The following is a 112811-nucleotide window of genomic DNA, read 5'->3' on the forward strand; positions in this document are numbered from 1 at the left end:
CTGGCCGTAGCCGCCCTGCTCGGAGCCGAGGAGTGGGGCGTGGCCACCGCCGCGCTGGTGGCCGGCGGCTGCGTGATGATGCGCAAATGCCACCTCAACACCTGTCCCGTGGGTGTGGCCACCCAGGACCCGGAATTGCGCAAGCTCTTCACCGGCCAGCCCGAGCACATCGTAAACCTGTTCCGCTTCTTGGCCGAGGAGCTGCGCGAAATCATGGCCGAGCTGGGTTTCCGCACCATCAATGAGATGGTGGGCCGGCCCGAATTCCTGAAAGTGCGCGAGGGCATCACCCACTGGAAAGCCCGGCATTTGGACCTATCCGGCATGCTGCATCCGGCCGCCAATATCTCCGGCGGTACGCTCTACAACAGCGAGCAGCAGGACCACGGCATCCGCGGCATCCTGGACTGGCAGCTGCTCGACCACGCCCAACCTGCCCTGAATGAGCAGACGCCGGTTTTCGCCGAGTTCGAAGTGCAGAACATCGACCGCACCATCGGCACCCTGCTTTCCAATGAAATTGCCAAACGCTACCACGCCGCCGGCCTGCCCGACAACACCATCAACTACCGCTTCCGCGGCTCGGCGGGCCAGAGCTTCGGCGCGTTCAGCGTGCGCGGCTTGAACTTTGCTCTCGAAGGCGAGGCCAACGACTACGTGGGCAAGGGCCTGAGCGGCGCGCAACTGGCCATCTTCCCCTCCCCCGCCGCCCATTTCGTGCCCGAGCAAAACATCATCATCGGCAACGTGGCGCTGTACGGCGCCACCTCCGGCGCGCTGTTCGTGCGCGGCCAGGCCGGCGAGCGGTTCGCCGTGCGCAACTCCGGCGCCACCGCCGTGGTGGAAGGCGTAGGCGACCACGGCTGCGAGTACATGACCGGCGGCCGCGCCCTCATTCTGGGCCAGACGGGCCGCAACTTCGCCGCCGGCATGAGCGGCGGCATCGCCTGGGTGTACGACCCTGACGGTCTGTTCCCGCAGAACTGCAACCCCGAAATGGTAGAGCTAGACCCACTCGACGCCGACGACGAAGACCAGATTCAGGAGCTGCTACGGAAACACGTGGAGCTGACGGGCAGCCAGGTGGCGGCATTTCTGCTGGGCAACTGGCAGGAGGAAGCCGGGAAGTTCGTGAAGGTGTTCCCGAGCGAGTATAAGAAGGTGCTGCAAAAAGCGCGCTTTGCGGAGGTGGGGTGAGAATATTAGTCAGAACGATGTAGAGACGCGACACTTCGCGTCTCCTCGCTGAACGACCGGAACCGCGCCTGATAAAACCTATTCTAAACGACATCAGCAACGACGAGACGCGAAGTGTCGCGTCTCTACATCGTTCTGACAATCCGACACCGACTAATGCCTAACCCCACCGGTTTCAAAGAATTCTCCCGCGAGTTGCCGCCCAAAGCCGCGCCGCAGGAGCGCGTGGCCCACAACCACGAATTCGTCGGCACTTATTCCGAAGGGCAGCTCACCCAACAGGCGGCCCGCTGCATGGATTGCGGCATTCCGTTCTGCCATTCGGGCTGCCCGCTGGGCAATATTATTCCCGAATTTAACGATGCTGTGCGCGAGGAGAAATGGGAAGATGCCTACCAGATTCTCAGTGCCACCAACAACTTCCCGGAGTTCACCGGCCGCATCTGCCCCGCGCCGTGCGAGGCGGCGTGCGTGCTCAGCATCCACAGCAGCCCGGTGGCCATTGAGGAAATCGAGAAGCACATCATCGAAATTGCCTTCGCAAAGGGCTACGTGCAGCCCACGGCCCCAGTCCTGAAATCGGGCAAGACGGTGGCCGTGGTGGGCTCCGGCCCGGCGGGTCTGGCCGCGGCGGCGCAGCTGGCGCGGGCCGGCCACACCGTCACGGTGTTCGAGCGCGATGACCGGCCGGGCGGCCTGCTCCGTTACGGCATCCCCGATTTCAAGCTCGATAAATGGGTCATCGACCGCCGCATCGACCTGCTGAAGGAGGACGGCGTCATCTTCCGCTGCCTCACCGAAATCGGCCGCGACATGTCGTTGGCCCAGCTCACCCGCGACTTCCACGCCGTGGTGCTGGCCGGCGGCGCCAGCGTCCCGCGCGACCTGGATATTCCCGGCCGCGAGCTGCCCGGCATCCATTTCGCCATGGACTACCTCACCCAGCACAACCGCCGGGTGAGCGAGCTGGACCTGCCCGACGCGCCCATCTGGGTAGAAGGCGAGGACGTGGTAGTCATTGGCAGCGGCGACACGGGCTCCGACTGCGTGGGCACGGCCAACCGCCAGCGGGCGCAGAGCGTCACGCAGTTTGCCCTCATGCACCAGCCCGGCGCCGAGCGCCCCGCCCACACGCCCTGGCCGCTGGAGCCGCACATTTTCCGCAGCAGCACCTCGCACGAAGAAGGCTGCCAGCGCTACTGGGGCATCAATACCAAGGAATTTCTGGCCGATGAGGCCGGCCGGCTCCGGGCCCTGCGCGTGAGCGACGTGACCTGGGAAACCGACGTCATGGGCCGCCGCATTCGCTTCGAGGAGGTGCCCGATTCCGACCGCGAAATCCCCTGCCAGCGCGTGCTGCTGGCCCTGGGCTTCACCGGCCCCCGCGTAGAAGGCCTCCTCAACGAGTTGGAAATCGACCTCGACCCGCGCGGCAACGTGCTGGCCGACGAAAAGACCTTCGTCACGAACCAGCCCAACGTCTTCGTGGCCGGCGACATGCGCCGCGGCCAGTCGCTGGTCGTCTGGGCCATTTCGGAAGGCCGCGAAGCCGCCCGGCAGGTGGATTTATTGCTGACGGGCAAGACCGCGCTACCGAGCAAAAATGCCGTGGGGATGTTTGCGTGAGGAATACGCTCCGATACTTAACTTAAGCTGAATACTTGTTGTGAAGAATTTCAATTTCTTTGCTATACAAGGCCATATCGTTATCATCAACACCTATGCTCAACGATATATTAAGCTTAATATCAGTGGCACCGCTCTCAACGTCGGCTTTTGCAGTGGCAAATCTATTTCTCAACTCCGCAGGAAACTCGCCCGTGCTTTTAATTGCTGAATTTGCTAGTTTCGCTAATTTATCTCGATAATCCTTGCAGTCATCTTGTACAGACGTGCAATTAATTTCAATCGACCAGTTGATTAGTTCTTCATATATTTTTGCATATGTTCTCGCCACATAATACAGACCACTTAAATCAGATGCTTGACCTGGCGCTCCTATAAAGTCCATAAATGCTCTGTTAATCAGCTCTGACAATGAGCCAATTAAGTTCATTAGGGCTTTCAAACGGCTCGAAGACCAGTCTGCAATTGCTTCATGCCCATTCACAACTGACTTTACACCATACCGAATATTGTATTTGTAGTCATTGAGAACAGATTCTTTCTTCTGCATCTCATCAATCAAAGCTTGCGCAAAGAACTCATATTCATATAATGTCTCCTTATCCAAGAGGATTTTAAGAGAATCATCCGAAATATCAAGTTTGAATATACTAGGAACTTGTCTTTCATATTTGCTGCGTATCCTCAGCGCATTTTTGAATAAATATGAAAATTGAATCTTAAGAATCGAAACTATATCTTGAGCTTTTTCAAATTCAAAAGTCCATAACTGTGAATTATCTCGAATATCACTAACAAATTCAAATATCTTAGTTGAATGTACAAACTTTGAGAAGTCCGCATCTTTATTTGCTTTCCAAAACGAAAGTGCAGAAATCGTCTTCTTATCAACAAATACAAATACTGGTATTCCTTTTTGCTTGGCAGTGAGGAATTCAGTATTAGTAATCGACTTGCCAGTTTCAATTATGTAACCGTACCGGCTACCCACAATAAGCACTAAAACATCGGCATTTTCTTTAACCGCGTTAATACAGTTTTTTACGGTGCTGTCTTGTGGATTAATTGGAAAGTTATCAAATTCTGAAAGAACAGGTGTATGCCCACTTGACTCAATAAAATCAGATAAATCCGCTCTGATTTGAGAAAGGTCGTAGCAAGTAGAACTTACAAAAACATTGAGCCTGTTCATTTTTAGAATTTTAAGATAAGATGGTTCTGTTCCACCAAGTCCCCGAATATACAGTGCTTAGTCCTCTTCAGCACATCAACCCGCCCGCTCCTCCCCCGCCACGATATACAGTGGGTCTTCCTCCACGTTCACATCAATAAGCGCCCCGGCGTTGCTCAGTAGCTGGCGGCAATCAGGGCTGAGGTGGCGCAGGTGCAGGGTTTTGCCGGCGCGGTGGTAGCGCTCGGTCAGCTTGTGGAGGGCGTCGATAGCGGACATGTCGGCCACGCGGCTGTCGCGGAAGTCGATGATGACTTCGGCGGGGTCGGTGGCCACGTCGAACTTCTCGCCGAAGGCCTGTACTGAGCCGAAGAAGAGCGGGCCGTAGATTTCGTAGTGTTTGGCGCCGGCCGCGTCGAGGTGGTGGCGGGCGCGGATGCGCTTGGCGTTTTCCCAGGCAAAGGCCAGCGCCGACACGATGACGCCCAGCAGCACGGCCAGCGCCAGGTTCTGCGAAATGGCCGTGACGAGCGTGACGAGCAGCATCACCCCCACGTCGATGCGGGGCATGCGGCGCAGGATGCGCAGGCTGGCCCACTCAAACGTGCCGATGACGACCATGAACATCACGCCCACCAGCGCGGCCAGCGGCAGCCGCTCGATGACGGGTGCGCCCACCACCACGAACAGCGCCAGCGCCACCGCCGCCACCACGCCCGACAGTCGCCCGCGCCCGCGAGATTCGAGGTTAACCATCGTCTGGCCAATCATGGCGCAGCCGCCCATGCCGCCCGTCAGGCCCGAGGCGATGTTGGCCAGGCCCTGGGCCACGCAGTCCTGGTTGCCGCGGCCGCGAGTATCGGTCATTTCATCCACCACGGTGAGGGTGAGCAGGCTTTCGGTGAGGCCCACCAGCGCCATGATGAAGGCGTAGGGTAGTACCAGCGCCAGCGTGGCCCAGCTCAGCGGCACCTGCGGCAGGTGCAGCGTGGGCAGCCCGCCCGCGATGGAGGCAATGTCGCCCACCGCCTTGGTTTGCAGCCCGCCAAAAATCACGAGCGCCGACGTCACCACAATGGCCACCAGCGAGGCCGGCACCGCCTTCGTGAGGCGCGGTAGCAGGTACACAATGGCCATCGTGAGGGCCACCAGCCCCACCATCAGCAGCAGCGCGTTGCCGGTGAGCCAGTGCTCGGCCCCGGCCGCGTCGCGCACCTTGAACTGCTCCAGCTGAGCCATGAAGATGATGACAGCCAAGCCATTCACGAAGCCGTACACCACCGGCTGCGGTACCAGCCGGATGAATTTGCCCAGCTTCAGCAGCCCGATGGCAATTTGAATCAGGCCCATCAGCGCCACGGCCAGGAACAGGTACTCGGGCCCGTGCTGCTCCACCAGCGCCACGATAACCACCGCCACCGAGCCCGCCGCGCCCGAAATCATGCCCGGCCGCCCACCGAAAATACTCGTGATAAGGCAGATGATAAACGCCGACCCAATGCCCACCAGCGGGCTGATGTGGGCCAGCAGCGCGAAGGCCACCACCTCCGGCACCAGGGCCAGCGCGGTGGTCAGGCCGGCCAGAATTTCGTTTTTAGGATTGACTTTGTATTGCGAGAAATGCGCGGAAAGTGAAGGCATCAATAAGCGGAGAAAAAGGCAAAAGAAAAGCCGCACGCTTCCGGTGGGAAGCGGCGGCGCAAGGGTTTCGGGCCTATTCTCAGGGTGGGGTGAGCTGGAAAATAACGCGGGGGAAGGACGATGAAGCGGCCCGCAAAGGTACGGCCGATGCGAGTTTAGGAAACCCAACGGCCGTCATGATTCGCGGTGCGCTGCCTGACGGCCGTTGGGTTTCCAGTCATGCTAATCAGTAATTTCATTGCTGCTGAACAGGCCCACCAAATATCCTAGCGCCCCCGGCGCGTGGAGCGCCGCGGTCTGTTCCAGCGTTTCCTGCGCTACGGCGGAGGCGCGCTGACGCATTTGCTGCTCGTAGTGCGCAATGGTGGCCTGCTCGTCAGGGAATTGGCCGTTGGTGAGGCATTCGCTCAGCTCCAGCGCATCCAGCATGGCCATGTTCACGCCTTCGCCGGCGTAGGGCGGCATGAGGTGGGCGGCGTCGCCGAGGAGCGTAAGGTTGGGCTGGGCGGGCCATGTTTGGTCCAGCGGCATGCAATACTGCGGGCGGGGCACGCACGGCTTTTCCTGCTGCTCAAACAACTCCTCCCAGATGCCATCCCAGCCCGCAAACTCCCGTCGGAACCAGGCCCGTACCTGCGCGGTGTTGGCAAAGTCGATACCGCTGGTGCGGGCCCAGGTTTCAGCCGTTTTACAGCCGGTGTAAAAATTCAGGCTGCCGTCGCCTTTTGCGCTTACCACCAGGGTTTTGGAATCATCCAGCGCGAATACTTTTCCGCCCTGCGCCAGCGCGTGGAGGCGGGGTGCGTGGCGCGCCGAATCGGCCACGCTGCCTTCCACTATCGTCACACCCGAGTAAAATGGCTTGATGGGCGTGAGCAGCGGGCGAATCCGGGAATTAGCGCCGTCGGCCCCGATGAGGATGTCGGCCGTGGCCGTCGCGCCGCTTTGGAAGGTCAGCTGCCAGCCCGCGCCCAGCAGCTGCACCGAAGCCAGCTGACGGTCCCATACCACCGTGCCGGGCAGCAGCGAATCCAGCAGCAGGTCGCGCAGCGGGCCGCGGTCGATTTCAGGCCGGAAAGAAGCATCGCCGAAGGTGGCATGGCCCTCCTCGTGTTCGTCGAGCACCACGGTGGCGTGCTTGTCGGTCAGGCGCAGCTTGTCGGCCCCCGGCCGGTAGCGGGCCTTGAACTCTTCCAGCAGGCCGGCGGCGCGCAGGGCGGCCAGGCCCGATTCGTGGTGCAGGTCCAGCGTGCCGCCCTGCACCCGAACGGTGCGGTTCTGGTCTCGTTCGTACACCTTCACCGCGGCTCCCTTTAGCTGAAGCAGGCGGGCCAGCGTGAGGCCGCCGGGGCCACCGCCCACGATGGCTACTTGTTTGTTTTGCAATAACATATCCGAACAATTTTTAAGATGCGGAACAAAATTATTGCTTCGGCAAAGCGGATAATTGTATAAATCGGTCGTCTTGGTTGCGGGCCAGTTCTTTGGGCACTACCCCGGCGTATTTTTTGATTTCCCGAATAAAATGGGCCTGGTCAGTGAAGTTTTCCTCGGGGAACAGCCGACCCGCTTTCAGGTGCCGAAACGAGGCCCGAAACCGGAGAATACTGCTGTACGCTTTCAGCGAAAGACCAAACTGCTGCGTGAAGTACCGGTTGATTTGCCGGCTGCTCCAGCCGGCTGCTTCAGCCATAGCCTCTACCGTTAAGGTGCCGTTGGTGGCGTAGAGCTGGTCGCACAAAATCTGTTTCCGGGCATCAATTTTAGCGGGCAGCAACTGCTCGATGTGAGCCGATGCTTTGGCGCAGAAACCGTCGAAGTCAAGCAAATCAGCCTCGCTGAGGCCCAGGTAATCGGGAGCTAGCTGACAGCCGCTTTCCAACAAATCGGCCAGCCCCACCGGCAGCAGGTATTCCGCCGCCAGCAGTTTCCAGCTGATAGCAAACACCGTCCGGTGCGGCGGAATAACCTGCGCGCTGGGCTGTGTGTCCAGCCCGCGCAGCGTCACTTGGTAGGGCGCGGTGGCAGAGCGGGAAAAGAACACATCAACGCGACCATCGGGGATGAGGACCATGTTTTGCGCCGTCTGAGCGTGGCTGGTCAGCATCCAGAAGCTTTCCACAAATGCGGCCAGCACGGCTGGTGGTCTCACTTCCCGGTATTCGATGTCGCTGAAAGGCATGCCTGATAAGACGGATAAAGCAATTTTTTCCTTCACGCGCCTTACCAGGCCACGGAGCTTTCGCCGGAAGAATCTGCCGCCGGTTCCAGCCCCAATCCGGCCTAGAACACCGCTTTCACAATCTTAAACCGCGGTGCAGTAGCACTATAGGGATACAGCACATAAGCATCGGAGCCGCGCTTGGTGATGGTGGTGGGGCTGACTGCGCCCGTGGCAAAGCTACCTGTGGAGGCCGTGTTGGCCCAGGCATCGGCGGTGGTCATGCGGTACACGGTGCCCTGGCTGCCGGCCACTACCAGCAGCGTATTGTTATCGAATAGCAGCAGGCCGTCGGCTCCGGTGAGGTTTTGCGATTTGGCGACCGTGGTGAAACCGGCGGGGTTGCTGATGGGCACTTTGAACAGGGTGCCGTCGCTGGTTTTGGCCGTGAGCAGGTAGCCATCGGGGTGGTACACGATGCCATTCAGGCCAAAGCCGGTGCCGCCGCTCAGCTGCGCGTTTTCCAGAAACACGCTGGCATTGCCCTGCAAATCCACTTTGTAGATGATGGGCGACATGCTGTCGGTGATGTAGGCGTTGCCGTCTTTGTCCACGGCAATGTCGTTGGCGAAATGCATCTGCGAGGACCGCAGCGCACCCAAATCGACAAAGCTGGTGAGCGCGCCGGTGCTGGTGTTGAAGATGGCCAGCGCAGCCAGCTTGCCCTTTGTGGGCGCGTTCACCACGCTGGGGTTGAAGCCGTTATCAGACACAGCGGCCAGCAGGCGCTGGCGGCCGGCATCGAGGTTGAGGCCGATGGTGGAAATGAGTCTATTATTGGAAATCGACTGATTATCCTTGCCAAACTCCGTGTAAGTACTGTCGTCGCGCACGGTGCCGACGGTGCCTTTGGCGCGGGAGCTGACGTAGAAGCGCTTGTTGGCCTCATCCCACTGAATGCCTTCGGGGTAGATGCCGGCCTGCCGCACGGAGATTTGGGCGGGCGCGGCGGGTACCGCAATCGGCTCGGAGTCTTTGGAGCAGCCGGGCAGCAGTGTCAGTAGGCCCGCCGCCAGGGCCGTCAGGCGCGCAAAATGGGGCAGCGCAACGCGCGAGGCAGAGTTCGAAAAGGGGTTATTAATCATAACAAGCAAGAATAGTGGTCAATGAATGAGCTATTTGCTTGTACGAACCCAATCCGGCCACGGCTGACCATAAAGGGGTTATTCAGATGAAAAGCGGATTAAAAGCGCGTTAAAATCAGCGCTAATGCTGAGGCAGCAAATGACAAATTGCCTCTGTCCCTACCCTATCGCCCGCTGCACCCACGGCTTCAGGCCCGGCACGCGGGCCAGGCGCACAGCCGCATTAACCAGCCACGCTTTATCGCTAAGAAAGCGCATCAGGCGGTAGCTTTTGGCCAGCTTCCGGCCGATTTTATGGGCTACCTGCGCATCGTATTCCCGCATGAAGTCGGCGCTGAAATCCTGCTTGGCGAAGCAGGCCGCCGCCTGCGCCCCGGCCAGAATGCCGCTCTGAATAGCCGTATCGATGCCGTGGCCCTGCAAAGGGTCAATCAGCGAGGCTGCATCGCCGCACAGCATGAACCGGTTGCCGCTGATGCTTCGCTCCCGCCCGCCGCCCAACGGCAGACCGAAACCCACAATCGGCCCCAACTGCCTGGCCCCGGCAAAACGGCCGGCCAACTCGGGGTGCGTGGCCAGCATGCGCGTCATCACTTCCTTGAGGTCGACTTTGTGCTTCGCTACTACTTCGGACAACATACCCAGCCCCACGTTGTAGCGCCCCGCGCCCACCGGAAACAGCCAGACGTAGCCCGCCAGATAGTCGCTGCTGAGGAAAAACTCGGTGGTGCCGCTGCTGGCCCCGGCCACGTTTTCGTAGTAGGCCCGCACGCCGGCGCAGTGGTGGGCGCGGTCGAGCGGCGCGGGCAGCAGCTTGCGGCCCACGGCGGAGTTGGCCCCATCGCAGCCGATGACCAGTTGGGCGGTGATTTCGCGGCCGTCGGTGGTGGTCAGGCGGGCGTGGCCGGGCTCAATCTGGATGGTTTTGAGGCCGGTATTTTCGAGAATTTCGGTGGTGGAATGCTGGCGCACCAGCTCCAGCAGCGCCGCATCAAACGTTTCGCGGGGGCTGTTGAAGCTGGGCAGCTTCCATTGCAGCGTGAGGCTGGCGCCGCTGGGGGCCACGAGGCGGGAATCGCGCACATCATCGCGCGGCTGGAGCTGCCAGAGGGCCTCCACAAACGCGGGGTCGAGCTGGCGCAGGGCTTTGAAAGCGTGGCCAGGAACGGCATCGCCGCACACTTTATCGCGGGGAAATTGGGACTTGTCGAGCAAGGCCACACGCAGGCCGCTGTGGCGCAGGGCCAGGGAGCAGGCCGTGCCCGCCGGCCCGGCCCCGACGACGGCCACGTCGTAATCAAATGAAGAAGAAACCGGCACGAGGCCAAAGGTAGCAGCCGCGTCCGGCCGGTGGGCCGCCATGCGGGCTGCCCTGCCACATTTTCGGTGGTTTTTCGTACATTCATCTGCACTTCATTCTTTGGCCTTGACTACTCTACCGAACATTCTGCTTCCGGCCGATGACGCGGCCCGATTGCAGGCCCTCAGCCGCTACCAACTGCTGGACGCGCACCGCGAGCAAATCCTCGATGATGTGGTGGCCGCCACCGCCCACCTCTTCCGGGTTTCCAACGCCATGCTCACCATGGTGGAAGGCACCACGGTGCTGCTCAAAGCGCCCTACAACCTACCCGTGCCAATTGAACGCCTGCCGCGTGAGCAAAGCCTGTGCTCGGCCACCATCCTGCAAAACGAGACGGCCGTGTTTGAAGACCTCAATCAGAAGAGCGCGCCGGGCGTCGATATTTCGTTGATTCTGCAGCTGGGGCTGCATTTCTACGCCGGCCACAACCTGCGCACAGACGACGGCTACAACATCGGCACACTCTGCCTCTTCGATGGGCCGCCCCGCCACTTCCCGTCTGCCGAGCGCCACCTGCTGAGCCAGCTGGCTGCCCTGGTGATGCACCTGCTGGAACTACGCCGCGTCATGGGGCCACATTCCGGCCTCACGGCGCTGCTGTGGGGCACCATCTACCGCAGCATGAGCGAGCAGCTGGCGGTGCTCAGCAACCTGGCCCGGCACGCGGTACCGCCCGATGGCCCGCTCGCGCCGGCCGTGGCGCAGGAGGCGAGCAGTATCGTGGCCAACCTCGACCAGCTGGTGGCCAGCACCCTGCGCCGCAAGTAGCCGCACCAGTGCCAGCGGCCGAAGAATTATTCCGGGCCGGCCGGGGTTGAGGTTGAAAATCGCCGCCGCATCCCGGAGCAGTTACGCAACCCTAGTCCACTGCCCGGGGTACATGCAGTACCTGATAGCTCGGCGGTACCGGCATCCGCCGCCCGGCCAGCCAGCACCATTTGCTTCTTCCTGGCCGCGCCCCCTTACCTATTTTATTTTGGTTGATAATTCTACTTCCCTGATACCGGCCAACGACGCGGCTCGTCTCCACGCGCTCGAAGGCTACCACTTGCTGGACGCACGCAGCGAAAAAGTGCTGGATGATGTGGTGGCCGCCACTGCCCGGCTCTTCGGCGTTTCCAACGCCATGCTCTCCATTGTGGAAAAGGACGAAGTGCTGGTGAAAGCGCCCTACAACCTGCCGGTGGCCATCGAGCGGGTGCCGCGCGGGCAAAGCATGTGCTCGGCCACCATTTTGCAGGACGAAACGGCGGTGTATGAAAACATGAACCTGGCCAGCGCCCCTGGCGTTGACATTTCCCTGCTTCAGCAGCTGGGCTTGAGCTTTTATGCCGGTCACAACCTGCGCACCCCCGAGGGCTATAACATCGGCTCGCTGTGCGTGTACGACGGCCCACCCCGGCAGTTTTCGCCCATCGAGCGCGAACTGCTGGCCACTTTGGCCGGCCTGGTGATGCGCCTATTGGAGCTGCGCCGCACCCTGGGCGCGCACGCCGACAGCACCGCCGTGCTCTGGAACCCCGTGTACCAGGCCATTGGCGGGCAGCTTTCCCGCCTCAGCGCCCTGGCCGAGCGCACCACGCCCCCCAGTGGTCCCGCCCAGCTCACGGAGAGCGTGGTGGCCGAGGTAAAATCCATTGCGGGCGTGGTCGACCAGTTTGTGACGGCCACCCTCAAGCGGGTGTAGGCCCATGAGCGCGGGGGCAGCGTACTTTTGCGCCGTTTCCGTGTTTGCATCATTATGCTTGAAGAAAAGAAGGTAAAAACGCTGGCGCTGCTCGGCGCAACGGGCTCCATTGGCACGCAGGCGCTGGAAGTGGTGCGGCAGCAGCCGGGCCGGTTCCGGGTAGCGGTGCTTAGCGCGCAACGGCAGTGGGAATTGCTGGCGCAGCAGGCCCGCGAGTTTCGGCCCGCCGCCGTGGTTATCGGCGATGAAAGCTGCTACCAATCCCTGAAAGCGGCCCTCGCCGACCAGCCCGAAACCGAAGTGCTGGCTGGCCCCGCCGCCCTGGCCGAGGTGGTGACGCGCCCCGAAATCGACATCGTGCTCACTGCCCTCATGGGCTACGCCGGACTGCTGCCCACGGTGGCCGCCATCCGGGCCGGCAAGGACATTGCCCTCGCCAACAAGGAAACCTTGGTGGTGGCCGGCGAGCTGATTACCAGCCTCATCCGGCAGCACAACGTGCGCCTGCTGCCCGTCGATTCGGAGCACTCGGCCATTTTCCAGTGCCTGGTGGGCGAGGAAGCCAACCGCATCGAGAAAATCATTCTCACGGCCTCGGGTGGCCCGTTCCGGGGCCGCACGGCCCAGCAGATGGAGGCAGTGACCAAGGCCCAGGCCCTGAAGCACCCGAACTGGGAAATGGGCGCGAAAATCACCATCGATTCGGCCTCGCTCATGAACAAGGGCCTCGAAGTCATCGAAGCCAAATGGCTGTTCGGCCTGACCAATGAGCAGATTGACGTGGTGGTGCACCCCCAGAGCATCGTGCATTCGCTGGTGCAGTTCGAGGATGGCTCGCTAAAAGCCCAACTCGGCCTGCCCGACATGAAGCTGCCCATTCAGTACGCGCTGGGCTACCCGCAGCGGCTGGCCAATACCTTCCCACGCTTCTCCTTTCTCGACTACCCCACCCTCACCTTCGAAGCGCCCGACCGGGCCGCATTCCCCAACCTGGAGTTGGCCTTCGGGGCCATGCGGCGGGGCGGCAACGCGCCCTGCATCCTCAATGCCGCCAACGAAGTGGCCGTGGCCGCATTTTTGCGGGAGCAAGTCGGCTTCCGTCAAATGTCAGACCTCGTGGCTGAGTGCCTGGCGCGGGTATCGTACCTTGCAGAGCCGATATTGGCCGACTTGGTGGCTACCGACGCGGAAACGCGCAGGTTGGCCGAAAGCCTAGTCTGACCACTTTTGTCATGCTGACGAATGAAGCATCTTATCACGGCTGCTTTCGTCGGATTTACTCATACATGTAGCGCAAGCGTGATAAGGCCCTTCGACCTCGTTTAATGCGCGACATGCTCACGATAACAGATTAATTAAAATTCCCCTTGGCTATCCTCACCATGATTGGCCAGCTTGTGCTGGCACTTTCTATCCTCGTTGGCTTGCACGAATTCGGCCATTTCGCCTTCGCCAAGCTCTTTAAAATCCGGGTCGATAAGTTCTACATCTTCTTCGACTTTCTGTTTCCGATGCCCAACGTGGCCAACTTCGCGCTGGTCAAGAAGAAGATTGGCGAGACGGAGTACGGCATTGGCTGGTTCCCACTGGGCGGCTACGTGCAGATTCACGGCATGATTGACGAGACGCAGGACGCCTCGGCCCTGGCCGGCCCGCCGCAGCCCGACGAGTTCCGCGGCAAGCCCGCCTGGCAGCGTCTGCTGGTGATGCTCGGCGGCATTATCATGAACGTGATTCTGGGCATCATCATCTTCGGGGCGATGACGTTTCACTACGGCGACACGTTTCTGCCGGCTTCGGAGGCCCGCTACGGCATCCTGCCCAACGGCCTGGGCCGCGAAATCGGCTTCCGCACCGGCGATAAAATCGTAAAAATCAACGGCCGCCCATTTGATGAATTTGATGATGTGTACAAGCCCGAGGTCATCATGGGCGACAATTCTTACTACACCGTGGAGCGCAACGGGCAGCTGGAAGACATCAAAATCCCGAAGAACTTCCTCGACAAATTCGGTAAGCAAAGTGCCGACAGCCTGCTCGTGCGTCCCCGCGAAACCTTCGCCGTGGACCGCGTGACGCCCGGTGGCAACGCCGCCAAAGCCGGCCTGCAGGTAGGCGACGTGATTACGAACGTGGCCGGCCAGCCGGTGCAGTTTTTCGACGAACTCCAAGCCGTACTGCTGGCCAACAAGGACAAGACCGTACCCGTGCAGGTGCAGCGCGGCGGCCAGCCCCTCACGCTGAATATTGCCGTGACCAGCTCGGGCCGCATCGGCTTCGAGCGCAAATCGACTTTGCAGCTCGGTACCCGCAAGTACACGCTGGCCGAGTCCATTCCGCAGGGCGTGAGCAAGGCCTTTGGGGTGATTGGCCTGCAGGCGCGGGCCTTCGGCAAAATTTTCAAGGGCGAGGCGTCGGCCTCAGAAAGCCTGGGTGGGCCGGTTGAAATCGCGCAGCAATTTGGCGGCATCTGGGATTGGCAGCACTTCTGGGGCCTGGCCGGCGGCCTGAGCATGGTGCTGGCGTTTATGAACCTGCTCCCCATTCCGGCCCTCGATGGCGGCCACGTGGTGTTCCTGCTCTACGAAATGATTCTGCGCCGCAAGCCGTCGGATAAGTTTCTGGAAGGTGCCCAGCGCGTGGGCACGGTCCTGATTCTGGCCCTGATGGCGTACGTCATCGTGTTCAAGCAGGTGATGAAGCTGTTCCACTAAACGGAACCGATAGGTTATCCAGAACGTCATGCTGCGCGAAGTCGAAGCATGACGTTCTTTTTTTTTCACTCAATCAGTTTCTCGCCCATGCGCCTGCTCACCCTTCTCGCGGCTGCGCTGCTGCTTTTTCCGCTGGCCGGGGCCGCGCCGGCGTTCCACGCCTACCACTCCACCATCACGGAGCTGCGCTACAACGCGGCCAAAAAGCAGCTGGAAATCTCAGTCAAAGTCTTCGTTGATGACTTCGAGAAGGCGCTTTCGCAGGGCCAGCCCACCCGCGTGAACCTCACCGACGCCGGCCCGCGCCCGCTGGTGCTGGCCGACGCCTACTTCCAGCGCACCCTGCAGGTGAGCGTGACGAGCGGCAAGCCGCTGCTGCTGCAAGTACTGGGCATGCAGGCCGAAAACGACGGCTGCTGGTTCTACTGCAAAGTGCCCCTGCCCGGCCCGGTCACGGCCGTGAAGCTGCGCCAAGCCGTGCTGCTCGACACCTTTGCCGACCAGATGAATATTGTGAACATCGAAGCCAACGGCAAGAAGCAAAGCGCCCTCTTCCGCGCCGGCCACGAGGAGGAAACCATCGGCTGGTGACGTAGCGCGGACTTTTAGTCCGCGCATGGCATCGTTGAACTCGCGAACTAAATGTCCGCGCTACGCCTCTATTGCGCCGCGCAGGAACTGGCAGAACGGCACCATCGCCGCAAACACGTCCACGACATGGGCCCGAAAATCGGCGTGGCTCAGCACATCGGCATCGCTCAGCTGGTGCGTGGCAGTGAAGCTTTTATGCTTGAGCAGTTCGATTTCGGGATGGTCGACGGAATAGGCGGCGGGAGACTTTTTGAGCTTGTCGCCGCTCATGGTGCCAAAGTAGCGCTGGAAATCCGGCGCGGCCAGAATGGCTTTTAGCTTATCAGCGTTGTAGTCGATTTCCTGACGGATGGCGGCCAGCTGCGTTTTATCGGGCATATAGAAACCGCCGCCGATGAGCGTATTACCGTTCGGGCCAATTTGGACATAATACCCGGGCGTTTCGATATCCTTGCCGCTGGCAGTGAAATAGGCCGAAAAGTGGGTTTTGTACGGGTCCTTGTTGTTGCTGAACCGCACGTCGCGGTAGATGCGGAAGATGCTTTTGCGGCCTTCGGGGCCGGCGATGCCCGGGTCCAGCTTGGCTAGTTCCTGATACCAGAATTCGGCATCTTCCTCAAATTGCTTGCGAAGCTGGTCGTAAGTGGCCTTGCGCTCCTGAAACCAGGGCCGCTCGTTGTTTTTGGTGAGGGCGGTGAGGAAGGCGAAGAGGGGTTTGAGCTGCATAGCTTGAGAAGTGTAGTCAGTCAGACTCCCCTCCTTGATAAGGAGGGGATGTTTCAGCGAAAGCTGAAACGGGGGTGGTTGTGGCGTGTGAGAGTCGTTGAACAGCTTCGGCAGGCTTTCGTTCGGGATTCTCTTAATGTGATAACCACCCCAGCTGCCGCGAAGCGGCAGCGTCCCCTCCCTGGTAAGGAGGGGAGTTTTTATTCAATCATCCTCCCCTTCCTCCTCGTGCTCGGTCTTGGCCTCGCGCAGAAAAGCAGCGCGGCGCGGAGCAGGCATGTGGCTGTTTTCGCCCCGAATGGCCTGCCAGATGTTCTCGTTGAAAGCCAGGTCCGGCGCGGCGTCTTCGCGGGTCATGTCAAACTTGAGGGAGCGGCGGGCGGGGGCGTTGAAGGCGGTGTTGCGCACGTCCTGCGGCGTGGTGGCGGGGCGCAGGGTGTAGGGTTTGAAATCGGGCTTGACCGTGAAGCAGGCCCAGAGCGGCAGGGCGGCGGCATCGTACTGGCTCATGGGCGGCAGGCCGAGGATGAGCTCCAGCGTGCGCAACATGCCGGAGGTGGTGTAGGCGGTGTGCACCACGGCGTGGCGGCGGATGTAGGGCCCCACGAGGTAGGCCGTGGAGCGGTGCGCGTCGATGTGGTCAGGGCCGTTCTGGGCGTCGTCTTCCACTATCATCACCACTGATTCTTTCCAGACGGCGCTTTTCGAGAGGTGCTCGATGAGGCGGCCGAGGGCCAGGTCGTTGTCGGCGGCGTAGCTCAGGGGGCTGAGTTCGCCCTTGCGGGCGCCGTAGGTGTGGTCGTTGGGCAGGCGGATGATGCTGAGGTCGGGCAGCTGGTTGGCGGCCACGAGGCGGTCGAAATCCTGCTCCCAGATTTGCTCGCGGTCCACGTCGCGCACGTGTAGGTCGAAGCCGGCGTAGGGCTCGCAAAAGTGGCCCTGGAGGGCCGGCACGCTGGCTTTGCCCTTGTACACAAACTCGCCGTAGCTGCGGAAGCTGCGGCCTGCCCGGCGGCAATAGTCCCACAGGAAGCCGTCTTTGGGCTCGGCCACTTCGCCCCGGTTGCCTTCGAAATCGTAGTTGCCGCCCCGGCCGCTGTAGCTGACCGGCCAGTTTTTCTCTACATAATCGGTGGCATAGGCGGCCGTGCTCCAGTTGTGGCCGTCGGCACTTACCTCGGCATCCACGTAGAAATTATCGAGCAGCACAAACTCCCGGGTGAGGGCGTGGTGGTTGGGCGTTACTTTTTCGGGGAAGAGACAGAGGCTGGCATCACCGTTGCCGGCGGGCAAATCACCCAAAACCTGGTCATAGGTGCGGTTTTCCTTGATGATGTAGAAGACGTGCTTGATGGGCGAGGCCCCGCCCACGCGCTGGGGCACGGGGCTGCCGGCGGGCACATCGGGCGCGGCCTCGCGGGTTTTGGTGAAGGGCGTGTTGGCATAAACCTGGGCTGAGAAAGCAGCCAGGGCTTTTTCGTCGGGCACGGGCAGGCGCGAGAGCGAGCCCAGCAGCAGCCCGCCGATGTAGCCTTTGCCCTTTTCGCCGTCGTCGCGCACCGGGTTGGGGCCGTCGGGGTTGGGCTTGGAAGTGCTGCCTTTGCCGTTAGCAATCAGGAGCTGGTTGCCAACCACACGCACTGCCGTGGGGTACCAGCCCGTGGGGATAAAGCCCAGCGGCCGGCTGACGCGGGGCTCGCGCACGTCGAATACGGCCAGGCAGTTGTTGTCGGCATTGGCGATAAAAAGCTGGCTGTCGTCGGCGCTCAGGGCCAGGCCGTCGGGCGTGCTGCCGGCGGGCGAGGCGGGAAACAGGGCCGTGTTCAGGGTCTCGGTGACGAGGCCGGCGCGGGTATCGATGACGGAAACCGAGTTGCTGTTGGCGTTAGCCACGAAGAGGCGGCCATCGCGGGTCAGGGCAAGGTCGTTGGGGTGACTTTCGACGGGAATCGAGGCCAGTAATTGCTGCTTTTCGGTGTCGTAAATCGCCACCGCGTGGCCGCCCCAGAGGGTGATATAAAGCCGCGAGCCGTCGGGGCTGAGCAGGGCACCGTAAGCCTCGGCCGGCAGCCGGAGGATGTGCAGGATACGGCGCGTTTTCAGGTCGAAGGTGTAGAGCGAATTGTCCTCCCGCGTCACGGCGTAGAGCGCGTTGCGACGGCCATCGACGGCGAGGCCGGCCACGCCGATTTTCTGCTTCGGCCACTTCTGGCCCAGCACGTAGGCACTGTCGGGCTGGAGTTTTTGGCCTTCGATGCGGAAGCAGTGAATGCGGTTGTGCTGTCCGCCGGAGGCGTAGAGCGTGCGGCCATCGGGCGCGAAAGCGAGGCCGGCCCAGGCGGCCGGCACTTCCTTGGTATCGAGCAACTGTCCGGTGGCGGCGTCGAGGAGCTGCACCGAGTTTTCGCCCCAGCCGGCGTTCACTACGGCGGCCAGGCGGCCATCGGGGCTGGTTTGCAGGCTCAGGGGCAGGTCGCCGAGGGGCGTGGTGGTGCCGGCAGGGCTGAGCTTCCAGCCGTTGGAAAGCTGCGTCTGGCTGGTGCCGGCGATGGGGCCGGGCAGCACACCGGGCGCTTCGGGCGCGGCCTTGGTGCTGGGGTTGCCGGAGCAGCCAAGCAGGGCCAAAAGCGACAGCAAGGGCACGAAACGCGGGTATTTGATGGAAATCAGCATAAGCAGGCGGCCGGACGGAGCAACACCCGCGCCGGCCAACGCGAAGGTAGCGGGTGGGCTCCGCTGCGCCCATTATGCGGGCGTTACCGATGCAGCGCCGAAAGTTTTACCGTTGGGTTAAAATAGAAACTCCTGAATGCCGTTGTAGGCGCATTCCTCTTCATTCCGGTCCGTTTTATGCTGCGTCGACTCTCGTGCTGCGTGCTGTTGGTATTGCCCGTTTTTCAGCTGCTGGCCCAGTCCTGCACCCCTCCTGCTGAGGGCTTGCCAGGCACGAATTCGGCGGATTTCTGGCGACAGCAACGGCAGTTTCCGCGCGTGCGGGCGGCCGAAGCGGCTACCGGCCCGGCTGTGGCCAATCTGCTGCGCACCCACTACCTCGACCCGCACCGGCTGGAAATTATGTTTCGCATGGTGAAAACGCGGGTGGAGCTGGAAGTGTGGGCGCGCAACCGGGGTGGCGGGCCGTTTGAGCTGCTGCAAGCCTACCCGCTGGCGGCCACTTCGGGTTCGCTCGGCCCCAAGCGCCGGGCCGGCGACTACCAGGTGCCGGAGGGCTTCTACGAAATCGACCGCTTCAACCCCAAGAGCAACTTCCACCTCTCGCTGGGCCTCAACTACCCCAACGCTGCGGATTTGGCGCTGGGCGAGCCCAACCCCGGCGGCGACATTTTCATCCACGGCGGCGCGGCCAGCATTGGCTGCATGCCCATTACCGATGCCGGCATCGAGGAAGTGTACCTACTGGCCGTCACGGCCCGGGCGGCCGGGCAGGCGGTGATTCCGGTGCACATTTTCCCGTTTCCAATCACGGAGGTTGAGTTGGCCAAACACGCCACGAGCCCGCACCTGGCCTTTTGGCGCGGGCTGATGCCGGGCTACGCGTATTTTGAAAAGCACCACGAGCCGGCGGAGCTGATGCAACTGGCCGCGAAGTAGCGCGAACTTTCGCGGGGCAGCATTTCGGTTATGGTTCGCGCTGCTACCTTGCCGCCGTGCCGCGCTTATTCCTGCTCTTTCTGGTTTTAATTGCCCTGTTCAACGTCAGCCGCGTGCTGCGCGAGCCCCGCCCGGATGCCGACCGGCCCATGGATTTCCGTACCTGCTACGTGGGCCAGGCCGTGCTGCGCCAGGGCCAGAACCCCTACAACGATGCCACGCTCAAAAGCGGCTGGCAGCGCATCATTCGGCAGGAAAACATCCGCAGCCGCACCCAACCGGGCCTGCCCAACCTGCCCTTTCTTTACCCGCCGTGGGCGGCGGGGCTATTTGGGCTCACCATCGGCCGGCTGCCCTATTCGCTAGCGTGGCCGTTGTGGTACGCGCTGGCCCTGCTAAGCCTGGTGCTGCTGGCAAAGCTGTGGCCCAAAGCGCTGCGCGTCAAAAAGCCTGATACCCTGCCGTGGTGGCAGTTTCTGCTGGCGGCGGTGGCGCTGAAAGGCACGGTACCGGCCCTGCTCACCGGCCAGCCCACGTTTGCGGCGCTGGCGCTGGGCGTGGGGGCGCTGGCGGTGGGCCGCGGGATGCAGCCTGCTGCTGCTGGCAACGACACTATAATTGAACAACCGGCGACAGTCATTTCCGAAGCTGCACCAGTCTCACAAATTGCGGGCACAAAACCGCTTTGGCAATCAATTCTGGCCGGGATTCTGCTGGGCCTGGCTGCTTTCAAAGTCACGCTGCTCCTACCGTTTGCCGCGTGGTTTCTCTGGAAAAAGCAGTGGCTGACGCTGGCCGTGGCCGCCGCCGTAGTGGCGCTACTGAGTGCGGTGGCATTCTGTTGGGCCGATTATCCAGCCGATTTATTGCCCACCTACCACAACCTGGTGGCCCAGGTCCGCGCCCAATCCTTCGACCCTGCCGACCCTGACTATCCCCTCACCCAGGGCCTGACGCTGCGCCTGGAGCTGGGCAACGTGCTGGAATGGCTGCGCCCTGGCAGCAGTCCCTGGCATGCGGTACTGCACGGGGCACTATGGCTGGCCGCCGGGCTGCGGCTGCTGTGGCTCCGGCGGCAGCAGGTGTTGCTGACTGACTGGCAGCTGTTTCTGGTGCTGAGTACGCTCACGCTGCTCACCACCTACCACTTGTATTACGATGCCATTCTGCTGCTGCCGCTGCTGCTTTTTGGTCGTTTCCTGTCGCGCCGGTGGCAGTGGGGGCTGCTGGTGTTAATGCTGCCTTTGCTGCTACCGCTCAATGGATTTGCGTTGGCGCTGGGCAACCCGGCGGGGCTGCATTTCCTGTATTTCCTGCCGCCGCTGGGGTTGCTGGGCGTACTGTTGCTGCTGCTGGCGCGCCCAGTTAGGCTGGCAGAGGATTTGCCGGGCCGCTTGTAATGCTACACCACCCGGCACGGTTTTTTCGTTAACTCCGCATTACCAATTGCCTCCATTGCCCATGAAACGCCTTTTGCTTGCCCTGCTGCCGCTGCTGCTCACCCTGGCGGCCCGTGCCCAGCGCCCCACCGACATCTGGTATTTCGGCCAGCAGGCCGGCCTCACCTTTGCCGATAGCAACACGCCCAAGCCCCTGAACGACGGCAAGATGAGCACCTACGAGGGCTGCGCCGTGGCCACCACTGCCAAGGGCGAGCTGCTCTTCTACACCAACGGCGAAACCGTGTGGAACCGCAAGCACCAGCCCATGCCCAACGGCCGCAAGCTGATGGGCAGCGGCAGCAGCACCCAGTCGGCCCTCATCGTGCCCGACCCCGGCTCGGGCAACGTGTTCTACATCTTCACGGTAGCGCCGCAGGGCACGCCCAACGGCCTGCGCTACTCCATAGTAGACATGACCCGCGACGACGGCTTCGGCGACCTGCCCCGGGTGAACCTGCTGCTCATTCAGCCGGTGGCCGAAAAGCTGGCCGCCGTGCGCCACGCCAACGGCCGCGACACCTGGGTGGTGGCCCACCGCTGGAACTCCAACGCCTTCGTGAGCTACCTCGTCACGGCCGATGGCGTATCGGCCAAGCCGCTGATGAGCAACGTGGGCAGCATGAACGCCGGCCCCGGCCGCAACGCCATTGGCGCGCTCAAATTCTCGCCCGATGGCAAGCACCTGGCGGCCGCTCTCTGGCGCGAAACCAACAAGTTTGAAATCTATGATTTTGACCGCAATACCGGCAAGGTGAGCAACCCGCGCAGCTTCGGGCCTTTTGCCGAGGCGTATGGCGTGGAGTTTTCGCCCGATGGCACGAAGGTGTACGGCACCTGCAACGGCACCGGCGGCGGCGAAACTCAAATCTGGCAGTTCGACCTCAAAACGAAGGATAAAACGCTGGTTGGCAAGTCGGCCAACCGCAAAATCGGGGCGCTCCAGCTCGGGCCGGATGGCCGCATCTACGTGGCCCGCGAGGACAACCCCAACCTCGGCGTTATCGAGCAGCCCAACGCCCTGGGCAAGGACTGCAAGTACGTAGACGAAGGCCTGAAGCTGGGTGGCCGCCGCAGCAAGCTGGGTTTGCCGGCGTTTGTAGTGGTGCCGAATTAGAAGGGTAAGGCTGTCATCCTGAGCGCAGCGAAGGCCCTTCTCACGCCCGCATGATTCGGAACAACGTGAGAAGGTCCTTCGCTGCGCTCAGGATGACAGTCCCACCTCAATCCACCGGCTACTCGCTGGCTCCAATCTTGAAACGCAGCACGCCGAAAGCCACCGAGCTATACGGCGAGTCTTCGCTGAACAGACCCACCACGTCGCGGGTGCTGATGCCGGCTTCCCAGATGGGTGACACGATGGTGAGGCCCAGCGGCAGGCTCTTGCCGTAGCCCGCGCCGCCGGTGAAGCCGCTGCTCAGTTTCAGCCAGTTGAGGGGTTTGTAGTCGACGCCCAAGCCGACGAAAGTGGTGGTGAGGTTGCCGGCCACCTTGTTGAGGGGCGCGGTGACGTCGAGGCCGGCTTCGAAGAATTTGTTGATGCGGATGCCGCCGCCCAGGCGCAGCTTGGCGGGCAGGGCGGCCGTGCGCTCCTTGGCCGTGGTGTAGGTGAAGAGGTTTTGCTTGTCGGTATCGAACTGCGAGCTGATTTCCTTGAACACGTTGTAGGTCTGCACACCGGTGGAGGCCGTTTGTTGGAGCTTCTGGTCGGAGGCTTCGAGCACGTTGCCGGTCCAGGTCATCGAGCCCATATCGGTCACGGATGCGCCGAAACGGAATATTTTGCCGATTTCGGCCGATACGCCAGCGTCGAAGCCGTTGCCGTGGCCCACCGGTTTCAGGCCCGAGCCCGACTCGTAGTTGAAGTTGGACGCGTTGGTAGCCAGCGCGCCGTAGTCCACATCGAACACCGGCGAGAGCGACGTGTAGGCCGTCAGGTTGCCGCCGCTCACCCGAATATCGGCAATGCCGATGCCCTGAATGTAGCGGTAGCCGGCGCCCAACGACACCTTAAGGCCATCATTATGAAACACCTGAATGCCGTAGGCCACGTTAAATTCGTTGGTGACGGCCGCCTGAATGCTGGTGCCATCCAGCACCGTGGAAATGAGCGGCGCATTGGCCGCCGTGGGCGTGGGCGTGCCGCTGGTATTGGGCGTGGGGTAATACTGCTTCACCACGGCGGCGTTCTGGCCATTGATGATGATGTCGGCGGCGTTGCGGTTGAGGGCCAGGTGGCCACCGATGCGCTGCCGGCTGCTGAAAGCCAGCCCGCCCAGGCCGTTGGGCAGCGTTACGGCAAAGCCAAACAGGTTGGTGTCGAGGTTCAGGTTGAGCACGTTGTCGCCGCTGAGCTGGTCGACCAGGGTGGCTTTTTCGGCGGGGCCGATGCTCTGGCTGCCGTCGTAGAGAATGTGCTTGAAGGTGGTTTTGCTCAGCGACTGCGACCCGATGCCCGCCCCCACTTCGCCGATGGTGAAGGCGACGCGGAAGTTGGTGCTGCGGCCCAGGTTGGCGGGGTTGATGCCGATGGCCTGGTAGTCGGTGGCAAAGGTGTTGATAACGCCGCCCCGGCCCGTGGCCGAGAAGTTGCTGAGCTCATTTTGGGCGAAGGCGGTGGCGGGCAGGGCGAGCCCGGCGGCCAGTGATAAGAGACAGTAAGGGACTTTCATGCAGAATTACGCTAAGGGGTGGCGAGGATGCGGACGCAAAGAACCCAGCGCCGGCCCGCCCGCCCAACTGCAGTCGGCCAGCGCGCCGGTAGCGTCGACTATTCGCGCCTCATGGCCGTACTGATTGTCGAAACGCCCGTTCTTTGCATTTGCAAGCTAACGCCAACCGCCCAAACATTGCCACCCAAACGCCTTTCCGCCGCCGAATACGCCGCTGGCATCCGGGCCGGCTCCCGCACGGTGCTGGGCCGCGCCATTACCCTCGTCGAAAGCACGCTGCCCAGCGACCACGCCCTGGCCCAGGAAGTGCTGCAGGCGGTGCTGCCGCACACCGGGCGCAGCTTGCGGGTGGGCATCACGGGCGTGCCGGGCGTGGGCAAAAGCACATTTATTGAGGCGTTGGGCCGGTTTTTGGTCGAAACCAAGGGGCTGAAGCTGGCCGTGCTGGCCGTGGACCCCAGCAGCCAGCGCGGCGGCGGCAGCATTCTGGGGGATAAGACGCGGATGCCCTGGCTTTCGGCCCAGCCAGCGGCGTTCATCCGCCCTTCCCCCGCCGGCAGCAGCCTGGGCGGGGTGGCGCGGGCCACGCGCGAGGCTCTGCTGCTGTGCGAAGCAGCAGGCCACGACGTCATTATTGTGGAAACGGTGGGCGTGGGCCAGTCCGAAACCACGGTGCACGGCTTGGTCGATTTCTTCCTGCTGCTGATGCTGGCCGGGGCCGGCGACGAACTGCAGGGTGTGAAGCGCGGCATCATGGAAATGGCCGACGCCCTGTGCATTACCAAAGCCGACCACGGCAACGAGCAGGCCGCCCGCCGCGCCAAAGTGGACTACCAAAGCGCGCTGCACCTGTTTCCGGCGCCGCCGTCGGGGCAGGTGGTGCCGGTGTTGCTCACCTCGGCGGTGGACGGCACGGGCATTGGGGAGGTGTGGGAGGTGATTGAAAACTATGCCGCCGCCACCCGCGCCAGTGGCTATTTCGGGCAGCGGCGGCAGCAGCAGCAGTTGCAGTGGCTGCACCAAAGCATCGCGCAGGCCCTGGAATCGCGCTTTTATGCCGATGCCAGGGTGCGGGAGCGGCTGCCGGCGGTGCAGGCGGCCGTGGCCGCCGGCCAGCTCACGCCCTTCGCGGCGGCCGAGGAGTTGCTGGGACTGTAGCGGGCCAGGGGCGGCTTAGAGGGCGGCCAGGCCGTTTTCGACGCGGTGCGTGGTGGTTTCGCGCACGGCGATGGTGGCCGCGCCGGGCACTTTGTTCTCGACCTGGATGGTGTAGCGGTAACGGTCGGGCCCCACGCGGAGGGTGAGGGCGTAGCGGCCGCTGGGCAGCGTGTTGAACTTGAGCCGGGTGCCGTAGGCGGGCAGGCGGTGGGTTTCGTTGAGGATGGTGGTGGCGGTGCCAAGGTTTTCGACCCGCATGGAGATGGGCCGGCTGAAGGCGTTGTAGATGCGGACACGCAGGCTGGCGGCATCGGGCTGGGTGACCTGCACGGGCTGCGGCTGCTGGGCCTGAGCGGCGAAACCAACCACGGTGGACAGGGCGAGAATGGCGGGGCGGAAGTGAGCGGAGAAGTTCATGTTAACAAGCGAAAAAAGGTGGAGAATGGATGTGGTGTCCCACGGCCGGTGTCCGGTTCCGAACGGTTGCGACCCGGGGGCACTATACTAACTCCCATCACTATGCCATTTTTTCAACTCATTAAAAATCAAAATCATATCTCAATAAACCGCTGCTTAGAAACGCAAAAAACCGTTCAAAGCCGGGCAGGTGCCCGATTCCGAACGGTTCGTGTGGTGTCGGGGCGTGAAGGGCCGCTTATATCTCGTAGAAGAGTGAGGTGGCGGGCTCGCGGCGCTGGTCGAGTGTTTCGCGGATGAAACCGGTTTTGAGGTGCTCGTAGAGCGAGTGGCGGTCGACCACGGCGGCGATGCCCTGGGCCAGCAAGCCGCCGAGCAGCAGCTGGAAGATGGCCCCGTGGCGGTCCGTCATTTCGAGCACCAAGATGGCGGCCGTGAAGGGCGAACGCACCACGCCGGTCAGAAAGCCCACCATGCTCACCAGAATGAGCAGGTTGCGGTCGGGCACGGCCACGCCCAGCACCTGCCCGATGCCATCGCCCAGCAAGGCGCCGGCGCTGAGGGAGGTGGCAAACACGCCGCCCGCGCCCCCGCTGCTGTAGCTCAGGGCCATGCCCACGAAGCGCGCCGGGAACAGGTACCACGCCGTGAGGCCGTCGTTCTGAAACAGCAGCCGGTTGATGATGGGCTTGCCGGTGCCCACGCCATCCACACCCACGGCGTAGGCTAGGGCGGCCAGCAGCAGCCCGCAGCCCAGCACCCAGCCGGCCTGGGCGGGCAGCGAAACGAAGCGTTTGCGAAAATTCCCCAGCCAGAGCAGGGTTTTGGCAAACACGGCCCCGGCCAGCCCGCACAGCACGGCCACCAGCATAATGGTGGCCGTGAACCAGCCGCCAGGCGAGGTGATTTTGGGGTAGCCGAGGTACAAGTACGGCCCCAGAAACTGCTGCGCTGTAAGCCCGGCGATGATAACGGCCGTGAACACGGCCATGCGGAAGCGCGACAGGTGAATCTGGGTCAGCTCCTCCACCACGAACACGATGCCGCCCAGGGGCGTATTGAAAGCCGCCGCCAAGCCCGCCGCGCCGCCCGTAACCAGGGCAATCTGGCGCGAGAGCTGGGGCCAGCTGGCGGGTTGGAGGCGGTTGATAGCCCGGAAAATGGCGGCCGAAATCTGAATGGTGGGTCCCTCGCGGCCGATGACGCCGCCGCCCAGCAGCAGAATCACGCTGCTCAGCACCTTCACGATGGCCACGCGCAGGCCCAGTAGGTGCACCGTGCGGGTGTGGTGAATGGGGTTCGATAGCTCGATGCCGGCCATGACCTGCGGGATGCCGCTGCCCCGCGCCGCCGGCGCCCACCGCTGCACCACCAGCCAGGCCAGCAAAAAGGCCAGCGGCGTGAGCCCAAATGCCAGCAACGGCTGCTGCCGCAGCCAGCTGAAGCTAAGCTGCTCGGCCCAAACGAATAGCTTTTCGTAGCCCACGGCCATCAAACCTACCAGAAACGAGGCTAGCCAGAACGGCAGACTTTGCAGAATCAGCTTGCGCACCCGCTCGGTGTAGAGGCGGCGAATAATGCGTTGGTCGAGCCAGGTGAGGGTTTGTTGGTACAGCGAGGGGGCTTCGGGCACGGGGAGCAGCGGATGGTACGCGGGCAAAGGTCCGGACCAGTCCATGAACAACGCGTTAGCTACGCGGCCGGAAGGGGCCGGGGCCGACGTTAAATGCCTCGGCTGCGGCCCCTATTTCTGATTGTCCGTAGCTTGCCGGGCCTTTCCCACCGCTTTTCTGCCACGCATGAAGTTTTTTCTGCTGCTGCTTTTTCTAAGTTCTTTCGGCAGTGCCCGGGCCAGCCAGCCGGAGTCAGCGGTGCATCTACAGGTGCGGGTTACGCCCGCTACGCACGCCTTCACCTGCCGCTATACCCTCACGGTGCCGGCCGGCGACACTGCCACCACCCTGGCCCTCAACCTGGACCGCCGCTTTCGCATCGTGCGCGTGCAGGCCCCACAGGCCCGACAGCAGCGCGTGGCGCGGGTGTTTTATCCCTTCTTCGGTGACACCATGCAATGTGTGCAGGTGCGCTACGCGGCCCGCAGCCACCGGGCCCGGCGCATCACGCTCACCTATTCCGGGGTGCTGACCGAGAAGTTTTTTACGGCGCAGGTAATGGAGCTCAGCGGGCACACGGGCTGGCTGCCGTTTCGACCGCGGCGCGAGTACGAGCCGGTGCGCTATGCGCTGGAGGTGCACACGCCGCCCGGCTACGCGGTGCTGAGCACCACGGCTTCGCGCCGGCACGGGCCCGAGCGCTGGACGTTTCGGGGGCGCACCAGTGCCATTGAAATCACGGCGCTGGTGGGGCCGCATTTTGCGCGCAGCCAGGCGCGGGCGCGGCCGTTGGTGGGCGTGGCCAAGGCCGGCCCGGCGCTGGCGCGGCCCGATTCGGTGCTGCTGCGCCAGACGGCGGGCATTATCGGCTTCTATAACCGCACCATCGGGCGGCAGGACTCCATTGGGCACTTCACGGTTTTTCTGCCGGGCACCAACCGCGACGCCTTCGGACTGCTGGCCAATGCCACGGTCATCACCTATTCAGAATTCAACACCGCCGACCGCGGCGATTTGCTGATTCTGGCCCACGAAATCAGCCACAAGTGGTGGGGGTATGGCTCGGTGCACGACGATAACGACTGGCTAAACGAGGCCTTCGCCACGTATTCGAGCCTGCTCTACCTGCAAACCAGCGGCGACACCGCCGGCTACCGCACCGAGCTGGCCAAACGCGCTGCTACCATCGCCGGCACCCCGCCCCTGCTGGGTTTCGACCGCACCAAATACGACTACCCGATGTATCGCCGCGTCATCTACAACAAGGGCACGCTGATATTGGCGTCCCTGCACGCCCGCTTGGGCACGGGGCCATTTGTAGAAGTGCTGGCGGCCACAGCGGCCCGGCAGGTGAGCACCACGGCCGCATTTCTGGAAGTGGTGGCCCAAACCGCCGGGCCAGATGCGCGGGCGTGGCTACTGGCGGAGATTAGTCGTTAGTTGACAATAATTAAGAATTCTTTCAACCCTATTTCAACAAATGAATCCTTCATTTCCAATAATCATTCTCAGCTTTATAAGCTTGCTCGGAGCATCATCTTGTAGTCACATTAGAACTGGCGAAAACCTGTCAAATGCTGAAATTAATTACATCCAAGAGCTCGGTATTTTAGACAAAAAGGAGCGAATTATTTTGTTTGAAACCCATGCAGGAAAATTAGGAAGCCTCAAGACATCTGGAAGTTATTTCACAGATAAGCGAATCGCCTCCTATTGGATAGATGACAGAAACAAACAAAAGACATCTATTAACTCCGCCTACTACGCTGAAATCGACACCATCAAAACCGTGGATTTGTCACAGGATTTGACAGCAGCATCTTATTTGTCGATTGTAAAAAATAATGGGCAAACATTCAATGTATTCATCAGCCCGAATCAGGAAGAAACGTTAGCATTTTTCAATACAGCCATCAACGAATGGCAGAAACACAAACAGCCAAAATAACTGCTGCTACCCACGCCGCGGGCGTAGGGCCAGGTAATCCAGATAATACAGCACTTTCACCGACACCGAATTATTGTGCGGGGTGTTGATGGTGTTATTCAGGTTGTCGAAATAGAGAGGCGTGGCGGCGTTGGCTTCGAAAAAGGACGCACCGGCGTTTTTCCAGACGATGCTGACCTGGGAGCCGGGCGCGAACCACCAGGAATAGACGGCGTCGATGTTGAAGGCGTTGAAGGTGTTGTCGCGGTTGCGGGTGTAGGCGGGTTCGGGGGTTTCGACGCCGTCGGGGTGCAGGCGGGAGAAGTCGCGGTAGTGCACGTTGCTCACGTAGTGCCGCAGCCGGATGTTGAACGACATCCGGTTGGTGAAGGTGTAGGTGGCCGTGGCGGTGTTGGTGAAGGTGGTGACGTGGCGGCGGCCCAGCAGCACGTCGCCCTGGTCGCCGCCGAAGCGGCGAAACACGGGCGCATCGGTGGAGTCGGAAGTATCGAGGCCACCGGCGTAGCCAATCTGGTTGCGGCGCAGCTCGTAGCTGATGGAGTACACGAAGCTGAGCTGGTTGCTGGCGCGGTAGCGCGGGCCCAGGCTTAGGGCGTAGGTATTGCGGCCGGGGCGGTTGCCGTCGGCGCTGAAGAAGCGGGCCCCGTAATTGAGGTCCCAGGCAAATTTCTTGCGGTAATCGGAAGAGAAAAAGCCATTGACGCCAAAATTGGCGGGTTTGCGCACGTAGTATTTGCCCAGCGGCGCGCGGCGCGGGTCGAAGTAGTCGCGGGTGAGGGGCGCGGCGTCGAGGTTGATGCCGGTGGTGAGGAAGTTTTTGGTGAAAGTGGTGTTGCCGCCCAGGTACACGCCCATGTCCTGGTAGAGCATGGGGCGCTCCAGCAGTGAGTAGGCCACGGTGCCGTAGGTGTAGAGCTTGTTGACCTTCCAGAAGGGCGTGTAGATGTTGTAGCTGGCGTTGGCCGACTGCGAGATGTTGTTGTTGGCGAAGAGCAGGCCCAGGTCGTTGGGGTTGTAGGAGTGCGACTCGATGCCGTGGTCGATGTTCCAGGTGAATTTGCCCGAGATTTTGCCGTAGTTCAGGTAGTATTTGTAGCCGTCGCGGTCCGAAACCTCGTCCTGTAGGCCGAAGGCTTTGCCCCGGCGGTTGGAGTACACCACGCGGCCGTTGATGGCGTAGGAGTTGGCTTTGTTGGCGAATTTGAAGAGGCCGCCGGTCACGTTGGCGTCGTAGGTGGCGCCGGCCCGCGTCACGTTGGTGTTCACCAGGCTAACGTAGGAGTTGTTTTTGAGGCTCTGGTCGAGCACCACGATGTTGTAGTTGCTCAGCGGCTGGGTGAGGATGTCGCGCCGCTGGCCGGTGGTACTGTCCTGCACGGTGGCGTACACGTCGTTGCTCACGGCGTTGAAAATGCCCACGCCCAGGCCCTTGCTGGTGCGCCCCGATACTTTGGTGGCGTTGAGCAGGCGCGTGATGCCGGGGTTTTGCACGATGAACTCGCCGGCGTGGCGCTTGCCGTCCTGGTCGGTGGTGCCGGTGCGCAGCTGGTCGCCCACGCTGCCAAAGCCCAGCGGCTGCGCCCCCACCCGCCGCGAGTAGAACAGCCCGCCTTTGTTGAACAGCTCGGTGCCTTCGGTGAAAAAGCCCCGGTTTTCGTTGTACTGCACCTCGAAGGGCGAGAGGTTGAGCACCTGATTGTCGCTCTGCACCTGGCCAAAATCGGGCACCAGCGTGGCATCCAGGGTGAAGCTTTCGTTGATGCCCCACTTCACGTCGGCCCCGCCGTTGAAGGTGGTGGTGGTGTTCTGCTTGCCCTGCTCGTTGTAGGGGTAGTGGTTTACGTAGGCCGACACGTAGGGCGTGAGCGAGAGGCGCAGCGGCGGCTTAAGGTCGCGCAGGCCGGTGAGCTCGCCCCACTGGTTCACGAAGCCGTCGACCTGTGGTTTCACTTCATTCCAGAAAAACTTCTGGCGGGAGCTGCGCCGCTGCCGGCCAAAGTTCAGTCCCCACACCTGCTCGGTGGCCTTGCTGAAGCGGATGGCGGAGTAAGGAATGCGGATTTCGGCAATCCAGTCGTTGCCGCGCAGGGCGGTGCGCGAGTCCCACACGGCGTTCCAGGAGCCGTCCTCGCCGTTGGTGGGCGACTGCCGGGCATCAAGCTGCACCCCGCCCGAAGTCAGGATGAACTCGTAGCCGTTCAGGTGGTCGTTGTAGGTATCGAAAAACACTCCGAACCAGTCCGAATTGCCAATATTGTCCCTCGCGCTCAACTCCCGAAAAATGGAATCCTGCGACACGTCGTGCATGATGGCCCCCACGTAAATCGCGGCGTCGTCGTAGAGCACGCGCACTTCGGTGGGGTGTTTTTCGATGGGGCCGGGCGTGGGCTCCAGCTCGTAGAAATTGGTGGCGATGGGGGCCGACTGCCACACAGCTTCGTCAAGCAGGCCGTCGAGCTTGGGCGGGGTGCTGATGCGCGTGGCCTGGAGCTGGCGCTTGGGAGCGGGGCGGGCGGCATCGGTAGCGGCGGACGCGGCGGCTGGCGCTTTCTGGGCCCGGGCCACCCCAATGAATAGACTCAGCCAACAAAGCAGTAAAAAACAACGCATAGTATTCGTCCGAAAAGAATGGCTTTCGGAGGGGCCAAGAGATGCGAAATGAGGTAGGATAGTTGCTTGCAGGCAGCCAGATTGGCGGATGATTCAGGAAAAAGCGGGCATAAAAAAGCCGGTTTCTCCTGAGAAAAACCGGCTTTTTTGCGCTTCCTTCTCCCCTATTCCTGGGTCGAAATCGACATATTAAATTTCTTATCCTCGGCGTGGCCGGTGAGCTTGCGGTACTTAGCCGCCAGCTCGTCCGACTGCTTTTTGCCGTTCACCGTCAGCCCCGAGTTGTTGAGCTGGAACTGAAGGTTTTTCTCGGTGACGCCGAGAATGCCATCCTTGCGCAGCTCATTCCGCAGCTCTTCCGTGTCGACGCGGGGAGGGGCCGGGGGCGCGGGCGGGGCCGGCATATCCATCATCGGCGGGGCCGGCGGCGCGGCCAACGGAGCCAGGGGCGCGCGCGGCGGCCGGGGCGGGCGCGGCCCGGGGCTCATATTGAAGCTGGAATCGTTGCGGCCGTTGCGGCGAATGACCATCACGTCGTTGCCGCTCAGCGCGCGGCCGTTGGCTTCGGCGTAGAGCTTCAGGTACTTGTCGCGCACTTTGGAGGACTGGTCTTTGCCGTTCACCGTCATGCTGGTGGGCGTGAGGCGCAGCTGGAAATTATCCTTATCCTTGATGAGCCCATCCTTTTGCAGCTGGTCAATCAGGCCCTCGTTGAGCTTGCGGTCACGGTCGGCACGGTCGCGGTCACGGTCGGCCCGGCGGCGGTCGCGGTCGGCCTGGGCGCGGTCACGGTCGGCTTGGCGGCGGTCCCGTTCGGCCAGGAGGCGGTCGTTGTCGGCGCGGTCACGGTCCCGTTCGGCCATTGCCCGGTCCCGGTCGGTCTGCTCCAGGTCCTGCATTTCCTCCTGCGACTCGCGGATGCGCTCCTTGATTTCCTGCCGGCGCTCCTGTATTTCCTGCTGATGCTCCTGCATGAGCTGGTTGTGCTCCAGCATCAGCTTTTGGTGCACCCGCATTTCGGGGTCCTGGTCGCCATTCATGCGCAGCTGCCGGCTCGAGGAGGCTGTACTCTCGGCCTGTTTCAGCTGCACGCGCACTTTCTCCAGCTCTCGGTTGATTTCCTTGCGTTGGGTGGCGCTCAGGCCCTTAGTGGCGGCGGCAGTGCGCAGGCCGCGCTCGGCCCCGCGCAGGGCATCCAGGGTAGCGCGGCTGGTTTCGGGGTCTTGGCCGCCGTTGAGGGTTTTCAGGCGGTACACGCGGTTTACCGACCCACCGGGGGCCATCCGGAACGCGCCATCCATCGGCCCGTTCATACCCGGGAAATCGAACTGAAAATTCCGGTTGAAGTTGCGGTTGAATTCCTTCTCCGCCTCCACTTTCCGCCGCAGGTTGCGCTCCATGTGCCGCTCCATGTCGCCGCCATCGGTGCGGAACGCAAAGCCGCGCATGTCAGGAGCCGGAGCAATCTGAATGATTTCAACCTGCTGGCCCTTATTCTTTTTGGGCTTACCAATGGCAGACTCCACGCGTTGGCCGTTCACCACGAGGTCCGTCAGGCGGCCTTTTTTATCCTTGGTCACCACCACCGTGCCGGGGTTGCCGGCGAAGGGCATCGGCCCCATTTCCTGGCCGTTGATGATAACGCGGCGCTGCTCACGCTTCCGGCGCGGGGGGCGGCCGTCTTCGTTCCGCAAATCCTCATCAGCCGGGCCCGCCCCGTCCTTGATAACCGTGATTTCGCGGCGCACCTCAGTAGGCTGGCCGGGCGAAGTCGCGGTGGTCGTGTTGGTGGTAGTCGTGGTGGAGGTGTGCTTGTTGGTATCGGCTACGCCGGCGGCTTTGGCGGGCGGCGTGGGGCCGGTTTGCCAATCAAACGCCGCCGGCTTGGCTACGTGGTTGGTATCGGCCAGTGGGCCGGCCAGGGCCACGCTGCCGCCCAGCAGGCCCAGCCCGCCCAGCACCAGCGCACCGGCCATCAGGCCTTCGGCCATGGTGGGGGCGGCGGGGCGGCGCTGCACCAGGCGGCGCACCCGCATCAGCAGGGCCCCGGGCCGGTTCATAGCGGCTAAGGCAAGGCGTGGGGCCGTGGGCACCACGGCGCTCTGGCTCCATTCGGCCAGGGCGGTGAGGGCGCGGGCCAGCCGGAGCGGGTCGCCGCCCACGAGGGCCGTGGCGGTGTCGTCGCAGCAGTTTTCGCGCTCGGTGCGCACGCAGCTGGCCATAAACCACACGGCCGGGTGGTAGAAAAACAGCACTTCGGCCACGGTTTGCAGTAGGTTCACGAGGTAATCGCGGCGCAGCACGTGGGCCAGCTCATGCGCCAGAATAGCTTCCAGACAAGCCGGCGATAAGCCCGCCACCGTGCCCAGCGGCAGCAGAATCACGGGCCGCAAGTGGCCCACCACCAGCGGTACTTGCACCAGTGCCGATTCCAGCAGCGCCACCGGCCGCTTCACGCCGCTGCGAGCAGCCAGCGCGGCCAGCCGCTCCTGCCACAGGGCCGGCAGCGGGCGCACGCGGTAGTTCCGCAGCCGCTGCACATATAGCAGGCCGCCCAACATGCGCAGGCTCATGGCCAGCAGGCCCAGCAGCCACGCCACCACCAGCAGCGGCAGGTTTTTATCGAAATACCGCAGGCCCGTAGCCAGCCAAGCGGGCCTGGCCGAGTGGGCCACTGAGCTGACGGCAGGAGCTGCCGCCTGACGCAATTGCACAGCATTGGTGACGGTTGTCACCGCTTTTTCTGCTCCTTTCGAAGCCACCGAAATGCCCGTTGCCGAAGACTCAGCCTGCTTCATTGGCACAAGCTGTTGCGTTTTAACGGTGCCCGGGCGCAACAGCACGTCTTGTGCTGGGTTCGAAGTAAAATACAGCCCGAACGTGATGCCGGCCAGCGCCACCACCACGCCCAGCGCCCCGGCCGAGGCCGCGTAGCGCACCTCGGCCCGCTGGCGGCGCAGCAGCAGCAGCGCCCCGGCCAGCACGGCCGCCACCAGCGCGCCCTGCCACAGCGAGTGCAGCAAGGTCCAGCCCAGCGCCCGCGTAAGGGCGGGCGAAACGAATTGCTCAAGCGTGGTCATCGTCGTCAGAATTAGGGGTGGAGTTTTGGATTTCAATGTCGTTCAGCAGGCGGCGGATTTGCGCCAGCTCGTCGGCCGAAGTCTGGCGGCTGCCCAGGGCCTGCATCACCAGCTTCAGGGCCGAGCCGCCGAAAGTGGCGTCCACGAACTTGTCGAGGAGCAGGCCCTGGGTTTCCTGCTCGCGCACCGCGGCGCGGTACACATGGCTGCGGTCGGCATCGTCGCGCCGCACCAGCGCCTTTTCCAGCATCAGCTGCAAAATCTTGAGCGTGGTGGTGTAGCCCACCTCCGCTTGGCGGCGCTGGCTCAGGTGGTCGTTGATGGCCCGCACGGTGGCGGGGCCGTGCTGCCAGAGCACGTGCAGGATTTCCAGCTCGGAATCCGTAGGTTTGGGGGGCGGTGCTTTGCTCATGTCGAAAGATACGAGTTTACTACGAATTATTTCGTAGGATGAGGCAAAGATTATACGAATACCTTCGTAGTTGCAAGATATATCTACGAATTATTTCGTATTTACGCCTTGAATAATGGTAATTAACTGTTAAACAGTTAATTAATTTTCAGCCAAAGGTATGTGGTTTGGTTTGCACTGTCCAACGGGAGACGCAAGTATGCGTCTCTACAGCGGGCAATAGTTAGCTCTCCTGCTGCCGTCGTTTCGTCAGCGTGACGCGGGCGCGATGGCAGATGCCGCCCAGCGGCGGGTTGAACTTGCTGACGCTGATTTTCACCTTGCGCACGCCGGGCAGCTCGGCCGTGATGCGGTCGAGCACGCGGTGGGCTACATGTTCCAGCAAGCGGGCGGGGGCGCGCATTTCCTCGGCCACGAGGCGGTACAATACCTCGTAATTCACCGTCTGCTGCAGCTTATCGGACTCGCCAGCGGCCAGCAAATCGGTTTTGATGTAGAGGTCGACGCCGTATTTGTTGCCGATTTTCTGCTCCTCATCATAGTAGCCGTGGAAGGCGAAAAACTCCAGCCCTTCGAGTGCAATTTGGCCCATGTGGTGGATTTGGGGGGTTCGTGAATTGGTGGATGCGCGCCGCGTGTGCATCGGCAAGCGACCGTGACTCTGGCCGCCCCGATGAAGGCGTTGCTGCAAAGGTTGCCCCATAAAACAGGAAAGCCCGCCCTCAAGGGGCAGGCTTTCCTGTTTCTTTTATCGATTGCTGCATCTGCGCAATCCGTCAACTCAGCGGGCTAGATTTCGTCGAAAAATGACTTCTCCCCCACCGCAGCTTCGGCCGGAGCGGCGGCCGCCATGCCGGGCTGGCCGGGGTGCGTCACGGGCGAGGGCTGGTTGATTTCGGGGTGGTTGGGCGCCACCGGCTGGATATCGGGCGAGGGCGGCTGCACGTAGGGCGGGTTGGGCTCGGGCACCTGCGAAGGCGCGGGCGGGTCGATGTGCGGAGCGGGCGAGATGCCGGGGTTTTCGGCCGGGGCACCGGGGCGCTCAATTTCGGGGTGCGGGTTCTGGGCGGGCGCGCCGGGGTCGGGCTGCTGGCCGGGCTTGGGGTTGTAGCCGGTGGTTTGGGCGGCGCGCTCCAACGCCTCTTCGGCCCGGCCCAACGACGTGGGCGCGAAAGCAGCAGGCGTGGCGGCAGCAACAGCCGAGGCCGATGAAACGGCGGAAGAGGAAGTGACTTGCATGGCGGCAGGGGTTTCGGGCGTGGGTTCGGCGGCGGCTTCCTTGGGCCGCTCTACCTGTACGCGGGCCGCGCGCGAAAGGATGGCCGCCGTGCCGCCTTTGGGCCGGTTGCGGGCTTTTTCCACTTTTTCCAACGCATCGGAGGCCAGGTGGTGCAGGTCGCGCACAAGGCCGTCGAGCTGCTGCTCGAGGCGCTGGCACTCCTGGCCCAGGCCGCCTACTTCGCGCTGCATGTCGGACACCGTTTTTTCGGCCTGCTGATAAGCGCCGTCCACCACTTCGCGGGCGCGCTGGCGGGCTTCGCTCAGGATGCTTTCGGCCTGAAACTGGGCTTCGCGGATGCGCAGGTCGGCGTCGCGCTGGGCCTGCTCGGTGATGTTGTTACCGGTGTCTTCGGCCGTTTTCAGGGTGCGGTAGAGGCTGCTTTCCACTTCGCGCATCTTCTGCACGTCCTGCTGGGCGTGTTCGAGTTTGAGGCGCAGCTCGCGGTTTTCGTCGCCCATGCGCTCCCACTGCTGCGAAATAGTGGTCAGGAAGGCCTGCACCTCGTCCTTATCAATCCCGCGAAAGGATTTTTCAAACGTTTTCTGGCGGATATCGAGGGCGGTAAGTTTCATTGTTGCAAGGAGGGATGAAGAATGAGGAATGAAGAATTAACGCGAGGGAAAAACAGTGGGAAACAGCCTGAATTGGCTTAATTCCTCATTTTTCATTCCTCATTCCTCATTCCTCATTACCAATTGCCAGACGGCAAGGCTGCGGTCGTCGCTACACGAAACTAGCCGGTTTTGGTTGCCCGGCCAAACCAGCCGGTTCACCGACGTGCCGTGTCCGGCTGAGCGGGCGCGGTCGAGCACGCGCAGCAGCGTGAGCGTGGCCGCGTCCCAGAGCTTGATGCTCTTATCGAGGCTACACGAGGCCAGGTAGCGGCCATCGGGGCTAAAGGCCAGGTGGTTGATGGTGTACATGTGGGCCGGCACGGTATCGGCTAGGGCGTAGCCAGCAGCCACGTCCCAGCGCCGAATCTGGGCATCGCGGCCAGCCGTGAGCAGGTGCGCGCCATCGGGCGAAAAGGCCACCGAAAACACCGAATTGGTGCTTTCGCCCAGGGTGTACTTGGTTTCCAGCGAATCCAGGTCCAGCACGCGGGTCAGGTGGTCAGAGCTGCCGATGACCAGCTCGCCGCGCTCTTCGTGCAGGACCAGCGTGCGCAGACTTTTGTCGGTGATGCGCAACAGTTTTTCCAGCCGGAAATCGGGCAGACGCAACACGGCCAGGGTGCCATCGGCCAGACCGGCATATACCCGCTGCCGGCTGGCCGAAACCACAATTTCGAAGATGGCCACCGGCGGCAGCGCCGTGGCGTGCGCCAGTTGTTTTTGGCCTAAATCAATGGCCTGAATGCCCTGGAAGTTGTGCCCCAGCACCAATAAATCGAGTTCTGGCAGGTGGCGCAGGGCATACACCGAATTCTCGACGCGGGCCAGCAGCTCGCCGTCGCGCTCAGGCTCGGCGGCATCCCAGCCTACTACCATGCCATCAGCACTGCCGGAAAAAACGCGGCTGGCGGGGCCGCCCGTAAGGGCGTACACGGCATCGCGGTGGCCGGCGAGGGTGGCAATTCGGGTAACGGGCGGGCGGAATATTTCGGACATACGGACGCTGCAAAGGTAGCTTTGTTTGGAAGTGGGGCCGCTTGAAAGTGGTGCCATTTGTCATCCTGAGCGCAGCGAAGGACCTTATCACGTTTGCGCCGGTTAGACTATTGCAAACCATTCGCTTGTGATAAGGTCCTTCGCTGCGCTCAGGATGACAGATACTTCCCGCTCCTCTACTTACTAATCCCACCATGCCCCTGCACTCCATCCAGCGCCTCTCCCCTACCGCCGTGCTGGGGCTTTGGCACCTCACCGAAACACCTGAGGACCTGTGGGCCACCCTGCCCAATGCAGATGCGTACCAGGCGCTGCTGCCCGCTACCGCCGATGCGAAGCGTCAGGCGCAGTGGCTGGCCGGCCGCCAGCTGGCCCACGCGCTGTTCGGGGAATTGCCCACGCCCCTGCCGTCCGAAACCCTGGTGCAGAACGACGCCACCGGCCGCCCCTGGCTGGCCGGCGCGCCCGCCGATGCGGTGGTGTCGCTATCGCATTCCGGCGAATGGGCGGCGGCTGTGCTGGCCCAGGGCGGTCGGGCCGGGGTCGACATCGAGCTTATCCGCGACAAAGCCCAGCGGCTGGCCGGAAAATTTCTGGCTGAAAATGAGTGGGCGCACGCCCGCGCCGCCACCGCCGAGGTAGCTGCCGACACGCATTATACCCTGCTCTGGAGCGCCAAAGAATCCCTGTACAAGCTGGCCGCCCAACGCGGCATTATCTTTCGCCAACAGTTGCTGCTTCAGGAATTTAATCCGCAAACATCCGGTGAAATCCCCGCTACGTTAGTGCTGGGCGGGGCCGAGACGCGGCACCGCATTTGCTATACCCAACCCGCACCCGGCTACGTGCTCACGTATTGCCACGAACCCGCCGGGTAGCCGCGAGCATGTTGCGCCGCGCCGTTTTGTCTTACCTTACCGCCATGTCTTTCCGTCGCATTTCTATTCTGACCGCCGTGGCCCTGTTGGCCGTCACGCTCGCCGTGGGCGTAGCCCGCGCCCAAGGCGGCGGCACCGTCACCGATTTCACCCTGAAAACCGCCGCCAATGCCGACGTGGCCCTGAAAAGCTACGCTCAGAACAAGGCTGTGGTGGTGGTGTTTCTGAACCCGGCCTGCGCCTTTTCGCGCCTCTACCAGGAGCGGCTGGCCTCGCTTAGCAGCACTTACCGCGGCCGGGGCGTGCAGTTTCTGTTCATCAACGTGCCCATCAACCTCGATGCGCCCGGCACCGCCGCCCCCGGCGAAGTCGAGCTTCCCACCCTCACCGATGCCAGCCAGCAGGTGGCCGGCCTGCTCGGCGTAACCAAAACCGCCGAGGCTGTGGTGCTGGAGCCAGCCGGCAACGGTTTCGCCATCCGCTACCGCGGCGCAATTGATGATAACCCACAGGTAGCCAGCAGCGTGCAGCAACCTTATTTGAAACAGGTGCTCGATAACGTGCTGGCCGGCCGCCCCGCCGGCGTGGCCGACAAGCGTGCCGCCGGGTGTTTGATTAAGCGGTAAGATGTCGCCTGTCATTGCCGGTAATCGGCTGTCATTGCGAGCGAAGCGCGGCAATCCGTCCTTCAAATGCGACCAACCCTGAGATGTGACAAAGCTCGTTTTACGATAGAAAGCCCCAATACTGCGAAGTATCGAGGCTTTCTGGTAGAAGGAAATGCCTGATTTTGACAGGACGGATTGCCGCGCTTCGCTCGCAATGACAGACGACTAATTATTGCGCCGAAAACCGGAAAGCCGCCGGTGTAAGCCCCGTTTTGCTTTTGAAAAGCCGCGTAAAATACTGCGGATACTCGAACCCCAGTTGAAACGCGGTTTCGTTGATGGTGAGCGAGGTGGTGAGCAGCAGGCGCTTGGCTTTCTCGATGAGGGCTTGGTGGAGGTGCTGCTGGGTGGTTTGGCCGGTGAGGGTGCGCAGCATGTCGCTGAGGTAGGCGGGCGATACGTGCAGGGCATCGGCAAAGTGCTGCACGGTGGGCAGCGGCTGCTCGGTATCGACGGCGAAGTAGCTGGTTAGCTGCGTTTCGAAGCGGCTGAGCAGGTCGTGCTCGGGGCTGCGGCGGGTGAGGAACTGGCGGTGGTAGAAGCGGTTGGCGTAATTGAGCAGCACGTCGAGCTGCGACACTAGCACGTCCTGGCTAAAGGCATCGATGGGCCGGTTGTACTCGGCCCGAATGTTATCCAGCAGCGCATCCAGGGCCGTTTCTTCCTGGGCCGAGAGGTGCAAGGCCTCGTGCACGGCGTAGGAAAAGAAGCCGTAACCGGTAATTTTCTGGCCCAGCGGATACTTGCGGAGCAGGTCGGGGTGAAACACCACCATCCAGCCGCTGATTTGGGAGATATCCAGCGTGGCATCGATGGCAAACACCTGCCCGGGCGCCTGGAAACCCATCACGCCCTCGCCAAAATCGTAGGACTGATGGCCGTAGTGCACCTTGCCCTTCAGGTTTTTCTTGACCCAAACGGTGTAGAAGTGCTGGAGCACCGGCGTCAGCTTGGCGGGCAGCACGTTGCCCCGGGTCTGCTCCAAGTCGATGATGGTAAGCAGCGGATGGGCCGGCGCCGGCAGCCCGCACAGGCGGGTGTAGTCCGTGACGGTTTCCAGCACGCGGATTTCGGCGGGCGGCTGTTTCATGGATGGTTTTGTTTTCTTCTGTCATCCTGAGCGCAGCGAAGGACCTTCTTACGGCTGCGCCAGTCTAATCCAATGCCAACTATTCAGCCGTGAGAAGGTCCTTCGCTCCGCTCAGGATGACAGACTATTTATACACTTGCCGCAACTTCAAACGGCAGCTGCTGCTTCAGAAACGTTAGAATCTCGGCCTGCAACTCGCCCTGAAACTGCATCCGGTCGAACCCCGGCGGGTCCTGCGAAGGGGGGAATGTCGGGCCGGTACGTTCCGGCGGAAACGGGCTGAAAAAGGAATAATGGCCGGCATTCGCAACAATGCGGTGCTGCACCTGCTGGCGGTCGGGCACGCCATTTAGCACGATTTGGGCATGGAAATCGGGCGTCCATTCATCTTTTTCGCCCATCATGAGCAGAATGGGCACCCGCACGTTTCGCAGCGCCGCCGCCGCCCGGTACCAGACGGTGGCCGGGGCCAGCAGCACCAGTGCCCGCACCCGCGCATCGGCCACCACGGGGATGGGTTGCGGCGTGCCATCGGCATGCTCGTGTGGGAGCGAGCCCGGCAAGCCACCGGCCAGGGCCAGCGCCGTGTAGCCGCCCAGCGAGTGCCCAATCACGGCCACCCAGTCAGGCCGCACAGCCGCGCCAAACCCCGACAGCAGCCCATCAATGGCCAAGCTGAGGTGGCGCGGCCGGGCCGCGAGGTTATCGGGCGTGTTGTGCCAGGAGTTGTCGTCGCGGTGGTTGGCGTGGTGGCGCGGCAGGCCCACCACGAAGCCGTGGCGGGCCAGAAAATGCGCCAGCAGGCGGTGGGTGAGCGGCGTGCCGCCGGTGCCGTGCGAAATCAGCACCAGCGGAAACGGGCCAGGCGCGATGGGCGCATCCAGCGCAACATCAAGGGTGTAGGGGCCGATGGCTTCGGGGTGGCCGGGCGTGCGGCTGGGGTACAGCACCAGCAGCGGGAAAGTCAGGTTCAGTTCGGCATCAACTATTTCCAGGGTGCGGCAGCCTACGAAGTTGGTCATAAATGCGGGGTTAATTCGGGTGCAAGTACCGCCGAAAGCACGAGTACCCCGAAATGTCAATTCGGGGTACCCGTGCTTTTAAAACCCTTCCGGGTACGCTGCGCCCGCCGGACTGCCCACCGGCATAATGGCTTCCAGCTCGGTCAGCTCCGTCGGGCTCAACACGATGCCAGCGGCGGCTACGTTCTGCTCCAGGTACTTGCGGCGCTTGGTACCGGGAATGGCCACCACGCCCTGCGCCAGCACCCAGGCCAGGGCCAGCTGCGCGGCGGTCACGCCTTTGGCCTGGGCCAGGGCTTGCAGCTTCTCCACCAGCGCCAGGTTTTTGTAGAAGTTCGCGCCCTGGTAGCGCGGAAACCAGCGGCGCGAGTCGTTGGGCTCGAAGTCGTCGGGCGTTTTGATATCGCCCGACAAAAAGCCCCGGCCCAGCGGCGAGTAGCCCACGAAACCGATGCCCAGGTCGCGGGCGGCCTGCAGCGCGCCGGTTTCCTCCACGCCCCTATCGAAGAGCGAATACTCGGTTTGCAGGGCCGTGATGGGGTGCACGGCGTGCGCCCGGCGCAGGATGTCGCCCGACACTTCGCTCAGGCCCAGAAAACGCACTTTGCCTTCCTCCACGAAGCGGCTCATCATGCCCACGCTGTCTTCGATGGGGGTGTTCGGGTCGAGGCGGTGGAGGTAGTAGAGGTCCACGTAATCGGTGCCCAGGTTACGCAGCGAGCGTTCGATGGATTTGCGGGCGTACTCGGGCCGGCCGTTCAGCTTGCCGGTGAACTTCTCCCCGTCGCTCACCTCGAAGCCGAATTTGGTGGCCAGAATAATGTCGGCGCGGCGGCCGGGCAGCACCTTGGCCACCAGCCGCTCATTCAGCATGGGGCCGTAGAGGTCGGCGGTGTCGAGCAGGTTCACGCCCAGTTCCAGGGCGCGGTGCAGGGTGGCCAAGCTTTCGGTTTCATCGGCCTCGCCGTACACGCTCATGCCGTCGATGCCGGCCGTCATGCCCATGCAGCCCAGGCCTTCCACAGGCACTTCCAGGCCCTGGCTGCCGAGGGCGACGCGTTTGATTTCAGTTGTCGTGTTGCGATTGGTTTTGAGGATTTTTGGTATCTCAAAGGTCCGTGGCGAGTGCGTGTCTGGGCCTACACAAAACGCCGCTTCTGCAACACAAAACGCAGTAGGGTGCGGGGCTTGCCCCCGCCCATCGTTGGTGCCGACATAACAGCTGTTCAACGACGGGCGGGGGCAAGCCCCGCACCCTACTCCTTTTTTCTACTACTCCAGAATGCTCAGCAGCACCGCTACTTCGGCCGCTTTCACTGGCTCCTGCAGGCGCTCGAAGCTCATTTGCAGGTTGCGCATGGCGCGGCGCACGATATCGAGGTGCGAGCAGGGCTCGTAGAAAATGGGGTTTGAGGTGATGTTGAGCTGCGACACGTAATGCTCAATATCGGTGCGCGAGAGCACCAGGCCGCGGTTGTAGCAATTGATGTAGAACGGCTCGGCCCCCGGCAGCTCGGGACGGAAAGTGAGCACAAACAAATTGGGCAGGTTCACCCCGAACACCGGCAAATTGAGGCGCTGCGCCACCAGCAGGTAAATCACGCACAGCGTGAGTGGATTGCCGCGCTTGGTTTCAATCACGCGCTGCAGCATGGAGTTGGCTGGCGAGTGGAAGTGCTGGGTATTGGCCGCGAACTTGTGCTGCCGGAACATCACGTAATTCAGGGTTTGCACCTGGTCGGCGGGGTGCATTTCGGGGCGCAGGGCGGTCCAGGCCTCGAAGCGGAGCTGCTCGATGGCGCGGTTCAGGGCCTGGTAATCGGCGTCGGGGTACTGGTAAGTGTTCAGCAGCCACATGCCTTCGAGCAGGTCGGTAGCGCCGGCTTCGCGCCACACTTTGAGGCGCTGCTGCAAACCCTCAAACTGCAGGTGGTGAATTAAGTCCTCGAGCCGGTGCTGCTGCTGGCTATCAAGCGTTTCCTCCCACGACTCCTCCAGAAAAGGGATGATGCTCTCGCCCAGGTTCTGAATTTTGTCCTGGATTTGCGGCGCGATTTCCGGGTCGTCGAGCAGCGAGATTAGGGCTTTTATTTCTTTGTTGGTCATGGATGCGAAACGGCCGCCGCTAGGGTTGCAGGGCCAAATTTAACACCCCGAGCGGGGTTTGGGTTTCTGTAGCGCGGACTTTGTAGTCCGCGTCCCCACGCCGATTTGATGATGAACGTTCAGGGACGTGGACTGCAAAGTCCGCGCTACAGTCTACCGAAACAGGTTCGTTTTCGCCACTTCCAGCAGCTCGCTGCCGCGCCCGTTCATCAGCGCTTTCAGCGCATACAGGCCAAAGCCCGCCGCCTGCTTCGCCTCGATGCTGGGCGGCATGCTCAGTTCCTGGCGCTTCACCACGGCATCCACCAGCGCGGGGCCATCGTGGGCCAGGGCTTGGCGCAGCACACTTTCCAGGTCGGCAGGGTCGCTCACGCGGAAGCCTTTGAGGCCGGCAGCGGTGGCCAGCGCGCCGAAATCGGGGTTGTCGAGCTCAGTGCCGTACTCGATGATGCCGGCAGCCTTCATTTCCAACTCCACGAAGCTGAGCGCGGAGTTGTTGAAGACAATGATTTTGACCGGGATTTTGTGCTGGCGGATGGTCAGCAGTTCGCTTAATAACATAGCAAGGCCACCATCACCGCACATGGCGATGACCTGCCGGCCGGGCTCTACCAGGGCTGCGCCGTAGGCCTGCGATACGGCGTTGGCCATGCTGCCGTGCACAAACGAGCCGATGAGCCGGCGCTGGCCATTCATGTGCAGGTAGCGGGCGGCCCAGATGGTGGGCGTGCCCACATCGCAGGTGAAAATGGCGTTTTCGGCGGCTATTTCGTCCAGCAGGCGGGCTACGTGCTGGGGGTGCAGGCTGGTATCGCCGGCGTCGCCGGTGGCCAACTCGGCGAGGTGAGCGTCGTCCTCACGGTGGCGTTTTTGGGCTTCTTCGAGGTGGGCGCGGTCGGTGCGGGACGTGAGGTGGGGCAGCAGCTGGCGCAGGGTTTCGGCCACGTCGCCGGCCAAGCCGATTTCGACGCGGGTGCGCCGGCCGATGTTTTCGGGCCGGATATCGACCTGCACCACGCGGGCTTTCTCGGGGTAAAACTGGCGGTACGGGAAGTCGGTGCCGAGCATCAGGATGGTGTCGGCATCCATCAGGGCGTGGTAGGCGGCGGGCATGCCCAGCAGGCCCGTCAGGCCCACGTCGTAGGGGTTGCCGGGCTCCACGTGCTCCTTGCCGCGCAGGGCGTGCACCACGGGCGCTTGCAGCGCGGCGGCGGTGTGCACCAGCTCATCGAGCGCCCCGGCGCAACCGATGCCGGCCAGAATCGTGACCTTTTCGCCTGCGTTCAATACCTCAGCAGCTTGCTGAATATCGGCCTCCGACGGGCGCAGGGCGCTGCGGCGGCCGTGGGTGGGCAGCAGGGTTTCGGGGGCTTCAATTTCCAGATAGGCCACATCGCCGGGCAGCACCACCACGGCCACGCCGCGCTGGCCCAGGGCGGCGGCCACGGCGCTTTCGATGGTGCGCACGGCCTGCTCGGGCACCGAAATCAGCTCGCAGTAGTGGCTGCATTCGCGGAACAGGCGCTCGGGGTGGGTTTCCTGAAAGTAGCCGGTCCCGATTTCCACGTTGGGAATCTGGGCGGCGAGGGCCAGCACCGGCACGCGGCTGCGGTGGCAGTCATACAAGCCGTTGATGAGGTGGGTATTGCCGGGGCCGCAGGAGCCGGCGCACACGGCCAGGTCGCCGGTGAGGTGGGCTTCGGCTCCGGCGGCGAAGGCCCCGCCCTCTTCGTGCCGCACGGCAACGAATTCGATGTCGGAGCGGGTGCGAATGTTGTCGGTGATGCCGTTGAGCGAGTCGCCCACCACGCCGAAGACGCGCTTGACGCCGGCGGCAACGAGGGTATCGACAATAATGGCGGCTACGGATTTTTTGGGCATATTTTTCTGCATTAGGTTCAGGGACTCTACGCAAAAACAGAAGGCCCGGCAGTATTTGCCGGGCCTTTTTATCAGCAGCGGGATTAACCAAAGACGCCGCCAGGCTCCTAATCTTGCTGCGAGGGCAGTTGCTCGGTGGCCGGCACGGCCGAGCGGCGCGCCAGCTTGTAGGTCACGGCCAGCACGAGGTTGTTTTTGGCCGAGTTTATCTGCGGAATGAACTGGCCCGCCCTGTAGGCCGGCAGGTTGTAGTTGGCTTGGTTCACGAAGCCCAATTGCAGGATGAGGCGCGCCGTGGGCTGGTAGCCCAGGCCGCCGTACACGCGGTTGCGCTCAAACACCGGCCCTTTCGGATTGAGAAAAATCTCGTCGTAAGCCGACAGAAACCACGTGCCCGCCGCAATGGTCGGCTTATTCAGAGGGTAGAACGCGTTGAGCCGGTAGCGCAGCCGCTGCCGAAACGCGCTGCTGTCGTTGCGAAAGTCCAGCCAGCGCTGCTCGATGCGGTAGCGGTGTTCCAGCTTCAGGCGCTTGGTTATTTGTGTGAGCGTGAGCTGTTCCCACAGGCGCTTTTCCACGTTCAAGGGGCCGGCGCTCAGGTCCTGATAGTCGGCCGTGACGTAGCGGCCACCGCCCACCAGCACCGAGAAGTTGGGGTCGATATCGTAGCTCACGCCCGCTTTCAGCTCGTGGTAGAAATACTGGCTGAACAGGCCGTTGGTGCGGGCCTGGGCCTCCGCGTAGCCGCCCAGCTTGTGTTCGGCCGTGCCCGGAAGTATCAGCGTGCCGATAAACCAGGTGCCCCAGGGCTGGGTGGGGTTGGCCTGGGCCCGGGCCGCCAGCGGGCCCGCCAGCAGCAGCGGCAGCAAGCCGGCAAAAACGTGTTTATTCATGCAGAATCCCCGGCCCGGAATTATCGCCGCCGCCTCGGATGGGTAAAGATATCAGCCGGGTAGCCGGCCGGGAGGCAAGCCGTTTTAATTACCCGGCGCTCCCGTCCAGCTGCCCAACCGCGAAGTAGCGCCGCCGCCACGCCACCACCAGCCCCGCCGCCCCCGGTAGCATGCACACGCCCAGCCACAGCAGCATATTATAGCCATCGGTAAAAGCCCGGTAGCCGGCCGTGAAGATGAACAGCCCCGCCCCCACCACTTCCCACAGCCGGCTCTCGAACAGTGGCGACGTGGTTTCGGGCACAGCCGGCAGGTTCAGGACCACGCGCAGGCGGTTCCAGTCCCAGGCCAACAGCAGCAGGCCCGCCAGCAGCATAAGCCCGGTGATGATGGGCGTGCCCCGAAAGTCGTAGGACACGGTGATGACGAAAATATTGGCCATGATGCTCATGTAGGCCAGTGCCCCCAGCAGGGCAAAGCGCTGCGTGAGCAGCAGCAGCCCCGCCAGCAGCTGCGCCCAGCCAATAAACTGCCAGTACAGCCCCGATTGGTACATCATCTCGAAAAAGTGGCCGACGCTGTGCGCCTCCGCCGTATCCGAAATCTGGGTGAAGCGGTGCCCCTTGATTTTAATCAGACTGGCAAACACGAACGCGCCGCCCACCAGGTACCGGGTGTAGATAACGGCTAGCTGCAGCAGCAGCGAGTGTTTCAGGGTTTGGCGGGTCATGGCCACGGGCAACTTATTTCTGTCCCAGCCCCTGGGCCGCCGCGCCGCCAAAGGTGACCGTGGCACTGTCCGAAAACTGGTAGCGCAGCTGTGGAATCCGCGTTTTCAGGGCCAGCCGGCTTTGGTGATTGATGGCCAAATCGGCCGCCTGGATGTTGTTGTTACCGGCTACTTCCAGGGTCGACGCACTGCCCGCCGCCCCGGCCACCGCGCGGAGCTGGCGCAGGTTATTGCTTTCCAGCGTCACGGTGCCGGCCCAGCGCTGGTTCACGCGCAGGCTGTCCTGGTTGAAATTGCGTACCACCACCTCCCCGCCGGGGCTGTTTTGGTGGTCTTTGCGCTGGGCCGCCGGGTACGGCGCGTCCGTGGTCAGCTGTTGCAGCTGCGGGCAGTGAATAATCACATGCGGCTGGCCGCCCAGGAAATGCTCTTCCTTAGGGTCGGTGAGCGTCACGGCCAGCGTGCGGCCGTGCTGGCGGATGCGCACGTATTCGGTGGCCTCCTTATTCACCCACACGCCGGCCGGGCCGGCTTCAACTTTCACCCGGAAGTACAGGCCCGCCGGCACCTCCACAGCATCGAAGCCGGTGCTGGCTTGCTGGGTGAAGTTGTGCAGCGGGTCTTTGTAGTGGCCGGTGCGGTACTCCGCGCGCAGGGCGGCATCGTAGGTAGCCAGGGAGCCGAGCACCAGGGCCACGGCAGCCACTAAAAGCTTATTGCTGGTTTTCATCAGGAAGGGACGGTGATGGGTTGGGACTGGGCACTTTTGAATTCCTCGTAGCGGCGCTGTACCTCGGGCAGGCCGATGCCGAGCAGCAGCATGGTGCCGAAAACTTCCGGCAATTCCTGGTTCAGAAACCGTTCGCGGCGGGCGGCCTGCACCTGCTGCACCGCGGCCGGGGCCACAAAAAAGCCGATGCCGCGCTTGTTGTACAGCACCTCCTGGCTTTGCAGCAGCTCGTAGGTGCGCATCACCGTGTTGGGGTTCACCTGCAAGTCGCCGGCAAGCTCGCGCACCGACGGAATCTTGCTATCCGGCGGCCACTTGCCGCGCAGTATCAGTTCGCTCACGTACCCGGCTATCTGCAGGTAAATGGCCTCGTTGTCTTTGAATTCCATGATTCTCCTCCCTTAAATCTGCTTCTCCGCTACCCGCAGGTAGGCCGCGGCCCAGGCCAGCAGCATCACGCCCACCGGCACCAGCAGAAACCAGCTGTTCTGCGTCGGCTCCAGGTTCACCGAATACCACTCCTGCCCATCCCGAAAGCCCATGCCCGCGAAGGGCAGCACCCCGTCCAGTTTGCGCCCGGCCAGGCCTTGCACCACCTGCATGTTGGCCAGCGACACCAGCACCCCGCCCAGCAGCAGGCTGAATGCCGTGCGGACAAACTGCTGCTTCTGGAAGAAAATGCTTCCCCACAAAAACACCGCATTCACCACCGCGTAGCCCACCAGCGACCAGTACAGCTTGCTCTCGTTCGAAAACAGCCGCACCATCTCCGGCGTTCTGCCGTGCCAGTCCTCCAGGTTCACCACCAGCGCATCAAGCAGGTAGAAGCAGCCCACGTACACCGCAATGAACAGCGGCACCGAATAGAGCCAGCCCACCAGGAACTTCTCCCAGTGCGAGGCCGGCAGCATCAGCGCCGCCGTGGCCTGCTTCCGGCTGCCGTAAAGCGAGAAAACCGTGCTGGAGAAAATGGACCCGGCCGCCAGCAGCCCCATCACAAAAATGACGCCCTGCATATCCGGACTCACCGGCTGGCTCGACGAAACGGCCACGAACCCCAGCACCAGCCCAATGCCGCCCAGCAGCACCCCCGTGGCCAGCAGATAGCCGCCCGCCTGCTCCGTGGTGTGCTTACTAAACAAGCGCCCGAAGCGCGAAAAACTAAAGAGCTGGCTCATGAATGGGTTGCTTTTGAGATAAGTAAGAAGCCAGCGCCGGGGCCTCGCCCACCAGCGCATTAAATAGTATTTCCAAATCGATGCGGCCCGGCACCCCGCCGTGGTTGGGCCGAATGACCTGCGCCCCCCGCACCGATTCTTCGGCGTAGAGGTCGGCACCGCTCGTCTCCCGCACCGTGGCAAACGTCAGCCGCTCGGCCAGTTCACCGAGGTCGGTATTGAGCACGATGCGCTGGCCGTGCAGCACCACCACCGTATCAATCAGGCTCTCCAAATCGCGCACTTGGTGGGTCGAGATTATCAGGCAGCGCTCCTCGGTGAGGGCCGAAGCCACAATTTTGCGGAACTGCGCCTTGCTCGGAATGTCCAGCCCGTTGGTGGGCTCGTCCATCACCAGCAGGCTGGTGTTGGCGGCCAGCGCAAAGGCAATCATAAACTTCTTCTGCTGCCCGAAGCTCAGCGCCGTGAGCGCCGCCTGGGCCGGCACTTCAAACTCGCTGAGGTAGTGCGCCAGCGCCTCGTGGTCGAATTTGGGGTAGAAACCGGCCGTTTGCTCCACGAATTTGGCGGCCGTCACGGTCGGCACATAAATTTCCTCGGGCAGAAAAAACAGGTCGGCCAGCACGGCCGGCAGCCGCCGCGCCGCCGGCTGCCCCAGCACCTCGCAGGTGCCGCCGTCCGGAAACACCAGCCCCACCATGTTCTTGAGCAGCGTGGACTTGCCCGCGCCGTTCTTGCCCAGCAGGCCGTAAATGTGCCCGCGCTCCAGCGTCAGGTCGAGGTGTTGGAAGAGCGGGTGTTTGCGGGAGTACCCAAAGCGGAGGTTGCGGATGCGGACCATTGGCGTGCTTGTCTAGTGTATTATTGTTCTAGTACACTGCAAACATAAAGTGCGAAAACTCAATCCAGCAAATTTTATTTTCGACCCAATAAAAAAAGCCCATTCCTGTTAAGGAATCGGCTTTTTTTATCGAAAAATGTTGCTCAACTAAAAGTTGGCCAGGATATTATTGCGCCGCTCATCATACTGCGCTTCCGTAATGATGCCTTTTTGCAGCAGGCTTTTCAGGTGCCGCAGTTCAACCAGCGTGTGGTTGGGCGTGGAAGTGCCGGCGGGGGTTGCCGCCGCCTCGGCGGCCGGGGCCATGCTCTGGGCGCATTGGCTACAGGTATCGCCGAGCACCAGATGGCCGTGTTGGCAATACTTTTTTTCCATGATTTATAGCTATATGGCTGAACTTTAAATATCCAACCGTTACCCTAATAGATGCAAAGGCCAAAAAATTCTTTTTCTTCGAATATCCTTGCTAACTTTATTGCTGTGCCGCGCCTCCCCCTACCCATTCAGGCTGCCCTGCGCGAGGCCGTTGCGGCCCGCTTCGGCCAGCCGTTGCGCTACCCCAGCCACTGCGATGCCCTTGAGCTGGAGCTGCAGCAAAACGCTGCTACTGCTGGCCGCCGCCTGAGCCCCAGCACCCTGCGGCGGTTCTTCGGGCTGGTCGACAAGGAGGGCGGCTACCACCTGCACACCCTCGACACCCTGGCGCGCTACGCGGGCCACGCCGACTTTGCCGCCTTTGGCCAATCGGTGTCGGGGCTGGCGATGCAGGAAACCACCGCCCCAAACGCGGCCACCGACATTCCGGAGCTGCTGGCCATGGAGCAGTTGGCTTACCCCGAACGCCTGCTGCTGGGCTATTTCCTGGGGCGCATCACGCGGCCGTCGCAGCCCGGGGGCGCGGCCGCTCCGCTCGCGCTGCAACTGGCCACGCACCCGGCGGGCCAGGAATTCTACGTGGAATCGTTCGTGGACCTGGCCCACCTCACCGGCGCGTTTGGCGAAGTGCTGACCACGTATCTGCAACACAAGCACACGCCCGAGGCCCAGCTATTTGGCAATGCAGCGCTGTTTCTGGCCGAATTTCTGGCCGAGGACGAGCCGGCCTGGCGCCGGCGGCTGGCCGTGGTGCGGGCCCTGCCCACGACGCCCGAAGTGCACGCCTTCCCCCAGGGCCGGCGGGCATTTGCCGAAATAGTGACGGCCTGGTACGACGCCCCCGACCACGTGGTGCCGGCTGACCTACTAGCTAACATCCGGCAGGAGGCCGCCACAGTGCCGCGCACGCAGGTGCCTCAGGCACCGCTGCCGGCCTTCTACAACTTATTTCCGGCCGGCTACCACTTTTTTGTGGCCGAGGGGCTATTCCTCACGGGACAGTTTCCGGCGCTGCTTGACTGGATGAGCTTTACCAACAGCGAGTTCCCCGAACTGGCCCGGCTGGAAACCAACGTGTTCGACCAGCTCATGCGCGCCTTCCAGGCCGTGGCCGAGTTGCGCACCGGGCTCATCAGCGCCCGGGCCCCGCACTTGCATACGCTTTTCAACCTGGAAACCAATAGCTGGCTGCTCGACTATTTCCAGGTGCACATTTGGCTGGTCGAGTTGCACTTCGCCGTCGGCACCGATGCGGCCGAAGAAACCCGGCTGCGCAGCCACATCAGGGAATTTGCCGCACTGTACGGCATGCCGTTTTTTGAACGGATAGCTGAGGGGATAGTTTGAAGTAGCCCAACTGACGCGAATTTGGCGCAAAAAAAGCCGCTGTTTAGGCGGCTTCTTTTAAAGGGTGAACTACTCCTAAGTCTGCTACGTGGTCGACCAGTTCCTCTTCCAAGTCGTAGTCATTCTGTAAGCCCAACCAAAACGTAGGAGAGTTGCCGAAGTAGCCCCCGGCCGCAGAGCCATACCGGCCGAGATGCGGTGCTTGCCTTTCAGAATAGCCGCCACGCGGGTTTGGGGAATGCGCAGGTCCTGCGCCAAGCGGGAGGCCGTGATGTTGAATTCACTTAAGAAATTCCTCCTGTAGGATTTCGCCGGGGTGGATGCTGAGAAGACGTTCGACACCGATTTATTGATAATCAACACTTTCAACTTCGGTGGCTTGGCCGGTGCTCTGTTAGCGCTTTATAAGCCGGCCAGCCGTTATGGTTGAACCAGCACCCGGCTAACCGCTGGCTGTGCTTCCGGCAACAACAGCTGGCACTGGTACCAACCCGGAATTGAGGGCGCCGGAAAAGTCATTTCCTCGCTGCCCAGGTGCTGAAGATGCTGTCGGTATACCTCCCGTCCCAGCGCATCGCGCAGGACCAAGGCCGTGGGGTGTTGGCCGACATTCCACCGCACATGAACGGGTTGGGTTGGTTCGACCGGGCAGGGCCACGTGGCTACCCGGCTTGGGGTAGCTGCCGCAACCGCTGTGACCACATTGGTGGCCAGCCGGGCCACGTATGGCTGCTCGGCGGGTGGGTTGGGGTGCAGGAGCGTGCTCTGGCCGAAGGTGGCATCGCCCAAAGCGTATCCTACCGTGTAGAGAACACCCGCAGGGTCGGCCGCGAGGGCATTCATCACGAGCCGGTTGGAGCTGCTGGCTTGCTGCATCCACTGCCAGTTGCCGGCAGCATCCAGGCCAGCAACGTACTGGTCAAAAGGCCCAACCGCTGTTCTGGACAACGTGCCGAGGCCGAGCGTACCCGAAAAATTGCCCATGATGAACACCTTCTGACCGGTGGCGTCGAGGGCAATGCCTTTGCTGAACACACTATTCCCACTTGTGCTAGCCATTGGATTGGCCCATAGCCAGTTGCCCGCCGCATCCAGCTTCGCAACGTAGCCCCGTGCGCTGCCCGTGAGCGTGGTGCTGCCAAACGTAGCCGGCCCCGAATACCAACCGGTCAGGTAGACGTTGCCGGCACCATCGACGGCTAGCGCGCGGCACTCATCGGTGCCGTTGCCGCCCGCCTGCCGGGCCCACAACCACGCGCCGGCCGCGCTCAGCTTAGCCACAAAAATATCATTGGACGTGCCCGTTGCCGTGAGCGTGGTGCTGCCAAAGGAGGCCGGCCCCGTGAAGCTACCCGTCAGGTAGAGGGCCCCGGCCGCGTCCAGGCCCAGCGACCAGCCGTAACTATTGGCGGCCGTGGTGGCGGGGTTGCCCGCCGCGCAGCGGCTCCATTGCCAGGTTCCGGTGGCGGCATCGAGCGCGGCCACGAAAATGTCGGCAAAGCCCAGCGTGGCCTGCACCGCAGGGGTGTTGCCAAACGTGGCCTGGTCGCGAATCTGGCCGGCCACGAACACCAGGCCGCTTGCGTTCACGGCAATGGCGCGGCCCACATCGAGGCTGTAGCCGCCGCCGCCCGCCGCCCACAGCCACGCGCCCCCCGGGCTGAGTTTGGCGACGAACACATCGTTGCTGCTGTTACTCGCTTGGAGGGTGGTCGGGCCAAAGGTCAGCGGCCCATCGAAATTGCCGGTTACGTAAACATTGCCGGCGGCATCCAGCGCCAGGGCTTGCCCCGCCCCGCGCCCCCAGCTGCTCACAGTGGTTACCCACTGGTAGGTGCCGCTGGCATTTAGTTTGGCCACGTAGGGCTGGTTGGTTTGAGCGGGACTTGTCAGGGTGAAGGAGCCAAATTGGGCCGTTCCCTGAAACGAGCCCGTCACGTACGAATTGCCATTGGCATCGGCAACCACGCCAAAGCTTTGGGTTTGTGTGGCCGGGGTGCCGCCAATGCGCCGGGCCCAGTCCCAGGATTGCGTGTTTTGGCCTACCGCGTGCCCCGCGCTGGCCACCAGAAAAATCAGAGCCAGCCAACTGCCGGCCAGCCATCGGTGCCTGCCCGGTGTGGGTAAAGAATGTATCATCATGGAAAAGGAAAGCGGTTCGCAATAAGCAAGGTACAACGCCCTGTCATTGCGAACCGCTTGCTTCTCACCAGGAGGCCTGTGGCAAGTTAGAAACTATGTTTCTCTAAAGTCATAGAAGGCGCGGCGGGTTGATGGCCTACGATATTCCTAAAATCTTAATTTATCGCCTTTTTTTAGCGTGAACAAAATCAGCTACCAGCTTTTCACGAGTTGCAAATGAAATGCACTGACTCGTTGTCACAGTGGTATACCTGGCGTACATCCCTTTGTATAAGCTATACGAAAGGTCATTGGCAGGATAGTAGTAACTGCTGTCCTTATCGTTATAGCCTAAATCAGCGTTATCATCCAGCACATTCCGTGCTTGTACGTTTTTGATTTTCGTCCCAAACACAATAACATTTTCTTTCGGCATAAATGCTCTAGCACAGTTGCTATTATCTTGTAGGATAAGAACTGTATCGACCTTCACTTCCCCTTTTTCTACACTCGTAACTTTCAAAAGGATGTCGAAGCCTAAATACTTGGCATTGGGGTGCCTTTTCTGAGGATTGATACTTTTTATTGGCTGACCCACCAAGACTAAGTCTGATTCATTATACAGTTCTTCCAACTGGGCATTCGTCTCAAACCATTTACAGTTACAGGCAAATGAAACAAGTATACCGAACACTAACAGGAGTTTACTTGCCGCTGTAGATTTCATAGGAATTTCGTTTTAGTCATCCCTCACACCTGAATCACCCCCACGTTGTAAGCCTTATCAATCGGCGCGTGGTTGGCGGCGGCAATGCCTTCGGAAATAACTTTCCGCGTTTCCAGCGGGTCAATCACGGCATCGACCCAGAGGCGGGCTGCGGCATAATAGGGCGATAGTTGCTCTTCGTAACGGGCCTTGATGCGGTCGAGCAGCTCCTTTTCGGCTTCGGGGGTGATGACTTCCCCTTTGGCTTTGAGGGAGGCCACCTGAATTTGCAGGAGGGTGTTAGCGGCGGCCGCGCCGCTCATTACGGCCAGTTGGGCGGTGGGCCAGGCCACGATGAGGCGCGGGTCGTAGGCCTTGCCGCACATGGCGTAGTTGCCGGCCCCGTAGCTGTTGCCCACTATGACCGTGAACTTGGGCACCACCGAGTTGCTCATGGCATTCACCATCTTGGCGCCGTCCTTGATGATGCCGCCCTGCTCCGATTGGCTGCCCACCATGAAGCCCGACACGTCGTGCAGAAACACCAGCGGGATGCGCTTCTGGTTGCAATTCATGATGAAGCGCGCCGCCTTGTCGGCCGAGTCGGAGTAGATGACGCCGCCCATCTGCATGCCGGTTTTCTTGCTCTTCACGATTTTGCGCTGGTTGGCCACAATGCCCACGGCCCAGCCATCGATGCGCGCCAAGCCGCAGATGAGCGTCTGGCCATACAGGTCTTTGTAGGGTTCAAACTCCGAGTTGTCGACCAGCCGGTTGATGATGTCCATCATATCATAGGGCTTCACGCGGTCCGAGGGCAGCAGGCCGTAGATTTCCTGCTCATCCTGCGCCGGTTTGGCCGGCGTGCTGCGGCTGAAACCGGCCGACGCCTGCCCGCCCATCTTATCGAAGATGTTGCGAATGTGGGTCAGGCATTCCTCATCGGTGTCGAACTTGTAGTCCGTCACGCCCGAGATTTCGGAGTGCATGCTCGCGCCGCCCAGCGCCTCGTTATCAATGGTTTCGCCAATGGCGGATTTCACCAGGTACGAGCCGGCCAGAAACACCGAGCCCGTGCCGTTCACAATCATGGCTTCGTCGGACATAATGGGTAGGTAGGCCCCACCGGCCACGCAGGGGCCCATAATGGCCGAAATTTGCACGATGCCCATGCTGCTCATCACCGCGTTGTTACGGAAGATGCGGCCGAAATGCTCCTTATCGGGGAAAATCTCGTCCTGCATGGGCAGGTACACCCCGGCCGAATCGACGAGGTAAATAATCGGCAGCTTGTTTTCGATGCTGATTTCCTGGGCGCGCAGGTTCTTTTTGGCGGTGATGGGGAACCACGCGCCGGCTTTCACGGTGGCATCGTTGGCCACTACCACACACTGCCGCCCCGCCACGTAGCCGATGACTACGACCACACCGCCGCCGGGGCAGCCGCCTTCTTCCTTGTACATCCCTTCGCCGGCAAAAGCGCCGATTTCCACCTGCGCTGCGCCCTTATCCAACAGGTAATCAATTCGCTCGCGGGCGGTAAGCTTGCCTTTGGCTTTGTGGGCCGCGATGCGCTTTTCGCCGCCGCCGAGGGCTACTTTTTGAAACTTCTGGCTGAGGTTGAAGCTGAGTTGCTTGACTTGGTCTTCGTTGCGGTTGAACTCGACGTTCATAAGGAAAGCGGGTGGGAATTTGGTGGGATGGGCACAAAAAAATCCGCCCGGGGGCGGATTTCAAAGGTACGGCGGGTTTGAATGTTGGGCCGGTTATCAACTAACAGCTTTGTTACTTCAGCGACGAGGTTTCCACTTTCTTCACTTCCGTTTTAATGCTGCCGTCGGCCTCCTTCTTGGTTTCTACCTTGCTCTTATCCTTGCCACCGCCGAACACCGAGAAGTGCACGTAGCGCTTGGGGTTGGCCTTGAGGTCGGTGAGCAATTCGTTGGAGCTGGCCGTGGTGGCGGCCAGGTTGTTGTAGAGCGTGGAGTCGTGCAACAGCTTGCCCATCGAGCCTTTCTGGTCGCTGAGAGCAGTATTTAGGCTTTGCACCGTGGTTTGAGCATCGGCCAGGGTCGAATTGAGGCGGCGCAGGGCGGGGCCTACGGGCGCGGCCTTCAGCGAGTCGGAGAGCTGTGAGAAATTCACCGCAATCTTATCGAGCTTGCCGGTGGTCTTGTTCAGGGCGGTGCTCATCTGGGCCAGGTTGCGGGTGATGAGCGCCACGTTGGCCTGGTTGGCAATGATGAGCTTTTGCAGGGCCTCGGTGCTGGCGCGCGCGCCTTGCAACGTGCCCTGGATATTGGTCTGGGCATCCTTGTTCAGAAAGCCATTGATGTGGGCCAGTGTGGCGCCCACGGTATCGAGCACAGGCAGGGCCTTGGCCTGAAAGGCATCGGCAATGCTGGAAGGCGTGACGGTCCGGATTTCTTCGCCGCCGGTGTAGTTCTTCGAGTTTTTGCCGAGGGTGAGGGTAATGGCTTTCGAGCCCAGCAGCGAGCCGCCCAGGCTGGCCGTGGTGGAGTCGCCCACCACCACGCCCTTGTCCAGCTCCAGCGCCACGCGCACCGAGTTGCCTTTGTCGGGCTGCAGCTCCATGCTTTTCACCTGGCCTACCTTAATGCCGTTGAGGGCCACCATCGCGCCCACGTTCAGGCCATCAACGCGGGGATAAGTAGCGTAATAGGTATGGTCGGAGGAAAGCACGTTGCTGCCACGCAGGAAATTATAGCCGATAACAAGAGCGGCAATGGCGACGATGGCGAGAAGCGCCACTTTTATTTCTTTAGACACAGGGGTAATAATTGGATGAGAACGGAAGGGAGGCGAAAGCGAACTGCGGATACTTACGACGGAAATGCGACGGCTGGTCGCTGGGTGGGCAGCTCAACGCCCGGGTGCCCCGCTTGCCTACCCGCCCTCCAGCTCGCGTTTGTATTCGCGGAAGGCGCGGTAGATGCCTGCGGCCATATACGATTGATTGGCTTTATCGTTGAGGTAACGCTCTTCGGCCGGATTAGTTAGAAAGCCCGATTCGATGAGCACCGAGGGCATGGTGGATTTCCAGAGCACCAGAAAGCCGGCCTGCTTCACGCCGCGGCTGGGGCGGCTCACGCTGGTGCGCAGCTGCCGGTCTACGCGCTGGGCAAAGCGCAGGCTGTTGGTGATGTAAGCCGACTGGAACAGTGAGAATAGAATATGCGACTGCGGCGAGCGGGGGTCGAAACCGTCGTAACGGGTTTTGTAGTCCTTTTCCTGCAGAATTACCGAGTTTTCGCGCTGGGCCACGCCCAGATTGGCGGTGCTTTTGTGCAGGCCCATGGTCCACACTTCGGTGCCGTGGCTCTGGCTGGGGCCGGCATTGCAGTGGATGGAAATGAACAGGTCGGCGTGGTTGCGGTTGGCAATGGCAGCGCGCTCATCGAGCTCGATAAACACGTTGGTTTTGCGCGTGTAAATCACCTTCACGTCAGGCATATTTTCCTCAATCTGCTTGCCCAGGGCCAGGATGAGGCTCAGGGCCACATCGGCTTCGCGGGCGCTGGCTCCGGCGCAGCCCCGGTCTTTGCCGCCGTGGCCGGCATCGAGCACCACCGTGCGCAGGCGGTAGCGGTAGGGCGCATTAACATTAATAGGAGCGGCTGAGAGCGCTGAATCGGGGGCGATGCGGGCGGAGTCGGCCGGGGTTTGGGCCTCCGCTTTCCACTCGCCGCTGCCGGCGCCCAGCAATAGCAAAGCGGCACTGGCCAGGATGACAATAATCCGCACGTTGTTCGTTGAAGGGGCGGTAGCGACCTGCTACCTTTGTAGAAGCCCCAAAAGTAAACGATTTAACTGCTACTATACTTTGCCTGTTTGGTTTGGCCTTCGTTCCGAAGCTGATTTCCGGCCCGCGCCGCGCCGCCGCACCGGCTTTTTATGGGCCTACCCTGCCCTGTCCGGCCTCCTTTTTTTACTGCTGACGGGCCTGCCCGGCACCGCCTGGGGCCAGACCGGCACGCCCGCCCAGCCCAAGCCCAAAACCGCGCACAAGGCGAAAGTACAGGCCCGTAAGGCGCGGGTGAAGGCCATTTTGGCCGCGCCCACCAGCCAGGGCGACACTACCACCGTGGCCCGCCCCAAAGCCATTCCGGCGGCCAAGCCCGGCCAGCGCGCCGGCTCGGCCCCTACCCCGCCGGTGCGTAATATATCCGTAGACCCGCGCGACCCCGTGGGGCCGCCCCCGCCCGGCGTGCGCAACACCGGCCAGGCCCGCATTCCCGGCGCATCGCGCAAGCCCGTGCCCGATACGCTGGCCCGCCCCAGCGGCCTCAACTCGCCCACCGACACCAGCGGGCTGGTGAACGGCGTGCGCCGCACCAACGACTCGCTGAAAGTAGCGGCCCGGCCCAAGGGTCAGATTGAAACGACCATTAATTACAAAGCGCAGGACTCCATTCAGTTCGATGTGACGCAAAAGGTGGCGCGGCTGTACAATAAGTCGAGCGTGACGTATGGCGACACCGACCTGAAGGCCTACCTCATCACCATCAACTACGGCACTAATACAATGCAGGCCGACGGCCGGCTCGACTCGCTGAAGCACAAGCTGGAAGGCCGGCCCGTGCTCAAGGACAAGGGCGGCCTGTACACGGCCGGCAGCATTGCCTACAATTTCAAGAGCAAAAAGGCCAAGGTGACCGAGGCCGTGACCACCCAGGGCGAAGGCTACGTGAGTGCTTCCACCATCAAGCGCATGCCCAACGGCGACATCAACGGCCTGCTGGGGCGCTACACCACCTGCAACCTGGAGCACCCGCACTTCTACATTCAGGCCAAGAAGATGAAGGTGATTCCGGGCGAGAAAGTGGTGACCGGGCCGTTCAACCTCGTCATTGGCGACATTCCCACGCCGCTGGGCTTCCTGTTTGGCTTCTTCCCGACGCCAAATAAGAGCCGGGGCTCGGGCGTGCTCATTCCCACCTTCGGGCAGGCCGCCGACCGGGGCTACTACCTCACCAACGGCGGCTACTACTTCGCCCCAAACGACTACATCGGCATTCGCCTCACCGGCGACATCTACGCCGGCAACGCCCAGACCTGGGGCGGCTTCGGAGCTACTGCCGATTTTTCGTACCTGAAACGCTACACCTACCAGGGCAATTTCAACTTCCGCTTCTCGAACCGGCCGCTCAACCCCATCCTGGCCACCGACGCCCTCACGACCACGCCGGTCTACATCAAGCCGCCGTCGTCCAACTCGTTTTGGGTGACCTGGAACCACACGCCGGTGCCCAAGCCCGGCGGCGGCCGCTTCACGGCCAGCGTGAACGCCGGCACCAGCAGCTTCAACAAGGTGAACAGCCTGGATGCCCGCCGCTACCTGTCCACGCAGTTCAGTTCCAGCGTCGGCTACTCGAAGCAGATTCGGAACTCGCCCTGGAACTACGACATCAAAGTGAGCCAGAGCCAGGGCACCGACGGCAAAATGACTTTCGTGCTGCCCGACGTCAGCGTGGGCCTGGCGCGCCAGTACCCCTACCAGTGGTTCGGCATTCAGCCGGGCGCGGGCGGCAAGCTGGGCGCCAGCACCTACGAGCAGTTCACCTTCAGCTACAACCTCACGGCCCGCAACGAGCTGAGCAACGTACTCCCGGCCCGCAGCCTGAGCAACGGCCTGCCGCTGCTGGGCGGCACCAGCACGGAAACCAATATCCCGATAAGTTTCGCCAACATCGGCCGGCTGCTGGCCAACTCCCGCAACGGCATTCAGCACCAGTTTGGCATCGGGCTGGGGTCTTACTCGCTGGGGCCGCACCTCAAGCTGAGCCCGTCGGTGTCGTACAGCGAAGTATGGTTTACCCAGAAGCTCAACTACAGCTATAGCCCCGTGGCCCAGGCCGTGCGCATCGACACCACGCACGGCTTCAACCGCGTCTACGGCTATTCGGCGGCCCTGAGCCTGAACACCACGTTCTACGGCACCATCGTGCGCAAAGGCACGCATAAAATTCAGGCCATTCGGCACAAAGCCACGCCCAGCCTGAACTACGCCTACGCCCCGCCTCTGGACAAGAACACCGACGTGTATCCATTGGGTGCCAATGTATTGAATGGCTACACCAACCAGTTCGGCCAGACCTTATACGCCAATAACCCCACCGACGCGGCGTTCCTTAATAGTTACGCTTTCAACAACTACAGCAACTTCCTGTACTCGGTGCCGGGCGGCTCGCGGCAGAGTCAGGTTTCCTTCAGCCTGCAAAACTCGGTGGAGATGAAGGTGCGCGACTCCAAAGACACCACCGGCCTTAACCCCTTCAAGAAAGTGAGCCTAATTGACGGGCTTGATTTCAACATCGGCTACAATTTCGCCGCCCTGCCCGGCGTCCAGAAACTCACGCCGCTGAACGTGATTTTCCGTACCCAGGTCGCCAAGAAGCTTAGCCTCAACAGCGGGGCCAGCTTCGAGGCGTACCAGCGCGACAGCCAGGGCCGGCCCCTCGACAAATTCCTCTTTGAGGCCAACCCACGCAAGCTGCTGCGCCTGGCCACAGCCACTTTTCAGACCAACTATACATTCAACCCCGCCAGCGGCAAGAAGAAAAGCGCGGTGCCCCGCGCCGTGGCCCCGGCCAACAATCCTAGCCTGGGCGCGGTGGGTCCCAATTACTACGCCGACTACGTCGATTTCGATATTCCGTGGGAGCTCAATGTATCGTACTCGGCTGGCTACTCCACCAGCACCGTGCCCCTCACGTCGGCTAGCACACGCCCGCCCCTGCTGGCCCTCAACACCATTCGGGCCGACGGTTCCATCAAGCTCACCGAAAACCTGCGCTTCACCACCGGCTTCGGGTATGATTTTACCAGCGCGGCCGTAACGTTTCCCACCGTGTCGTTCTTCCGCGACCTGCACTGCTGGCAGATTAACGGCACCTGGATTCCCTTCGGCCAGCTCAAAGGCTACAACTTCACCATCGCAGCCAAGAGCAGCCTGCTCCAGGACCTCAAGCTGAATCGCAACCGCTACGCGCAGTACCAGTAGGCCCGAGCCAGTTGACGCATTTCCTTTTCAGCCCCTGCGCTTCGGCCAGGGGCTTTTTGCTGGGCGCCCGGCGCGGGCTAACGAAATTGTTGCCAGCTTTGCCCCGCCAAACGGCCTTTTATCTCGCAAACCTGCCTGCCCGCCATGTCTCAGCACAAGGAAGTCAAACTCATCACCACCCACCAGATGCTCGCCATGAAGGAGCGGGGGGAAAAAATATCCATGCTCACGGCCTACGACTACTCGATGGCCCAGATTCTCGACGGCGCGGGCGTCGACGTGCTGCTCGTGGGCGACTCGGCCTCCAACGTCATGGCCGGCCACGAAACCACCCTGCCCATCACCCTCGACCAGATGATATACCACGCCCAGAGCGTGGTGCGCGCCGTGAAGCGGGCCTTCGTGGTGGTCGATATGCCCTTCGGCTCCTACCAGGGCAACTCCTCCGAAGCGCTGCGCTCGGCCATTCGCATCATGAAGGAATCGGGGGGCCACGGCATCAAGCTCGAAGGCGGGGCCGAGATTAAGGACAGCATCACGCGCATTCTCACGGCCGGCATCCCGGTCATGGGTCACCTCGGCCTCACGCCGCAGTCCATCTACAAGTTCGGCACCTACAGCGTGCGTGCCAAGGAAGAAGCCGAAGCCCAGAAGCTGCTCGAAGATGCCCGCCTGCTCCAGGAAATCGGCTGCTTTGGGTTGGTGCTGGAAAAAATTCCTGCCGCCCTGGCCAAGCAAGTGGCCGAAGAGCTCACCATTCCCGTCATTGGCATCGGGGCCGGCCCCGATGTGGACGGCCAGGTGCTGGTGGTGCACGACCTGCTGGGCATTACCAAGGAGTTCAAGCCCCGTTTTCTGCGCCGCTACGCCGAGCTGCACGATGTGATGACCGAAGCCGTGCAGCACTACGTGGCCGACGTGAAAAGCCGCGAGTTCCCAAGCAAGGAGGAGGGATATTAATTACCGATTATCATCCTGAATGCAATGAAGGACCTTCTCACGCCCGAACAAATCGTTCAGCCGTGATAGGGTCCTTCATTGCATTCAGGATGACAGTCATTACCCGCGTACTCCCGCCCAGGTTCGTATCTTCGTTGCACTAAAAGCAAGAGCGGAGCGCCCGGTGAGTGTGGTCTGATGACGTGCGGAAGCCCCCGAGGGGTCCTGGCCCGCTCCTGCTGACACTCAACATCCCGCCCGTTCCCGCCGCGTGAATCGTCCCAACCTCTGGTCCGAAGGCAGAGAAATTCTGTTCGAAGACAACCATCTTCTCGTCATCAACAAGCCCGCCGGCATCCTCGTGCAGGGCGATGCCACCGGCGACGAGCCCCTCTCTAAAAAAGCCGCCGAGTACCTGCGCTTCAAGTACAAGAAGCCCGGCGAGGCCTTCGTAGGCGTGTGCCACCGCATCGACCGGCCGGTATCAGGCATCGTCATTCTGGCCAAAACCAGCAAGGCGCTGAGCCGCCTGAACGAGATGTTTCGGGACGACAAGATTCACAAAACCTACTGGGCCCTCACCGGCCGGCCGCCCGTGCCCGAAAGCGGCACCCTGGTGCACTGGCTGGTGAAGGACACCGTGCGCAACGTCACCAAAGCCTATCCCGAAAAGCACAGCCAGGGCCTGCGCTCCGAGCTGAGCTACGAGCTGCTGGGCCCGGCCGGCAACCGTTACCTGCTGCAAGTGAACCCCGTGACCGGCCGCCCGCACCAGATTAGGACCCAGCTGGCCACCGGCCTCGGCACCCCCATCATTGGCGACGTGAAATACGGTTTCATTGCTCCCCTGCCCGACGTGAGCATTGCCCTGCACGCCCGCCAGCTGCAGTTGCAGCACCCCGTCACGAAAGAGCTGATGACCTTTGTGGCTCCCCTGCCCGATGCCCCGCACTGGGACGCCGCCCGCGAGTTTTATAAGTAGCCCATTGTCATTCTATGCATTCTGCGATTAAAGCAGAGACGAAGAATGACAGTTGCACACTCGCTGGGATACGTGCAAGATTTTGGCCTTTCCGAACCGAAAATCCTGCTGCCTCCACCCCGGCCGTAATTTTGTATCGTTGCTGCTGAACCTAAGCCAAGCCCTTTTGCTTGTGCGGTCAGCGCCCCTATTTTCAGCTTTTTATGGCTATTCTGATTTTTTTCGTTGCCCATTATTATTTGTCACTGTTCACGCAGACGTTCTACCTGCACCGTTACGCGGCGCATAAGATGTTTACCATGAACAAGTTCTGGGAGAAGTTCTTCTTCCTGTTCACTTACCTCTGCCAGGGTAGCAGCTTCCTCTCGCCCCGGGCCTACGCGCTGCTGCACCGCATGCACCACGCCTACTCCGACACCGAACTGGACCCACACTCGCCCCACTTCTCGAACAACGCGTTTGATATGATGTGGAAGACCAAGGTGATTTACAACGACGTGGTAAACCACAACCACGCCGGGGCTGAGCGTTTCGAAGGCGACATTCCGGAGTGGAACTGGCTCGATAAATTTGGCGGCACCGTGTACTCGCGCCTCGGCTGGGGCACGGCTTATGTACTGTTCTATATCAACTTCGCCACGGCTTGGTGGCAGTACCTGCTGCTCCCCATCCACTTCCTGATGGGCCCCATCCACGGTGCCATCGTGAACTGGGGCGGCCACAAATACGGCTACCAGAACTTCGACAACCGCGACAAATCGCGCAACACGCTAGCGCTGGACTTCCTGGCTTTTGGCGAACTATTCCAGAACAACCACCACAAGCTGCCCATGCGCGTCAACTTCGGCGTGAAGTGGTGGGAGTTCGACCCCACCTACGTCGCCATCTGGGGCCTCGATAAAGTGGGCATCATCAAGGTGAAGCGCAAAAACATGAACCTTAGCGCCATTTCCAAGCTGGCCAATAAGCCCAAACGCGAAGCGGTGGCCGCGTAGCGGAATTGCCAAAGCGGAAAATCAAATTGGGGGGAAAGAAGATTTGTCGTTCATTTACGGCTTCATCTTCTTTCCCCCCTTTCTTTTTTATGAAAAAATTGGTTCTCTTTCCAGCGGTTATCCTTCTTGCCGCACTTTCCTCCGCATTTCGCCCGGCTCCTCCCGCCGATGGCACGGCAACTGTCTGCATCTACCGGGGCGGCCAGTTCATGGGAGCCTTGGCTAACTACGCCGTCTACATCAATGGCGAAAAAATCTGCAAACTGAGCAACGAGCGGTACATTGAGTACCAGGCAAAGCCCGGCACACTGAGCATTATGGCCAAAAACGGTGGGGTTGAAGTATTCAAAAAGGAAACCGGTCTGGAACTGACCGTTGAGGCTGGGCACAAATACTACGTGCGCGGCGACATCAAAACCAGCATCACCCGGGCACGCATGGAGCTGTCGGAAGTAACCGAAAACACCGCCAAGCGCGACATGGCCAAGCTTACGCCCGACAACTGCCAGCAGACCACCAGCAAATAGCGGCCGATGTTGCACCGCGTTTTTTCGCACTTGCGTTAGCTAATGCCCTGAACAAACGCTACCTTTGCACTCCCAATTTCGGGAAACCCTCACCCGACGGACGAGTTCCGTCACACAACCCCACCGGTTTATGGCAGTTAAAATCCGCCTCGCCCGCCGTGGCCGCAAAAAGGCCGCGACTTACGACATCGTAGTAGCTGACGCCCGCGCCCCCCGCGATGGCCGTTTCATCGAGAAAATCGGCACCTACAACCCCCAAACCAACCCCGCTACCATCAACTACGACGCCGACCGCGCGTTCTACTGGATGATGACCGGCGCTCAGCCCACCGACACCGTTCGGGCCATGCTCAGCTACCGCGGCGTGCTCTACCGTCGTCACCTGCAGCTGGGTGTTGACAAGGGTGCCATCACCCAGGAAGTTGCTGACCAGCGTTTCAGCGCCTGGAAAGAGGAGAAAGACGCCAAAATCGAAGGCAAGCGCACTGGCCTCGTTGATGCCAAGGCTACCGCCAAGAAAGCTGCTTTCGATGCCGAAACCAAGGTAAAAGAGGCTCGCGCCGAAGCTCAGCGTCAGAAAGCCGCTGCGCTGCTGGCTGCTAACGCCCCCGCTCCGGCTGCTGACGAGGCTACCGAGGCTCCGGCCGAAGAAGCTACCGAAGCTGCTGCCGAGTAGTTTTTAGGTACCTGAAAACCGAAAGCGTTTGGGAGTTGTGAGCCGGACCGGCTGGCAACCCCCAAACGCTTTTTCGTTATCCCCCTTCCCTGTCATGACGCTCGACGAAACCTATCAGCTCGGCTACCTCATCAAAACCCACGGCCTGCGCGGCCACCTGGTAGCGCACTTCGACGTGGACGATGTTTCGGCCTACACCAAGCTCAAAACGGTGTACCTCACCCTGGCCGGTGCCCCCACCAAGCTGGTGGAGCACCAAATCGAAAAAGTGCAGCCCCAGTCCGGCAACAAAGTACTCATCAAGCTGCGCGGTATCGACCGCATTGAAGAAGCCGAGCCCCTGCGCGGCTCCCAGCTGCACCTCCCCCTGGCCGCCCTGCCCGAGCTGGAAGAAGACCAGTTCTACTTCCACGACGTCATCGGCTTCACGGTGGTTGATTCAACCCTGGGCACGCTGGGTACTGTGGAGAATTTCTACGAGCTGCCCCAGCAGGACATGCTGGCCATGCGCTATCAGGGCCAGGAAGTGCTGATTCCGGTAGTGGATGAGCTAATCAGCCACGCCGACCATGCCAAAAAGGAGATTTACGTGAACCTGCCCGACGGCCTGCTCGACGTGTACCTCAAGCCCAGCACCCGCCAGCAGGACGAAGCGGAGTAGCGCGGACTTTGTAGTCCGCGAGTGACTGAACGCCGAATAAATTGACCGATTCGAGGACTACAAAGTCCACGCTACCCTCATCATGAGAATCGACATCCTTACCTGCCTGCCGGAATTGCTGGTCAGTCCCTTCGCCCATTCCATCGTGAAGCGGGCGCAGGACAAGGGCCTGGCCGAAATTCATGTGCACCAGCTGCGCGACAAAGCCATCAACAAACACGGTCAGATTGATGATTTCGTGTTTGGCGGGGGCGCGGGCATGGTGCTACGCGTCGAGCCCATCGCCGCGTGGATGGACGAGCTGATGGCCCAGCGTACCTACGACGCCATCATCTACCTCACGCCCGATGGCGAAACCCTGCGCCAGCCGCTGGCCAACCGCCTCTCGCTGATGCAGAACATCATCATGCTCTGTGGCCACTATAAAGGCATCGACGAGCGCATCCGCCAGACGTACATCACCCATGAAATTAGCGTGGGCGACTACGTGCTGAGCGGCGGCGAGCTCGGCGCGGCCATTCTGGTCGATACCGTGGTACGGTTGCTGCCGGGCGTGCTGGGCAACGAAGAATCGGCCCTTTCCGATTCTTTTCAGGACGACTTGCTGGCCCCGCCTATCTATACCCGGCCGGCGGAGTGGCGCGGGCAGGCCGTACCGGAAATCCTGCTTTCGGGCAATACTCCCAAAATTGAGGAGTGGCGGCACGACCAGGCCCTGGCCCGTACCCAGCAGCGCCGGCCCGATTTGTTGTCGTAGAACATGCTTTAGCTTGTTCCTTCCACGAATTAACAGCAAATCAGGGAACAAGCTAAAGCATGTTCTACAAACCCCTTGCTATCATCACCGGAAAGCGCTATCTTTGCGCTCCGTTTCGATAAAATACTAATTCCCGACGGCGGCGCCGTCTTTCGCAATTTTCTCAGCCATGAGCGTACTACTTGACTTTATCCAGGCCGAATCGCAGGAGCGCCGCGCCAGCTTCCCCCAGTTCGCCGCCGGCGACACGATTAACGTGCACGTGAAAATCCGCGAGGGTGCCAAGGAGCGCATTCAGCAGTTCCAGGGCGTTGTGCTTCAGCGTCGTAACCCCAGCTCCAACGGCGAAACCTTCACCGTTCGCAAGATTTCGAACCAAATCGGCACTGAGCGTATCTTCCCCCTGCTGTCGCCTAACATCGAGAAAATCGAGGTTGTGCGTCGCGGTAAAGTACGTCGCGCCCGTCTGTTCTACCTGCGTGGCCTCTCGGGCAAGCAGGCTCGTATCAAAGAGCGTCGCTTGAACGTAATTGCCAAGGCTCCCGTAGCTTAAAGCATTGCCACAACCTTCGGGTTGTTAATAATAAAAAGCCGGCCCCACGCGTGGGGCCGGCTTTTTTGGGTTTGAATAGCGCCTGTTGACGCTAAACGGATACGCTAGTCGTGCGACGACATATCCTGCGGCACCGTGCCATCGGGCGTAGCCGAGCCGCCTTTCAGCTGCGAAGCCACGGCCGACAGCGTTTCGCCGAGCTTGGCTACGCGCGGGGCAGTGTTGCCTTCTGCAAAATTGGCGGCCTGGGTGGTGTTGGTGCCCAGCCGGGCCAGCAATGGGGCAATCACACTAACGTCGAGCGAGCCACTGCCAAAGTGCGCCTTCAGGGCCTGCAGGTCGACTACCAACTGGTGAAAGGCGGGGTTGTTGGCAGCTTTCAAATCTTCAATCCAGCGCTGAAGCTGATTGTCCAGGCCGGCACGGTCGGTAACTTCGGAGAGGTCGCCGGCGAGGAGGTGGATGGCGCTATCGAGGTGTACCTGGTTTTGAACTTCGGTCTTTTCCATGGGTGGGTTGTCTTGGGTTGAATTAATAGGGCAGTTGCTACTGCCTTTATTGCCAACGCAGTTGAGCCGACAGGGTTGGCTGATGGGCAAACAAAAAGCCCTGCCGATGAGGGCAGGGCTTTTTGTTGATTAGCATATTGGTCAGGCGACGCCAGCCGACACATTACTCAATTTTATTCAGGCGGTCCTTCACGGCTTCGAGGGCCACGCGCATGTTCACAATGTCGCCACGGGCAGCTTCCTGCTCTTTCAGGTTGGTGTCGATGAGGTTGTTGAACTGCTGAAGCTCGGCGGCGTTGGCAGCCAGCATCTGCTGGATTTCAATTTTGCGGGCCTTGTTCTTCTCGATGTCCTTCTTGATGGTGTTGGCTTTCTCGATAACGGCCATGTGGTTGTTTTGCGAGGCAACCAGGGCGCGCTCGGCTTCCGAAATCTGCGACACCAGGTCTTCGCGGTACATCATGCGGGCGAAGTCCTTCAGGTACTTCTCGGCCGATTTCCACTGCACGGGGGTCGATTCTTTGCCGAGGTAGGCGTTGCCGAGGTCAATGCTCCACCACACGGTGGTGCCGGTGGGCGTAGCGTCAACCTTGCTGATAACGCGAATCGGGTTGGGTGCAATTTCTTCGACAATCACACCGTCGAGCGTAATCACGCCTTTGTTGTTCTTCAGCTTGCTGCCGAATTTATCGCCTAACTGCTTGAGCCAGGCGGCTTCCACGCGGCGGTTATCGAGCTGCATGCTCACCTGCTGGCCTTTGCGGGGGATGCTGTTGATTGATTTATCGGCTTCATCAACAGGGGATTTCTGGGCATAGCTACCCAGCGTGGCCAGGCATATCAGGATTAGAACTAGTACGCTTCGTTTCATGGGAATAAAAACTTATGAAAGCATTAAAAATGGTCGGTCAGAAAGCCGTTGCTAGGGGTACCGTTGTCCGGCTTTTCAAATTTAGGACCTTTATTCTATGCAACTTCTGATGGACCCTACTTTTTTCAGAATAATGCCGTTTTTGTTGATTTATTCATATCAGGGCCACATTAAATTCTACAAAAGTTTATTATTGCCACCCGCCGACCTCAGAATACTACCAGTGCGGGGCCGGGCAACGCAACAAAGTATCGCAATCTGAGGTTCTAGCCGCCTATGCTGATAACCGTTTGCCGCACCGAGCATTTCAACGCTGCCCACCGCTTGCATAATCCTGCCTGGGACGATGCCCACAACCAGCGGGTGTTTGGCAAGTGCAACAACCCGCATTTTCACGGCCACAACTACAACCTGACCGTGCGGCTGACCGGCGAAATCGACCCGGAAACCGGCTACGTGTATGACCTGAAGCGGCTGAGCGACCTCATCAAGCACGAGGTGCTTAACCGCTACGACCACCGCAACCTGAACCTGGATACGGAAGAGTTCCGGCATCTGAACCCCACGGCCGAAAACATCGCCGTGGTAATTTGGCAGCGCCTGCGCCCGCATCTGGACGCGGCCCTGGCCCTATCGGTCACGCTCTACGAGACGGACCGTAACTTTGTGGAATATCATGGATAACCTTTCCGGACCGGTTCCGGCCACCGACGCCCATTTGCCTGCGGGCCTGCGCACTCCTCTTCGCGATGATGCCTTCGTGCGCTCTGATGAGGACAAGATTACGGCCATCAGCGGCCATTTTGAGGCCATTATGCGTGAACTGGGCCTCGACCTGACCGACGACAGCCTGGCCGGCACGCCGCGCCGTGTGGCCAAAATGTACGTGCAGGAATGGTTCAAGGGCCTTGACCCGAAGAACCGGCCGGATGTGCGCATGTTTGACAACCGCTACGACTATCACCAGCTGCTGGTGGAGCGCGACATCACGTTGTTTTCGTGCTGCGAGCACCATTTTGTGCCCATTATTGGGAAGGCGCACGTGGCGTATTTGCCGGGTAGCCACGTGGTGGGGCTGAGCAAGCTCAACCGCGTGGTGCAGTACTACGCCCGCCGGCCGCAGGTGCAGGAGCGCCTGACGCGCCAGATTGCCGAGGAGCTGAAGCAGAGCCTGGGCACCGACGACGTGGCCGTGCTCATTGAAGCCGACCACCTGTGCGTGATGAGCCGGGGCGTGAACGACACCAGCAGCTCGACGCTGACCAGCGAATATGGCGGGCGTTTTGCTCAGGACGAAGCACTGCGGCGGGAGTTTCTGCGGCAGATTGGAAAATAGATTAGATGGGTTTGATAGGCTGCTATTCGGGCTAAGTGGCCGGGGTGGCGGCGGTGAAGAAGGGCGGTTTTACTTTTGTTTGAAATAGCTAGCCATGACCGATACTTCCGCTCGCAAAGTCCTCATTACCGGCGGCACCGGCCTCATTGGCACGCGCCTGGCCGAAATGCTGATTGACAGCGGCTACGAGGTGGCCTTGCTGAGCCGCGAGCCGGCCAAGAGCAGCCACTTCCGCAGCTTCCGGTGGGACCCGCAGGCAGGCACGATTGACGAGGCGGCCATTCCGTATGCCGACTACATCGTGAGCCTGGCCGGGGCCAGCGTGGCCGATGGCAAGTGGACCGACGAGCGCAAGCGCGAGATTATGGCCAGCCGGCTGGGCGGCCTGGCCCTGCTGGCCCGCGAGCTGGCCAAGCCCGGCCACCACGTGCAAGCCGTGATTTCGGCCTCGGCGGTGGGGATTTACGGGGATGCGGGCGACAAGCTGGTGACCGAGGAAACACCCCCGGCGCTGCCCACCAACGACTTTCTGGCCGATGTCTCGAACCAATGGGAGCTGGCGGCGGCGCCCATTGCGGCGCTGGGTATTCGGACAGTGATTCCGCGCATTGGCGTGGTATTGAGCACGGAAGGCGGGGCCTTACCCCAGATTGCCCGGCCGGTGAAGCTGGGCGCGGGCGCGGCGCTGGGCAGCGGCAAGCAATACATGTCCTGGATTCACCTCGACGACTTGTGCCGCCTGTTCATCGCCATGCTGGAAGACCCTGCCTGGCACGGCACCTACAATGCGGTGGCCCCCTACCCTGCCACCAACCAGGCCTTCACCGAAGTGCTGGCCGAGGTGCTACACCGGCCGCTGATTCTGCCCAAGGTGCCGGCTTTCGGTCTGAAGCTGGCCATGGGCGAGATGAGTGAAATCGTGCTGGCCTCGCAGAACGTGAGCGCCCAGAAGGTGCTGGCGCAGGGCTTCACCTACGAGTATCCGGAGCTGCGCGGGGCGCTGGAGGCGCTGTACGGGGCGGAGTAGGGCTGTTGCCAGCCGATGGCTCCGGCATGGCGCCTGATGATTCCGGAAACGCATCCGATGGTTCCGCAAGCTGGCTGATGCATCCGGTAAGGTGTCCGATGCATCGCCTAAATAAAGCTAGCTTGCCTCTCTATGGCTTCTAAACCAAACTTTATCATCGTGAAACCGCCGCTTTCTCAAGCTGCATTTCTGCAATCCTTGGTCGAGCAATTTCCTGAACTTGCCTCAGATGTACTAGACGAGGACTATGCTGGCTTGATTCACCTGCAAATGGGCTGTATGGCGAGGTATGCGAACCAACTCATCAAACAGGCAAGGTTCGATACACTGGAAAGGCTTTTTAGTTTTTTCCAAAGCACCATTGAGAAGGTGGATAGCTCGACGGAAAATGCGCTCTACGTTTCGTTTTTGGAACACGTAGAAATGAATGGGGATGATGAGAAGTCAAAAGCTGCTCACAAGCTTCTGCAACCTAAGTACCTGCAGATATGGCGTGAGTTGCAGGGCTAAAAAACGCCTTTACACCTAGCGCCCGCCCTTTACGCTATCCGGGATGCTGCCGCCGTTGTTCATCTGCTCCAGCAGGTTGTCGGCGGCGATGGTGTCCACGGCCTCGGCGCGGCGGCGGCTGGGCTCCTCGGGCGACACGCAGTTATACTTCTTGACGATTTTGACGGTGGGCTGGGGGAAGTGGCCGGGCGTGTAGCCGAGGTCCTTGTCCTTGTAAATCTTCTCCATGAACTTGCCGAAGATGGGCAGGGCCGTGCGGCCGCCTTCGCCCTGCTGCGAGCCGGTGAAGTGGATGCTGCGGTCTTCGCCGCCCACCCACACGCCGGTCATCAGGTCCTTGGTCATGCCCATGTACCAGCCGTCGGAGTAGTTGGAGGTGGTGCCGGTTTTGCCGCCGATTTGGTTGTCGTTGTGCCAGAGGTCGTAGTCCCAGAGGGCCTGGGAGGTGCCGCCGGGCTCTTCCATGCCGCCGCGCAGCATGTAGGTCATCAGCCAGGCGGTTTCGGCCGGGATGGCGCGGTGCTGCACCGGGTCGAATTGTTTGATGACGTTGCCGTTGCGGTCCTCGATGCGGGTGACGAGGCGCGGGTCGGAGCGGAAGCCGGTGTTCATGAACGTGCTGTAGGCGTCCACCATTTCGTACACGCTCACGTCGCCAGCCGAGCCGAGGCCGATGCTGGGCACGGCCAGCAGCGGCGAGGTGATGCCGACTTTGTGGGCGTATTTGGCCACGTTGTCCCAGCCCACTTTCTCGGTTAGCTGGGCCGTCACGGAGTTCACGGAGCGGGCCATGGCGTGGCGCAGCGTCATGTTGATGCCGGTGTATTCGCGGGTCACGTTGTCAGGCTTCCACTCCATGGGCTTGCCGTTTTCGACGTAGTTGATGGTCACGCGCTGGTCGCGGATGCGGTCGCAGGGCGAGTAGCCGTTGTCGAGGGCCGTGAGGTACACGAAGGGCTTGAACGTGGAGCCGGCCTGGCGCTTGCCCTGCTTCACGTGGTCGTACTTGAAGAAGCGGTAGTCGAGCCCGCCCACCCAGGCCTTGATGTGGCCGGTGAAGGGGTCCATGCACATCATGCCCGATTGCAGGAAGTGCTTGTAGTAGGCCAGCGAATCGAGCGGCGACATCACCAGCGTGGTGTCATTGTCGTCGTGCTTCCAGGTGAAGACCTTCATCGGCCGCTTGGCATTCAGGGCCGAATCCAGGCGCTGGGGCTGGTTTTTGTAGTGGTTGGCGAGGGTTTTGTAGCTCTCCGTGCGTTTCATCTGGGTCAGGATGAAATCGGGAATGACGTTGCCTTCGTCGTCCACCCACGGGTCTTTGCCCTTGTTGCGCCAGAAGTTGTCGAACTGGCGTTGCAGGGCTTTCATGCGCTCGTGCAGGGCCTCCTCGGCGTGCGCCTGCATCCGCGAATCGATGCTGAGGTAGATTTTGAGGCCGTCGCGGTACATGTCGTGGCCCGTGCTGTCGCACCACGCATCCACAAACTGGCTGATGGCGCTGCGGAAGTAGGTATCGGGCCCGTCGATGTGCTTTTCGACGTGGTAATCGAGCACGATGGGCGTGGCTTTGAGGGCTGTGATTTCGGCCTTGGGCAGCACGCCGGCCTGGGCCATGCGGTCGAGCACCACGTTGCGGCGGCGCAGCGCGGCGGCCGGGTGGAACTTGGGATTGTAGGCCGTGGGGTTGTTGAGTACGCCCACCAGCATGGCGGCCTGCTCGGGCTTAAGGCTATCCGGCGAGGTGTTAAAGAAGGTTTTGGCCGCTACTTTAATGCCGAACGCGCTGGAGCCGTACTCCACGGTGTTGAGGTACATCCGCAGAATTTCCTCCTTGGTATAGCGCTGCTCCAGGTCCACGGCTGTGAGCCATTCCTTGGTTTTGGCCACGATGGTGCTCACCACCGGAATGTATCCCAGCGCGCCCCGGCTCTGCTGCCGGCGGATTTTGTAGAGGTTTTTGGCCAGCTGCTGGGTGATGGTGGAGCCGCCGCGCTTCTCGCCGCGCAACGACGAAAACACCCCGCCTACCACGGCCTCCAAGTCGATGCCTGAATGCTTGTAGAAGCGCACGTCCTCGGTGGCAATAAGTGCCTTGATGAGCACGGGCGACATCTTATTGAGCGGCACCGGCGAGCGGTTTTCACGGAAATACTTGCCAATCAGAACCCCGTCCGACGTATAGATTTCCGAGGCTTGCTCTACTTTGGGGTTCTCCAAATCGGCCAGGCTGGGCGACTTGCCGAAGAGGAACATGAAATTGGTGCTCACCAGAAACGGGTACACCAAAAACAGAATGACGACGAAGCCGAACAGCACCCAGGCCCAGCTGGTCACCCGCAGCGGCCAACGGCGGCGCGGCGGCTTGGATTTAGCACCGGAAGAAGAAGCAGAAGGAGACGTTTTGAGGTCGGCCATGCGAGGCGGCAAGTGGGTGACGGGGATTGAGTCCCGCCGCGAAGAACGGCAAATATACCAGACCCTCGCCCCAATAGTCCGGATTAAGCGCCCGATAAAGCAAATCGGGCGACGTACTCCAGCCCAGTATTAGTGGCGCTGCCGGGCCGTCAGAATGGCCTTGTGGTGCACGTTGCGCTGGGCCTTGACGCGGCGGCGCTGCCAGCGCCAGCCCAACTCGCCCAATGCCAGCAGGATAATGCCCAGGCCCAGGAAGTAACTCCAGTGCAGCAGGCGAATCTGGCCCCGCGTGGGCGAATCCAGCTCTTGAAACAGCAGCAGGCCCCACAGCTCATCAATCAGCGTGAAGCCCCACACGGCCGCCGCAAAAACGCGGCCCACGCGTCCCAGCGCCAGCTGCCAGTGCAGCAAATACAGCACCACGCCGGGCAGCGCCGACAGCAGCACCAGCGGCGCGGCCTTCACCAGCGGCAGGCCCAGGAAGATGATGCTCAGCGTTTCCTTGAGAACCTGCGCGCCGGCCAGGGCCCGGCCAAAGCGCGAGAGTTTCGGAACGACAGGCAGGGGGTGCAAGTGAGAAGTGGGCATAGGGCGGGACAATGCAGAGCGGATAATTGGCCCCCAAGATACTGAGCTTCGGCTAGTAACGCCGCGCCATGGTGCGCGAAGCCTGACAGCGCCACGTGAGGACGATAATCAACAGTCCTTTTACGGAATCGAGCAACAAGTTGTCGGGTTTGCCGAAGGCAAAATAAATGCCCGCGCCGATGCCTATCCACCACACGCCCAGCAGGTAGCACCAGGTAGCGAAGCCGGGCCGGCGCCGGGCCACCTGCACCACGGCCACGGCCGCCACCAGCGACACAAACAGCAGCAGCCACGCCACGATGTAGGCCAGAAACGTGGTATCAGGGCCATACGTCACCCCAAACTGCTTTAGGGTGAAAGCCGGTGCGAAAAACGCGCCCCCCGTCAGCGCCAGCTCAATGAGCAGGGCGATGATGAGCACAGTCAGAAGCAGCTTACGGGCCATGTATAAAGGCGATGATGATGCCGTAGCGGGCCGTTCTCAGGATGGGAAGCCCAACGGGCCGCCAAGCTAAACAATATTCTCTAATAAATCATTATTTCAAGTTTTGAGGTTCGCACCTGAATCAGTACTCAGCAGCCGTAAGCGCTTATTTGAGGTTTAAAAACAGCTTTTGTCAGGGCATATGGCCTGTTGGTCGAATTCGGTTTTTTACATAATCCCCTGATTTGGCAATACCGAAAAACTATTCTCATCGGTAGGACGCGCCTGCCGAACTGCGGCTAATCCATCCTAATGCTTCCTAAGCTGAAGCAGGTGAACAGGACAAACACTACTATCAACAGAACCACCGCCCCATAAATAGGCAGTATCGCACCCCACATCAACAGCCGCATCCAGCCAGGGCCGCGATAATCCCGCAGCCACGCCATCAACATATTAATTACCTGAACACCGATGGCCTGTAGCAGGAGCCCCAGCACAATGCAGCTCCATTCCTGAACTCTATAGTGGTGCGGCCATATTTCCATCCGAAAAATGATGCTCAGGCCTACTATGATGGTGGCTGCCGCCGTGAGCCACAGCCGGGGCGGCACCACAGGCCACGGCGGCAGCCAATTCCGGTTGTATAAGCTCATGATTACGCGAGAAAAGGCCGCTCCTACTGCCTCGACCACAGCAGCATGAGCTGGGTGAAGGCCAGCAGCAGCAGCGCCAGCAGCACAATGGTGGCCGGCAGTACGCCGCGCACCAGCCGCCGCCAGCGGGCATCGGGCGAGGCGGCGCGCTCCTGCCAAGCCAGCAGCAGGCCCAATGCGGCCACATCGCCTATGCAGAACAGGATGCCGAAAAACGTGAGAGCGAATTGAGGAAGCATTACAAGAATTATAAAGTTGTTGATAATCAGATTAGACACTCCAGGATTTCCCGTCGTCCAGCCAGCTGAACAGCGTTAGAATCACAATGCCCAGGTCCAGCAGCAGCCAGGCCATCAGGATTAGCCTCAGCACGAGGAGCCAGCTAAAGGCCACGACGGTGGTCCAATCGCCCCATCTGGCTTGTTGAAACAAAGCGTTTGAGCCGGCAAACGCCCGTGAGAGAAACACCTTTGAGCCGAGCACGACGACAATGGCGAGCGGCGTAAGCAGCGCCGTGGTGCCGCAGGAGCGGCAATTGGCATCCTTCACCTCCATCACCCAATACCAGAATGCGGCGCAGGGCAGCAGGCAGGCGGCAGTCCAGATGAGGCTGCCGCCCAGCCAGCGCATCAGGCCCGAAGGCGGGGCCGTGTGGATGAGCTTATTCATGGCCGCCCAGCTGTTGGTAAGCCTGCCAATCGGCGTAGGTGAAGCCCTGCCAGCCGGTTTGGGCCTTGTGGTGCGCCCGCCAGTTGGCCACGGCCACGTTGAGTTGCTGCTGCGCAGCAGCGGCCGGGATGGTGGTAGCGTTGCCGTACTCATCCTCAGTAGTGAGGTGGGCGGCATCGAGCCGGCTGCGATGGGCCACCAGCGTGGGCAGTGTGCGGCCGGGCATGGCCAGCAGAAAGCCCACGTCGATGCTGCGGAAACGGGGCTGAAAGTTGTACTCGGCAATCCAGACCTCCCAGTTGCCGGCGGCCAACAGCAGTAGCACCGCGTACACGGCCAGCGAATTGAGGCGAATGAGGCTGTAGGCCGAGCGGCGCTGCCAAATTTTCAGCAGCACCGTGGCTAGCCCGAAAAACACCAGCAGCAGGAAGAAGCACACACCGATGCGCTTATAGGCAATGCCGCTATTGAGGATATAGTAGTAGTTGCGCAGGCCCACCGACACGGCCAGTATGGCATTTTGCACTACCCAGACGGTGGCGCCCCAGCGCAGCCACGGCAGGCCCGGCTGGTAGAAGTTCAGGTTGCGGCGGAAGAACCACAGCACGATGCCCATGGCGAGCAGGATGCTGAAAATGAGAACGTACGTGCCTTCGTGCACGAACTGGGCAAGGTCGAATCCCGGCGCGGGCTCAAACCCAAACCAGAGCCAATTGATATCGATGGCATTCACCGCCAGCAGCAGCACGTTCACCAGCCCAAACACGGCAGCGGCAGCCAGAAACTCCTTGCGCAAATCGAGCATCCGGGTGCTGCGGAAGCTAAAATCGGGACGGCGCACGCCGAAGGAGGCCACCCGGTCGCGCTGTCGCCGAACGAACTCCCCAAAGCGCGACTCGTGGTCGGCGAAGTAGTAGACCGGCACCGCCACGACCACCCCGGCCGTCGCCACAAAGCCCAGCGCGATGAACAGCAGGTGACCAATGGAAATATCGGGCAGCAGCAGCCCCAGCCACTCGCCGAGATGCGCCAGCACCTGGCCACTCAGGGCCTCGTAGCGCGGGTTGGCCACCGCGAAGAGTAGGTGAAAAGCCCCCAAAATACCCAGCGGCACCAGAAATAAGCGACCGTAGAACCAGCTTCGGCGCACGCCGGCCCCGGTGTTGCGCGGGGCACGTATGCTTTGCAACACCCGCAGCCAGGCCTGTGCCAAGCTATTGGCCGCCGTGAGCAGGGCGTAAAGCACCAGTTTCAGGTGCGGCTGGTTCACGTAGCCCAGCAGCAGCAGCACCGAGGCCATGCAGGCCAGCGCCGCCGCCCCGGAGCCATACACCGCCATCATGGCGGCCCCAAACAGGCTGCCGCCCACCATCAGCCAGAAGTAGCCCGAACGCCGCACCGCCGCGTGGCGCGGCAGCATCAGTAGCTGCGCCACCACGATAAAAACCGTGAACACCACCATGTTCACGCCGCCGCCTTCGCGCCAGAACAGCCAGTCGAACAGCACCACGCCCAGCGGCAGCAGCACTTTTTGGATGGTTGAAATCGAAGTCGCAGGTGCGGATTGCAGCGGAACTGCGTCCGAATCTTCGGACAAGGGAAAGACAGGATTCATTGGGAATTAACTAAATAGGTGATGCGAATGAGTAGGAAATGCCCTTGCCAACCGGTGGCAGGCAAGCGGAGGCGCGGTCTAGTGTGGCAGCACAGGCAGCGGCAGGAAAGTGGCCGGGTCAGCCGGCTCCAGGGGCGGGTTTAGTGCGGTGGGGTCGGCACTTTTGCGCACCTTGCTCAGAATAGCTTCGAGCAGCGGGCGCATCGCGTCGAGGTGGCGCGATTTGATGAGGAAATTCCAGAGAGGCTCGAATTTTTTCCAGCCGCCGGCGTAGACAAAGTGCTTGAGCTGGTGGCGCAGCGTATCGTGCACCAGACTGGCTTTGGTGATGTTGGCCCAGGAATAGAAGTCGCGGTAGGCCTGGTTGTAGCCGTCTTTGAGCTGGCGGGCGGTGAGGTGCGGGCCGGGGCGGCACACCACGGTGCGGGTGTCGTACTCGTTCCAGCGGCGGTGCAGCAGGCGGTTTTCAGCCTCCATGCGCTGGAAAAGCGTCGTGCCGGGGTAGGGCGTGGCAATGTGAAACGTGGCCGTGGTGATGCCCTGGCCCACGGCCCAGTCCACGGTGCGCGAGAAAACGTCGGGCCGGTCATCATCGAGCCCAAACACGAAGCTGCCGTTCACCATGATGCCCAAATCGTGCAGCCGCCGGATGGCCGCCGCGTAGTCGCGGCCCAGGTTCTGAGGCTTGTTGCTGGTTTTCAGGTTGACGGGGCTCAGCGTTTCGAAGCCCACAAACAGGCTGCGCAAACCCGCTTGGGCGGCCTTTTCCAGCAGGCCATTGTCGCGCAGAATGCTATCTACCGTGGCCGCGCCCTGAAACAGCCGCCCCATGCCGCGCATCCCCTCAAACAGGCCCGTGGCGAAGCGCGTGTGGCCCAGCAAATGGTCGTCGAGGAAGTAGAGGTGGCGGCCCGGCAGGCGGTCAATTTCGGCCAGGGCATCGTCCACGGTTTGAGTGTAGAAGCTTTTGCCACCCTGAAAAAAGGCGTCCTTGTAGCAGAAATCGCAGTGGTGCGGGCAGCCCCGCGTCACCACGATGGAGTTGGGCACGAGGTAGCGCTCCCGCTTAATCAGCTCGCGCCGGATGGGCGGAATGCCCGCCAGCGTGCGCCCCGCCCCCGACACGTAGCGCGGCCGGGCCCACCCCGCCTGCCAGTCCCGCAAAAACTCCGGAAATATCTCCTCGCCCGGCCCCAGAAAAATGCTGTCGGCGTGGGGCGCGGCCTCGTCGGGCAGGCTGGTTACGTGCAGGCCGCCCAAACACACGTAGGCCCCGCGGGCGCGGTAGTGGTCGGCCAGCGCATAGGCACGGTAGGCGTTGGTGATGTACACTTGGATGATGACGAGGTCGGGTGCATCATCCAGCCGCAACGCTTCCACGTGCTCATCCTGCAAGTCCGCTTCCCAATCGGCCGGCAGGTAGGCCGCCAGCGTGGCCAGCCCCAGCGGCGGAAACAGCGAGTACTTTATCGGCCGCCAATAGGGGTTGGTGGCTTCCGTAAGGGCGGGCAGGATGAGCTTTACGCGCATGTTAAAGAACTTTGAATTACAAAGTATAAATGCAAAAAAAAGAGCCTCTATGGCTTCTTTTCCAAAAAATCAGGGCCGCAGCAGCTTCTCCAGTGTAGCCAGGTGCTGCTGGAACGCGGCCTTGCCGGCGGCAGTAGCAGTGTAGGTAGTGTTGGGTTTTTTGCCCACAAATTGCTTGCTCACCAGCACGTATTCGGCTTTTTCGAGGGCCGCAACGTGGCTGGCGAGGTTGCCATCGGTGAGGTCAAGTGCTTCTTTCAAGTCGTTGAAGCTCACCGAATCATTGGCCAGCAGCACGGCCATCACGCCCAGCCGCACGCGGTGGTCAAATGCCTTGTTGAGGGTATGAATGAGGTGCTTCACCGGAATACTAAGGGTTATTGGGCCGTTGCGCCCGGCCGCTCGTAGCGGTTGTACATCAGCAGGCCGTAGCCGATGTGGCCCAGGCCAAAGCCGAGTGCAAAGTAAAGCAGGCCCCAGCCGGGTTGCAGCATGGCCAGCAGCCCCAGCACTATTTGGGTGAGCCCCAGCCAGCGGATTTCGTCCAGCGTGTACTTGCTGGCGTTGAGCAGCGCCAGGCCGTAGAACACCAGCAGGCCCGGTATCACCATGCCCGCATCACCGCCCAGGTACAGCCGCAGGCAAAACAGCCCGCCCGCCACCAGCGGCACCGCCAGGGCCACGGCCACCCGGCGCGCCGGGCCGCTCCACAGCGTCTGGCCGGCGCGGCGGGTACGGCGCTGGGTGAAGAAAAATGCAACCAGCAGCGCCGCCCCAATCACGCTGCCCGCCAGCAGCAGCAAAAACGGCAGCGCCGCCTGCCGCTCGGGCGCGGTGCTGGCCACCAGGTGCGAGTAGCCGGCCGGGCCGTATTCGCTGGGGTATTGGCTTTGCAGGTAGAAGTGCCCGGCCGCCGCGCCCAGCAGCGCCACCACGCCCGCCCCTACCCCGCTCAGGCCGGAAAGCGACAAAAAGCGCGAGCTGCGCTCCATGATAGCGCGGATTTCGGTGAGCTGGGCAAGCGGGTCGGGAGCAGCGGCAGGCTTCATAACCATAGAAGTACTTTGTATTGCAAAGTTAAGTCGGGCAATTGAATTTCGCGTTATTATGGTGAAATAATTCTTTCGAAATGCCTCCCGTCACCAACTCGTCATTGGCCTTCACACACTGGGGCCGGTCTACTGCGCTGGGTTTTGTGTATTTGTTGCCAAGCGCGGTTGTTGCGGTCTTGGCTTACCTTCTGTGGGGCCGCGACGGCTACCCGTCCGCGGAGTTGCCTTTAAGCACCAGGCTTGTTTCCGCGGGATTCATGCTGGTCCCATATGCGCTGGGAACTGTGTTCTGGGGCAGCATTTTTCTGGGTATTCCGGCCGTTTTGGTGGGACTGCTGAGAATATGGCCCATGAGTTGGCTGTTCAAATACTGCCTTAACGACCCGGTGGGCCCGGACATGACGGGCTTTCTACTTGGCACCTTCATTATTTTTGAGGCACCGGTGGTCGCGCTCATGCTTTTCGTCAACGGCTGGCCCCGCGGGTATTCTATTGGCAATGGAATGATTTGCCAGCTTGCCAGCCTGCCGTGGCTTTGCGCCTCGCTTCGAACCGCTTACACCATGATGCGGACGCAAATCGCCTTGTTGAACGAGTTGCAACCGTAAGAAAATGAAGCTCCGCCTGCGTCTGTTCGAGGTTGAGGATTTGTCTTGGTTTCCGGCCGTCATTCGGGCCGGGATGATGGACTACCTGCGGTTCATGATTTCGGCGCTGGGCACCTACCGGCCCATCGCGCCGCTGCTGGCCGAGGGCCTCGCCCGCACCGCCCAAACCCGCGTGCTGGAACTGGGTGCCGGGGCCGGAGGCGGCACCGAAACCGTGCTGGCTGCCCTGCACGCCCTGGGCCAGCCCGCCACCATCACACTCACCGACCTCTACCCCCAGCCCGGCGCCTGGGCCGATATTGCCCGCCGCACCAATGGCGCCATTGGCTTCGAGCCCACATCGGTTAATGCTTTGGCCGTGCCCGCGCAGCTGCCGGGCTTTCGCACCATTTTTTCGGCTTTCCACCATTTCCCGCCCGACGCGGCCACCGCCATGCTGCGCGATGCCGTTCGGGCCGGCACCGGCATCGGCGTATTTGAGGGCGCGGGCAAGCACTGGGCCGAACTGCTGCTGGCCCTCACGGTACTGCCCGTGGCGCAACTGTTGCTCACGCCGTTTTTCCAACCCTTCCGCCTCAGTCGGCTGGTTTTCACTTATCTGATTCCGCTCATTCCGCTCTGCACCATCTGGGATGGGACGGTGTCGCTGCTGCGCATGTACTCTACTGATGAGTTGCTGGCCCTGGCCCATGCGGCCGACCCGGCAGCTGCTTTCACCTGGCAAGCGGGCAAAAAGCGCCACTGGTGGGGGCCGCAGGTCACGTATCTGGTGGGTTGGCCGCATGGGCCAGGGCCAGCAAAAACCGAATAAACCTAAGCGGCAGCTGTTTCTATTACAGCTTTTGCCCACCTTTGTGGCCGCCGGCGCCGTTGGTTACTCATAACTCATAAACAATTGCTTACCGCTTACAGAAAGGCGCTGCCACTGCTGCGCATCCCATTTTCAGTTTACCTTATGCCCGTGTTCTGGTTTGGGCTGAGCGCCTTGCGCGGGCCGTGGAGCGAGTGGCGGGCCGTGGGCGTGTTTGTGGTGCTGCACCTGCTAGCCTACCCGGCGTCCAACGGCTACAACTCCTATTACGACAAGGACGAAGGCAGCATTGGCGGCCTGAAAGCGCCGCCCAAAGTCACGCCCGAGCTGCTGCACCTAGTTTGGTTGTTCGATGCGCTGGCCGTGGCGGGGGCGGCGCTGCTCTCGCTGCCATTTGGAGTGCTGGTGGTAGTGTATTTGCTGGTGTCGAAAGCGTATAGCTACGAGGGCATTCGCCTGAAAAAATACCCGCTGCTGAGCACGCTGGTGGTGGTGGTTTTCCAGGGGGCCTTCACGTTGTTGATGACGCAGGTGGGCGTGGGAGCCACGTCGGAGCAGCTTTTCGAGAAAACCAATTTGCTGCTGGCGCTGGTCAGCACGCTGTTTTTGTGCGGCTCCTACCCGCTCACCCAGGTATATCAGCACGAGGAAGATGCCCGGCGCGGCGACCGCACCCTGAGCCTGCGGCTGGGCATTCGGGGCACGTTCATCTTTGCGGCAATCGGGCTGCTGGCGGGCGCGGCGGCGCTGGGGCTGGCCTACTGGCTGCGGCAGGAAATCCGCCCGCTGCTGATTTTTCTGGTGGCTACCGGGCCGGTGGTGGCGCTGTTCGGCCGCTGGGCCTGGGCCGTGTGGCACGACGAACGCGCGGCTGATTTTGAGCACACTATGCGCATGAATCAGGTGTCGTCGCTGTGCTTAAGCGCGGCCTTTATCGCCATGCTGCTCTGGCATTGAGCCCCGGCGGAAGGACGGCAGTAACTCAGGCGGCCCCTCGCCGCGTATCAATGGGCATTTCACTTCAACGTGCCGTTATCATGCGTACCACCCGCCTCTTCCTGTTGCTGCCGCTGCTGGCCGCCTGCAATTCCACTCCTTCGGCTGTGAATGAAGGTTCGGTTTCCCGCATGGCCGACCGCCAAGGGCCGGATAGCACCGCCCCCGCGCCCGCAGCTACCGGCACCACCGCCCTGCCCGCCCCCGACACCGCCCACACCAAAGCCGTTTCGGCGGTGAGCGATACGCTGCGCGTGGCGCGACTGGCGCACAATTTCAGCCGTCCCAAAGGTCCGGCCGACAAATTTCAGCTGGTCTTTCGCGGCCCGTCCATCCTCGAAGGCACCGGCGAATTCACCATCACCGACCCCGACGGCCAGGTTATTTTCCGCGAAATGCTGACCGAGCCCGACCTCGAAGCCGCCCTGGTGTATGAGATGAAAGGCCCCACTGCTACCCGCGCCGAGCGCGAAACCTTCGTGTTGCGGCGTATCGACCGGTTTTTCTTGCCCAAGCAGTTCCACACGCCAGCCGTAGCGGCCAAAGCCGCGCTTCCGGACGGAGTCGAAAACCTCGACCGCGCTACTTGGAATGACTTTCAAAATCGGCCCGACGCCATTGGGTTCGAGTACCTGAAAGGCAAGGAGGACAGCCACCAGATTGCGTGGTCGCCCCTAAAAAAGCAGACCGTGCGGGTGCGCTAACGCCCCGACTCCTGCAGCAATAGCTGCTCCAGCCCCGCTCGCAGCTGCTCAAAAGGCTGGTAGCCCCGGGCCAGCACGTAGCCCTGCTCCCCTATCCGCACCACCGCCGTGGGGAAGCCCTGCACGCCAATGCGGGCCACGGCCGCAAACTCCTGCCGGGCGGCCGTGGCCGTTTCGGGCGCGGCAAAGCGGCGCAGAAACTCCGCCTCATCCACCCCAAACGGGGCCAGCAGCGGCGCGTAAGTGGCGGCGGCGTTCAAATCCTGACCATCACGAAAAAAAGCCGTTTGCACAGCGTGGGCGAAGGCTACGGTGCGGGCCGGGTCCTGCGTGAGGTGGCGAAACGCTACGATGGCCCGGCTCGGCGGCTCCGAGTCGTGGTGGTACGTGCCGGCCTCGCCCAGCGCCTTGAACGGCTCGCCAAACTCCACGCCGGTCACGTCTTCCACTTGGACTAAAGATTGGCGGATGTAGTCCCAGCTCTCCCCAATTGGGCCGGCATCGGCATCCCGCACCATGCCGCCGCACAGCACCGACACATCAACGCGCCCCGCAAACTCCCGCTGCACCTGATTAATAACCGGGCTCATGCCGTAGCACCAGCCGCACAGTGGGTCGTGAACGTAGAGCAATTCGGGCAGTTGAACGATGGGTTCGGGATTCATACGCGTTTTTTTTCTGTCAAAAATAGGGCCCTATTGCTAGCCCGGCGGTTTGTATGGATTAGGCAAAACTTATTTTTCGCGCTGGTGAATTTATTCTTTCGACTAACAGTTTGCCCCGTGATACCTAGCGCTATTCAAGTGGACAATTTTTATACGTCCATTTATTTTTATTGACGATTACTATTCTACCGATAGCCCGTTGCAGCAATGCAACGGGCTTTTTCGGGCTCGATTTCATAAATTGAATTATTTTTATAAATTGAATAATTTAGGAAATCAACCCATACTTTAAGCCATCAAAAAAGGCCCGCTGCATTGCTGCAACGGGCCTTTCTGGTTGTTAGAAAAACACCTTACTAACCGTTCATGGCCAGCAGGAATTCTTCGTTGTCCTTGGTGCCTTTGATGCGGTCCTTGAGGAATTCCATGGCCTCGGTGGCCGTCATGTCCGACATAAACTTGCGGAGCACCCATACGCGGTTCAGCTCGTCCTTGCTCATCAGCAGGTCTTCGCGGCGGGTGCCGGAAGCCGGAATGTCGATGGCCGGGAACACGCGCTTGTTGGCCAGCTTGCGGTCCAGCTGCAGTTCCATGTTGCCGGTGCCCTTGAATTCCTCGAAAATCACCTCGTCCATTTTGGAGCCGGTTTCGATGAGGGCCGTAGCGATGATGGTGAGTGAGCCGCCGCCTTCCACGTTGCGGGCCGCGCCGAAGAAACGCTTGGGCTTTTGGAGCGCGCCAGCATCAATACCACCCGAGAGGATGCGCGACGAGCTGGGCTGTACCGTGTTGTAAGCCCGGGCGAGGCGGGTAATGGAGTCGAGCAGAATCACCACGTCGTGGCCGCACTCCACGAGGCGACGAGCCTTGTCGAGGGCCATTTCGGCGATTTTCACGTGGCGGTCGGCCGTTTCGTCGAAGGTCGAGCTGAGCACTTCGGCCTTCACGGTGCGGGCCATGTCGGTCACTTCCTCGGGGCGCTCGTCGATGAGCAGCACCATGAGGTAGACCTCGGGGTGGTTCTCGGCAATGGCGTTGGCGATTTCCTGGAGCAGCACCGTTTTACCAGTCTTAGGCTGGGCCACGATGAGGCCGCGCTGGCCCTTGCCGATGGGCGCAAACAAATCGAGCACGCGGGTGCTGATTTGGCTGGGCTTGGTGGTCAGCTTCATGCGGTGGTCGGCAAAAAGCGGGGTGAGGTGGCTGAACGGCACCCGGTCGCGGACTTCCTCCACGGTGCGGCCGTTCATGCTTTCCACGCTTACCAGGGCGAAATACTTCTCGCCCTCGCGCGGCGGCCGGATGCTGCACACCACCGTGTCGCCGGCCTTCATGGCAAACTGCTTCACCTGCTGCGGCGACACGTACACGTCGTCGGGCGAGCTGAGGTAGTTGTAGTAAGGCGAGCGCAGGAAGCCGTAGCCGCCGTCGGGCATCAACTCAAACGTGCCGCCGCCGGGCACCACCAAATCCAGGTCTTGGCGCTGGGGGCGCTGGTTTTGTTGATTTTGGTTTTGACCCTGGTTCTGGCCCTGGTCGGTGCGGGGCGAGCCGTCGGGGTTTTGCTGGCGCTGCTGGCGTTGCAGGTCGCGCTGGGCGTAGCGCTCCTCGCGGGTCAGGTTGCGGTTGTTGTTATTGTTGTTGCCTTCGCCGCGGGGCTGGTCGTTGCGCGGCTGGTCCTGGCGGGGCTCACGGTCCTGACGGGGCTGGTCGTTGCGCGGCGGCTGATTATCGCGGTTTTCGCGGGGCTGCTGGTCCTGACGGGGCGTGCGGGACTGGTCCTGACGGGGTTCGCGCACCTCCCGATTGTCGCGCTCGAAACGGTCGGCGCGGTTCTCGCGGCGGTCACCAAAGCCATTGCCACCGAACTCGCGGCGGCCGTTGGGGTTGCCCTCGCGGGTATCGGCGGTGGTTTCGGTAGCCGGTGCGGCAGCGGCGGCAGCTTCGTTAGCAGCTTTTTCGGCAGCCATTTCGGCGGCGCGCTGCTCGGTGATGGGCCGGCCGGCGCGGTCAACGCGCTCCCGACGGGGACGGTCTGTACGCGGCGTCGCGGCGGTGCTCTGGTCAGCGGCAGTGGCAGCTGGGGCGGCGGCTTCTGCAGCAGTGGTGACAGCAGGCGCCTGAGCCAGCGTGGCACCGGTAGCTTCGGAGGGCGCAACCAGGGCCAGTCCCTCGATAGAATCCAATATCTCAACCGTAGGAGCCGGGGCAGCAGCTACCGCCACTGTCGGCTCTTCAGCCACTGCAACGGCGGCTTCGCGGCGTGGCTCGCGGGCGGGGCGGGCGTTCTGGGCCTTGGCGGTGGGCGGCGCCACATCGGAAAAAGGCTGTTCGTCCGTGCTGGGGGCAGCGCGGCGGGTGGCGGTGCGGGCAGGCCGGGCGGAGTTGGCAGCGGGTGCCGCGGCGGCAACTACCGGAGCAGCAGCGGCCGGGGCAGAGGCCGTTTCGGCGGCGCTGGGGGTGAGGGCCTGCTGGTCGAGGATTTTGTAAATCAAATCCTGCTTGCTGAGCCGTTTAAAGTTGCCGACGTTTAGCTTTTCGGCAATTTCCTTGAGGTCGGACAGCAACCGGTCCTTCAGCTCGTTAATGGTGTGCATAATGGGAATAAAGGGGGGACATCTGGCTGTAAAGCGCGGGGGGCTGGCTGCCCGCTGAGGCCCGCTGGGGGCACAAAAAAGCCAGCTACGGCACGGCGGCAAGGCCGCTGGAAATATTAATTCGCGGGGTCCGAACGGGCTTCTAGTGAGCTACGCACGGCGCGAGATGAATACGCAAGAAAATGAGGTGCAGAATGGGCCGCTGGAAATTCAGCAAACAGACGGACCAGCGACGGGCACTACAGGCCCGCGGGCCCGACCAGGGCGGCCGGTTGCTCCCGCAATGTTAGCGCATTACGGACAAACTGCCAAATCGGGTGCCTCCCGAATAGCATTTGAACGCGGGACGCGGCAAAATAAGTTGCGCGCCGCGCCAAAGCTTTCGTAGCCAAGGCGGTGGTGAGGTCGGTTTTTACTTACGACCTTTGCCGGGCTTACCCCAACCTGCCTCATGCTGCAACTTTCCGTTCTCCGCGACCAGACCGACCTTGTGCTGGCCGGCCTCGCCAAAAAACGCTACGCCACCGGCCCCGCCGACGTGGCCGCCATCCTCGACCTCGACCAGCGCCGCCGCCAGCTCCAGACCAGCCACGATTCGGCCCAGGCCGAAGCCAACAAGCTCGCCCAGCAAATCGGCGGCCTGATGAAATCCGGCGACAAAGCCGGGGCCGAAACCCTCAAAGCCCGCACCGCTGAGCTCAAGCAGCACACCCAAAGCGCCGCCGCCGAGCTGGCTCAGGTGGAAAAAGAGCAGCAGCAGCTCCTCTACAAGCTGCCCAACCTGCCCCACGCCAGCGTGCCCGAAGGCCGCGCCGCCGCCGATAACGAAACCGTGCGCGAGCACGGCGCCAAGCCCGAGCTCGGCCCCGATGCCGTGCCGCACTGGGACCTTATTAAGAAGTACGACATCATTGACTTCGAGCTGGGCGTGAAAATTACCGGCGCAGGCTTTCCTGTTTATAAAGGACAGGGGGCTCGCCTGCAGCGCGCACTCATCAACTTTTTCCTGGATGAGGCCCGGGCTGCCGGCTACACCGAGATGCAGCCACCCATTCTGGTGAACGAGGCCAGTGGCTACGGCACCGGCCAGCTCCCCGACAAGGAAGGCCAGATGTACCACGACGCCAAGGACGACCTCTACCTCATCCCCACGGCCGAGGTGCCGCTGACGAATATTTACCGCGACGAGATTATTCCGGTGGAAAAGCTGCCCGTGCGCATCACCGGCCACACGCCCTGCTTCCGCCGCGAGGCCGGCTCGTGGGGTGCCGACGTGCGCGGCCTCAACCGCCTGCACCAGTTCGACAAGGTGGAAATCGTGCAAATCACGGAGCCGGAGCATAGCTACGCCGCCCTCGATACCATGGTGGCCCACATCGAAGGCCTGCTGCAAAAACTGGAGCTGCCCTACCGCGTGCTGCGCCTCTGCGGCGGCGATATGGGCTTCACCAGCGCCCTGACGTATGATTTGGAGGTGTGGAGCGCCGCCCAGGGCCGTTGGCTGGAGGTGAGCTCGGCCTCGAACTTCGAGACGTACCAGGCCAACCGCCTCAAGTGCCGTTACCGGGCCGACGGCGGCAAAACCCAACTGCTGCACACGCTGAATGGCTCAGCGCTGGCGCTTCCGCGTATCGTGGCCGCGCTGCTGGAAAACAACCAGACGGCGGACGGCATCAAGCTGCCGGCGGTGTTGCATTCGTACTGCGGGTTTGAGAAGATTATTGAAAAACCCGTAAATACCATCCCTGACATGCTGAAGGCGAAAAACAAAAAAGACTACACCAAGTACCTATTTGATGGGACACTTCACAATAAGGGGCAATTGGTTAACGCCGTTATTGCCAAGTATGTCTACAAGAATCCTTCAGTAAGCATTGGAAAGCTATTTGAAATTTTCCCAGCTTCCATTCAAGGCTCTTGGGGAGTTTTTACTATAAAAGAACAAGCTGAAAGTGTTAACAATGGCATCACGAAAAAAGGCACACCAGCTAAACCCAGATATAAGACTAAGCCCAACGACCTCATCAAGGTTGGGCAGGTTGAAATAGCTACTTCGGACCAGTGGAATACAGAAAATATTTCTGCTTTCATCGAGGCAGCTACCAAAGTAGGCTTTGATATAACCCCAGACTCTATTGTGGAAACTCTGTAGCATTACTATGAGCATGTAAAAGGAATAGGCCCAGCTATTATCATAGCTGGGCCTATTCCTTTTTGTTGAATCCCAGTATTAACACTAATACTCCGCCATATCCTCATCCAGATAGCACCAGAGCCACCGCTCGCCGGGCTCGGCCGATGATACGACCGGGTGTTGGCTGGCGTGGAAGTGCTTGGTGGCGTGCTTGTTTCGGGAAGAGTCGCAGCAGCCAACGTGGCCGCACTGCTGGCAGACGCGCAGGTGCACCCACGTATCCCCGAGGGCCACGCATTCGGGGCAAGCGTATTCGGGGGCGGTTTTGAGGCTGGTGAGGGCCGTGAGGTGCTGGCAGGGTTCGGTTTCGGGCATGATGGAAGCGGGTTTGGGGAAGGCAGCTGACCGGCCGGAACTGCCCGGTTCATGAAATATAGCAATTCTTTTTGCGAGCCAAACGGCGAAACCGTCGAGCCACTGCTCAAAACCGGCGATTCGGCAGCGGCGGCGGGAATGTTAGGGAGCAGTTTTGGGTAATCAATCTGCAACCCGATTCCTTAACCGCCTAGCCCCTATCATCATGGAAAGAAAACACTTTTTGAAAAGCCTCCTGATGGGCACTGCTTCAGTACCTGTGCTGCTATCGGCCTGCAGCAAGGACACGGTGACGCCTACTTCCAGCACTACTAGCGGCACCACGGGAAGTACGGGCACCACCGGCACCGGCTCGGGCAGCTGCGCGGTGGCTCCCACCGAAACCGAAGGGCCTTTCCCCACCAAAGTGCCGTCCTCATACGTGCGCAGCGATATCCGCGACGGCAAGACGGGCTATCAGTTGGATATCAGCATCAACCTAACCAACAGCAACAGCAGCTGCGCCGCCCTGGTGGGCGCGCTGGTTGATATCTGGCACTGCGACGCCGAGGGCAACTATTCGGAATACGGCGGCTCGGGCATGCAGGCCACCAACTACCAGTCGGTGCATTTCCTGCGCGGCCGGCAGGTGACGGATGCCAGCGGACAGGTGAAATTCACGAGCATTTTCCCGGGCTGGTATTCGGGCCGCGCCACGCACATCCACGTGCACGTGTATTCGGCCACCGGCACTTCGCTGAAAGTCACGCAGATTGCCTTCCCCGAAGGCACCGGCACGGCCGTAGCGGCAGTAAATGGCTACGCCAAAGGCCTGAGCGGCTACACTTCTAATGCGAACGACAACGTATTTAGCGACGGTGTGGCGCAGGAGCTGGCCACGGTGACGGGCAGCACGGCGGCGGGTTTTCAACTGGCGTTTTCGATGGGCGTGCCGGCTTAGAGTGGCTGTAGGGTGCGGGGCTTGTCCCCGCCCGCCGTCTGCGCTGCTCTATTTATTTACATCGTTCAACGACGGGCGGGGGCAAGCCCCGCACCCTACCCAATGCCCGACCGCCTCATTACGCTGTGCTACCGCAAAATCATCGACGCTACCGCCACCCGTTCCTGGGACCAGTTGGTGTGGGCCGACAGCTACGCTGAATTCCGGCTGCAGGCGCAGAATTTTAACCCCGGCAATAAGTACCGCTCGTTTGGCGAAATCCTGCACTTTGTGCCGGGGGCCGAGCGGCTGCATTTCCTGGTGAGCGGGGCCGTGACGGGCTACGTGCAACAGCTCAATGAACGCCTGCCCGACATTACCGACAACCTGGGGCGGCAGTTTCTGCGGTTCAAACGATTTCAATTCGAGCTGATTAATTCTGATTTGCAGGATAAGAGCAAGCACCAGGTCGCGGTCAATTTCGTATCGGAGCCGCTGCGCTGGCACGATACCGTGGGCACGTTTATGGTGGTGTCGGAAGCATCGGCAGCGGCGGAGGTTGCTACCGAAACGTTGACGCATCTGGTGCCGCTCCAGCCGTTTCTCAGCATTTACTCCATCCTCACGCCCGCTCCCGATGATACCGCAAACGCCGGGTAAAATCTTTCTGGCCGATGAGCGCGGGCTGGCCGAATCGGACCGGTTCCGGCGCTATAGCACGTTCAGTTTCGGGCCGTTTGCGCACCCGCACAAGGGGCCGTTTGGCCGGCTTTACGGGCTCAATGAGGAAACCATGGCTGGTGGCCACGCGCTGGAATTCACGGTAGAAGAGGCCTCGCACGTCCTCATCATTCCCATTACGGGGGCGGTGGCACTAACTGTTTCGGGCCAGCTAACCACCGTGGACGTGGAGGAAATCACGGTGCTGACGCTACCCGCCGGTAGCACGCTCTACGTGCGAAACCCTTACGATACCGAGTTGGTGAGCTTCCTGCACCTCTGGCAGCTGGCCGATGCGCCCGCGGCTGCGAGCAACGAGCAGCGCGACAGTTTCAACAGTGCAGCTATCCAGAATCAGCTTGCGCGACTATTGCCAGCGGCAGTTTGTTCGCTGCCATTTACGGTGAGCCTGGGCCGTTTTGATGGTCGTCAGGAAGCGGTTTATCAATTGGAAAATCCAGCCAACAGCCTGTTTGTGTTTGTTTTGGCCGGCGCTTTCGAGGTTGAAAGTCGGCTGCTGCACGAAAAAGACGGCTTGGCCTTGTGGGACGTGTCCGAAATCGAGCTGGAAGCCCTGAGCAACGATGCCCTGATTCTCGTGCTGGAATTGGCCCCGCGGGCGGCCTGAGCTAGCGCCCGTCGCGCGCCGGGGGTAATTCCAGGTTCAGCGTTTGCTCGCGCATACACTTGAAATGGCCTTGCGGGCACTTGGCAAACCCGATTTTGGAGCACGGCCGGCAACTCAGCCCTTTCACCTCTAGCACTTTGAATTCGGTATGGTAGGGGTACATGCCAAAGGCAGGCACGGTATTGCCCCACACACTGAAAATCTCCTTGCCGAAAGCGGCTGCAATGTGCATCAGGCCGGTGTCGTGGCTCACCACAAAATCGGCCTGCCGCAGCAGCGAGGCCGATTGGTGCAGCGAGTATCGCCCGCAGCCTTGGTGGATTGGTGGATTTTTCTGGCTTACGGCTGCAATCAGCGCCTCCGCTACGGCGGCATCTTCGGGGCCGCCGAGCAGCATAATGGGGCGCGGGGCCAGCTTATGGCACAGTTCCACCAGCTTGTCCAGCGGCAGGCGCTTGGTGGCGTGTTGCGCGCCGATGGCTATAGCCACGTAGCCGTGCTGGAAATCAGCAGGCAGCGTGGTCAGGTCCACTTCCTGGCCGGCGGGGATGAAATAATCGAGGCCCTGGCCGTCGTCTTTCACGCCCAGCGGCGCAGCGGCGGCCAGGTAGCGCTGCACAATGTGTACGCGCGGCAGCTTATCAATCTTGAAATTGACTAACAGCCACTTCTGCCAATTCAGTTTGTCGAAACTGCTGGATTTCACGCCCAGTCGCAGCTTAATGAGGCGGGTGCGCAGGTTGTTGTGCAGGTCAACGATGTAGTCGAACCGCTCAGCTTTCAGGGCTTCCACCAGCTCGCCCAGACTGCCGGTGAGGCAATGAATTTTGGTGACGTAAGGATTGGGCTCAAGCAGGCTGCGGTAGCCGGGCTTGGTAGCAAAGTGCACCTCCGCGCCCGGCACCTGCTGCGCCAGCGCGCGCACCACGGGCGTGGTGAGGACGATGTCGCCGATGGAAGAAAAGCGGAGAACGAGGATTTTCACGCTATTCAAACAACGACTTTTTATACTCCAGCGGCGGCTTGATGGCGGCTTTACGGGCTTCGAAATAGGCCGCTACTTCCTCCACCGACTTGGCATTGAACGTCATCTCCTTCGTGAGATGGCCTTTGCGGCCCATCAGTACGCCGTAGCGCATGTCCTCGTAGCCGTTGGTGTGGTGGGCATCGGGGTTGATGCTGAGCTGCACGCCCTGGTCCAGCGCGTAGCGCACCCAGCGCCAGTCGAGGTCGAGCCGCCAGGGGTTGGCGTTGATTTCGATGATGACGTTGTGCTGAGCGCAGGCGTCGATGACAGCTTTGTAGTTGATGGGGTAGCCCTGGCGGCGCAGCAGCAGGCGGCCGGTGGGGTGGCCCAGCATGGTGGTGTAAGGGTTTTCGATGGCGCGGAGCAGACGGCCAGTAGCCTTGGCCTCGTCCATTTTCAGATTGGAATGGACGCTGGCCACAATGAAATCGAAGCTGGCCAGCACATCATTCGGGTAGTCGAGGGAGCCGTCGCCCAGAATGTCGCTTTCGATGCCTTTGAAGATGCGGAACGGGGCCAGCTCGGCGTTCAGCTGGTCGATTTCCTGGTGCTGCTGGCGCACGCGCTCCACGCTCAGGCCGTTGGCGTAGTGGGCGGCTTGGCTGTGGTCGCACAGACCCAGGTATTCGTAGTTGTGGTCGCGCAGCCAGGTAGCCATTTCTCGGATGCTGTGGTTTCCGTCGGACCAGGTGCTGTGGTTGTGCAGGGAGCCACGCAGGTCGCCGTCTTCGAGCAGATGGGGCAGTTTTTTATCGGCGGCGAGGGCAATTTCGCCCAAGCCTTCGCGCAACTCGGGCACGATGAATTGCAGGCCGGCTTTCTCGTAAAGGGCTTCTTCCTGCTGGAATTTCTCGCGCCGCGCCCACTGGCGCAGGGTGGAATTGTGGAGTTGCGGGTTGGTGGGTTGTGGAATAGGCTCGCTCAGATGCGCCTCAGCGGCCGAATTCAGGAAAACCTGAGTAGTGAAATCCTCCGGCTTCACCAGCAGCACTTCGACTTGCACCCCTGATTCGGTGGCCGTGCCGCGCCACGCGAATGGCCCCGAGCGGCGTGGGTTGGGCGTGAGGCCGGCCGTGGTATTCAGCACCTCGTGCGCTTTGGCCGGGTTGTCGGTGGCGGCCACCAGGCGCACGGTTTCCACGGTTTCGAGGCGGCGGCGGATTTCGCCAGCTACGGCTACCTGCTCGGTTTTCAGGCCATCGCGCAGCAGCTGGGCCAAGTCGTTGCCCAGCTTTTCGGCCTGCGGATAGAGAAGCTTGCCCTTGCTCTGGCCCGCAAATTCCAGCGCTTCGAGGATACTGTCCTGGGTCTTTTTACCGAAGCCTTTGAGCTTGCTTACCTGGTCGGTTTCGGCGGCTTCGCGCAGCTGCTCAATGGTTTCGATGCCCAGCTCACGCCACAGGCTGCGGATTTTCTTCGGGCCAATGCCCTTGATGCCCAGCATTTCGACCACGCCGGGCGGCGTCACTTCCAGCAGGCGTTGCAGGTCGGAGAAAGTGCCGGTATCGAGCAGCTCGGCCACTTTGGCGGCGGCGGTTTTGCTCAGGCCGGTGCGGTCGGGCAGGCCGGAGCGCTCTACTTCCGAAACCGGGAAGCTCAGCGCGTCGAGGGCGTTGGCCGTGCCTTCGATGGCGCGGATTTTGAACGGATTTTCGTCGTGCAGCTCCATGAGCTGGGCGGCCAGCTTGAAGGCACGGGTCAGGGCGCGGTTATCCACGGGGAAGGGGCTTTGGGGGCACGAAGGTAGTTTATCCAAGGGGCTTACGTGGCACGGCCGCGGGCGGCCAATTGGCTTGATAAGGCCGTGCCCGGCCGGCAAGCAGTACCTTGGCCGCCGGGCCGGGAGCGCGAAACAGCCCGCTCAACCGGTTCCATCGCCATGTTCAAACCGTCTTTTCCCGGCCGCCTGCTGCTGGCCCCGCTCCTGCTGGCCGCTGCCTGCAAGCACCACAAGCCGGCCGTCGTCACCTCCTCCCCCGCTTCCATGAAGCAGCTGGAAGGCACCTGGCTGGCCTCGCACGAAGAAAACCGGGGCGACACGCTGGTGTACCGACCCAACACCTACAGATTCCCACCGACGCGGGGCCGCACGGGCTTCGCCATCAAGTCCTTCGGTCGGTTCGAGCAGTTCGACATCGCGCCCACCGACGGCCTGACCGGCCACCCCGGCACTTGGACTGCCACCGGCGATACCCGCCTCATCATCCACCTCACCGACGGCCACGAGCCCAACTACACACTGGAAATCCTGTCGTTGAATAAAAAGGTACTGAAGCTGCGCCGAGTGAAATAAGGCATTTGCACACTAAATCAGCCCTTTCGGTGATGCGCAGGCGCTAGGGGCACCGGCATTTCACGGCATATTCATTTCCTGGCAGGAGTTTTGGCATAAGGCGGTGAGCGAAATGCTCTGGGCTCCGCGCTTCAACTTCCGGCCTTGCCCGTCGTAGAAACCGGTGAAGCAGGAGCGGCTTTTTTGCAGTCTCTCACTTTTTACGTGTCTATTCCTATGTCATTCGTCCCTTCTTTTAGCTCCGTGCGGGCCTTTGCTCTTGGCCTGGCCCTCATCAGCCTGGCCCCGGCCCACGCCCAGAAAACCACGGTTAAGACCAAAACCAGTAAGGTTAAAACCAAAACCAGCGCGGCACTCACGCCCCCCGTGAGCGAACCCAAAGAGGTGGCCGCCGCTGCCGTGCCGATGGAGCCTATTCCAAAATCGCCCGGCGTATCGGCCCCGCAGGTAGTGAAAACCGAGCTGCCTGCCGAATGGATTTCTGACCTCGCCGCGGCCCAGGCCCAGGCCAAAGCCACCAACCGGCCCATTCTGGCCGTTTTTTCGGGCTCCGACTGGTGCAAGCCCTGCATCATGTACGAGCAGGAAGTATTTGCCAAGCCTGAGTTTATGGCTTACGCCAAGGACAAGCTGGTGCTGGCCCACTTCGATTTTCCGCGCCTGAAAAAGAACCAGCCCACCGCCGTGCAGCTTAAGTTGAACGAAGCCGCCGCCTCCCAGCTCAATAAGGAAGGCGACTTCCCGCTGGCTGTCGTCATTGCGCCCGATGGCAAGGTGCTGGCCAAAACCGGCTACATTGCCGGCGGCCCGGCGGCCTTCGAGGCCTACCTGAAAAAGGTGGTGCCCACGCTTTAAGCAGTCATGCGCACGCATTTAAAACCTGCAGTTGCCATTTGGGCGCTGCTGGTCCTGCTGTTTGCAGCGGGGGCCGGCAGCGCCCAAACGGTTTCGGCCCCGCGCCACACCTTCACGCGCAGCGCCCACCTCATGGGCTCGCATTTCACGTTCACGGTGGTGGCCGAGGATGATTCAGCCGGGCAACGGGCCTTGCGGGCGGGTTTGGGCGAAGTGAAGCGCATCGACCGGCTGATGTCGTTCTGGGATTCCACCTCCGAAGTGGTGCGGATAAACCGGGCCGCGGGCGTGCGGCCGGTGGCCGTATCGCCCGAAACCTTTGACTTGATTACCCGCACCCTGAACCTGTCGCGGCTTAGCGGCGGCGCGTTCGACATCACCTTCGCCAGCGCCGACAAGCTGTATAAGTTCGACCGGCAGGCCCACCCCGCCCTGCCCGATTCGGCGGCTATTAGGGCGTCGGTGCGGCGCATTGGCTGGCAGAAAATCCAGATGGATGCTGCCAAGCACACGGTCTATCTGCCCGAGAAAGGCATGCGCATCAATTTGGCGGGTATTCTGCAGGGCTACGGCCTGCGCCGCGCCAAGCAGGTGCTCGACAAAATGGGCATCAAAGGCGGGCTGATGAATGGCTCGGGCGACATTTATTGCTGGGGCCGGCAGGCCGACGGCTCGCTCTGGCGCGTGGCAATTGGCGACCCTGACCACCCCAATAGCGTGGCCGCCTGGGTCGACGTGACCGACATGGCCGTGGTGACGGCCGGCAACTACGAGCAGTATTTCACGGTGAACGGGCAGGTGTACGGCCACATCATCAACCCGCACACCGGCTACCCGTCCATTGGGCTGCGCTCGGTCACCATCCTCTGCCCCGACGTGGAACTCGCCGATGGATTGGACGAAGTCGTCTTTGTGAAAGGCCCAACCGCCGGTTTGGCTTTCATCAACAGCCTGAAGGGCGTTGATTGCACGCTGATAACCGACGATAACCGCACGTTGGCCTCACGGGGCATGACGTTGAACTACTACCACGGCGCAACTCCGGCCGCCCGCCCCTGATTTTTCGTACTCAATAACTGTGAAAAGAATAGCCTTATCTACGCACCCCCGCCTGGCGCTGGGGCTGCTACTGCTGCCCTTGGGAGCAGCGCTGCCCAGTTGTGTTTCGGTGAAAGCCTACCAGAAAGTGTACCTCAACGACGAGGACATGAAGCTGGCCAGCAAAACCGTAGAAACGCCCGAAACCAATTTTGAAAGCTACCGCGAGGGAGCCGGCGGGGCCAATGGCGGCAAAGTAGGCGGCGGCTGCGGCTGTAATTAATCACTCCGTATCAGCCCGATTTCGTGAAAAAGTTACTATTCGTTCTGCTTGCCCTGAGTGCCCTGGCCGCCCCGGCCCAGGCCCAAACCGGCACCACGCAAAACCCGAACCGCATCGACGGCTACGGCGCGCCCGTGAGCCCCTCGGTGCCGGTGAGCCGCGCGGCCGATGAGGCCACCATCGACATCATCGGCGGCTATTACCAGCAGGACGGCAGCCACGGCGCGGTGGAAGGCGGCCGCGGCACGCAGCAGCTCACCGACGTGCCCCCGGCCATTATCGTGAACGTGCCGCTGGATACCGTGAGCCGCCTGACGGTGAACGTAGGCGCCGATTTCTACGCCTCCGCTTCGACCGACCGTATCGACTTTGCACTGAGCACGCCCTCGGCGCACGACGTGCGCTACCACGGCGATTTCGGCTACAGCCGCGAGCAGAAAGCCAAGGGCACCATCTGGGGCGTGGGCACGGGTGTATCGAAAGAATATGACTACCTGTCGTTCAACCTGGCCGGCTCGTTTTCCAAAACCTCGCAGGACGGCAACCGCCAGCTGAGCCTGGCGGGCCAGGTGTTTTTCGACCGCGTGACGCTTATTCAACCGTTGGAGCTGCGGGAGGGCTACACAACCGGCTCGACTACCAACCGCGGCGAAAAAAACTACGGCTCCGACACGCGCCAGACCTACAACTTCACCGCCACCTACTCGCAGGTACTCGCCAAGCGCTTGCAGGCGGCCATCAGCACCGAGCTGGTGTCGCAGAATGGCTTGCTGAGCACGCCGTTCCACCGGGTGTATTTCCGGGATAATACGACGGAGCTGAACAAAGCGCCCACCAGCCTGGACAACAGCTTCTCGCCCCGCGTGGCCACAGCTGCCCGCATCGAGAACCTACCCCGTGCCCGTTTTAAGTACCCGGTGAGTTTGCGGCTGAATTACTACGCCACCGACCTGGTGCAGGTGCGCGCCTTTTACCGCTTCTACAACGACAATTTCGGCATTACCGCCCACACGTTCGAGTTGGAGCTGCCCGTGAAAATCACGCCGTTTTTCGTGGCTTACCCTTTCTATCGCTACCACACCCAGACGGCTGCCAAGTATTTCGCGCCCTTCATGGAGCACTCCATCAGCGACACGTATTACACTTCCGATTACGACCTGTCGGCTTTCTCGGCCAACAAAGTGGGCCTGGGGCTGCGCTACTCGCCGGTGTATGGCATCGGCCGCTTCCATGTGCCGGGCAAGAATGCGCAGGGCCTGCCCCGCGTCATGCGCTTCAAATCCCTGGATTTGCGCTACGCCAACTACCAGCAAACCGGCTCAACCATCTATACCGCTGCCAATCGGGCCGACCTGAAAGCCAACATCATCAGCTTCGATTTGGGCTTTGCGCTCTAAAAACCGGGGCGTTTGCACCCGGTTTTATTTTCTTTGTGGTGTGTAAACCAACGGCCGGCCGGCATCAATGCCTGTGCCGGCCGTTTGCGTACCGCGTCATTCGTTCAGTCACTCTCACTCAGTCACTCTTTTGAAACACTGGCTCGTTAAATCGGAACCCGAAGCCTACTCCTGGGCCACCTTCGTGCAGGAAGACGGCACCGCCTGGACCGGCGTGCGCAACTACCAGGCCCGCAACAACCTCAACCTGATGCAGCCCGGCGACCTCGTGCTCTTCTACCACAGCGTAAGTGAGAAAGCCATTGTGGGCCTGGCTGAAGTGGCCGCCCTGGCCATTCCCGATGCGACGGCGGAGGCCGGCTCGCCCTGGGTGGCCGTGCCGCTACGACCGGTGCAGCTGCTGGCGCGCCCCGTGGGCCTGGCCCAGCTCAAGGCCGATGCGCGGCTGGGCGAGCTGGCCCTCATCCGGCAGTCGCGGCTGTCGGTGCTGCCGGTGCGGCCCGAGGAGTTCGATGCCATTCTGGAATTAGGGACCGAATAATCGGCTGCGCCGCCAGACAAAACGCAGAATTCGGTTGTAACTTTAAAGCAGTAGCCACGCGTTAGAAACGGGTACCTTCACAGTTGTTTTTTTACGGCGCACGGGCATGAAACTTTGCTACCTTTTGCTGCTTTCACTGGCGACGCTGGCCGCCCCGGCAGCGGTGCGCGCCCAGCCCAAACTGCCGCTGCCCGCCAATGCGCCCCGCCAGCCGGCCCGCACCGAGCTGCCGCTGGAGCGCCACGAGAGCGAAGTGCACGTGCAGCCCCTGGCCGCCGATAGCACCGTGGTGCTGCTGCTGGGCCGTGACCGACCGCTGTCGAGCAAAACCAAGTTCGCGTTTCAGCAATACGACCGCGACCTGCACCTGCGCCAGGAGCTACCCCTGGAAATTGCCGAAGAGTTTGACTTTGCCCGCCTGTGCGCCGAGGGCACCACGGTGTACGCCCTGTTCACCTCGCACAACACCCCTGGCCGGCTGCTGGTAGCCGCTTTCGATGGCCGCGTCAGCCAGACCCGCACCCAGACCTTCGACACCAAGCTCAGCCGCGAGGTGGTGGAGCTGAAAGCGCTGGACGGCCGGCTGTTTGCCACCGTGCTGCTCAACGACCAGCAGCACGTGACGGCCCTGCTGCTCGACGTGGCCACCGGCCAGATGCAGTACCTGCCTTCGGTGTACGAGCCGCTGCCCACCCAGCTTACCTTCGTGGCCGATGCCGCCAGCCAGCGGGCCGAGTACGTGCTGAGCCAGACCAACGGCCGCAAAAGCCGCCTGCTCCTCAAGCAGCTCACCGAAAAAGGGCAGCTCTTGAGTTCCGAGTTTGTGCAGGCCGAGAGCGAACGCAGCCTCATCACCGCCCAGCTCACGCCCCCGCAGGACACCACCGCCCGCCTGCTCATGGGCACCTACTCGCTCCGCGACCCCACCTACGCGCAAGGCCTGTTTGCCACCGACCTGCGCGGGGGTGCCAACACCGGCGCCAAGCCGCCGCTCCGGTTCTACGATTTCCTGCACCTCAAGCACTTCTTCGATTACCTCAAGCCCAGCCGCCAGGCCCGGCTGCGGCTGCGCACCGAGCGCCGCCTGGCCCGCTCGGTGCCGCCCCTGCGCTGGCACTACCGGCTGCTGCTGCACGAGCTGCTGCCCCAGCCCAACGGTGGCTACGTGCTGGTGGCCGAAGTGTACTACCCGCACTACCGCTACAACAGCTACGGCAGCTACACCGGCCCGCTCTACAGCGGCATTGGCAACCAGTATGGCTCGCCTTACGGCAGCGCCCGCATTTTCGATGGCTACGAAACCACCCACGCGCTGGTGTGCGGGTTCGACCGCGCCGGCAACCTCATCTGGGACAATACCTTCGTGGTGGAAAATCTGCGGCGCTCCGAGCTTGAAGAAGCCGTGCGCCTGCAGACCCTGCCCGATGGCCGCCTGGTGCTGGCCTACCTCGACGAAGACAAGCTGCGCTACAAAGTGGTACGCGGAGCCGAGTCGTCGCCCAACGACCAGCAGGTGCCCATCCAAATTGGGGCCGGCCCCGCCGATAACGGGGCCGAGCACGCTACCGAAACTTCCCAGGCCGACCTGCTGCCCTGGTTCGGCAGCCGCTTTGTGGCCACCGGCTACCAGCACGTGCGCGTGGAGCACGGCAAAGACCGGGACGTGTTTTTCCTTAATTCGGTGGTGTTTTAAGGTGCGATAAGTTGGGTTATTTGGCTTGCGAATAACCGTGGCGTGGGTTTGGTGCGTACAACGCACCTATCTTCTCGTCACTTTTGCCGCATGCTTACAAAACTCCGCTTCCCTGTCCTCATCCTGTTTATGCTGCTGGCCGGCTGCCGCGCCGGTGGCCCCGGCTCGCCGGCTCGCACCGTTTCCTCGTTTTTCTCGAAATACGAAGGCCGCGAAGGCTTCAAAACCACGGAATGGTCGGCCGACCTGCTCCAGCGCCTGGCCCTGGTGAAAGCCGCCAAGCTCCTCGGCGGCTCCGACCTCACCAATGCCATTACCGGCATTCGCTCGGCCAAAGTCATCAGCTTCGCGCCCACCACTACCTCGGCCAAAGAGCTGGCCAGCCAGGGCCTGCGCAGCGAAGCTGCCGGCATTCTGCAAAATAATAAGTATGACCCGCTCACCACCGCCGGCTTTGGCGGCAGCAACTACGCCGTATCCACCCGCGGCTCGGGCAACAGCATTTCGGAATTTGCCGCCCTCGGCAGCCTGCCCGACGTAGCCGATTCCTTCGTGCTGGTGTCGGTGCAAGGCAATTTCACCAGCTCCCAGGTAGCGGCGCTGAGCAAGTACCTGCCGCAGATTGTGCAGGCCACCAGCAAGTAGATAGATTAGTTTTTTCAAACATCTGTCATCCTGAGCGGAGCGAAGGACCTTATCACGTCAGAGCAATTTGTGCGAACGTGATAAGGTCCTTCGCTCCGCTCAGGATGACAGGCGTTTTGGATTACTAAACAGCGTCGAAATAAAAGCAGGATGCCCGGCTGAACCTTCGCTCAGCCGGGCATTCTGCGTTTACTTCATTCTTCTATCGGCCCTGCGCCATCAGGGCTTCAATTTCCTCCGCTTTAATCGGAATATTGGCCATTAAATCTTCGTTGCCGTTGGCCGTGATGAGAATGTCATTCTCCAGGCGAATGCCTAGGCCTTCCTCGGGGATGTAGATGCCGGGTTCGCAGGTGTATACCATGCCCGCCTCGAAGGTGCGGTACTTGTAGCCCACGTCGTGCACGTCGAGGCCAAGGTAGTGGCTGGTGCCGTGCATGAAATACTTCTTGTAGAGCGGCGCGGCCGGGTCCTGGTTCTTCACGTCGGCAGCATTTAGCAGGTCCAGCTTGATGAGCTGCTGCTCCATGAACTCGCCCACGGCCTGGTGGTAGGCTTCGATTTCGCCGCCGGGCACGAGGCGGGTTTTGGCAAAATCCATCACAGATAGCACGGCATCGTACACCTGGCGCTGGCGCGGCGTGAACTTGCCGTTCACGGGAATCGAGCGCGAAAGGTCGGCAGCATAGTTGGCGTACTCCGCCCCGAAGTCGAGCAGAATTACTTCGCCGTCCTGGCACTGGTTGTCGTTGGTGGTGTAGTGCAGCACGCAGGCATTCTTGCCGCTGGCCACGATGCTGCCGTAAGCCGGCCCGCGGCTGCGGTTGCGCATGAACTCGTGCACGATTTCGGCCTCAATCTCAAACTCCCACACGCCCGGCTTCACAAAGCCCAGCAAGCGCCGAAACCCCTTCTCCGTAATATTACACGCCTCGCGCATCACCCGGATTTCCTCGGGGCTCTTGATGGCGCGCAGCTGGTGCATCAGGCGCGCCGCCCGGCGGTAGGTGTGCAGCGGGTACTGCGCCTGCAGGCTCTTGATGAAGCGGGCATCGCGCGTTTCCACCTCCACCACGGCCCGGATGTGCTCATTCGAGGGCAGGTACACATTCTCGGCCTCGTTCATGAGCGCAGGCAACACCGATTTGAAGCTATCCAGCCACATAATGGTCGGGATGCCGGAGTTCTGGCGGGCCTCCTCCTTCGTCAGCTTATATCCCTCCCAGATGAGAATGTGCTCCGACGTTTCCTTCAAAAACAGGATTTCGCGGTGCTGCGGCAGCCGCGCATCCGGAAAAATCACGAGGATGCTTTCCTCCTGGTCCACGCCGGACAGGTAGAACAAGTCGTTGCTCTGGCGGAAGGCCATGGTGCCGTCGGCATTGGTCGGCATGATGTCGTTGCTCTGAAAAATGGCCAGCGACGCCGGCGGCAGCAGCTCGCGAAAGCGGCGGCGGTTTTCAATAAAAAGCTCGGGGGCAAGGGGAGCGTAACGCATGGGCAAGAGTTGAGTTGGAATGGGGCCGCAAGTTAGGTAGTCGGCGGCCGGCACGGGCCACCGCCCCGACCGGCTTCGAACGAAAGCAAAAAGTAAAAAAGCCCTTGCTCGTCGTGAGCAAGGGCTTTTCAAATTCGTAACTGCCAGACCTTACATTTTGGTGGTGGTCTTTTTCACGGTCGTTTTGTTGGCTTTGTAGCGCATATCGGGCGTGCCGTCGGCCTTCAGGGGGCCGGTGCTCATCTTGGTGGTTTTGGTCGACTTATTTTCCGAGTAGCGCATGTCGGGCGTGCCATCGGCCTTCATTTTGGTGGTGCTGGTCGAAGTCGACGACTTGGTCATGCCCGAAGGCGTGGTCATCGTGCTCGATTTGCTCATCGTGCCCGAGCCCTTGGTCATGGTGGTCGACTTGGTCATGCCCGCCGGGTTGCTCATCGTCGACGATTTTACCGTCGTCTTGGTAGCCGGGGCCTGCATGGTTTTGGTCGTCGTCATTTTCGACGAGCTGCTCATCTGGGTCGTGGCCGGAGTGGCCGTTTGGGCCTGGGCCACCGAGCCGCCGAGCATGCTGAGGGAAACGAGGAATCCGAGAATGCGTTTCATGGGAGTAAGGGTAAGCTGAAGAGTGAGAGAATGCGCCTCCTACGCGGTTTCGCCCCGCGTGGTTGGATGGCAATGTAGCTATTTTTTCATATCTCGTGCCAACTTCATTTTCCTTCTACAGTATGGGTTAAACCTTGCCCGCCGTCCGGCCTCCAACCCCCATCTTTTCCCCATTATTATTCCGTATTCCCATGAAAAAGTCTTTGTTTTCGCTGCTGGCCGCCGCTAGCCTGCTGGCTGTTTCCTATACTTCCGTGGCCCAAGTCGTCACGCCCGGCATCAACGCCCGCCAGCGCAATGAGCGCGCCCGCATCCGCCAGGGCGTGGCCACCGGCGAACTCACCCGCCCCGAAGCCGCCCGCCTCAAAGGCCGCGAAGCCGAAATCCGCCAGGATAAGCGCGCTGCCCGCGCCGACGGCATCGTGACCCGCGACGAGCGCCAGGACATCCGCAAGGATGAAAACCAGGCCAGCCGCGCCATTTACCGCCAGAAGCACGACGGCCAGGTACGGCCCCGCGCCGTGCGCTAGCCCGCTGTCCTATCGCCTCTTGTCAGGTTGCAAAAATCCCTGCATCCATTATCGGATGCAGGGATTTTTTATGAATTATTGTTGAGTTTTTAAATTTAATATTACTTTAGTGCACACAAAAGCACTGTCGACTGGAATCCGTCGGTTCATTCTCTCACTTTCTGCTACCTAGCATATGAAGCACTTTCTTTACGCTGTCCTAACTATCAGCTCTTTGTTGCTAATCGGGTCAACTTCGGCCAATGCAGCGCCCACCCGCCACAGCCTCAACGACACGCCTGCCGATGTGCAGCGCAAAGCCGCTGCCCGCGAGCAAAAGGCCGCCACCCGCGAAAAAGCTGTCGCCGCCAGAAAAGCTTCCAAACTGCAGCGCCTGACCGTCAAATCCCGCAAAGTCACCAACAAGCTGCAGCGGGCCATGCTCGTCATTCTCGGCCTCGAAGAAAGCAAAGCGGTTACCTCACCGGCCCGCCTCCAGCGCCAGCTTCACGCCCACCAAAAGCAGCTGAAGCATCGGGCGCGCATGGCTGCCCGCGCCCACCGGCACCGCGCCCACGACTAGCCCGCGCTGCACTCAACGTTTTAGAAAAGCCCCTTCTCAGCACTGAGAAGGGGCTTTTTGTTGTCCGGGAGTTTCGGCTACTGCGTGCAATTCTTCATGCTCGCTTCATAAAAATTAAAAATTCACAACAAATTCATTAGGAATAATTTGCTATTTAGTTTTACTATATATATTTTTATTATAGGCCTAAGCGACGAGTAAAGCTGTGCTCGCTCCCCATACCAGACAGAGCACCACCTAGGCATTGCCAACATTTTCCATCTTTTTACCCATTGCCATGAATACGCACAGTTACAAGTTGTTGGTGGCCGGAGGGCTGTTGCTCTTATGTTCCGGTTTTGTGCCCGCTGCTCCTCGGGCCGCCTCGTCTTTCGACGATACTCCGGCCGAAATTCAGCGCAAGGCAGCACGAGAGCGCGCCGTGGCGGCCAAAAAGGCGGTTCTGGTAAGCCGCACCAACACTCGTACCACTCGCAGGTCGACGGCCAAGATAAACCGTGCCGTCCTCATTCTGCTCGGCCTGGAGGCCAACCGAAAAGTTACCTCCCCCGCCAAGCTGGAATGGCACATGCACCAGCACCAGAAGCAGCTGAAACGGCAGGCCCTGCATGCTTCGCAGGCCCGCAAACGGCGCTGCAACCGCACGCTGAACTAGCGCCCAGCCTAGCCATTAAGCATTAAAAAAGCCCCTTGCCATATCGGCAAGGGGCTTTTTTTGCTACAAAGAACAGCAAAATTACGCCGTCACCTGAGCTTCTAGTTTTTGGGCGAGTACGTGCTTGGGCACGGCGCCTACTTGTTTATCAACGATTTGGCCATTCTTGAAGACCAGCAGCGTAGGAATGCTACGGATACCGAACTTCATGGAAGTCTGAGGATTAGCATCTACGTCAACTTTGCCGACCACGACTTTGCCTTCGTATTCGCCGGCCAACTCTTCTACTACGGGGCCTACCATGCGGCAGGGACCGCACCATTCGGCCCAGAAATCGACCAATACAGGCTTGTCGCCGTTGATGATTTCGTCAAAGTTGGCGTCGGTTATCTCAATTGCTTTGTGTCCCATTTCAATTTGGGTTGGGGTTAATAAGAATAGTCTGGCGTATACGGCCAACGGGGTCGCAAGGTAGCAGATTGGATGGTAAAACAGCGGAGCCTGGGGAAAGTTCAGGAATGGTTGGTAGGCCCGGTGAAGGACCTAATTTTCTATCTGAACGCGCTGCATAACGGGATTTTTCCCAAAAACCCACCGGCGCTGCATCCCTAAATCAGCGTGCAAACCTCCATGTCCAGCTCCTTCATCTTTTCAATAAAGGCCTTGGGGTCAATCTGAAAGCGGCGCGAGAACATATCCACCGCCAGGTGCTCGTGCGGCTCCACAAACTGGATTTCGAGGCGCTTGCCGCCGGGCGCGTGCTCAATAGCTTCCTCCAGCCGGTCGAGCATGGGGGCGGTCACGGTGCGCAGGTCGAGACGCACGCGGACGCCTTTGCTGCGCTTTTCGGCCACATCGGCCAGCGGCTCCATGGTCAGGATGCGCAGGTCCCACTGGTCTTGGGTGTGGCGGCGCAGCTCCTGCTTGAGCTTGACGTACATGGGCGGCACCTGCTCGTTGGGGTAGTTGCGCGGGTTGATGAGGGGCGCAAATTTGGTGTAGTCGTCGCGGAACAGGGCCGGGTTGATGCTCGTCTCGTAGTCTTCCAGGGTGAATGTGCAGAAGGGCTGGCCGGTTTTCGTGGTTTTAAATAGCACGTTGTTAATCAGACCAGCTACCGCAATTTCCTTGTTCTTGATTTCGTCTACTTTCTCCAGGCCGCAGGTGCAATAGGCATCCAGTTCCAGCTTGTAGGCGTCGAGCGGGTGGCCCGAGAGGTAGAAGCCCACCACTTCCTTTTCGCGGCGCAGCTGCTCGGTTTTGCTCCAGGGCTCCATCTCGTGAATTTTGGGCATGGGCGCAGCCACCGCGCCGAAAGCACCCGCACCAAAGAGGCTGTGCTGGGCCGACTCTTTGGCCGCCGCGTGTTGCTGGCCCACGCGCATGGCCTTTTCGATGAGGTTCTGGTCGCCGGCGGGGGCGTCCAAGTAGAGGCGGCGGTGCTTGTCGAAACCATCAAAAGCGCCGGCCTGAGCCAGGCTTTCAAAGGTTTTCTTGTTCACCGTGCGCAGGTTCACGCGCTTGGCGAAGTCGAAAATATCGGAGTATGGCCCCGCTTTTTCGCGCTCCTGCACCATGCTTTCCACGGCGAGTTCGCCCGCGCCCTTCACGGCGCCCATGCCGAAGCGGATGGCGCCCTCCTGGTTCACGTTGAACTTCAGGAGGCTTTCATTCACATCGGGGCCCAGCACGGGCACGCCCTGCTTGCGGGCTTCCTCAATGAAGAAGGTCACCTTCTTGATGTCGCCCATGTTGTTGGTGAGCACGGCGGCCATGTACTCGGCCGGGTAGTTAGCCTTCAGGTAACCAGTCTGATAAGCCACCACGGAGTAAGCCGCCGAGTGCGAACGGTTGAAGCCGTACTCCGCGAATTTCTCCATCACGTCGAACACTTCGTTGGCTTTCTTGGCCACGATGCCGTGAATATTCTTGGCACCTTCGATGAACTTCTCGCGCTCCAGGGCCATCTTTTTCATGTCCTTCTTACCCATGGCGCGGCGCAGCAAGTCGGCCCCGCCGAGGGAATAGCCGGCCAGAATCTGGGCCGTCTGCATAATCTGCTCCTGGTACACCATGATGCCCTGGCTGTACTCCAGGATGGGTTTCAGCAGCTCGTGCGGGTACTCCACTTCCTCGCGGCCGTGCTTGCGGTTGATGAAGTTCGGGATGAACTGCATCGGGCCGGGCCGGTAGAGTGCGTTCATAGCAATCAGGTCCTCGATGTTGGTTGGCTTCAAGTCCTTGAGGTACTGGCGCATACCTTCAGATTCGAACTGGAACGTGCCGATGGTATCGCCGCGCTGGTAGAGCGCGTAGGTCTTTTCATCATCGAGCGGGATTTCGTCGATGTCAATTTTTACGCCGTGGTTGCGCTCAATCAGGCGCATGGCATCCACGATGACCGTCAGAGTTTTGAGGCCCAGAAAGTCCATCTTCAACATGCCGGCCGATTCAATCACCTTGCCGTCGAACTGCGTGATGAGCAGGTCCGAGTCTTTCGAGGTTGAAACCGGGATGTACTTCGTAATGTCGTCGGGCGCGATGATGACGCCGGCCGCGTGGATGCCGGTGTTGCGCACCGAGCCTTCGAGCTGCGTGGCGAGGCGCAGAATCTGGCCCTTCAGGTTTTCGGGGCTTTCGTCGCGCCGAATCATGTCGAGCTCCTGGTTTTCGGCGAAGGCGCCGGCCAGGGTGGTGCCAGGCTTATCGGGCACCATCTTGGTGAGGTCGTTGGTGTGCGGCAGCGGCAATTCCATGGCGCGCGCCACGTCCTTAATGGACGATTTGGCGGCCATGGTGCCGAAGGTGATAATCTGGGCCACCTGCGTTTTGCCGTATTTATTCACCACGTAGTCAATGACTTTCTGACGGTTCACGTCGTCAAAGTCAATGTCGATATCAGGCATCGACACGCGCTCCGGGTTGAGAAAACGCTCGAACAGCAGCGAGTACTTGATGGGGTCGATGTTGGTGATACCCACGCAGTAGGCCACGGCCGAACCGGCGGCCGAACCCCGGCCGGGGCCCACCGCCACGCCGATGTTGCGGCCGTGGTTGATGAAGTCCTGCGTAATCAGAAAGTAGCCCGCGAAACCCATCGTCTGGATGATGCGCAACTCATAATCAAGCCGTTCCTCCACTTCGGGCGTGCGCTCGGAGTAGCGCGGCGGCTTGCTCATCGTCACGACGCCCTTGCCGGCGCTGGGGCCGAAGGCGCCCACGTAAGTCAGCTCGCGCAGGAATTCGTCGGCGTTGGCGAAGGGCGCGGGAATGGGGAAGTTGGGCAACAGGATGTCGCGCGCCAGCTTCGGGGGCGTGATTTTATCGACAATCTCATTGGTGTTGTCGATGCTCTCGGGCACGTCGGCGAACAGGTCGTTCATCTGCGCCTGCGTCTTGAAGAAGAACTGGTCGTTGGCGAAGCCGAAGCGGGTGTGCGGCTTGGGCTTCTGCAATTCCTCGTCGATGCGGCGGAGCTGGCGCTGGGCCTTTTCGTCGCGGCTGTGGTCGCGGCGCAGGTTGTCGAGCAGGTCGTACTTCACCTCGCCCCCGCTGGTCATCAGGGTGTAGTAGTTGGTGCGAATATCACCGACCGGGATGCTGTTCTCCTCGCCGGTGTTCACGCACAGCAGCAGGTCGTGGGCAGCGTAGTCGGTCTGGTCGACGTAGTGCGAGTCGTTGGTGCAGATGACCTTGACGTTGTATTTCTTGGCAAAGCCCAGCAAAATCTGGTTCACGTCTTCCTGGCTTTTGCCGGTACCGTCGAAATTCATCAGGCCGTGGCGCTGAATTTCGATGTAGTAGTCGTCGCCGAACAAATCGAGCCACCACTTCAGCTTTTCTTCGGCCTCAGCCTCGGTGCCGAAAAGAATGGTTTGCGGAATCTCGGCCCCGATGCAGCACGACGTGGCAATCAGGCCCTCGTGGTACTTCACCAGCAGTTCCTTGTCGATGCGCGGAAACTTGGAGTACACGCCCTCGATGAAGCTCAGCGAGCAGAGCTTGGCCAGGTTGTGGTAGCCGGCCTGGTCTTTGGCCAGCAGCAGCTGGTGGTGGCGGGTGTCACGCTCGCCCTTTTCACGGCTGAAGGCCTTTTTGTGACGGTCTTCCACCAGGTAGAACTCGCAGCCCACGATGGGCTTCACGTTGTACTTGTTGGCCTCGGCCACGAAGTTGAACGCGCCGAACATGTTGCCGTGGTCGGTGAGAGCCACGGCGGGCATGCCGTCCTTCTGGGCCTTCTTCATCAGGGCCGAAATGCTGGCCTGGCCGTCGAGCAGCGAGTATTGCGTGTGCGAGTGAAGGTGCGAGAAAACGGGCATAAGACAGGGCGTTGGGAACGGGCTAATCGTAAAGATACCCCCGGCTGGCGGGCATTGCCAAACCCCATTTCCCTGCTGCCTGATTCCCTGACTGCTGCGTTTTTTGCGGCTCGTGAGCCGGCAGTCCACCCACTTTTCGGGCTATTTTATTTCGTATCAGCTTGCACGCGTAGCACTTCGCCCAACTTCACCGAGGCATCGGGTTTGTTGTTCCAGGCTTGCAAGTCGGCGATGGTGACCTGATAACGCTTTGCGATGCTATACAGGGTTTCGCCCTTCACAACAGTGTGCTGGGTAGCCGTTTGGGTAGCTGGTGCGGATGGAGTTGCAGTTGCTGCCGAAGTTGCTGGGACACCTTTTTTGGGTACTTTGGGCACGTACAGTAGCGCCGGATTTATTTGCCCGGAATTGTGGGCGGCCGGTACCGGCGCGGGCGTGGTAGCCGGAGCAGGTTTTGGCGCAACTTTAGCGGCTGGCGCGGGCTGTTGTTCGGCAGCTTTCAACGTCAGCACCTGGCCCGTTACCAAGCCATAAGGCGGGGCAAGCTGATTGATGGCAATCAACGTAGCTGGTGAAATATTATAGAGCCGGCCCACGGAATAAACTGTTTCGCGGGCTTCCACGCGGTGGGTCGCATCAGCGGGAATGGCGCGCACGGCTGCAGTGGCGGGCTTTGGCGTGGCCGCAGCAGCGGTAGGCATCGCAGCAGCTTCTGGTTTTGGCACAACGACAACCGGAGCAGAAACAGCGGGCGCAGCCACTTTCGCCGGAGCCGGCTTTGGCACATATACCGGCGCTGTGGGTGCGTTTACTGGCTTGGCAACCACCGCCGGGCGGCTAACCGCAGGTACCGCCACGGTCGAGTCGGGCTGGCGCGGCTCATCGGTCAGGGGCGCGGGGGCCGGGGCAGCGGCGGGCGGCGGCAGATAGGTTCTTTTGGCGAAAGACGGCTGCGTGGGAGCAGCTACCGGAGCCGGTCGGGCCGGCGTTGGTGCGGTGCGAACGGGAGCCGGGGCTGGCGCAACGGCCGCTGGGGCTACCGGCGCGGGCGCTGCAGCCGGCACCGTAGCGGCCGTTGTGGTGGCCGTTTCCAAGGCTTCGCCCCAGCCATCGGTGCTTTCCGTGCTCACGCGCTTGGTTTTGCCGGTGTCGCTTTTGACTTTGATTTTAACCTTGACTTTGCCGTCATTGCCCGATTCGGTGCGGCGGGCGGCCACGGCTTCATTGGCCTTGTCGACGAGGTTATCCGTTTCGGTTTCGGCGGCCGTGGTGGCTACGCTGGGGCGTTCCAGAGCTGCGCCTTCGGGCTGGGTGCGGTATTCGATGGCCGTTTCGCGGGGACGGGTGTGCTGAAGCCACAGCACCCGGCCGGGCCGCAGCTCCTCGACGCGGGCCATGCGGTTTTTGCTGTAAATGGCCTTCTGGCGGATGCCGTACTTCTGGGCCACGTCGAAAATCCGCTCGCCGGGCTGCAGAACGTGGTATTCCACGGCGGCCACGTCGCGCTTTTTCTCCAGGAAATACGGCCGGCCGGTCACGACTTGGTCGAAGGCCGACAATTCGTTGTGCTTGAGAAATTCGCCCAGACGCTGATGGCCCCGTTTGGCCAGGTCGGCCATGGTTTCGCCGGGCAGGGCAATGAGGGCGCGCAGGTTGTTGAGACGTACTTCGGCGGTATTGGCGGCCACAATGGGCGCGTTCAGGAGCTGGCCGCGGCTTTGCAGGCGCTGGTTGGCCACGATGCCGGCGGCCTGGGTGATGTCGCCCACTGGCACGATGAGCGTGTAGGCTTTATCAGAAGGCACGGCGGCGGCCAGCAGCCAGTGGTTGTGGGTGGCCAGCGCGGCCGAATCGACGTGCAGCGTGAGGGCCTGGTCGTAAAGGCTCTGGCCGGCCACAGCGGGAAACTCCTGGAGCAGCAGCTTCGGCTTGGGGTTGAGGCCGCAGGCGGGTTCGAAGGCCACTTTCTGGGCCAGGAACATCAGCACGTAGGGCGACGTGGCCTCGGTGATGGCCATTTCGGTGGCGTCGAAATCGGTGGGCAGGGTGTAGGGTTTCACGCCGGCCGGGCCGGTGTAGTAGCTCAGCAGTGCGTTGAGCCAGTTGTGCAGGTTGGTGTTGCTGCGGGTGAGGTAGCGGGCGGCGGCGCGGGTGCTGGTGGTGAGGTGCTGGCGTTCGTCCACGGCGCTGTTCACGGTGAGGCCCAGGCCGGTGGCTGTTTCCTGCTTGAGCTGCCAGTAGCCCACGGCCTCGTGGTTGCTGCGCGCATTGCCCAGCAGGGCGCTTTCCTGCAGGGCGAGGTAGCGGAAATCGAGCGGCACTCCTTCCTCCTTCAGCACCCGGTCGATGATGGGAAACGAGGCATCGGCCAAATCGACCCGGGCCTGAAACGAGGGCTGGTGGCGGCACAGGCCGTCGGCTTTTTGCTGCACGAGGCGCTGGGCTTCTTCGCTAAGAACGAGGTGAATGCCGGCCACGTCCATGGCGGCGGGCACGTCGGGGTGCGGGCGCGGCGCCAGCGGCTGCGCGGCCAGTGTGCCCGTAAACGCCATTATTACCCCCAGCAGCAGAATCGAATTTCGCATAAATAATCCCCGGTCGGCAGCGGCAACCGCAGCAGCATTCGACCCGGAAGCTACAAAGAACCTGATTTTCGGGGGAAATTCAGCCTGACACTAACCGAGAGGCCCGCCGCAGGCCATTGGGCGGCAAACTCTGCACCAGCGCCGTAGTTGTAGCAGCGAAAAAACTGTTTCAGCCTATGCAAACCCTCAGCAGCCAGCAGCCCGTCCCGATTTACCCATTCGAGCGGGACGAAGTAACCGGCAGCAAACTATTCACCCTGCTGCGCTCGGAGGGCGAGTTGACTTATGAGGAAAACCTGCTCATCCCGCACCGCAAGGCCTATTATCTGCTGGTATTTGTGAAGCACAACCGCGGCCGACATTGGGT

The 112811-nt window shown here is 61.1% G+C and carries 104 protein-coding genes and 1 pseudogene (2 of these 105 only partly in view); 49 read left to right on the plus strand and 56 right to left on the minus strand.

Annotation, left to right across the window (positions count from 1 at the left end; genetic code table 11):
• A protein-coding gene (gltB, locus tag ACYVM5_RS02095; RefSeq protein ID WP_460616526.1) for a glutamate synthase large subunit crosses the window boundary here: on the plus strand, positions 1–1197 show its 3' portion. It extends 3345 nt beyond the left edge of the window; the window shows 1197 of its 4542 coding nt (coding positions 3346–4542); its start codon lies beyond the left edge, outside the window; its stop codon occupies positions 1195–1197.
• A gap of 156 nt (positions 1198–1353) precedes the next feature.
• Positions 1354–2823 (plus strand): glutamate synthase subunit beta, encoded by a 1470-nt coding sequence (locus ACYVM5_RS02100; protein ID WP_460616527.1) that lies wholly within the window; start codon positions 1354–1356, stop codon positions 2821–2823.
• A 22-nt stretch (positions 2824–2845) separates the two neighbouring features.
• On the opposite strand, the gene ACYVM5_RS02105 is transcribed toward ACYVM5_RS02100, so the two are convergent.
• The 6 genes from ACYVM5_RS02105 to ACYVM5_RS02130 form a co-directional block, all read right to left on the minus strand.
• Positions 2846–4015: a DUF4062 domain-containing protein gene (locus ACYVM5_RS02105; protein WP_460616528.1), complete on the minus strand. Its 1170-nt coding sequence runs from the start codon at positions 4013–4015 to the stop codon at positions 2846–2848.
• A 75-nt stretch (positions 4016–4090) separates the two neighbouring features.
• Complete coding sequence (locus tag ACYVM5_RS02110) at positions 4091–5635, minus strand: SulP family inorganic anion transporter (protein WP_460616529.1); 1545 nt, start codon at positions 5633–5635, stop codon at positions 4091–4093.
• 222 nt (positions 5636–5857) lie between these two features.
• A complete protein-coding gene (locus ACYVM5_RS02115; protein WP_460616530.1) occupies positions 5858–7027 on the minus strand; it encodes an FAD-dependent oxidoreductase in 1170 nt (389 codons plus the stop codon).
• 31 nt (positions 7028–7058) lie between these two features.
• Positions 7059–7817 carry a helix-turn-helix domain-containing protein gene (locus ACYVM5_RS02120; protein WP_460616531.1) on the minus strand — a complete coding sequence of 253 codons (759 nt, stop codon included), beginning with the start codon at positions 7815–7817 and terminating at the stop codon, positions 7059–7061.
• A gap of 101 nt (positions 7818–7918) precedes the next feature.
• Complete coding sequence (locus ACYVM5_RS02125; RefSeq protein WP_460616532.1) at positions 7919–8941, minus strand: SMP-30/gluconolactonase/LRE family protein; 1023 nt, start codon at positions 8939–8941, stop codon at positions 7919–7921.
• A gap of 159 nt (positions 8942–9100) precedes the next feature.
• Positions 9101–10261: a geranylgeranyl reductase family protein gene (locus tag ACYVM5_RS02130; protein WP_460616533.1), complete on the minus strand. Its 1161-nt coding sequence runs from the start codon at positions 10259–10261 to the stop codon at positions 9101–9103.
• 106 nt (positions 10262–10367) lie between these two features.
• On the opposite strand from ACYVM5_RS02130, the gene ACYVM5_RS02135 reads away from it, so the two are divergent.
• From ACYVM5_RS02135 to ACYVM5_RS02155, 5 genes are all read left to right on the plus strand, one after another.
• The gene (locus tag ACYVM5_RS02135; protein WP_460616534.1) at positions 10368–11072 is read left to right on the plus strand and encodes a GAF domain-containing protein; all 705 of its coding nucleotides are present in this window, start codon (positions 10368–10370) and stop codon (positions 11070–11072) included.
• Positions 11073–11280: 208 nt separating this feature from the next.
• On the plus strand, positions 11281–11991 hold the full coding sequence (locus ACYVM5_RS02140) for a GAF domain-containing protein (protein WP_460616535.1): 711 nt from the start codon (positions 11281–11283) through the stop codon (positions 11989–11991).
• 54 nt (positions 11992–12045) lie between these two features.
• Entirely contained in the window at positions 12046–13212 is a 1167-nt protein-coding gene (locus ACYVM5_RS02145; protein WP_460616536.1) for a 1-deoxy-D-xylulose-5-phosphate reductoisomerase, read from the plus strand.
• A 146-nt stretch (positions 13213–13358) separates the two neighbouring features.
• Positions 13359–14705 carry a M50 family metallopeptidase gene (gene rseP / locus ACYVM5_RS02150; protein WP_460616537.1) on the plus strand — a complete coding sequence of 449 codons (1347 nt, stop codon included), beginning with the start codon at positions 13359–13361 and terminating at the stop codon, positions 14703–14705.
• 87 nt (positions 14706–14792) lie between these two features.
• A complete protein-coding gene (locus tag ACYVM5_RS02155) occupies positions 14793–15296 on the plus strand; it encodes a DUF6702 family protein (RefSeq protein WP_460616538.1) in 504 nt (167 codons plus the stop codon).
• Between the two features lie 60 nt (positions 15297–15356).
• Here the strand turns inward: ACYVM5_RS02155 and ACYVM5_RS02160 are convergent, their stop codons facing one another.
• Together ACYVM5_RS02160 and ACYVM5_RS02165 are read right to left on the minus strand one after the other, a co-directional pair.
• A complete protein-coding gene (locus ACYVM5_RS02160; protein ID WP_460616539.1) occupies positions 15357–16022 on the minus strand; it encodes a DUF2461 domain-containing protein in 666 nt (221 codons plus the stop codon).
• 204 nt (positions 16023–16226) lie between these two features.
• A complete protein-coding gene (locus tag ACYVM5_RS02165; RefSeq protein WP_460616540.1) occupies positions 16227–18695 on the minus strand; it encodes a bifunctional YncE family protein/alkaline phosphatase family protein in 2469 nt (822 codons plus the stop codon).
• 177 nt (positions 18696–18872) lie between these two features.
• On the opposite strand from ACYVM5_RS02165, the gene ACYVM5_RS02170 reads away from it, so the two are divergent.
• The 3 genes from ACYVM5_RS02170 to ACYVM5_RS02180 all read left to right on the plus strand — a co-directional run bounded on the left by ACYVM5_RS02170 (position 18873) and on the right by ACYVM5_RS02180 (position 22190).
• Entirely contained in the window at positions 18873–19634 is a 762-nt protein-coding gene (locus ACYVM5_RS02170; RefSeq protein ID WP_460616541.1) for a L,D-transpeptidase family protein, read from the plus strand.
• Positions 19635–19690: 56 nt separating this feature from the next.
• The gene (locus ACYVM5_RS02175) at positions 19691–21034 is read left to right on the plus strand and encodes a glycosyltransferase 87 family protein (RefSeq protein WP_460616542.1); all 1344 of its coding nucleotides are present in this window, start codon (positions 19691–19693) and stop codon (positions 21032–21034) included.
• Between the two features lie 61 nt (positions 21035–21095).
• Positions 21096–22190: a TolB family protein gene (locus tag ACYVM5_RS02180; protein WP_460616543.1), complete on the plus strand. Its 1095-nt coding sequence runs from the start codon at positions 21096–21098 to the stop codon at positions 22188–22190.
• A 118-nt stretch (positions 22191–22308) separates the two neighbouring features.
• On the opposite strand, the gene ACYVM5_RS02185 is transcribed toward ACYVM5_RS02180, so the two are convergent.
• Positions 22309–23745, minus strand: coding sequence for a DUF5723 family protein (locus ACYVM5_RS02185; RefSeq protein ID WP_460616544.1), 1437 nt, complete (start codon positions 23743–23745; stop codon positions 22309–22311).
• Positions 23746–23922: 177 nt separating this feature from the next.
• Here ACYVM5_RS02185 and meaB point away from each other — a divergent pair, with 177 nt between their 5' ends.
• On the plus strand, positions 23923–24903 hold the full coding sequence (gene meaB, locus ACYVM5_RS02190) for a methylmalonyl Co-A mutase-associated GTPase MeaB (RefSeq protein ID WP_460616545.1): 981 nt from the start codon (positions 23923–23925) through the stop codon (positions 24901–24903).
• Between the two features lie 15 nt (positions 24904–24918).
• Here meaB and ACYVM5_RS02195 read toward each other — a convergent pair whose 3' ends face one another.
• Both ACYVM5_RS02195 and ACYVM5_RS02200 read right to left on the minus strand, forming a co-directional pair.
• Positions 24919–25320 carry a hypothetical protein gene (locus ACYVM5_RS02195; RefSeq protein ID WP_460616546.1) on the minus strand — a complete coding sequence of 134 codons (402 nt, stop codon included), beginning with the start codon at positions 25318–25320 and terminating at the stop codon, positions 24919–24921.
• A 238-nt stretch (positions 25321–25558) separates the two neighbouring features.
• Positions 25559–26953: a chloride channel protein gene (locus ACYVM5_RS02200; protein ID WP_460616547.1), complete on the minus strand. Its 1395-nt coding sequence runs from the start codon at positions 26951–26953 to the stop codon at positions 25559–25561.
• A 166-nt stretch (positions 26954–27119) separates the two neighbouring features.
• On the opposite strand from ACYVM5_RS02200, the gene ACYVM5_RS02205 reads away from it, so the two are divergent.
• Positions 27120–28373 (plus strand): gluzincin family metallopeptidase, encoded by a 1254-nt coding sequence (locus ACYVM5_RS02205; protein ID WP_460616548.1) that lies wholly within the window; start codon positions 27120–27122, stop codon positions 28371–28373.
• A 40-nt stretch (positions 28374–28413) separates the two neighbouring features.
• Complete coding sequence (locus ACYVM5_RS02210) at positions 28414–28881, plus strand: hypothetical protein (RefSeq protein WP_460616549.1); 468 nt, start codon at positions 28414–28416, stop codon at positions 28879–28881.
• Between the two features lie 6 nt (positions 28882–28887).
• Here ACYVM5_RS02210 and ACYVM5_RS02215 read toward each other — a convergent pair whose 3' ends face one another.
• The 6 genes from ACYVM5_RS02215 to ACYVM5_RS02240 form a co-directional block, all read right to left on the minus strand.
• Positions 28888–31491: a DUF5916 domain-containing protein gene (locus ACYVM5_RS02215; protein WP_460616550.1), complete on the minus strand. Its 2604-nt coding sequence runs from the start codon at positions 31489–31491 to the stop codon at positions 28888–28890.
• A gap of 164 nt (positions 31492–31655) precedes the next feature.
• A complete protein-coding gene (locus tag ACYVM5_RS02220; RefSeq protein ID WP_460616551.1) occupies positions 31656–34571 on the minus strand; it encodes a M56 family metallopeptidase in 2916 nt (971 codons plus the stop codon).
• Complete coding sequence (locus ACYVM5_RS02225; protein WP_241937221.1) at positions 34558–34983, minus strand: BlaI/MecI/CopY family transcriptional regulator; 426 nt, start codon at positions 34981–34983, stop codon at positions 34558–34560. The genes ACYVM5_RS02220 and ACYVM5_RS02225 overlap by 14 nt, the downstream gene beginning before the upstream one ends.
• Positions 34984–35206: 223 nt before the next feature.
• A complete protein-coding gene (gene folB, locus ACYVM5_RS02230; protein WP_460616552.1) occupies positions 35207–35575 on the minus strand; it encodes a dihydroneopterin aldolase in 369 nt (122 codons plus the stop codon).
• Positions 35576–35772: 197 nt separating this feature from the next.
• Positions 35773–36837, minus strand: coding sequence for a DivIVA domain-containing protein (locus ACYVM5_RS02235; protein WP_460616553.1), 1065 nt, complete (start codon positions 36835–36837; stop codon positions 35773–35775).
• A 99-nt stretch (positions 36838–36936) separates the two neighbouring features.
• Positions 36937–37875, minus strand: a complete 939-nt coding sequence (locus ACYVM5_RS02240; RefSeq protein WP_460616554.1) for a WD40 repeat domain-containing protein — start codon at positions 37873–37875, stop codon at positions 36937–36939.
• A 194-nt stretch (positions 37876–38069) separates the two neighbouring features.
• Between ACYVM5_RS02240 and ACYVM5_RS02245 the strand changes: the two genes are divergently transcribed.
• Together ACYVM5_RS02245 and ACYVM5_RS02250 are read left to right on the plus strand one after the other, a co-directional pair.
• Complete coding sequence (locus tag ACYVM5_RS02245) at positions 38070–38753, plus strand: 4'-phosphopantetheinyl transferase superfamily protein (protein WP_460616555.1); 684 nt, start codon at positions 38070–38072, stop codon at positions 38751–38753.
• A gap of 44 nt (positions 38754–38797) precedes the next feature.
• A complete protein-coding gene (locus tag ACYVM5_RS02250) occupies positions 38798–39379 on the plus strand; it encodes a redoxin domain-containing protein (protein WP_460616556.1) in 582 nt (193 codons plus the stop codon).
• A 211-nt stretch (positions 39380–39590) separates the two neighbouring features.
• Here ACYVM5_RS02250 and ACYVM5_RS02255 read toward each other — a convergent pair whose 3' ends face one another.
• From ACYVM5_RS02255 to ACYVM5_RS02310, 12 genes are all read right to left on the minus strand, one after another.
• Complete coding sequence (locus ACYVM5_RS02255; RefSeq protein WP_460616557.1) at positions 39591–40511, minus strand: helix-turn-helix domain-containing protein; 921 nt, start codon at positions 40509–40511, stop codon at positions 39591–39593.
• Positions 40512–40639: 128 nt separating this feature from the next.
• Positions 40640–41533 (minus strand): alpha/beta hydrolase family protein, encoded by an 894-nt coding sequence (locus ACYVM5_RS02260; RefSeq protein WP_460616558.1) that lies wholly within the window; start codon positions 41531–41533, stop codon positions 40640–40642.
• Positions 41534–41611: 78 nt separating this feature from the next.
• Positions 41612–42562, minus strand: coding sequence for an aldo/keto reductase (locus ACYVM5_RS02265; RefSeq protein ID WP_460616559.1), 951 nt, complete (start codon positions 42560–42562; stop codon positions 41612–41614).
• A gap of 243 nt (positions 42563–42805) precedes the next feature.
• Entirely contained in the window at positions 42806–43639 is an 834-nt protein-coding gene (locus tag ACYVM5_RS02270) for a transglutaminase-like domain-containing protein (protein WP_460616560.1), read from the minus strand.
• A 153-nt stretch (positions 43640–43792) separates the two neighbouring features.
• A complete protein-coding gene (gene poxB, locus ACYVM5_RS02275; protein ID WP_460616561.1) occupies positions 43793–45520 on the minus strand; it encodes a ubiquinone-dependent pyruvate dehydrogenase in 1728 nt (575 codons plus the stop codon).
• Positions 45521–45627: 107 nt separating this feature from the next.
• Complete coding sequence (locus ACYVM5_RS02280; RefSeq protein WP_460616562.1) at positions 45628–46413, minus strand: DUF2490 domain-containing protein; 786 nt, start codon at positions 46411–46413, stop codon at positions 45628–45630.
• 88 nt (positions 46414–46501) lie between these two features.
• The gene (locus tag ACYVM5_RS02285; protein WP_460616563.1) at positions 46502–47143 is read right to left on the minus strand and encodes a hypothetical protein; all 642 of its coding nucleotides are present in this window, start codon (positions 47141–47143) and stop codon (positions 46502–46504) included.
• Positions 47144–47156: 13 nt separating this feature from the next.
• Positions 47157–47873, minus strand: a complete 717-nt coding sequence (locus ACYVM5_RS02290; RefSeq protein WP_460616564.1) for a hypothetical protein — start codon at positions 47871–47873, stop codon at positions 47157–47159.
• On the minus strand, positions 47873–48262 hold the full coding sequence (locus ACYVM5_RS02295) for a GntR family transcriptional regulator (RefSeq protein WP_460616565.1): 390 nt from the start codon (positions 48260–48262) through the stop codon (positions 47873–47875). Before ACYVM5_RS02295 ends, ACYVM5_RS02290 begins: the two co-directional genes overlap by 1 nt.
• A 12-nt stretch (positions 48263–48274) precedes the next feature.
• Positions 48275–49051: a hypothetical protein gene (locus ACYVM5_RS02300; RefSeq protein WP_460616566.1), complete on the minus strand. Its 777-nt coding sequence runs from the start codon at positions 49049–49051 to the stop codon at positions 48275–48277.
• On the minus strand, positions 49035–49892 hold the full coding sequence (locus ACYVM5_RS02305; RefSeq protein WP_460616567.1) for an ABC transporter ATP-binding protein: 858 nt from the start codon (positions 49890–49892) through the stop codon (positions 49035–49037). The genes ACYVM5_RS02300 and ACYVM5_RS02305 overlap by 17 nt, the downstream gene beginning before the upstream one ends.
• Positions 49893–50039: 147 nt before the next feature.
• Positions 50040–50267: an SHOCT domain-containing protein gene (locus ACYVM5_RS02310; protein ID WP_460616568.1), complete on the minus strand. Its 228-nt coding sequence runs from the start codon at positions 50265–50267 to the stop codon at positions 50040–50042.
• 105 nt (positions 50268–50372) lie between these two features.
• Here ACYVM5_RS02310 and ACYVM5_RS02315 point away from each other — a divergent pair, with 105 nt between their 5' ends.
• Positions 50373–51614 (plus strand): hypothetical protein, encoded by a 1242-nt coding sequence (locus ACYVM5_RS02315; protein WP_460616569.1) that lies wholly within the window; start codon positions 50373–50375, stop codon positions 51612–51614.
• Between the two features lie 420 nt (positions 51615–52034).
• On the opposite strand, the gene ACYVM5_RS02320 is transcribed toward ACYVM5_RS02315, so the two are convergent.
• The 5 genes from ACYVM5_RS02320 to ACYVM5_RS02340 all read right to left on the minus strand — a co-directional run bounded on the left by ACYVM5_RS02320 (position 52035) and on the right by ACYVM5_RS02340 (position 58104).
• Positions 52035–53753 carry an SBBP repeat-containing protein gene (locus ACYVM5_RS02320; RefSeq protein ID WP_460616570.1) on the minus strand — a complete coding sequence of 573 codons (1719 nt, stop codon included), beginning with the start codon at positions 53751–53753 and terminating at the stop codon, positions 52035–52037.
• Positions 53754–53916: 163 nt separating this feature from the next.
• Positions 53917–54462 (minus strand): hypothetical protein, encoded by a 546-nt coding sequence (locus tag ACYVM5_RS02325; RefSeq protein WP_460616571.1) that lies wholly within the window; start codon positions 54460–54462, stop codon positions 53917–53919.
• A gap of 23 nt (positions 54463–54485) precedes the next feature.
• The gene (locus ACYVM5_RS02330; RefSeq protein ID WP_460616572.1) at positions 54486–56114 is read right to left on the minus strand and encodes an acyl-CoA carboxylase subunit beta; all 1629 of its coding nucleotides are present in this window, start codon (positions 56112–56114) and stop codon (positions 54486–54488) included.
• Between the two features lie 112 nt (positions 56115–56226).
• The gene (locus ACYVM5_RS02335) at positions 56227–57231 is read right to left on the minus strand and encodes an MlaD family protein (RefSeq protein ID WP_460616573.1); all 1005 of its coding nucleotides are present in this window, start codon (positions 57229–57231) and stop codon (positions 56227–56229) included.
• 117 nt (positions 57232–57348) lie between these two features.
• Positions 57349–58104, minus strand: a complete 756-nt coding sequence (locus ACYVM5_RS02340) for an N-acetylmuramoyl-L-alanine amidase family protein (protein ID WP_460617435.1) — start codon at positions 58102–58104, stop codon at positions 57349–57351.
• A 181-nt stretch (positions 58105–58285) separates the two neighbouring features.
• Here ACYVM5_RS02340 and ACYVM5_RS02345 point away from each other — a divergent pair, with 181 nt between their 5' ends.
• The 9 genes from ACYVM5_RS02345 to rplS all read left to right on the plus strand — a co-directional run bounded on the left by ACYVM5_RS02345 (position 58286) and on the right by rplS (position 67555).
• The gene (locus ACYVM5_RS02345; protein ID WP_460616574.1) at positions 58286–61465 is read left to right on the plus strand and encodes an LPS-assembly protein LptD; all 3180 of its coding nucleotides are present in this window, start codon (positions 58286–58288) and stop codon (positions 61463–61465) included.
• Between the two features lie 144 nt (positions 61466–61609).
• Positions 61610–62425 (plus strand): 3-methyl-2-oxobutanoate hydroxymethyltransferase, encoded by an 816-nt coding sequence (gene panB, locus ACYVM5_RS02350; protein WP_198067763.1) that lies wholly within the window; start codon positions 61610–61612, stop codon positions 62423–62425.
• A 250-nt stretch (positions 62426–62675) separates the two neighbouring features.
• A complete protein-coding gene (locus tag ACYVM5_RS02355) occupies positions 62676–63386 on the plus strand; it encodes an RluA family pseudouridine synthase (RefSeq protein WP_460616575.1) in 711 nt (236 codons plus the stop codon).
• Positions 63387–63589: 203 nt separating this feature from the next.
• Positions 63590–64381 carry an acyl-CoA desaturase gene (locus ACYVM5_RS02360; protein WP_460616576.1) on the plus strand — a complete coding sequence of 264 codons (792 nt, stop codon included), beginning with the start codon at positions 63590–63592 and terminating at the stop codon, positions 64379–64381.
• An 89-nt stretch (positions 64382–64470) separates the two neighbouring features.
• Positions 64471–64908 carry a DUF2846 domain-containing protein gene (locus ACYVM5_RS02365; RefSeq protein WP_460616577.1) on the plus strand — a complete coding sequence of 146 codons (438 nt, stop codon included), beginning with the start codon at positions 64471–64473 and terminating at the stop codon, positions 64906–64908.
• Positions 64909–65038: 130 nt separating this feature from the next.
• On the plus strand, positions 65039–65584 hold the full coding sequence (locus tag ACYVM5_RS02370; RefSeq protein WP_198067759.1) for a 30S ribosomal protein S16: 546 nt from the start codon (positions 65039–65041) through the stop codon (positions 65582–65584).
• Positions 65585–65678: 94 nt separating this feature from the next.
• Positions 65679–66245, plus strand: coding sequence for a ribosome maturation factor RimM (gene rimM, locus ACYVM5_RS02375; RefSeq protein ID WP_460616578.1), 567 nt, complete (start codon positions 65679–65681; stop codon positions 66243–66245).
• Between the two features lie 82 nt (positions 66246–66327).
• Positions 66328–67002 (plus strand): tRNA (guanine(37)-N(1))-methyltransferase, encoded by a 675-nt coding sequence (gene trmD / locus ACYVM5_RS02380; RefSeq protein WP_460616579.1) that lies wholly within the window; start codon positions 66328–66330, stop codon positions 67000–67002.
• Positions 67003–67171: 169 nt separating this feature from the next.
• Positions 67172–67555 (plus strand): 50S ribosomal protein L19, encoded by a 384-nt coding sequence (gene rplS, locus ACYVM5_RS02385; protein ID WP_460616580.1) that lies wholly within the window; start codon positions 67172–67174, stop codon positions 67553–67555.
• Positions 67556–67659: 104 nt separating this feature from the next.
• Here the strand turns inward: rplS and ACYVM5_RS02390 are convergent, their stop codons facing one another.
• On the minus strand, positions 67660–68064 hold the full coding sequence (locus ACYVM5_RS02390; protein ID WP_460616581.1) for a hypothetical protein: 405 nt from the start codon (positions 68062–68064) through the stop codon (positions 67660–67662).
• Positions 68065–68227: 163 nt separating this feature from the next.
• Positions 68228–68935: a hypothetical protein gene (locus ACYVM5_RS02395; protein ID WP_460616582.1), complete on the minus strand. Its 708-nt coding sequence runs from the start codon at positions 68933–68935 to the stop codon at positions 68228–68230.
• Positions 68936–69211: 276 nt separating this feature from the next.
• Between ACYVM5_RS02395 and ACYVM5_RS02400 the strand changes: the two genes are divergently transcribed.
• From ACYVM5_RS02400 to ACYVM5_RS02415, 4 genes are all read left to right on the plus strand, one after another.
• Positions 69212–69619 carry a 6-pyruvoyl trahydropterin synthase family protein gene (locus ACYVM5_RS02400; RefSeq protein ID WP_460616583.1) on the plus strand — a complete coding sequence of 136 codons (408 nt, stop codon included), beginning with the start codon at positions 69212–69214 and terminating at the stop codon, positions 69617–69619.
• On the plus strand, positions 69612–70271 hold the full coding sequence (folE, locus tag ACYVM5_RS02405; protein ID WP_460616584.1) for a GTP cyclohydrolase I: 660 nt from the start codon (positions 69612–69614) through the stop codon (positions 70269–70271). The genes ACYVM5_RS02400 and folE overlap by 8 nt, the downstream gene beginning before the upstream one ends.
• Positions 70272–70365: 94 nt before the next feature.
• Entirely contained in the window at positions 70366–71298 is a 933-nt protein-coding gene (locus tag ACYVM5_RS02410; RefSeq protein ID WP_460616585.1) for an epimerase, read from the plus strand.
• Between the two features lie 132 nt (positions 71299–71430).
• Positions 71431–71808, plus strand: a complete 378-nt coding sequence (locus ACYVM5_RS02415) for a DUF7674 family protein (RefSeq protein ID WP_460616586.1) — start codon at positions 71431–71433, stop codon at positions 71806–71808.
• A 15-nt stretch (positions 71809–71823) separates the two neighbouring features.
• Here the strand turns inward: ACYVM5_RS02415 and ACYVM5_RS02420 are convergent, their stop codons facing one another.
• From ACYVM5_RS02420 to ACYVM5_RS02465, 10 genes are all read right to left on the minus strand, one after another.
• A complete protein-coding gene (locus ACYVM5_RS02420) occupies positions 71824–74226 on the minus strand; it encodes a penicillin-binding protein 1A (RefSeq protein ID WP_460616587.1) in 2403 nt (800 codons plus the stop codon).
• Between the two features lie 129 nt (positions 74227–74355).
• On the minus strand, positions 74356–74814 hold the full coding sequence (locus tag ACYVM5_RS02425) for a hypothetical protein (protein WP_460616588.1): 459 nt from the start codon (positions 74812–74814) through the stop codon (positions 74356–74358).
• A gap of 52 nt (positions 74815–74866) precedes the next feature.
• On the minus strand, positions 74867–75259 hold the full coding sequence (locus tag ACYVM5_RS02430; RefSeq protein WP_460616589.1) for a hypothetical protein: 393 nt from the start codon (positions 75257–75259) through the stop codon (positions 74867–74869).
• Positions 75260–75537: 278 nt separating this feature from the next.
• Positions 75538–75894 (minus strand): hypothetical protein, encoded by a 357-nt coding sequence (locus tag ACYVM5_RS02435; RefSeq protein WP_460616590.1) that lies wholly within the window; start codon positions 75892–75894, stop codon positions 75538–75540.
• Positions 75895–75917: 23 nt separating this feature from the next.
• Entirely contained in the window at positions 75918–76133 is a 216-nt protein-coding gene (locus ACYVM5_RS02440; protein WP_460616591.1) for a hypothetical protein, read from the minus strand.
• 31 nt (positions 76134–76164) lie between these two features.
• The gene (locus ACYVM5_RS02445; RefSeq protein WP_460616592.1) at positions 76165–76563 is read right to left on the minus strand and encodes a hypothetical protein; all 399 of its coding nucleotides are present in this window, start codon (positions 76561–76563) and stop codon (positions 76165–76167) included.
• Positions 76556–78178 (minus strand): DUF4153 domain-containing protein, encoded by a 1623-nt coding sequence (locus ACYVM5_RS02450; protein WP_460616593.1) that lies wholly within the window; start codon positions 78176–78178, stop codon positions 76556–76558. The genes ACYVM5_RS02445 and ACYVM5_RS02450 overlap by 8 nt, the downstream gene beginning before the upstream one ends.
• A gap of 78 nt (positions 78179–78256) precedes the next feature.
• Entirely contained in the window at positions 78257–79708 is a 1452-nt protein-coding gene (locus tag ACYVM5_RS02455) for a B12-binding domain-containing radical SAM protein (protein ID WP_460616594.1), read from the minus strand.
• Between the two features lie 69 nt (positions 79709–79777).
• Complete coding sequence (locus ACYVM5_RS02460; RefSeq protein ID WP_460609060.1) at positions 79778–80071, minus strand: winged helix-turn-helix domain-containing protein; 294 nt, start codon at positions 80069–80071, stop codon at positions 79778–79780.
• Positions 80072–80085: 14 nt separating this feature from the next.
• Positions 80086–80757, minus strand: coding sequence for a hypothetical protein (locus ACYVM5_RS02465; RefSeq protein WP_460616595.1), 672 nt, complete (start codon positions 80755–80757; stop codon positions 80086–80088).
• 80 nt (positions 80758–80837) lie between these two features.
• On the opposite strand from ACYVM5_RS02465, the gene ACYVM5_RS02470 reads away from it, so the two are divergent.
• The 4 genes from ACYVM5_RS02470 to ACYVM5_RS02485 all read left to right on the plus strand — a co-directional run bounded on the left by ACYVM5_RS02470 (position 80838) and on the right by ACYVM5_RS02485 (position 83879).
• A complete protein-coding gene (locus ACYVM5_RS02470) occupies positions 80838–81368 on the plus strand; it encodes a hypothetical protein (protein WP_460616596.1) in 531 nt (176 codons plus the stop codon).
• A gap of 4 nt (positions 81369–81372) precedes the next feature.
• The gene (locus tag ACYVM5_RS02475) at positions 81373–82179 is read left to right on the plus strand and encodes a class I SAM-dependent methyltransferase (protein WP_460616597.1); all 807 of its coding nucleotides are present in this window, start codon (positions 81373–81375) and stop codon (positions 82177–82179) included.
• Positions 82180–82323: 144 nt separating this feature from the next.
• The gene (locus ACYVM5_RS02480) at positions 82324–83136 is read left to right on the plus strand and encodes a UbiA family prenyltransferase (protein WP_460616598.1); all 813 of its coding nucleotides are present in this window, start codon (positions 82324–82326) and stop codon (positions 83134–83136) included.
• Positions 83137–83216: 80 nt separating this feature from the next.
• Positions 83217–83879, plus strand: a complete 663-nt coding sequence (locus ACYVM5_RS02485) for a hypothetical protein (RefSeq protein WP_460616599.1) — start codon at positions 83217–83219, stop codon at positions 83877–83879.
• Here the strand turns inward: ACYVM5_RS02485 and ACYVM5_RS02490 are convergent.
• On the minus strand, positions 83876–84544 hold the full coding sequence (locus tag ACYVM5_RS02490) for a DsbA family protein (protein ID WP_460616600.1): 669 nt from the start codon (positions 84542–84544) through the stop codon (positions 83876–83878). The two genes, ACYVM5_RS02485 and ACYVM5_RS02490, sit on opposite strands and share 4 nt — an antisense overlap.
• Before the next feature lie 356 nt (positions 84545–84900).
• Entirely contained in the window at positions 84901–87141 is a 2241-nt protein-coding gene (gene rho / locus ACYVM5_RS02495; protein ID WP_460616601.1) for a transcription termination factor Rho, read from the minus strand.
• A 451-nt stretch (positions 87142–87592) separates the two neighbouring features.
• Between rho and serS the strand changes: the two are divergent.
• Positions 87593–88861, plus strand: a pseudogene (gene serS / locus ACYVM5_RS02500) (serine--tRNA ligase); the annotation flags it as partial.
• A gap of 516 nt (positions 88862–89377) precedes the next feature.
• Here serS and ACYVM5_RS02505 read toward each other — a convergent pair.
• Positions 89378–89650, minus strand: a complete 273-nt coding sequence (locus ACYVM5_RS02505) for a ubiquitin carboxyl-terminal hydrolase family protein (RefSeq protein ID WP_460616602.1) — start codon at positions 89648–89650, stop codon at positions 89378–89380.
• Between the two features lie 205 nt (positions 89651–89855).
• Here ACYVM5_RS02505 and ACYVM5_RS02510 point away from each other — a divergent pair, with 205 nt between their 5' ends.
• From ACYVM5_RS02510 to ACYVM5_RS02520, 3 genes are all read left to right on the plus strand, one after another.
• A complete protein-coding gene (locus ACYVM5_RS02510) occupies positions 89856–90590 on the plus strand; it encodes a dioxygenase family protein (protein ID WP_460616603.1) in 735 nt (244 codons plus the stop codon).
• Between the two features lie 102 nt (positions 90591–90692).
• A complete protein-coding gene (locus tag ACYVM5_RS02515) occupies positions 90693–91229 on the plus strand; it encodes a hypothetical protein (protein WP_460616604.1) in 537 nt (178 codons plus the stop codon).
• Positions 91207–91917 carry a pirin family protein gene (locus ACYVM5_RS02520; protein ID WP_460616605.1) on the plus strand — a complete coding sequence of 237 codons (711 nt, stop codon included), beginning with the start codon at positions 91207–91209 and terminating at the stop codon, positions 91915–91917. Before ACYVM5_RS02515 ends, ACYVM5_RS02520 begins: the two co-directional genes overlap by 23 nt.
• Before the next feature lies 1 nt (position 91918).
• Here the strand turns inward: ACYVM5_RS02520 and ACYVM5_RS02525 are convergent, their stop codons facing one another.
• On the minus strand, positions 91919–92902 hold the full coding sequence (locus tag ACYVM5_RS02525; RefSeq protein WP_460616606.1) for a glycosyltransferase family 9 protein: 984 nt from the start codon (positions 92900–92902) through the stop codon (positions 91919–91921).
• Position 92903: 1 nt separating this feature from the next.
• Entirely contained in the window at positions 92904–94661 is a 1758-nt protein-coding gene (polX, locus tag ACYVM5_RS02530) for a DNA polymerase/3'-5' exonuclease PolX (protein ID WP_460616607.1), read from the minus strand.
• 162 nt (positions 94662–94823) lie between these two features.
• On the opposite strand from polX, the gene ACYVM5_RS02535 reads away from it, so the two are divergent.
• The 8 genes from ACYVM5_RS02535 to ACYVM5_RS02570 all read left to right on the plus strand — a co-directional run bounded on the left by ACYVM5_RS02535 (position 94824) and on the right by ACYVM5_RS02570 (position 101689).
• The gene (locus tag ACYVM5_RS02535; protein WP_460616608.1) at positions 94824–95237 is read left to right on the plus strand and encodes a hypothetical protein; all 414 of its coding nucleotides are present in this window, start codon (positions 94824–94826) and stop codon (positions 95235–95237) included.
• A gap of 216 nt (positions 95238–95453) precedes the next feature.
• The gene (locus ACYVM5_RS02540; protein WP_460616609.1) at positions 95454–96092 is read left to right on the plus strand and encodes a thioredoxin family protein; all 639 of its coding nucleotides are present in this window, start codon (positions 95454–95456) and stop codon (positions 96090–96092) included.
• Between the two features lie 6 nt (positions 96093–96098).
• Positions 96099–97151 carry an FAD:protein FMN transferase gene (locus ACYVM5_RS02545; protein ID WP_460616610.1) on the plus strand — a complete coding sequence of 351 codons (1053 nt, stop codon included), beginning with the start codon at positions 96099–96101 and terminating at the stop codon, positions 97149–97151.
• A 64-nt stretch (positions 97152–97215) separates the two neighbouring features.
• Positions 97216–97413 (plus strand): DUF4266 domain-containing protein, encoded by a 198-nt coding sequence (locus ACYVM5_RS02550; protein WP_425293343.1) that lies wholly within the window; start codon positions 97216–97218, stop codon positions 97411–97413.
• Positions 97414–97436: 23 nt separating this feature from the next.
• The gene (locus ACYVM5_RS02555; RefSeq protein ID WP_460616611.1) at positions 97437–98810 is read left to right on the plus strand and encodes a DUF3570 domain-containing protein; all 1374 of its coding nucleotides are present in this window, start codon (positions 97437–97439) and stop codon (positions 98808–98810) included.
• Between the two features lie 130 nt (positions 98811–98940).
• Positions 98941–99351, plus strand: coding sequence for an EVE domain-containing protein (locus tag ACYVM5_RS02560; RefSeq protein WP_460616612.1), 411 nt, complete (start codon positions 98941–98943; stop codon positions 99349–99351).
• 106 nt (positions 99352–99457) lie between these two features.
• Entirely contained in the window at positions 99458–101044 is a 1587-nt protein-coding gene (locus ACYVM5_RS02565; protein WP_460616613.1) for a hypothetical protein, read from the plus strand.
• A gap of 90 nt (positions 101045–101134) precedes the next feature.
• A complete protein-coding gene (locus tag ACYVM5_RS02570) occupies positions 101135–101689 on the plus strand; it encodes a DUF4252 domain-containing protein (RefSeq protein ID WP_460616614.1) in 555 nt (184 codons plus the stop codon).
• A gap of 202 nt (positions 101690–101891) precedes the next feature.
• Here the strand turns inward: ACYVM5_RS02570 and ACYVM5_RS02575 are convergent, their stop codons facing one another.
• Together ACYVM5_RS02575 and ACYVM5_RS02580 are read right to left on the minus strand one after the other, a co-directional pair.
• The gene (locus tag ACYVM5_RS02575) at positions 101892–103187 is read right to left on the minus strand and encodes a Xaa-Pro aminopeptidase (protein WP_460616615.1); all 1296 of its coding nucleotides are present in this window, start codon (positions 103185–103187) and stop codon (positions 101892–101894) included.
• A gap of 150 nt (positions 103188–103337) precedes the next feature.
• A complete protein-coding gene (locus ACYVM5_RS02580; RefSeq protein WP_460616616.1) occupies positions 103338–103790 on the minus strand; it encodes a hypothetical protein in 453 nt (150 codons plus the stop codon).
• A 191-nt stretch (positions 103791–103981) separates the two neighbouring features.
• On the opposite strand from ACYVM5_RS02580, the gene ACYVM5_RS02585 reads away from it, so the two are divergent.
• The 3 genes from ACYVM5_RS02585 (at position 103982) to ACYVM5_RS02595 (ending at position 105537) form a co-directional block, all read left to right on the plus strand.
• Entirely contained in the window at positions 103982–104320 is a 339-nt protein-coding gene (locus tag ACYVM5_RS02585) for a hypothetical protein (protein WP_460616617.1), read from the plus strand.
• A 175-nt stretch (positions 104321–104495) separates the two neighbouring features.
• Positions 104496–104882, plus strand: coding sequence for a hypothetical protein (locus ACYVM5_RS02590; protein ID WP_460616618.1), 387 nt, complete (start codon positions 104496–104498; stop codon positions 104880–104882).
• 277 nt (positions 104883–105159) lie between these two features.
• Positions 105160–105537: a hypothetical protein gene (locus tag ACYVM5_RS02595; protein WP_460616619.1), complete on the plus strand. Its 378-nt coding sequence runs from the start codon at positions 105160–105162 to the stop codon at positions 105535–105537.
• Positions 105538–105618: 81 nt separating this feature from the next.
• Here the strand turns inward: ACYVM5_RS02595 and trxA are convergent, their stop codons facing one another.
• The 3 genes from trxA to ACYVM5_RS02610 all read right to left on the minus strand — a co-directional run bounded on the left by trxA (position 105619) and on the right by ACYVM5_RS02610 (position 112444).
• The gene (gene trxA / locus ACYVM5_RS02600) at positions 105619–105948 is read right to left on the minus strand and encodes a thioredoxin (RefSeq protein ID WP_198067719.1); all 330 of its coding nucleotides are present in this window, start codon (positions 105946–105948) and stop codon (positions 105619–105621) included.
• Positions 105949–106145: 197 nt separating this feature from the next.
• Positions 106146–109859 carry a DNA polymerase III subunit alpha gene (gene dnaE, locus ACYVM5_RS02605; RefSeq protein ID WP_460616620.1) on the minus strand — a complete coding sequence of 1238 codons (3714 nt, stop codon included), beginning with the start codon at positions 109857–109859 and terminating at the stop codon, positions 106146–106148.
• Positions 109860–110005: 146 nt separating this feature from the next.
• Positions 110006–112444 carry a LysM peptidoglycan-binding domain-containing protein gene (locus tag ACYVM5_RS02610; protein WP_460616621.1) on the minus strand — a complete coding sequence of 813 codons (2439 nt, stop codon included), beginning with the start codon at positions 112442–112444 and terminating at the stop codon, positions 110006–110008.
• A 176-nt stretch (positions 112445–112620) separates the two neighbouring features.
• On the opposite strand from ACYVM5_RS02610, the gene ACYVM5_RS02615 reads away from it, so the two are divergent.
• Positions 112621–112811, plus strand: the 5' end (the start) of a protein-coding gene (locus ACYVM5_RS02615; protein WP_460616622.1) for a helix-turn-helix transcriptional regulator. The gene runs 700 nt beyond the window's last position; the window shows 191 of its 891 coding nt (coding positions 1–191); its start codon is at positions 112621–112623; its stop codon lies off the right edge, out of view.

The organism is Hymenobacter ruber (genome assembly GCF_054783255.1).

What these genes read in the sequence shown, in the direction of transcription:
- poxB (WP_460616561.1), bottom strand. Translation starts at nt 45,520, where the DNA reads ATGCCCAAAAAATCCGTAGCCGCCATTATTGTCGATACCCTCGTTGCC.
- ACYVM5_RS02295 (WP_460616565.1), bottom strand. Translation starts at nt 48,262, where the DNA reads ATGGAATTCAAAGACAACGAGGCCATTTACCTGCAGATAGCCGGGTAC.
- ACYVM5_RS02105 (WP_460616528.1), bottom strand. Translation starts at nt 4,015, where the DNA reads ATGAACAGGCTCAATGTTTTTGTAAGTTCTACTTGCTACGACCTTTCT.
- ACYVM5_RS02540 (WP_460616609.1), top strand. Translation starts at nt 95,454, where the DNA reads ATGTCATTCGTCCCTTCTTTTAGCTCCGTGCGGGCCTTTGCTCTTGGC.
- ACYVM5_RS02370 (WP_198067759.1), top strand. Translation starts at nt 65,039, where the DNA reads ATGGCAGTTAAAATCCGCCTCGCCCGCCGTGGCCGCAAAAAGGCCGCG.
- ACYVM5_RS02195 (WP_460616546.1), bottom strand. Translation starts at nt 25,320, where the DNA reads ATGAACTTCTCCGCTCACTTCCGCCCCGCCATTCTCGCCCTGTCCACC.
- ACYVM5_RS02465 (WP_460616595.1), bottom strand. Translation starts at nt 80,757, where the DNA reads ATGAAGCCTGCCGCTGCTCCCGACCCGCTTGCCCAGCTCACCGAAATC.
- ACYVM5_RS02595 (WP_460616619.1), top strand. Translation starts at nt 105,160, where the DNA reads ATGAATACGCACAGTTACAAGTTGTTGGTGGCCGGAGGGCTGTTGCTC.
- ACYVM5_RS02100 (WP_460616527.1), top strand. Translation starts at nt 1,354, where the DNA reads ATGCCTAACCCCACCGGTTTCAAAGAATTCTCCCGCGAGTTGCCGCCC.
- ACYVM5_RS02310 (WP_460616568.1), bottom strand. Translation starts at nt 50,267, where the DNA reads ATGGAAAAAAAGTATTGCCAACACGGCCATCTGGTGCTCGGCGATACC.
- ACYVM5_RS02535 (WP_460616608.1), top strand. Translation starts at nt 94,824, where the DNA reads ATGTTCAAACCGTCTTTTCCCGGCCGCCTGCTGCTGGCCCCGCTCCTG.
- ACYVM5_RS02240 (WP_460616554.1), bottom strand. Translation starts at nt 37,875, where the DNA reads ATGTCCGAAATATTCCGCCCGCCCGTTACCCGAATTGCCACCCTCGCC.
- ACYVM5_RS02395 (WP_460616582.1), bottom strand. Translation starts at nt 68,935, where the DNA reads ATGAAACGAAGCGTACTAGTTCTAATCCTGATATGCCTGGCCACGCTG.
- ACYVM5_RS02290 (WP_460616564.1), bottom strand. Translation starts at nt 47,873, where the DNA reads ATGAAAACCAGCAATAAGCTTTTAGTGGCTGCCGTGGCCCTGGTGCTC.
- ACYVM5_RS02455 (WP_460616594.1), bottom strand. Translation starts at nt 79,708, where the DNA reads ATGCGCGTAAAGCTCATCCTGCCCGCCCTTACGGAAGCCACCAACCCC.
- ACYVM5_RS02490 (WP_460616600.1), bottom strand. Translation starts at nt 84,544, where the DNA reads ATGAATCCCGAACCCATCGTTCAACTGCCCGAATTGCTCTACGTTCAC.
- ACYVM5_RS02205 (WP_460616548.1), top strand. Translation starts at nt 27,120, where the DNA reads ATGAAGTTTTTTCTGCTGCTGCTTTTTCTAAGTTCTTTCGGCAGTGCC.
- ACYVM5_RS02445 (WP_460616592.1), bottom strand. Translation starts at nt 76,563, where the DNA reads ATGAATAAGCTCATCCACACGGCCCCGCCTTCGGGCCTGATGCGCTGG.
- ACYVM5_RS02255 (WP_460616557.1), bottom strand. Translation starts at nt 40,511, where the DNA reads ATGAAACAGCCGCCCGCCGAAATCCGCGTGCTGGAAACCGTCACGGAC.
- ACYVM5_RS02475 (WP_460616597.1), top strand. Translation starts at nt 81,373, where the DNA reads ATGAAGCTCCGCCTGCGTCTGTTCGAGGTTGAGGATTTGTCTTGGTTT.
- ACYVM5_RS02565 (WP_460616613.1), top strand. Translation starts at nt 99,458, where the DNA reads ATGAAACTTTGCTACCTTTTGCTGCTTTCACTGGCGACGCTGGCCGCC.
- ACYVM5_RS02300 (WP_460616566.1), bottom strand. Translation starts at nt 49,051, where the DNA reads ATGAGCCAGCTCTTTAGTTTTTCGCGCTTCGGGCGCTTGTTTAGTAAG.
- ACYVM5_RS02610 (WP_460616621.1), bottom strand. Translation starts at nt 112,444, where the DNA reads ATGCGAAATTCGATTCTGCTGCTGGGGGTAATAATGGCGTTTACGGGC.
- ACYVM5_RS02115 (WP_460616530.1), bottom strand. Translation starts at nt 7,027, where the DNA reads ATGTTATTGCAAAACAAACAAGTAGCCATCGTGGGCGGTGGCCCCGGC.
- panB (WP_198067763.1), top strand. Translation starts at nt 61,610, where the DNA reads ATGTCTCAGCACAAGGAAGTCAAACTCATCACCACCCACCAGATGCTC.
- ACYVM5_RS02585 (WP_460616617.1), top strand. Translation starts at nt 103,982, where the DNA reads ATGAAAAAGTCTTTGTTTTCGCTGCTGGCCGCCGCTAGCCTGCTGGCT.
- ACYVM5_RS02325 (WP_460616571.1), bottom strand. Translation starts at nt 54,462, where the DNA reads ATGAAATCTACAGCGGCAAGTAAACTCCTGTTAGTGTTCGGTATACTT.
- ACYVM5_RS02435 (WP_460616590.1), bottom strand. Translation starts at nt 75,894, where the DNA reads ATGAGCTTATACAACCGGAATTGGCTGCCGCCGTGGCCTGTGGTGCCG.
- folB (WP_460616552.1), bottom strand. Translation starts at nt 35,575, where the DNA reads ATGGGCCAAATTGCACTCGAAGGGCTGGAGTTTTTCGCCTTCCACGGC.
- rho (WP_460616601.1), bottom strand. Translation starts at nt 87,141, where the DNA reads ATGCACACCATTAACGAGCTGAAGGACCGGTTGCTGTCCGACCTCAAG.
- ACYVM5_RS02235 (WP_460616553.1), bottom strand. Translation starts at nt 36,837, where the DNA reads ATGAAACTTACCGCCCTCGATATCCGCCAGAAAACGTTTGAAAAATCC.
- ACYVM5_RS02390 (WP_460616581.1), bottom strand. Translation starts at nt 68,064, where the DNA reads ATGGAAAAGACCGAAGTTCAAAACCAGGTACACCTCGATAGCGCCATC.
- ACYVM5_RS02305 (WP_460616567.1), bottom strand. Translation starts at nt 49,892, where the DNA reads ATGGTCCGCATCCGCAACCTCCGCTTTGGGTACTCCCGCAAACACCCG.
- ACYVM5_RS02520 (WP_460616605.1), top strand. Translation starts at nt 91,207, where the DNA reads ATGATACCGCAAACGCCGGGTAAAATCTTTCTGGCCGATGAGCGCGGG.
- ACYVM5_RS02545 (WP_460616610.1), top strand. Translation starts at nt 96,099, where the DNA reads ATGCGCACGCATTTAAAACCTGCAGTTGCCATTTGGGCGCTGCTGGTC.
- ACYVM5_RS02450 (WP_460616593.1), bottom strand. Translation starts at nt 78,178, where the DNA reads ATGAATCCTGTCTTTCCCTTGTCCGAAGATTCGGACGCAGTTCCGCTG.
- ACYVM5_RS02400 (WP_460616583.1), top strand. Translation starts at nt 69,212, where the DNA reads ATGCTGATAACCGTTTGCCGCACCGAGCATTTCAACGCTGCCCACCGC.
- ACYVM5_RS02470 (WP_460616596.1), top strand. Translation starts at nt 80,838, where the DNA reads ATGCCTCCCGTCACCAACTCGTCATTGGCCTTCACACACTGGGGCCGG.
- ACYVM5_RS02430 (WP_460616589.1), bottom strand. Translation starts at nt 75,259, where the DNA reads ATGGCCCGTAAGCTGCTTCTGACTGTGCTCATCATCGCCCTGCTCATT.
- ACYVM5_RS02415 (WP_460616586.1), top strand. Translation starts at nt 71,431, where the DNA reads ATGGCTTCTAAACCAAACTTTATCATCGTGAAACCGCCGCTTTCTCAA.
- ACYVM5_RS02220 (WP_460616551.1), bottom strand. Translation starts at nt 34,571, where the DNA reads ATGACCACGCTTGAGCAATTCGTTTCGCCCGCCCTTACGCGGGCGCTG.
- ACYVM5_RS02145 (WP_460616536.1), top strand. Translation starts at nt 12,046, where the DNA reads ATGCTTGAAGAAAAGAAGGTAAAAACGCTGGCGCTGCTCGGCGCAACG.
- ACYVM5_RS02580 (WP_460616616.1), bottom strand. Translation starts at nt 103,790, where the DNA reads ATGAAACGCATTCTCGGATTCCTCGTTTCCCTCAGCATGCTCGGCGGC.
- ACYVM5_RS02330 (WP_460616572.1), bottom strand. Translation starts at nt 56,114, where the DNA reads ATGAACGTCGAGTTCAACCGCAACGAAGACCAAGTCAAGCAACTCAGC.
- ACYVM5_RS02410 (WP_460616585.1), top strand. Translation starts at nt 70,366, where the DNA reads ATGACCGATACTTCCGCTCGCAAAGTCCTCATTACCGGCGGCACCGGC.
- ACYVM5_RS02260 (WP_460616558.1), bottom strand. Translation starts at nt 41,533, where the DNA reads ATGACCAACTTCGTAGGCTGCCGCACCCTGGAAATAGTTGATGCCGAA.
- ACYVM5_RS02590 (WP_460616618.1), top strand. Translation starts at nt 104,496, where the DNA reads ATGAAGCACTTTCTTTACGCTGTCCTAACTATCAGCTCTTTGTTGCTA.
- ACYVM5_RS02510 (WP_460616603.1), top strand. Translation starts at nt 89,856, where the DNA reads ATGGAAAGAAAACACTTTTTGAAAAGCCTCCTGATGGGCACTGCTTCA.
- folE (WP_460616584.1), top strand. Translation starts at nt 69,612, where the DNA reads ATGGATAACCTTTCCGGACCGGTTCCGGCCACCGACGCCCATTTGCCT.
- ACYVM5_RS02120 (WP_460616531.1), bottom strand. Translation starts at nt 7,817, where the DNA reads ATGCCTTTCAGCGACATCGAATACCGGGAAGTGAGACCACCAGCCGTG.
- ACYVM5_RS02110 (WP_460616529.1), bottom strand. Translation starts at nt 5,635, where the DNA reads ATGCCTTCACTTTCCGCGCATTTCTCGCAATACAAAGTCAATCCTAAA.
- trmD (WP_460616579.1), top strand. Translation starts at nt 66,328, where the DNA reads ATGAGAATCGACATCCTTACCTGCCTGCCGGAATTGCTGGTCAGTCCC.
- ACYVM5_RS02480 (WP_460616598.1), top strand. Translation starts at nt 82,324, where the DNA reads ATGCCCGTGTTCTGGTTTGGGCTGAGCGCCTTGCGCGGGCCGTGGAGC.
- dnaE (WP_460616620.1), bottom strand. Translation starts at nt 109,859, where the DNA reads ATGCCCGTTTTCTCGCACCTTCACTCGCACACGCAATACTCGCTGCTC.
- ACYVM5_RS02125 (WP_460616532.1), bottom strand. Translation starts at nt 8,941, where the DNA reads ATGATTAATAACCCCTTTTCGAACTCTGCCTCGCGCGTTGCGCTGCCC.
- ACYVM5_RS02180 (WP_460616543.1), top strand. Translation starts at nt 21,096, where the DNA reads ATGAAACGCCTTTTGCTTGCCCTGCTGCCGCTGCTGCTCACCCTGGCG.
- ACYVM5_RS02210 (WP_460616549.1), top strand. Translation starts at nt 28,414, where the DNA reads ATGAATCCTTCATTTCCAATAATCATTCTCAGCTTTATAAGCTTGCTC.
- ACYVM5_RS02170 (WP_460616541.1), top strand. Translation starts at nt 18,873, where the DNA reads ATGCTGCGTCGACTCTCGTGCTGCGTGCTGTTGGTATTGCCCGTTTTT.
- ACYVM5_RS02515 (WP_460616604.1), top strand. Translation starts at nt 90,693, where the DNA reads ATGCCCGACCGCCTCATTACGCTGTGCTACCGCAAAATCATCGACGCT.
- trxA (WP_198067719.1), bottom strand. Translation starts at nt 105,948, where the DNA reads ATGGGACACAAAGCAATTGAGATAACCGACGCCAACTTTGACGAAATC.
- ACYVM5_RS02270 (WP_460616560.1), bottom strand. Translation starts at nt 43,639, where the DNA reads ATGACCAACAAAGAAATAAAAGCCCTAATCTCGCTGCTCGACGACCCG.
- ACYVM5_RS02165 (WP_460616540.1), bottom strand. Translation starts at nt 18,695, where the DNA reads ATGCTGATTTCCATCAAATACCCGCGTTTCGTGCCCTTGCTGTCGCTT.
- ACYVM5_RS02365 (WP_460616577.1), top strand. Translation starts at nt 64,471, where the DNA reads ATGAAAAAATTGGTTCTCTTTCCAGCGGTTATCCTTCTTGCCGCACTT.
- ACYVM5_RS02320 (WP_460616570.1), bottom strand. Translation starts at nt 53,753, where the DNA reads ATGATACATTCTTTACCCACACCGGGCAGGCACCGATGGCTGGCCGGC.
- ACYVM5_RS02215 (WP_460616550.1), bottom strand. Translation starts at nt 31,491, where the DNA reads ATGCGTTGTTTTTTACTGCTTTGTTGGCTGAGTCTATTCATTGGGGTG.
- ACYVM5_RS02570 (WP_460616614.1), top strand. Translation starts at nt 101,135, where the DNA reads ATGCTTACAAAACTCCGCTTCCCTGTCCTCATCCTGTTTATGCTGCTG.
- ACYVM5_RS02285 (WP_460616563.1), bottom strand. Translation starts at nt 47,143, where the DNA reads ATGACCCGCCAAACCCTGAAACACTCGCTGCTGCTGCAGCTAGCCGTT.
- ACYVM5_RS02360 (WP_460616576.1), top strand. Translation starts at nt 63,590, where the DNA reads ATGGCTATTCTGATTTTTTTCGTTGCCCATTATTATTTGTCACTGTTC.
- ACYVM5_RS02155 (WP_460616538.1), top strand. Translation starts at nt 14,793, where the DNA reads ATGCGCCTGCTCACCCTTCTCGCGGCTGCGCTGCTGCTTTTTCCGCTG.
- ACYVM5_RS02425 (WP_460616588.1), bottom strand. Translation starts at nt 74,814, where the DNA reads ATGCCCACTTCTCACTTGCACCCCCTGCCTGTCGTTCCGAAACTCTCG.
- ACYVM5_RS02185 (WP_460616544.1), bottom strand. Translation starts at nt 23,745, where the DNA reads ATGAAAGTCCCTTACTGTCTCTTATCACTGGCCGCCGGGCTCGCCCTG.
- ACYVM5_RS02575 (WP_460616615.1), bottom strand. Translation starts at nt 103,187, where the DNA reads ATGCGTTACGCTCCCCTTGCCCCCGAGCTTTTTATTGAAAACCGCCGC.
- ACYVM5_RS02485 (WP_460616599.1), top strand. Translation starts at nt 83,217, where the DNA reads ATGCGTACCACCCGCCTCTTCCTGTTGCTGCCGCTGCTGGCCGCCTGC.
- ACYVM5_RS02250 (WP_460616556.1), top strand. Translation starts at nt 38,798, where the DNA reads ATGTCTTTCCGTCGCATTTCTATTCTGACCGCCGTGGCCCTGTTGGCC.
- rimM (WP_460616578.1), top strand. Translation starts at nt 65,679, where the DNA reads ATGACGCTCGACGAAACCTATCAGCTCGGCTACCTCATCAAAACCCAC.
- ACYVM5_RS02420 (WP_460616587.1), bottom strand. Translation starts at nt 74,226, where the DNA reads ATGGCCGACCTCAAAACGTCTCCTTCTGCTTCTTCTTCCGGTGCTAAA.
- ACYVM5_RS02245 (WP_460616555.1), top strand. Translation starts at nt 38,070, where the DNA reads ATGCCCCTGCACTCCATCCAGCGCCTCTCCCCTACCGCCGTGCTGGGG.
- rplS (WP_460616580.1), top strand. Translation starts at nt 67,172, where the DNA reads ATGAGCGTACTACTTGACTTTATCCAGGCCGAATCGCAGGAGCGCCGC.
- ACYVM5_RS02160 (WP_460616539.1), bottom strand. Translation starts at nt 16,022, where the DNA reads ATGCAGCTCAAACCCCTCTTCGCCTTCCTCACCGCCCTCACCAAAAAC.
- ACYVM5_RS02225 (WP_241937221.1), bottom strand. Translation starts at nt 34,983, where the DNA reads ATGAGCAAAGCACCGCCCCCCAAACCTACGGATTCCGAGCTGGAAATC.
- ACYVM5_RS02280 (WP_460616562.1), bottom strand. Translation starts at nt 46,413, where the DNA reads ATGAATAAACACGTTTTTGCCGGCTTGCTGCCGCTGCTGCTGGCGGGC.
- ACYVM5_RS02440 (WP_460616591.1), bottom strand. Translation starts at nt 76,133, where the DNA reads ATGCTTCCTCAATTCGCTCTCACGTTTTTCGGCATCCTGTTCTGCATA.
- ACYVM5_RS02505 (WP_460616602.1), bottom strand. Translation starts at nt 89,650, where the DNA reads ATGCCCGAAACCGAACCCTGCCAGCACCTCACGGCCCTCACCAGCCTC.